Genomic DNA, 115,343 nt, shown 5'->3' on the forward strand with positions numbered 1-115,343 from the left:
AACCGCATCAGCGGCTGCTCATCGCCAAGGGCGGTCGTGGCGGGTTTGGTAACGAACACTTCGCCACGCCGACCGATCAGGCTCCGCGAACCGCCACCCCCGGCGAGCCGGCCACTGAGCGCACGCTGCGGCTTGAGCTAAAGCTCATCGCGGACGTGGGGCTTATCGGAAAACCCAACGCGGGAAAATCGACCATGCTCTCGGTCATCTCCCGCGCCCGTCCGAAAATTGCAGACTATCCATTCACCACGCTGGAACCGAACCTGGGCATCGCTGAACTGTCGGGCCTGCGGCGCATTATTTTTGCGGACATTCCGGGCTTGATTCAAGGTGCGCATCAGGGGCACGGCCTGGGTACGCAGTTTCTCCGACACATCGAGCGGACAAGGTTGCTCGTGCACCTTCTGGAAGTAGAGCCTGCCGATGGCTCCGATCCTGTTGAAAACTATCACGTGGTGCGCAACGAGCTGGCAAGCTACTCGGAAGAATTGGCGCGAAAGCCGCAGATCATTGTGCTGACTAAGATGGACCTGCTCGCCCGCGAGGATGATCGCGCGGTAGCCAGGGAGATGATTGAACAGGCTCTGGGCACATCGGTGATGTGCGTCAGTTCCGCTTCAGGGCAGGGACTTGAGCCGTTGCTTGAGGAGTGCTGGAAGATTCTGGTCAAGCTGAAAGAAAATGCAGAGGTCGAAGCCTCGAAGGACGCAACTACCGATTGACTGGGGAGCGGATTTTTCGAGCGGCGGATCGGCAGAATAAAGACTTGAGCAGCAGGTTTCAGAAATATGAACATCAATGCCCTGGCAATTTCGATCGGCAACACCCGCACGCGCCTGGGGACGTTTGTGGATGGCAAGCTCATCGAGCGACAGTTCCTCACGAACCAGTCCATGTCCGCGTTGCCTGAAGTGTTGGCACAGACCTACTCAGCGCTGCGGGATAAAGGTGACGCTCCGGTTGTGCTGGCGTCGGTGAACCCGTCGCTGACTGACCGCGTGGCGCAGGCGGTGGCGCAGCAGCTTGGGCGGACGCCGTTGCGTATCGAGCGTGACCTGAAGGTGCCGATCGGCCGTCAGCTTGATCGTGAAAGCATTGTAGGTGAGGACCGTCTGCTGAACGCCGCCGCCGCCTATGACACGCTCAAATCGGCATGTGTGATCGTCGATGCCGGTACGGCTGTCACCATTGATTTCGTCGATGGTGCGGGCACGTTTCACGGCGGGGCGATCGCTCCCGGCGCGAGGATGATGCTCCAGTCACTGCAAGTGGGCACAGGGCAGTTACCCGAAGTTGAGCTGGCGCGACCGGAAGAACCGATCGGCCACAACACCGCCGAAGCCATGCGCTGCGGTGTGTTTTATGGTTTGCGCGGCATGGTGAAGGAACTGGCCGAACAATACGCCGAAATCGCCGGGAATTATCCGACCATCGTCGCCACCGGCGGTGACGCGGAACTGCTCTTTGGTGACTGGGAATTGATCGAGCGTCATGTGCCCGACCTTACTCTGCTGGGGATCGGTGTGACGCTTCAGACAGCCAGAACCGCCGACGAAGAATAGGATGATTCCGCTGCTGTCTGCGGGACTCCGCTACGAAAATCTGGGTGGTAATTCTCATGCCTCACGAGCCGACGCCATCCGAACTCGATGCGTTAATGCGGGAACGCACGACGCTGACGCTGCGCGTGTTCTGGGGAGCGATGCTGGCTGGACTGGTGCTGCTTTTTCTACTGGTTCTTTCGTTGTGGAGTAAAGATGCGGTACCCGACTCGCCGCCGCATGTCGCGCGAGGACTCGGCTACGCGGTCGTGATCATGCTCGTGACCCTCGTCCCGCTGGGCTATTTCATTCGCAATCAGCAATACAAGAAACACTGGCGGGGTGACGCGATCGCCCCGGCTGGATACCTGAGCGGGAATCTCGTGCTGTTTGTCTTTTGCGAGTTAATCGCCAGCGTTGGTCTGGCTGCGACACTCATCGCCCGCTCACACGGTTGGCAATATCTCACGGCGGTACCCGTGATCATCGCGGTTGCTGTGCTGGTGGTGAACTTTCCCAATGGTCGTGCGATGCTGCCCGCCCGGTCGTGATCCTTCGCGGTGGATTAGAATGGCGATCGGATTGGCCGACGCATTCGTGGTGCTGACTGTTCGCCCGCAGATGTCATAATCAATCTCCCTTCGCATGGATCTGCTCATGTCACCAATCAACTCGAAAAATCCGCAGGCGATAGAGCTTACCCCGCAGCACTGGCTGCGCTTGAGCTTCATGATCTGGGGCGCGCTCCTGGTGGGTCAGATCGTGTTCTTTGGCGTTGTGCTCTTTCTTCGCAGCAGCGGTCAGCAACCGATGGTCAATCAACAAACCGCTCAACTGCTGCTCATCATTGCGTCAGCGATGATCTTCGCTGTGATCCCGCTCGGTTACATGATCCGCCGCTCCTCATTCCTACGCGCTGCTGACAAGGAAGAAAAGGTCAAGCTCGGCATGTTGTTCGGCGGAAATCTGGTGTTCTGGGCTGCGTGCGAGGGCGTCTCGCTGTTCGGGATCGTCGGATTCCTGGTGGGGGGGCTGTGGCTTAATCTCATTCCATCGCTTGTGGCGTTTGTCATTCAGTTGCTTCACTCGCCGCGTCTGCCGGGCGACTCGATCTTTCCAACCATTAACCGATCTGATGTGCACCGCCCGTGAGTTCGACGGCACGAATCACGATTGTCACAGCACCCGCTCCCGGCGCGGTGGCAATGATCCAGATTCACGGTCCGGGTGCCGCTGCCATCCTGCGCAGCGTGACGGGTCATGCCGATTGGCCGGCTGGGCGCATGCGGCTCGCAACGCTGGCGGGCGTGGATCAGGGTTTGGCGGTGATGTTGCGCCCGGATTGGGCGCAGCTCATGCCGCATGGCGGGCCACGGGTGGTACGGCAGCTCGTGGAAAAAACGGTCGCATTGGGTGCGGTTTACGAGCAGTCCCCATCCGCGCGCGACATCTATCCGGAAGCCGTCAGCGACATCGAGGCTGACATGCTCGCGGCACTCGCGCGTGCCGCAAGCCCTGCCGCCGTCGATCTGCTTTTGGCGCAGCCGTGCTTGTGGACTCAGTGGTTGCACACGCTCTCTTCCTCGCAGGAGACCACACGGGAAGACCTGGGCAAGCCACTTCTACTGAATGAAAACGTACTGGCTCGATCGCGCGTGCTGGATCGGTTGATCGATCCGCCTGCGGTCGTCGTCGTCGGTCGGCCCAATGTCGGCAAGTCCACACTGACCAACCGGATGCTTGGCCGCTCGGTGAGCATCGTGGCGGACCTGCCCGGCACGACGCGCGACTGGGTCGCTGGTCTGGCGGAGATTCAGGGTGTGGCAGTGCGCTGGCTTGATACGCCGGGTGTCCGTGCGACCGACGACCCGATCGAGTCCCGCGCAATCACGCTGGCGTCACGGGTCATCTCCTCTGCGGATGTGCTCATTGCGATGCGCGACCACCGAATCGACTGGCCAGCACCCACGGAGCTGCCGCGCGAGCCTGATATCTGGGTGATAAACAAATCCGATCAGAGCCTTCCATCGGATGACACGCGCGGTGCCCTCCCCATCAGTGCTCAGACGGGTGAGGGTCTCGAACTCCTGACCCAGCGAATACTCACGACACTCGGACTGACGCCGCTCCACGAGGAACGGTGGGCGTTTTCGGATCGCTTGAAAAAGCTGGCTGTCGCATCTGACATAGCTGCACTCGCAGTTTATCTGGCTGAAAAATAGGTTTCCGTCTGCCTTCGGTTACGAGTGCAGCAAGCTCCCGCCGAGCGATTTTTCCGAGATCACAGAGAAACACACTCCCAGTCGCGGTCACTTCGCATCCAACACATCGACCGCTTTTTCAAAATACTCAGCACTGGGTACCGCGTGCTCCATGCCCGGCTGTTCGAGGTAGGCGGTGTGTTTGAAACCATCTGCGCGGAAAGCCACCTCCATGTCGTGAGTCAGATCGCGGTTGAAGTCTTTCTCGCCGGTCAGGAACACGAATTTTGTCTGCTCTCTGGCGAGTTTCAGCGGCTCTTCCGCGGGCGGCTTGTATTGAGCGGTCCAGACGTACTCGTCTTGGCCGCTCAGGGGAATATCACGGAAGTAATCGCAACCGACGATCGGGACGACGCCTCGGAAAACATCAGGATAGACGAGGCCGACGCGGCTGGCAGTGCGCCCGCCGCCGGAGAGCCCGACCAGATAAACACGGGCTGTATCGATGTCATAGCGCTGCCGCATGTTGATCGCGCCGTCGATCGCCAGCGCGAAGCGTCGTGCCATGGCAACCTGGTTGCCGGATTGATTCGCTCCGATCCAGATCAGGTGATGTTTTTCGAGAACGGGTAACCAGTCGGCAGGCGGGGCGCCTGGATCATCGGAATTGATCCAGACGATCAGGCCGTACTTCACGTCCTGTTTCGGCGCTGGGACATAGACCTCGAAGGACTCGTCCTTGATTTCGTAAGGTTCCTTCAGGCTGACATGCCGCCAGTCGAAACGCCTGGCAAGTTCGGACAGGCGGCTCAGATCGCTGCGCTTGTCGAAGGTGATGGTGAACGCGCCGGTTCGTGCGGATGGCTGAGTTGCCTGCCCCAACGCAGGCGCGACAAGCAGCAGCAGGAGAACGAACACCAATCGAGTCGCGCTGTTCATGGGAGTGTCGCAGTGGTCGGCTCGGATGCTGCCCGTTTACGGCGTGGATGTCTGCGATCCGCCTTCGCCGGCAATACTCGAGCGCATCGCGGTGTCCGCCTGTACGTTGCGCATGCGGTAGTAATCCATGATGCCCAGATTTCCCTTGCGGAAGGCGTCCGCCATTGCCTTGGGTACCTCCGCTTCCGCGAGCACAACCAGTGCGCGGTTGCGCTGGATCTCGGCCTTGTTCTCCTGCTCGACGGCAACCGCGCTGGCGCGGCGTTTTTCCGCCTCGGCTTGGAATCGCTTGGCGTCCGCGGCAGCTTGATCCGCCTGGAGCTTGGCGCCGATGTTTTCGCCCACATCCACGTCGGCAATATCCACCGAAAGAATCTCGAAGGCTGTCCCGGCGTCCAGACCCTTTTCCAGCACCGACTTACTGATGCGGTCGGGGTTTTCCAGTACCGCCTTGTGGCTGCTGGCCGAGCCGATCGTGGTGACGATGCCCTCGCCAACACGGGCGATGATCGTTTCCTCAGTCGCTCCGCCGACGAGTCGGGCGATGTTGGTTCGCACGGTGACACGCGCTTTGACCTTTAGCTGGATGCCGTCCTGCGAGACCGCGTCGATCGTCTCGCGCCCCTTGGTTGAGTCAGGACAGTCGATGACTTTGGGATTCACGCTGGTGTGTACCGCGTCGAGAATATCGCGGCCCGCAAGGTCGATGGCACAGGCGGTGTCATAAGGCAGGTTGATCTTGGCGCGGTCGGCTGCGATCAGCGCGGTCACGACAGTCGGAACCCGCCCGCCTGAGAGGTAGTGGGCTTCGAGTTGGTCAGAGCTTAGGTCGAGGCCTGCTTTGATCGCTCGGATGCGCGAGAGCACGATCACGCGCGGGTCCACCTTGCGCAGCTTCATTCCGATGAGCTTGCCGAAGCCGACACTGGCACCCGATGTCAACGCCTGAATCCAGATGCTCAGAAACTGCCCCACGACCGCGAAGATGATGATCATGACGATCGCGGAAACGATCAGAACGGCAATGAGAACCTTATCCATGTCAACCCCTTTCGAAAGGAAGAACATGGTGCATCATACAACGATCTGACCTTTCCGCAGGCCCGTCATTTCAGCCTGCCGCGTGAGAGGGCGTCGCCGGCGGCAGCGGCCGCAATTCGGTGTGCGGAGACCCGTACCGCTATAATCGCCGCGTGCCCAGGGTGGTGGGCGGTACCGAGGACTCATTTCATGCGCGCGATCGTCACCGGCCAGGTCGGGATGGATAAGAAAGACTACCTCAACAAAGTCGCGCGCCTTGCCGGCGAGCGCGGCGAGTCGATCGAGGTGTTCCACGTCGGCGACATGATGTACGACGAGGCCCGCGACGTGCGGCCGGGACGCATCCTCGACCTGCCGCTTTCACGGCTCAACTCGCTCCGTCGTGCCGCGTTCAAGGACATCCTCACCCAGTCCGAGGGCAAGCGGAATCTGCTGGTCAACACGCACGCCACTTTCCGCTGGCGTCACGGCCTTTTTTCCGCATTTGATTTCGATCAGGTCCGCAAGCTCGCCCCCGACATGCTCATCTGTCTCGTGGACAATATCGAGGTCGTTCATAACCGGCTCCACGGCGAACACACGCTCGACGCGACGCTCAAGGACCTGATGGTCTGGCGCGAAGAGGAGATCATGGCCACCGAACTGATGGCCCAGGCGGTCTCCAGTGTGTCCGGCAGGCGGAACTTCTACGTCCTGTCGCGCGGACGACATCAGGACACGATCGAGACCTGTTACCGGCTGATCTGCAAGCCGCAGATGCGCAAGGTGTATCCGAGCTTTCCCATGAGCCACGTGGTCGATATGCCGGAAGTGCTCGCGGAGATCGACCGCTTCCGAGCATCACTGGCGAAACATTTCATATGCTTTGACCCCGGCGATGTGGACGAAAAACTGCTGCTCGATGCAGCGATCGCGGCTGCGAAAGAGGGCCGCGACTTCGTCGAGATGAAACCCGGCTCCTTCACGGGCTCGGCCGGCCAAAGCCTGCGGGTTTCGGTCAAGCAGGTGCTCGACATCGCCGGCGACGTGGACGGGCAGATCTACGCACGCGACTTCAAGCTCGTGGACCAGAGCGACATGATCGTTTCACTCGTGCCGGAACTTCCCGGCGGCGTGCCGGGACTGTCCAGCGGCGTCGAGCGCGAGTTGCACCACGCCTTTGAACACGGCAAAGAGGTGTACGTCGTGTGGAAGCCGAAGAAAAACCCCAGCCCGTTCATCACCGAGACGGCTACCAAGGTTTTCAAATCCGTCGAAGAAGCACTGACGTATTTTGAAAACACGGGGATGTTCGCCCAGGTCAACCTGTTTGGGCATTGAGACCAGAGACATTGAAGGAGATGCCGGGAGTCCCTGTTTGGCCTCGGTCTCGGCTTACTTTATCTCCGCGGCTCTACGATTCCGGGTATTCTTCCCGACTGGCGTTTTACCAGGCTTTGGTTACAATGGCGGACTTTCCACCGGGCATCCGTCCCGGCCAAACGAGGTGACTCATGTACGCGATCATCGAAGACAGCGGCACGCAGATCAAGGTTTCTCAAGGCGATGTGATTCAGGTGGCACTGCGCGACCTGCCCGCCAATGCCGCGACATTGACCTTTGACCGCGTGCTCTTTGTAGGTGGGGGCGAAGGTGCTGCGAAAATCGGCGCCCCGCTGGTCGCCGGCGCGAAAGTGACCGCCGACGTACTGGGCGAAGGCAAGACCGACAAAGTTGAGATCTTCAAGTTCCGCCGTCGCAAGACCTATCGCCGCCATCGTGGCCACCGGCAGGATTTCATTAAAGTCAAGATCACCGGCATTCAGGCGTAAATGCTCCGTGCCGCACGCGAATGACGCGGCCAACGACATCGAAATAACACTGTTTGACGAGGCCGAGGCGACTCGGCCTTTTCATTGCGCAGCGAATAGCTCTTGACGATTCGTTTCAGCATCGGTTTGGTAAGACAATCCGAGCGAGGCCAGAAAAAAGGCCGGCACCTTTCGGCACCGGCCCTTTGTTACGTCAACTGAATACGCAACAGCATCACTGCTTACTTGCAGCATTCCTTGCACTGTTCGGTGCACTTGCCGTCCTTGCAGCAGTCCTTCATGTCACAGGATGACTTGTCCTTGCAACATTCGGTGCATTTGGGCTGTGCCTTGCAGCAGTCTTCGCCTGCGTAGGCCTGCGAAGTGGTAAAGCCCGTCAGCATCGCTGCGGACGCCAGAATTGCGCTCAACATGAGAGTCTTCATCATTATGCTCCTTCCCGCGCGCTCGATGGAGGCGCGGGATTAGTTTGAGAATTAGAAAAAGAACGGAAAACAAAAAGAATCAGCGAAAACGAAAGGATTTCTCAAACCGTCGGGGGGCCGCGCGGCGCATGGACTTCCCGCGCAAGATCAAAGACGAGATAAATCAGTTCGGAGTGTTGTGCAATCTGCGTTGGTGCAGCCGGCACGAGCACATCGCGCTGCGGATTGATCCACGCGACCGGCACGAACGTTTTTGCAGGAGCAGGCGCATCACCACGCGCCAAGACATCCACTGCCTGGCCCGGCCGCACTTCACAGCGCGGCATATTCACCGGCTCGTGGCACGACACCACGGGCTTCTTCTCAACCTGACAACATGCGTGAGCGGTGTGATGGTCGTTACCGCAGGGCGAGCCATCGGCGCACCACATCGTCGGCACAGCCATCGCCGGCAGGATCACTGCCGCCTGGAAGATCAGAACCAGCGCCAAGATTTTGTGCCGGATCAACCCCATGACACCCATTATACGCCTTTCCTCGGACTTGGATCGGTAAAAAAACGGCTGGTCTTTCGTTTTTGTCACCTGGAGCCGTCAACAACTGTTTGTGACGAATTTACCGGCGAGGAAGTCTGTTTATAGGTTTTCTAAAATAGCGTTACGGATGCTTCATCCCTGTTATTGGCGGGACGGCGCAGCCTGATGCGGCAGAGGTAGAGCGATGGCCGGAGACCGGGGCACCGGCTTGACCCATTCGACGCTCTTTACCACACTAGCCGCTCCTTCTAACCAACAGGATCGCACTTATGGCACGTCAGGACGCTTTTTCTCCCACTCCCGCGGATAAGTTCACTTTCGGCCTGTGGACCGTAGGCAATCCCGGCCGTGATCCGTTCGGTGAGCCTACACGGGTAAAACTCGATCCGGTAAAGATCGTGGATCTCTTAGGCGAGGTGGGCGGCGTCTATGGCGTGAATTTCCACGACAACGACCTGATCCCGATTGACGCGACAGTCGCCGAAGCGGACACGATCAAGCGTGATTTCAAGAAGGCACTCAAGAGACAAAATCTGCGCGTGCCGATGGCCACGACCAATCTGTTTTCCGATCCGGTATTCAAGGACGGTGCATTCACCAGCAACGACGCGGAGATTCGCGCGTATGCGATTCAGAAGACGATGCGAGCGATGGAGCTGGGTGCCGAGTTTGGAGCGAAGATTTATGTCTTCTGGGGTGGCCGCGAGGGAACCGACACCAACGCGAGCAAGGATCCGGTCAAGGCGGTCGAGTGGTTTCGTGAGGCGATGAACTTTTTATGCCGTTATTCGATGGATCGTCGGTTCGGCTACCGCTTTGCACTGGAAGCCAAGCCGAATGAGCCGCGCGGTCACATCTTCGCGCCGGTCACCGGCTCGTACCTGGCGTTTATCTCTACCCTTGACCATCCTGAGATGGTTGGCGTCAATCCTGAGTTTGCCCACGAGCAGATGGCGGGGCTTAACTTCGTGCAGGTCGTGGCCGAGGCGCTGGCTGCCGGAAAACTTTTTCACATTGATCTCAACGACCAGGAGGTAGGACGATTCGATCAGGATCTCCGCTTCGCCAGCCAGAATTACAAACACGCTTTCTTCCTCGTAAAGCTGCTGCTGGATAACGGATACGCCGGGCCGAAGCACTTCGACAGCCACGCCTACCGCACGGCTGACTACGCGGATGTGAAAGCCTTCGCCCGCGGTTCGATGCGGTCGTACAAAATTCTTGAGGACAAGGCCCGTCGCTACAACAGCGATCGACAGATTCAGGCGCTGCTCCGCCGCATCGTCAACGACAACGCCAAGCTGGCGCGTCTGACCGCGAGCTACTCGAAAGCCAATGCGAAGGCCCTGCTGGACGCCGACTTTAACCGACAGAAGCTGGCTGCCCGTTCTCTGCCTTATGAGGAGCTGGATCAGTTGGTGTTCGATTTGTTGATGGGCGAGCGTTGAGAGAAACGAAATGTCGTCGTCTTGACCGATGCGCTTGTCAGCGGGCGATCACTCGATTTCCCGTGACATTTCGATCATCGTCGCGCGAAATCCCCGCTTTCTGAAAAAATCCTGTGCGACATGATTGGCTGCTGCGCTTTCGAGGATGATTCGCGGGGCATGGTGCTCAGCCATCCAAGCGATGACGCCTTCGAGCAGTGCGCTCGCCACCCCGCGACGGCGTGCTTTTTCAGCCACGACCAGATCGTGCAGAAATCCGCACGAATCCATCAGGCGGTTCCAATCCCTGCCCTCGAGTCGCGCATAGGCGTAGCCGAGGATTTTCGCTTCGCCTTTGGTGTGATTTGAGGCAGCAACGAGGACGAGAGCTTTTTTATTCTGCAGTTCACGGCCGAGCCAGTTTTCGTAGCCGGGTTCGATCGGTTCGTGCAGAATGGCGAAACGCTGACGGTCCCACTCATGGTGCAGGCGGACCATGAGGCCGGCGAGTTGCGCTACCTGCGGCAGATCAGCGGAACGGGCGGTGCGGACTTCAAAACCTGATTTGCTCATCGGCAGCTCTCCTTGAGTCAGGACTCGTAGCCGTGTGCGTGTAGAATCGCCACTCATTGGACATATGGCCCACGTGAAACTTCTTTTCCTCAACCAATACTACTGGCCCGACAGTGCCGCGACGGCGCAGATGCTCACCGATCTCTGCGAATACCTCGCGTCGCCATCCGGCGGCAATCACGAGGTCCACGTCCTCGCGTCGCGGGGAAATTACGATGCCGGTTCGCAGGTCGGCAGAAAGACCAGCCGTTATGAAGTCCGCAACGGCGTACACATCCACCGGGTTCGTGCGGCGGCATTCGGTAAGCGGAGCATGGCCGCCCAGGCGATCGATTTTGCTTCCTTTCATCTGCTGGTGGGTCTGCGCACGCTGATGGCCTCGTGGCGGTACGACGCGATGGTGACGCTCACCACACCGCCGCTGATCGGCATCTATGCCACCCTTGTCCGTGCGGTCTCGCGCACCAAGCATGTCTGCTGGGTGATGGATCTGCATCCAGATTGTGAGTTCGCGTTGGGTGTGATGAACCCGCGTCAATTCCTGCCTCGAATCTTTGCGTGGCTCAACGACCTCCATCTGCGCAAGGCTGACGGCTGCGTTGTGCTGGGCGAGTGTATGCGACAACGGTTGCTGGATAAGCGGATTCACGAAGAGCGCATCAAGCCAATTCGACTCTGGGGCCATGATCAGCAGGGACAGACACCCGGCGAACCGGAGGCGAATCCGCTTCGACGTGAGCTGGGTCTCCAGGGAAAGTTCATCGTCGGCTACTCCGGCAACGCGGGATACATCCACAGCTTTGAGGAGATCACCTCAGCGGCACTGGCGTTACGTGACGATCCGAGGTTTTTCTTTCTCTTCATCGGCGGAGGACGGCGACTCGCGGATGTCAAGACTTTTGGCGAGACGCATAAGCTGACGAATCTTTGTGTGCTGCCATATTTCCCTCGCGAGCAGTTAGCGCACTCACTGGCACTGCCCGACGTACATCTGATCAGCCTGAAGCCGGGACTCGAAGGCATCTCGGTTCCGAGCAAACTTTACGGAATCATGGCTGCTGCTCGTCCTGCGATATTCGTCGGCCCTCGTGAAAGTGAAACCGCCCGCGAGATACAACGGATCGAGTGCGGCAGGTCGATCAACAACGGCGACACAGCCAGTCTGATCGCAGCATTGTGCGAACTGGTGGCTGATCCGACGCTGCGGCAACGCATGGGACAAAACGGTCGGGCGGCTTTTGACTCCACCTACAACGCACAGGCGCGGTGTCAGGAGTGGCGAACATTTCTGGAAAACCTGACACACCGTGGCTAAACCCACGCGGATAGTTGAGCAGCAGACTTGCGTGCTGCTTGCTTTGATCACGACATGGGAAAACGCATCAGCCGCGAGAAATCGGACGGCTGATTTTGCGTGGATGACCCGTAAATATGGTTGTACGCTATAATTACCGTCACGGTAAGGCGTGGTTTTTCGGCGTGGATAGCATTTTCCGCGTGGAAAGCGGAGAATACTTGGGTTTTTTGCGGGGTAAGTAAGGCTTGTAAAAATCATTGAGTGGAGTACGAAATGCCGCTCTCTGCCGCATAGAGTGCAGGGGCTATTTGTAACGGCCTGCCTGGTTTGCTTGACATCAACATCAGTGATTGGAAGGGTCATGAACGCTGCACGCTCGTCCGTTCGTTTGTTCAGCACGCATCGGAAGCCGCATCGCGGGTTCACGTTGATCGAGCTGCTGGTTGTCATCAGCATCATCGCGCTGCTCATCGGCATCCTTTTGCCGGCATTGAGCGCAGCCAAGCGGGTCGCCAAGCGCACCACCTGCGCATCGAACCTTCGTCAGATCGCGTTGGCGACTGTGCCTTACCTCAACGATTTCCGTGAGAGCATCTACTGGCTCGGTGCGGATGTGGAACTCGACGGCATGGATTGGTACGTGTACGGCGGAAGAAAGACCGGCAACCTCTATCTGGGGCAGGGCGGCTTGTTCAACAACGAGGCTTTTCGCCCGCTCAACCAATACGTCGGCGACAACATCGAAGTATTCCGCTGCCCTCACGATGTTATCCCCGTCGCATGGGCGGACGGCAACACTCACTTTGACTGGGTAGGCAACAGTTACTCATTCAACTCGATCGGCAATCCGCTCGGAGTGCATGTAGAGGGTGTCAACGGTCTGGCGGGCAAACGGCTTCAGGACATCAAGGTGCCATCCATCACCTTGGTGTACATGGATACCTCGCTGCACAAATCGCCCGGATCATGGCATGGCAAAAACGGCAATATCGCACTGGCGGATGGCCACGTGGAGTTCCGCGGGCTGCCCAGCGATTCCGATACAGCCTATTCCTGGAACCCGTGAGCGGCGGGGCAGCTTGCACCAGAGGCAGACGTCGGGTCAACACATCCGCCTTTTACGGTGTCGATCAACACCAGCACCAGCAGCAACAGCGTTGCGCCCGCCAGCACGCCGGCGGACCACGCTGAGTTTTCGCTGATGCTCATCAATTTGAAAGCCGGCATGGAGTATGCGGCAAAGACTACCGCTGTCAGGATTCGTCGCGCCGGTTGGCAAGGTTGCGTCGCGCAATCCGCGGGACGCAGCAACAAGATCAGCGTCGGGATCGCCAGCAGCAGATAGTGGAGCCATACGAGGTCAGCGGACAGAAGCATGATGAGGCATCCGATGGTGACGGCTCGCGCGTCGGACAAAAAGCGAGGCATGTCTGAATCCGTCGGAGTCTTTGATCGTTGTCGCCAGCCGATCCAGCAGCAGACGGCAAAGGCGAGACAACCCAGGAGCAGGAGCGCCATTTCACAATGCCAGTGAGTCAGTTCGTAGAGGATGCGTGCCAGCGAGACATTGCCGGCGGAGACTGCGGGATTCGCTTCGAGCATGAATCGTCTCAGGCCGTGCCACCAGTCGATCCAGATTCGTGCCGAGCCAAAATAAATCGCGGAGAAGATGAACGAACTGATAGCCGCGATCGTGCCGCCTGTCGCCTGTGTCGCCAGCGTGCGAAATCTGCCTTCGATGATCCAGACTACCGCCAGCAGTCCGGGTATCAATGCGAGATTAGGCTTGAACATGCAGAGCAGACCGAGAAGTGCGCCGGCCAGCGCATCGCGGCTGGGTGTCGAAGGGCGGCGGATCAATACGAGATAAAGCGCGATGCAGCCGACCTGAATTTGATTGACGTTTCCCACACCCAGGTCGGAAAAGTAAGCGGTGGTGAAGAGGAGTATGGCCACCGCTGCCAGCATCGCTTCGAGGCAGGAATAGTTGCATGTCTTGGCGATCAGGATCAAGCCCGCGACCATCGACACCAGACAGATGATCTGGAATACCGTGTAGTCAAGCTCGTAATCTCCCGTCGTGATCGCGCCCAGAAGCGAGTAGAGAAACGGAGTGGCGGTGATCTCGAATTGTTGCCGTTTCGCCAAAGCTTCCGCGTAGCGTGTGCCTCGATCAGCGGGCGTCAGCGCACGGGTCATCTCCGCGGGAATGCGTCGGGCGGAGTCTGCTGAGTAAATGGCTGAGCGGCTGGCTGAGGCCGTCTGGCCGACCGCCCAGAAATGCAGATAGTCCAGACCGACCGATGCACGTCCGATGCTCCAATTGTTGGCGATGGCACCTACGAGAAGCAGCAGTGCGAAAATCCATTGAGGGCGTGTCCGGGAGGCACGGAAGCCCGGCTGCCCATCACAGGTGGGGATGGAAGAGAGAGACATGAGGCCCAATGGTAACAGGCTGCGATCAGCACCCGGCGAGCTTGCGCAGCCGCGGCTGCCCGGCACGACTTCCGCACAAGCGTTAAAATTACGGTATCGCGTTTGGTTCGATCCTCATCAACCCATTATCAGAAACGGAATGTCATTCCATGGCTAAAACCACCAGGACGTTCGGCGTGGGAATCATCGGTACCGGCTGGGTTGCAGGTGCCCATATCGACAACTTCAAACGGGTCGCCGGCTGCGAAGTCGTCGCAATCCAGTCACGCAACAAAGCCAAAGCCCGCGCCAAGGCGCAGGAGCACAGCGTGGCTGCGGCTGCTGCCTACGACGACCTTGATGCGTTTCTCCGCCATCCCGGTCTGGATATTGTGGTTATCTGCACGCCGCACCCGAACCATCCCGCCGAGACAATCGCCGCCGCCAGAGCGGGCAAGCACATCGTGATTGAAAAGCCAGTCGCGCTGGACCGGGTGAATCTCGACAAGATGATCGCCGCCGTTGATAAAGCCAAAGTCAAGACCAGCGTCTGCTTTGAGCTGCACTGGATGGGGTTGTTCAAAAACATTCAGGCGATTCTTAAGCAGGGATTGATCGGCAATGTGTTTTACGGTGAATGCAGCTATTTCCACGGCATCGGCCCGTGGTACGGACAGTGGTCGTGGAATGTAAAGCAGAAAATGGCAGGCGATGCACTGCTCACCGCAGGCTGTCATGCACTGGAAGTGCTGATCTGGTGCATGGGCAGTCCCGTTGTCGAAGTGGCGGCCATGAGTAATCGCAGTCTGAAGAATCCGCTGAAGTACGAATACGATCCGAACAGCGTGGCAATCCTAAAGTTTGCCAACGGTGCGATTGGCAAGGTCGCGACGAGCATCGAATGCCGTCAGCCGTATCTTTTCCCCGTGCTTTTCCAGGGTGACAAGGGGACGATCTGGAACGACAACCTTTCGACGATGGATTGGCCGGGCACACCCAAGGATCGCTGGGCGAAAATTCCCGCAGCGATGCCCGACTCCGGCGATGTGAACGATCACCCGTATCTGGGACAGCTTGAATACTTCGTGGACTGCATCCGCACCGGCACGCGACCGCACAATGATCTGAAGGCCAGCGCCCACGCTCACCGTGTCATCTTCGCGATCGATCAGGCGATTCGGACCAGGAAAAACGTGAAGGTGTCGTGAGGGTTGATTATTTTGGCTTACGCGGCTCGCCGGTCATTGCGGTGCGCGTAAATCCCCGCCGAGGTTTCGGTCGCGCTGATGGGTGCGCCAGTGTTCGCATCAAGTGGTGTTTTCGTGCGGCGGCACGGCGGTGTTCTGCATGGCGTGGCGCGTGCTCCAGCGGTGATTAAACGCAGCGAGGTCGCGGTACTTCCCTTGGAGGAACCCTCAAATTATTTCGCGTCAGCAGACGTGCAGCTGACGATGAACTGAGCGTCCAACATGTCGTCGATGAAAGAGCCTGCCCATCCACCGCTTATGCTGTTTGATTGCTTTCGTGGAAACTTCAAGTCCGCTACCATGGCTCGACTATGGATTACATCCTCCCCATCGCGACACACAACGCCATCATTGAAGCCGCATACAGGAAGCGAGGCTATCACGCCGACGAAGCCGGGCAGGCCGCTCGGTTCTGTGAGCTGGCAGCGTGGCACGGGATCAAGACGCACAACGGCCTCAAGGCGCTGCACCTTGACGACCACTTCGGCAGCGGAAACAAGAAATCACCCGGCTGCGTGCCCGGCGCGAAAATCGAAAAGCTGTCGTCAGGGCGGTTCAAGGCGGCGCAACGGTGGAACGCACACAAGAAACTCGGTCAGGCTGTCGCGTTTGAAGCGATGGATACCGCGATCAAGCTCGCCGATGAGTACGGCGTCGGGATCGTCAGCGTGGACGAGGCGTTTCACTACCTCTGGGGAGGCGGCTATGTGATGGATGCCGCCAAACGCGGCTACATCGCATACACCAACTGCACCGCCGCACTGGCGGAGGTCGTTCCCTTTGGAGGGAAGCACGCGACGCTCGGCACCAATCCTCATTCGTGGGGATTCCCGACCACGGAGGCCATCGGCTTTCCGATCGTGATCGACTGGGCGACCAGCACCGTTGCCATGGGGCGCGTCCAGCAATTCATCCGTGAGGGCAAGCCGCTCCCGCCCGGATGCGCGGTTGATGAAACGGGAAAAGAAACGACGGATGCGACAAAGGTCAAAGCTCTGCTGCCCTTCGGTCAACATAAGGGCTACGGCCTGTCGCTGATCGACGAATTGGTTGCTGCGTTCATCGGTGGCTCGCTGCCGACGATCCGTTCGCGGCCGGAGATCGCCCCGGCAGGAGAAAAGACGACACCGAGCTTTTTCTTCCAGGTGATTCATCCGGAGGCGATGAATTGCGGCCAGTTCGCCCGGAGCCGATCACAGGCGCAGAATGTCAAAGCAGTGCTCGAGGACATTCTGGGTCACGGCAACTCTCCGCCGTCCGGCCGAACCATGCTTCCCGGCCAGATCGAGCACGAAGCCGCCATGCGCAGCCGTAATGCCGGCGGGCTGCTTTTCACCGAGGCTGAGATCGGCGAATTTGTCAAAATCGCCGGGGAAGTCGGCATCCCCCTCCAGGCAGAAAATTTAAATCGTATTTGACTTTTCCCGACCGATTGGTAAAATACCAGTTGAACTATGGCGCCTCGCCGGATGCAAGGCTGTTCCGGGGATGATTCTCGGAGGAGGCCATCCGGTTGCAGGCGGCTGGTTGCGGCAGGAGTCCGCGGCTCGCTGTCTAAGCCGTTCGTGATTTCCCGTTTGGCGGATCGGTATCGCGGTTCGGGTTGTGCAGATGCCGCCACGCAATGTTTATGATGAACTTTTATTTTTGGGAGCACCTTATGCGCCACTCTCACCGTCTCATTGCTGGTGTTCTTTTCCTTTCGCTGCTCGCACTGGCGGGCTGTGTCGAGCTGGTCGGCCAGCGACTGTCGCTGAGCTTTGATGAAAAAACCGACACGCTGAGATTGCTGATTTTTTACGACGGTATCCACGAGAAGCCCGGAAACCATGGCGATAACGGTGCGGTACAGATCCCCAAGTTCGTGGCAGACGGAGACATGATGCTTTTCGACTGGTTCGGCCACATCAAGATGGCGGACATTCGCACTGTCCCGGACCCCAACGAACCGTTAGCGGAGGTACAGACCGCTCTCGCCGCGTCACTCAAGACCATGCCGATCGGCCACTACCGCGATGCACGAGGTCACATCGGGGCCGCCCAACTGGTCACTATCTCGAATGCCCGCGAACTCATCAAAAAACTCAACGCTGCGATCAACAAGTCATCAATCTCATTCGACCTGCCGGACATGCCGCGCACGACAGAGATCTGGAAAGCCGCCGCCGCCAAGGATCATCAGTGGTTCACGCTCGATGGGCAGGCTGTTCGTCTGGCCTTCCCGGTTCAGCCCGGTGAGTGGCGTCTCATCAAAGCCAAAGGGCTGTGGGAGTTGTTCAACGGGATTCAACTCGACGATCAGACAGCCGATGGCCGCGCAAAGAAGCTCGAGGATGCCCGCAAGCTGGTATCCCTGCTGGCGACCTGCACGATTTCCTATGAAGAAGCCGACGGAATGGTTTCCATCATGCTGGGGAATCGCAGTTCTTCCAATACGTATCGCCTGTCCATCATCCACGATGAATACGAGCCGAGTCTGGAGCCTGTGGTGACGCACGAGGTACCGCTCGATCTGGATGATGCGATCGCGCGATTCGTGATTCACAAAGTGGATAAGCCCGCGCCGGGTGTTGCGGAAATCATTTCCGCCGGCCCGCCGGAAGTCGTCCCCGCAGCCCTGCTGCGTGCCGCGACGGGAAAGGACGATTCGATTCAGGAAGCCGCTGTTGAAAAACTTTCGGAGTGGGCCAGGCAATGGAATGCGTCGCAGGGCGCGCCTGCCGCACCGGAGATCTTTGACCAGCAGAAGTGGAATGACTGGCTGTTGAATGTGGATCGGATTCCGAATGAGTTGATGCCTGATCCGAAACCTCCTGCGCCGCCGCCACCGCCGCCCGTGCCGCCGGATTCGGAGCCGGAGGAATGAGCGGGACAGAATGAGGATGTTGTCGCACGGACGATTTACTTCTTGGGCTTGCTCTCCCAACGGGTGTACCACTCCATCAGGTCAGGTGTTGGGGCCCCATGGTGGATCGTGACACGTTTGCGTTCCGGCAGGTAGTTTCCCAGGTGCCAGCCGTTGGGGTGATAGATCATGAAGTCGCCGGCATCCATAGACGCACGGATTGCATTGGGCATGGCCTTGCAGTATTCGAGATGTACTCGATCGCGGGCGCAATACTCCGACTGATTGAGGTTGCCCGTCGCCGCCGCTGCAGCGGTCTCGCCCGGCAGATCAAAATCGCGCAGGTAACTGCCGGGTACATACCAGGTGCAGTTGTCCTCGTACAGAGGGCAGTTGATCTGGTTAAACCACATCGGGTTTGTATTGATCCGCCGGAACTCCTCGACATCCGGCACATTGCTGGTCTCGCGGATATCCCGATGCCAGGCCGTCGCCCCCGGAGCCTCGCTCGGCTCGATCAGCAGGCCCATCCGGCTTACGCCGTAGTTATTCATGTCGTGTCTGGGGGAGAGCAGTTGATGAATGGCATCGACGAGTACCGGCAGCGACAGGTAATCGTGAAAGGGCTTTAGCTCGTCCTCGGTGAGATAGTTGGCGATCGGTTGGAGCCGCTGAGCGTTGGGGCCGCGCGCTTTGCGGGCCAGCTCAGGCACACGCACGGATGCTTTTCGTAGATCGCTGATCAGCGAAGAAGGGAGAATGCCACGGAATATGACATAACCTTCCTTACGGTACTGATGAATCATCTCTTCACGGAACTCAAATGACATTGGAAACCTTTCAGGTGACAGACGTTTCAATGTATTGTCGGACACGAGTACAAAACCGCAAGATGACAGTGAAACCACCGTTGAAAGAAAGATTATGCCCGCATTAACCTGGCCCGTCCTCACCCGTTACACCGGCACTCAACTGCTGCACGTCGCGCTGCCGCTCGGCGGCATCGGCACCGGCACGATCTCGCTCGGCGGTCGCGGGCAGTTGCGTGACTTCGAGCCGATGAACAAGCCGAATAAGGGCTACGTTCCGAACAACACCTTTTTCGCGCTGCACGTCAGGCAGGGACGCCAGACAGTGACACGCGCTCTGGAAGGTGCGATTGATCCAATTCAATTTGAAGGTCACTCCGGTTGCGCCGTACAGAACCACGGCTTCCCGCGCTTTCGTAAGGCTGAGTTCCTCGGCGCTTATCCGCTCGGTCAGGTCGTGCTCTCAGACCCTGGCGTGCCTGTCGCCGTGCGACTCGAAGCGTTCAACCCGTTCGTGCCCGGTGACACGGAAGCGAGCGGCATTCCCATCGCTGTGCTGCGCTACGTGCTGAAGAACAAGACCGACAAGCCGCTCACTGCGACAGTCGCAGGCTCGATGGAAAACTTCATCGGCTGCGATGGTAAGGGCAGCCGGGGCGACAACAACGTGAACGAGTACCGCACGTCCGCTTCAGAGAGCAAAAACGGAGTGCGCGGCATTTTCATGCGATCCGTCGGCCTCGATGCAAAAAACGAGTTCAACGGCACGCTGTCGCTTGGCACGACGGCGACTTCCGGGGTCAGTTACCGTCTCGCGTGGTCGCCGCAGGGTTGGGGCGCGGGGAAAATCGATTTCTGGGACGACCTTACCGACGATGGCCGTCTTACGGACCCTCCGACCCCTGACAGCTCGCACGCAGGCGGAACGCAGGCCAACCCAACCGCGTCACTTGCCGTTGAAGTGCGCATTCCGCCGCGTGCCACGCGCGAGGTGACTTTTTTCATCTCGTGGCATTTTCCGAATCGCAAGACGTGGACACCGATGAAGCAGGATGAAACCGTCCCCCTCGGCCTGCCGGGTCAGCCCGACCCGAACCATATCGGCAACCATTACTGCGTGACCTATGCTGATGCGTGGGATGCCGCGGTGAGGACTGCCCCGCGACTCGCTGAGCTTGAAGCGGCGACGGTAAAGTTCGTTCGTGCGTTCTGCGACGCCGACCTGCCGCACGTCGTGAAAGAGGCTGCCCTCTACAACACCAGCACGCTGCGCACTCAGACCTGTTTTCGTACCGCCGACGGTCGGTTCTATGGCTGGGAGGGTTGCGCGGATGATGTCGGCTGCTGCCACGGCTCATGCACACACGTGTGGAACTACGAGCACGCCAGTGCGTTTTTATTCGGTGCTCTTGCCCTTGATGCGCGCGAGACTGAGTTCATCTTCGCCACGAACGATCACGGCCTGATGAGCTTCCGAATCAACCTGCCGCTGGCCAAGGCGCAGGCATGGCAACTCGCCGCTGCCGATGGACAGATGGGCACGCTCATGCGGCTGTACCGTGAATGGCAACTCTCCGGCGACGATGCGGCACTGCGCCGCCTGTGGCCCAAGGCACGCAAGGCGATGGAGTTTTGCTGGATCAAAGGCGGCTGGGATGCTGACCGCGATGGCGTGATGGAAGGCTGCCAGCACAACACGATGGATGTCGAGTATTACGGTCCCAATCCGCAGATGGGTACGTGGTATCTCGGCGCGCTGCGTGCCTGCGAGAAGATGGCGAATTATCTTGGTGAGCACGATTTCGCCGCCGAATGCCGCCGGTTGTTTGAAAGCGGCCGCGCGTGGATGGATGAGCACCTCTTTAACGGCGATTACTACGAGCATGAAATCCGCCCCTCGACAAAGGAATCGGATATCGCACCGGGCCTGCGACACGAAAGCATGGGCGCGCGAAACCTTGTTGAGCCGGAGCTGCAACTCGGCGCAGGTTGCCTCGTCGATCAACTCGTCGGACAGTACACGGCAGAGGTGCTCGGTTTGGGCTACCTGCTCGACCCGAAAAAAATACGCAAGACGCTCGACTCGCTCATGCGCTTCAACTTCAAGCGCGACCTCTCAGCACACTTCAACTCGATGCGCAGTTACGCGCTTCAGGATGAGGCTGCGATGCTGATGGCCAGCTACCCGCGCGGTCGGCGCCCTGCGAGACCGTTTCCCTACTACGGCGAGGCGATGACCGGTTTTGAATACACCGCAGCCGTACACATGCTGTACGAGGGCATGACGAAGCAGGGGCTGGAAGTGTTCAAGGCGGTGCGCGACCGCCACAACGGCGAGCGGCGCAACCCGTTCAACGAACCCGAATGCGGCCACCATTATTCGCGTGCTATGGCGAGCTGGGCCGGTGTGCTGGCAATCACGGGTTTCCACTTCTCAGCTGTTGACCGGACGATGACGTTCGCCGCGAGCAGGAAGCCTGTGACGTGGTTCTGGTCCACCGGTTATGCGTGGGGCACGTGTGCGCAACGCCCGATCAAGGGCAGCACAACCGTGACGCTCCGCGTGCTGCACGGCGAACTGTCACTTCAAAAGTTCACGCTTACAGGGGGCGGCGAAGTCGAATGGCCCGACAACAGAATAAGAGCGGGGCAGGTCAAGGTTTTCCGACTCGAAAGTCGCCGTCGTGCTACCTAACGTTTGAGGGTGTCATTGCATCATTGCCGGCGTGCGTTTCGATGATTTTGTGATTGCGCGTCTCCCAATTCATCGCGAGAGGAATCCACCATTGAACGATGCGTCAGGACTTTTTGTGCATCATGAGGTGAGTGCGGAGGAATAAATCTCATATTTTCCTTGAATCCGCTTCCTCGTTTCTCTCCACTCTGTCATAATCCCTGTCAGGGAAAAGCGACTCATCACTTCTTTCAGGAGCTTCATATGCTTGGTACCGATGATCCGGTTCTCCGTTACCGCGGCTACGTTGCGATTCTTGTCGGTCTCGTGCTGGTGATCCTCGCCCGCGGGTGCGACTCGATCGGCGGACGCAATGTCGCGCGACTCCAGGCCAAGTACCGGCTGGCGACCACAGATTTTGACGAAAAATGGGATTCGGAAGAACGGGATGTCACGCGCAAGATCGATGCCATGATGTCCAGTACCGAACCGGGGCAGGTCGATCCGAAGCTGCTGGACGAGTTGCGGAAGCAGCAGTCCACCCTGGCGACGGATCGATCACGGGAACGCCGATCGCTCGAATCGGGCAAGTGGGCGGAAATGCGTCACGATGCCGATACCGCTGCGGCGCGGAATAACGCTAGCGCCTATTGGCGCGAGTGCTTCTTCGTCATCGGTGCGGTGATTCTGGCGGTCGGCCTCGTGGTGATGAGCGTGACCACGCCCGGCCCGGAGCGGTGGGTCGCTCTGGTGATGCTGGCGATCATCGTCTTCAGCATTTTTGTCGTCGGCTCGCCGTGGCTTTCATCCATGGATAACGCATTGCGGCACTGAGTCACCTCGCTGAAAAAAGCGGCAGCCGAGTCGGTTGCGCTACATCAGGGCGCTGTCGAGCCAGATCGTCACCGGCCCGTCGTTATGGATTTCGACGTGCATGTGTGCGCCGAAGATGCCACGCTGAACCTGACGGACTCCCAGCGAGGTGAGCCGCTGCGCGAAATATTCCACGAGCGGTGCTGCCAGGTCCGGTCGGGCTGCGTCGGTAAAACTCGGACGGCGGCCTTTGCGTGCGTCGGCATAAAGGGTGAACTGCGAGATCACCAAAGCCGCTCCGCCGACATCGATCAGCGACAGGTTGAACTTGCCCTCAGCATCGGTGAAAACGCGGAGGTTGACGACTTTTTCCGCGAGCTTATCCGCCTGCGCTTCCGTATCGCCCTGACCTGCACCCACGAACAGAACGTAACCCTGATCGATCGCGCCGACGGTTTGACCGTCCACGCTCACCGATCCGCGGTTCACTCGCTGAACCAGAACTCTCATGCGGGGCTACTACGCTGCGGCTTTTTCAGCGGGCAGAGCCTTCTTCGCCTGCGCCACGATCGCATCGAACGCAGCGGGATCGGCAATGGCGATTTCGCTGAGCATCTTGCGGTTGAGGCCGATGTTCGCCGCCTTGAGGCCGGCAATGAGACGGCTGTAGGAGATGTCGCGAGCTTTGGCGGCAGCACTGAGTCGCGTGATCCAGAGGCTGCGGTACTCACGCTTGACGCGCTTGCGATCTCGGGTCGCGTAAACGCCGGCACGGATGACGGCTTCTTTGACCTTCCTCCATTGCGTGCTGCGTGAGCCGCGCTTTCCCTTGGCGGCTTTGAACCAGCGATTTTTCGCCTGACGGCGGGCGGCGCCTTTGCGTGCGCGAGGCATGGGAGACTCCTTCGTAAACCGCGATGGCGGGGGCGGGCAGTTGCCCGCGCTTTAAGACCCGGCTCGCATGTTAGGCCGCTTGGGTCCGTTGGGGACGGGCGGCGATGGCCGGCCTCACGTCGAGGCCGACATCCATTTCAAGCGCGTTCTTTCGCGCCGACCGGCTTGAGCGGCCGGTGCAGCATCCGTTCGAGACGAACGACGTCGCCGGCTTTGGCGATATTCTTGCGCCGGAGATTGCGGAGTTTTTTGCCGCCTTTACCGCTGCGCAAGTGACCTGCGTTAGCCTTGTGGAACGAGACCTTGCCCCTGCCGGTGACTTTCATCCGCTTGAGCAGACCTTTGTGCGACTTGAGCTTGGGCATGGCTGGTTCCTTTTGGCGAGCCGCACATTGTAATTAGGACTCGTCAAATCGCAAGCGAACCGCGGACGTGCTTTTCCAGTCTTTAGGCAGCTCTCAACAGGGGTGGTATCGCGTAAACTCTCAGCATGCAGATCGGTCTGTTCGTCATTATCGCAGCGGTGGTCATCGTCGCGGCGATTTTCAGCTCAATCCAGGCCCGTAAGCGGCGTGAAGCTCTGGTGAAATGGGCGGCGGATAACGGTCTGGCGTTCAGCGTCGGTAACGACTACACCTTTGATGAGCGATTCGGACAATTCGCAATCCTGCGCCAAGGCGACCAGCGATACGCATACAACATCGCCAGCGGCGTGTATCGCGGTCGGGAAATCTGTGGATTCGACTACCACTATCAGACGTATTCAACCGACTCGAAGGGGCGGCGAACCACGCACCATCATTACTTTTCCGCCGTACTTCTCGACTGCGGACTACCGATGCGGCCAATGCTCATCCGACCGGAGGGTTTCTTCGATAAAGTCACCGAGTTTTTCGGCTACGACGACATCGACTTCGAGTCCGCAGCCTTCAGCAAGGCGTTTTACGTCAAGTGTGAGGACAAGAAATGGGCTTTTGACGTGATCCAGCAATCGACGATGGAGTTCCTGCTTGCCTCGCCACGGTTGACGCTGGAGATGAACAACCGGCTCATCATCGCTTCTAACGGTTCGCGCTTGTTCGACCCGGCACAATTTGAAGCGGCGATCCAGATCATCGAAGGCGTGCTGGACAGACTGCCGGGCTACCTGCTCCGGGAACTCAAGAGCGCGTCGTCGCCGAGCGACAATTCATCGACGTGATGATTTCGGCGTGACACGGCGGACGTGCATCGGGAGAGTTTTCGTACAATAAATCCATGATTCCGCTGCTGATCATTCTGGCTGTCGTCGCTCTGCCGATCATCTGGGCGATCGTGATCTACAACAACCTGGTGCGCGGACGGAATCACTGTGATGAATCCTGGTCGGACGTGGATACGGAACTGAAGCGGCGGTACGACCTGATTCCTAACCTCATCTCGACAGTGAAGGGCTACGCAGCACATGAGAAGGAAGTGCTGGAACGTGTGATCGCCGCACGCAACGCGGCTCAGGCGAATCACGGATCGCCACAGGCGCAGGCGGCGGATGAGAACGTGCTGGTAGGTAGTCTGCGACAGCTCATGGCCATCGCCGAGCAATATCCGGTGCTCAAGGCCGATGTGAACTTCCGCCATCTTCAGGAGGAACTGGTCAACACGGAGGACCGCATCCAGCGGTCGCGCCGCTTCTACAACGCCAACGTGCGTGACTACAACAACGACGTGGAGGTATTCCCCTCAAACCTCATCGCGTCATGGTTCAGCTTTGCCAAACGTGAATACTTCGAGATCGACCCCGTCGCCCGTGAGCCGGTGAAGGTGGATTTCGTTTCTACTGCAGCTTCCTGACTCTCCGTTTGTCAACGCAACGTGAAACATTCCGTCACGACGGAAGAGTGAATCTCCTCGCAGTTGTTTTGCGCTACACTACCTGCACGATGGCGACGATCGAGATCGGCACGGAGTCGGAAGGGAACAACCACTGGGCCTATGAGGTCACCGTGCGCGATGATGGCCGGTCGTATCACTACCACGTCACGCTGAGCTGGTCGGATTATGACCTCTGGTCGCATGGCCGCGTCGCGCCGGAGCGCGTGGTCCGAGCAGCGTTTGATTTTCTGCTGGAGAAAGAGCCGCCTTCGAGCATTATGGCGAAGTTTGATTGTGCGTTGATCCGGCGGTTTTTCCCGGAAGTGGATCGGGAGCTGCCCGGAAAAATCTGACTCGCACCGCGCTGCTGTCGATTTCCGTATGTGGTCAACGGTTACTTGCGCTACGCCTGCACATCGAGATGGCGATAGAGCTGTTCGCTGTGGGTGGGTGCATCAGCCGGCGGGGCAGGCGTCGGCGTTTCGTCCTGGCTAGCAGCGGTCTGGTTCTGCCGACGGGGGTTTTGCCTGCGTTGATCGGTTGTCTGATGCTGGGGCAAGCGGCCGTCGATGCGCAGCTGGTCGTTGGTATCGAGTTGATCGTCCTCCTCGAGGGCGAGCATGTGGGCTTCGATGAGGTCCTGAACCCGCTGGGCATCGCGCGTGGTCTGATGGCGCACGCTCTCGCGCTGCCGCGCGACCTGCTGCGCCTGTAGCGAGGTTTGCGCTACGGCTGCTGCGACGCTGGTTCCCAGAATGCTCATGACGGAGGCCCCGCGGTGTTGTCCGGACGGCTCCTCTCCGCGACTTTTATCGACCGAAAACCGGGAAAACTTGAGAGGTGTGTCTGTGGTTATCACGCGAAATTCACATGAAAAACAGCATTTTCAGGCAATGCGGCTGCAGAGTCTGGTTGTCGGGAAGCGAGAGGCGATTTCGGTTCAGTCGTGACGCAGCGCAATGATCGGGTCCTGCTTGGAAGCCATGTAAGCAGGGTAGAGGCCGAATGTGATCCCCACTGCCGTCGCCACGATGAAGCTGACGATGACAGAAAGCCCGACGATTTCCGGGCGAGGCTGCCACCAGAGTCCCAGCACGCGCGCCAGAGTCACACCCGCGCCGATGCCGATAAGTCCCGCAATCGCCGACAGCATGGTCGTTTCCGCCAGAAACTGCGCCTGAATGTGTCGTCGTGTCGCGCCGACGGCTCGACGAATGCCGATTTCCCGTGTCCGCTCCGTCACTGTCGCAAGCATGATGTTCATGATTCCGATCCCGCCCACGAGCAGACTGATGGCTGCAATGGCGATCATCATGTAATTGAAATTGCGCTGTGTCCGCGCTTTCTGCTCAAGCAGCTCGATCGGCACGGTGAGCGTGGTATCACCCGTCTTTCCATGCCGCGCATCAAGCACCAGCGCGATCTGCTGGGCGACAGCGGGAACCTGATCCTGATCGGGCACCTCGATGTACAGGGCGTCAAGCTCGACCTGTCGGATCTCAGTGCCGCCGGTCGAAAAGTTGTTGACTATATCGCTGAAGCGTTGCTGAGCGACCGGCAGGGGGATGTGTGCGTCGAAGTTCAGGTCTCGCCCGACAAGCGTTGTCCCCGCGCCGCCCGCCAGACCGACACGCTGAAGCACGCCCACGACACGGAAGGCCTGCCCCTCGATCCGCACCGTGCCCAGCAGCGGATCGCTCAAAGGGAACAGTCGTTCAGCCACCTCCGCGCCCAGCACGACGACAGGCTCGCTCGTGTCGTCAGCGGTGAGGTATCTGCCCCGTGCGATGCGTAATGAGGTCAAGTCGAGCAACTCCGGCAGCGTGCCGTAAACCGCGGCCGGCGTGCGCAGCGCGCCGAGTGTCAGCGATGTCGAAACCTGTTTGAGCGGAATAATCCGTCGGATCGGGTGGACAGTCGCCTCGATTTGCCGCAGGTCAGCGCGCTTGAGGCCATAAATCATCAAGTTTCGTCTCGCATTGGTACCGCTGGACGTTTTCATATCCGCCGGTTTGACGGAGCGGGCGATGATGTTGTTGGCGCCGAGTCGTTCGATGTCTGCCAGCGCCTGCCGCTTATTTCCCTCACCGATGGCGGTCATGGCGATCACCGCCGCGACGCCGCAGATGATGCCCAGCGCGGTAAGAAAAGCGCGCAGCTTGTGCAGCGCGATGTTGCGCAGACCCAGACGGAGTGTTTCAAGCAGAAAAGTCATAGCCGGTAAGACCCGTAGCAGGCTCCGATCATTGAATGTCTCATGGTCGAAACAATCTAACTCACGAGACCGGCGGTCGTGCGGGATCCTCATCGATCGGGCTGCCGTCCGCATTCGTTGGTCGGACCTGGACGACCTCATCGTGCGGGATCAGAATGCCGTCAACGATGTATCCATTCGGCACGATTTCCTCAACGCGGTGAAAACAACGATCCGTCGCACGTCGAATAGCGATGCGAGGATTGAGGTCATCGTTTTCCTGTGATTCTTTCAACACTTCATACCATAGCCAGTGCCCCGCAGATTCACGCAGGGCGACGTAATTTAATACAGCGTTTTCAATCCGTACTCTTTCCGCAGCGTTTCGATCTGCGCCTTGATCTGTTTTTCCTGCGGCTCACCCTGACGGATCAGCTCGCTGTAAAGGTGGTGGAGTTTCCAGAACGCCCACTCTTCCGCGATTTGTTTCGAGCCGTGGGCGGCTTCTTTGAGGTCTCGCGTGAAGGTGAAGTCCAGCGGCTTGTCTCCGTTATGGCCGCTCAGCCGCATCGTGAACTGCCGGTAATCGTGAAAGCGACCGAAGATTGCGAAACTTTCCCCCTGATGGATGTTGGGCACATTGCGCGGAAAAACCTCGTCGTTATCGAGGCCGGCCACCGCGAGCTTGATGTCCTTCATGATCGGGTATCGCAGTCTGCTCATCAGGTCGCGGATGACGTTCGCAGCCTGCAACTCAGAGTCAGCATAGACACAGAATCCGCGGTTGCGGTAGGCGAGGAACTCCAGCAGCGTGCGATTTTGTCGGGGTCCGACTCCGACACAGTAGATGCTGGCCGCCAGATCGTTGTCGCGTGTGATGAGGTTGATTAATTCTCGCGTGTTCATCACGCCGCGCGTCGGCACGCCGTCGGAGATCAGCACGAGATCATAGACACGATTGACCGCCACATCGCGCACCATGAGGCGTGAGAGAGCCTGATTCACGTCGGTGTAACCGCCGGACTGCGCGGATTTGAGAAACTCCTGAGCAGCCGTGACGGTTTGGGCGTTATAGGGCTGGATGCTGTCAGCGTTGAAAAAGGCGGGCTTGTCGGAAAACAGCACGATGTTGAACCGATCGCCTTCGTTGAGTGAGGAGAGCGCATCCGTGACGCCGCGTGTCACCGGACCGACCCACTCCTGCGGAACGCTGCCCGATACGTCGATGAGGATGACAACATCACGGGGCAGCGTGTGAAGTTTTTTCAGCGTGCGTTTGGGAGTGATATCCACGCGAGCGTAGGGAGCGGCATTTTTTGTCTCGAAAACCGTCACGGCATATTCAAAGTCGTCGTCGAGGTGTTCAGCTTCGGGGAGCTTGTTTTCGGGTAGGGGTGGAAGAGGCGTCAGGGGTAGGACGACGGGTGGCCGCAGCGTGGCGCCGCCGCCAGTACCTGCACCGGGGCCGCCGCCGCCGCGAGAGCCGGGCTTGTCAGCGATGGCGGTGCGACCAAGGTTTGCGCTGGCGGGAGCGCCGCCGACCCCTGTTCCACTGCCTGATCCGCCGCCGAGTCCGGTGCCTTTGGTCAGGCCCGCCAGCATTTCACCGGCTTCGCTGGCAGCGATGCTGCCGCCTCGTGATCCGGTGCCGGTTCCTTCACCCTTGAACTCAATCTCCATGCCGGGTCCAGCGGGAAGCCGGGTGTTGACCACATCGGGCAGAGCAACCGGCGGTGCGGAGGCGTTGCTGTTACCGCCGACAGGTCCAGGCCGTATCTCCGCGGGCCGTCGCCACTCATTACCGCCTACGACCGCCGCTCCCTGTCCCCCCGAAGGCTCCAGCGAGGCGTTACCGAGCATGGTGGAACTGGTCTTGGCGAGCGTTGAAGCTGTGCCGATACCGCTGGACGCGCCAGGCCCCGTTGCCTGTTCCCCAGGATTGAACGGCACGTTGAAATCTTCAGCGATCAGATCACGATCCGCCCGCTGAACGCGGTATTCCTCCACAATCTCCGAATCAAAAACCTCACGGCCAAGCGTCTTGTCATACAAGTACCAAAGCATCAGGCCGTGCAGCATCAAGCTGAGAATGGTGGCGATGAGGATCGCCCGTCCCTCATGTGCGCCGGCGACAGACTCTTTAGGCGGTGTCCGGTTGGCGGGTAAGGTGAAGTCGGTCATGGGTCAGTTCCGCCAAAAGTACGCGAGCAAACTCGGATGCAATCTCAAACAAGTCGTCAGGATGTCCGCCGTTTCGAGAACCGGAGCCGCCAATTTTTCTCGACCAGTCGTCGAACAACGTCAGGGTCTGATCAACGCATCATGGCGGCGAGAGTGCTTTGAGTCGGCGCGTCACCTTTTCTGAGAGCCTGGGGTCCAGTTGCTGTTCGCGGAGCTTCTTGAGGAGAAAATCCGCGTCACCTGCCTTGCCCTGATGCAGAGCAATCATCGCCTTGGCGTACGAAGCATAGGAGCTGTCGGGAAACTTCTCGGTCAGCTCCGCCAGAGCTTTATCGCCTTCATCCTTGCGGCCAAGATCATCCAGAGTTTCGGCGCGGTTGATGTACGCCAGTTCAGGAACCGGTGAAAGCTGAGGAAACGCAAAAAGTAAGCCCACGCGGTAGTAGAGTTTCTGCGCTTCCTCAAGCTCGGCGACGGCGGCGGGGCCTTCGTCATTTTGCTTGAGTGCGATCGCTTTTTGCCGGTGAATTTCCGCGCTCTCGTAAGTCGCCGACGCAGGGATGATCGTTGGCCGCTCGACATTGATCAGGCTGCGATACTCCGTCAGTGCTTCATCGAGCTTGTTCTGCGTCACCAGGGTGCGCGCCAGCTCAAGCCGGGCGTGGGACTCAAAGCCCTGCTGCATGGCAATGACTCGGCGAAAAGCATCAAGAGCACCGGCGATATCGCCGTTCTCCCGCAGGTTGCGTCCTCCGAGCACGAGAGCCTCGGCGCGGATCGCAGGCGGAGCGGTCGATTTCGAGTCGATCAGCAACGCCAGATATTTCAAGGACTCTTTGGGTTGCTTCTGATTCGTCTGCCACTGACCCAGCCACAGCAATTCATCGGGACGCAAGGCACTGGTGCCGACGAGCTTTTCCAGCGCGGTCAATGTCACGGCGGCGGCTGCGATGCTCTTGTCGTCCGTCTTTTGCCGCTGGTACTGACCCATGAGCCGCAGAGCGTTGGCCTTCATGGGGGAAGGAAAATCTTTCGCATCGGCACTGGCTTGCAGATCCGCCATCGCGTCGTCGGACTTTTGTTTGGCGACCAGAATCAATCCACGGTAGTAACGCGCTTCGGTGAGAAAACGACTTTGCGGATGCTTCGTCAGGAGCTGATTGAATTGATCGAGTGCAGCATCGAGCTTGTTGAGTTTCACCAGCGACATCGCCCGCAGATACATCGCTTCCTGTTCGATCAGCGGTGCGATGCCCGCCGTTTGCAAGACACCCGCGGCGGCGGACTCGGCCTGATCGAGCTTGCCCAGCTTGTCCCAAAGGTTGGCCAACCTTAACCCGATCACCGCGGCCTGCGCGGTGTCGGCCTTTCCCGCAGCGGTGCCCAGATAAGACTTGTAATCGTCGATGGCAGCCTGAGTCTGTCCTGCGTTGTCGTAAAGACGGGCACGCTGGAAAACCGCACGCGCGTAGTCGGGCTTATCCGGGCCTTGATTGACCAGCGAGGTCAAGCGCGCCGCTCCGGCTGCGGGATCGCTGGCACCCTGTGTCGTCGCCAGCAGCATCTCGGCGTCAGGCACCAAAGGCGATTTAGGAAAGGTGCTCGAAAAATTCGTCAGCGTCTGCACAACGTCAGCGGGCTTATTCAACTCAACCTGCGCCAGAGCGAGCTTGTATGTCACCTTGTCGCGCAGCTCTGATTCTCCGCCCTGAGCCAGCAGTGATTGAAAGGTCTCCGCGGCTTTGTCGTTCTGCTTTAATTCCAGTTGCGCGGAACCGACCAGATATCGAGCGGTGTAAAGATCATTGCCCTGGATCGGTGAGCCGCTGGCGACAGTCAGCTTGAACTGATCGGCAGTCTTGAGCAACTCGTCAAACTGCTTGGCGGAAAAGCGCGACCAGAGCAGGCCGAGCACCGCCGGCCCGAACTGCGGCGTACTCTGGTGGCCGGTGACGATCGCGTTGAAGTATTCGATGGCCTTGGGAAACTGCCCGCTCTTGAGGCTCAGATCGCCTGCCATCATCAGCGCGCCGGGCAGTGTAAGTTTGTCGGCATTGGCGACAGCCTGCGCGAGCGTAGCCTGGGCGTCGGCGACTTTGTCCATTTCAATCTGCACCTGCGCGGCTTCGAGCAGAGCACGACCCTTGAGCGGCGATTCGACGCCGGCGGCGGCGATCAGAGCTTTGGCGGCTCCGGGCAGATTCCCCGCGCCTCGATAGGCCAGACCCGTCAGATAGAGCGTCGTGGCTTTCGATGCTGCGTCGAGCGAGTCGAGCTTGATCTTTTCCAGCGTGGCGACCGCTTCGTCGTACCGCTCCCGGGAGATCGCAATCTGTCCGCGCAACTGCAACACCGTGTGTTCCGGAACGAGCGAGGGCGGCGGATCGGTTGCGGCAGCAAGCAGTCGAGCGGCACCTTCGTTGTCGCCTGCTCGCTGTGCAAGCACAGCCTGATAAAAACGCGCATCGCTTCGGCGCGAATCGTCCGGGTATGACTTGAGAAAATCATCAAACGCTTCGGCTGCGAGTTTGTCTTCGCCGCGCTGAAGCAGACGATAGGCAAAGATGAACTGCTGCTGCGCTTCGACATTTTCAGCGTAAAGCGGCAGCGACAGCAGAGACGACGCAAGCAGAGCGACGAATAGCAACGATCGCGTAAAGACATTCTGCGGACGGCCGGGAAACAGCGAGCATCCTTGGGGTCGGTCGCTGACGTTCTCGGCAGCGTGCGGTTGCGGCTTCCCCGGCTTGGAACCATTCTGCGGTGATCGGCAAGTGGTTATTGCCATCAATTCCCCACTTCCGCCTTGGGCTTGATTGTTCCCAGCGAGACATCCTTGAGTCCAGCTTTGTACGCCAGGTCCATGACTTTGACGGTCATCCCCAGGCGGCTTTCACGGTCAGCACGGATGACGACGGACTCGTTGGGGTAGAGTTGCGCCAGTTCACCGAGCTTCGGCAGCAGGGACTCCGGAGTGTAAAGACGATCACCGAGGAAGATTTGTTCATCGCGGGTGACCGTCACGACGATTTGTGTGCGTCCGCCGCCACCCGCCTTGGCGGCCTCCTGGGTGGGCAGCGATACGTTGATCTGCCGGTCATCGTCACGGAAGGCAGCGATCGTGATGAAAAAGGTAAGAATCAAAAACAGCACGTCCACCATGGTCGTCGGCGGACGCCAGCCGTAGTTGGTCTCTTCAGGCGGGCCGGCAAAGCTCATGACTGACCTCGCTTGATGTAGTCGGTGATGCTGTGAACGATCTGTTCAGCGTCAGACAAGGCGCGGAGTGCGCGGGACTTGATGATCGAGTGGAAGACGACAGCCATGATCGCGACGATCAGACCAAAGAACGTCGCGGTCATCGCGCCGCCGATGGATTGTGCCAGCACTTTGGAACTGACGCTGGCCGACTCACGATTGATACCGAAAAACGCCTGGAGCATTCCCAGCACGGTTCCCAGCAGGCCGAGCATGGGCGCGATGCTGGAGAGATCGATCAGGTAGCTGATGTGATTCCAGAGGATGGCGGCGCGGCGGTTGCCTTCCGATTCGATGATGTTCATCAGATGTGAAGCGTCACGGTTCGCGTTTTCAAAGCAGCGTTGCAGGATGCTGGCGGTGAAGATCTGCCGATTGTTGCGGCAGAGATGTGCCGCCTGCTCGTACTGCTTGGCTACGGCGAGCTTGGTTACATCATCCACAAAGGTCTGCGGTGCCAGCGCGCTGCTGTTAATCGTCAGCAGGTAGTAGATGAATATCACCACGGTAACGACGCTGAGGCAGACGATGATCGTGTTGATCACCGGGCTGGTCATGTAGAGGTCCGCCAGCGAGGGCAGCTCGCCGCGGATCGGGCTGGTGGTGCCGACCCCGGCAGGCGTGCCGGGCGTGGCACCCGTGGGTGTGCCCTGTGCCCAGAGCATGGCTCCACCTATGAGGACGATGATGGCAACCCAGATCATTCTCAGAAAAGAGAGAGGGCTTCGGCCGGCCGGTCGCGTCAACATGCAAGGCTCCCTGTTCCCGCCACAGCGTCCGGAAGGCGGCAGCGGCGGGCAATGGTGCAGGATTTGGGACAATTCTAGAGGGAATGGCGCCGTAAGTCAGGGTCGGTTGCGGACCGCCCCTTTAATTCCATTCGCGGATTGGCAGTGCGAAATCGTACCAGCAAAGCATCGGATCAATCCTTAAACTCCCCGTCATGAAAATCGGCATTATCGGCGGCAGCGGGTTGGGAGATGCGCTCGGACTTGAGCAGGGCGAAGCGCATCGCATCGAGACATCATTCGGCCCGCCCTCCGGTCCCATCGTCGCAGCCCGCTGGCAGGATGTGGATATTTTTCTGCTTCAACGCCACGGTGCGGGACACCTGCTTAGCCCCACTCAAGTGCCGTACCGAGCGAACATCTACGCGATGAAGTCGCTGGGCGTAACGCATATCGTCGCCAGTGGTGCGACCGGCTCGCTGCGGGATGAGTTCAGGCCGGGTGATGTGGTGATCGCGGATCAGGTGATCGACAAGACCACACAGCGTGCCAACACGTTCTATGAAAAGGCGGCTGTCCATGTCGAGTTCTCGGAACCGTTCTGTCCGGTGATGCGTGAGTGGCTGCTGCGCGCCCGGCTGCGGTTGTCGTCGGATTTTGTTGTCCACGAGAAGGGAACCTACGTGTGTATGGAGGGGCCTGCATTTTCGACACGCGCTGAGTCGCACCTTCATCGGATGTGGGGCGGCGATCTGATCGGCATGACCTGCATGCCTGAGGCGAAACTAGCGCGTGAAGCGGAGATCGCCTACGCACTGGTGGCATTACCCACGGACTATGACTGCTGGAAGCCGCACCCGCCCGGCGTTTCGCAGACGGAACTTCTCAAAGAGATCATCGGCAACCTCAAACTCGCTTCCTCACGCGGGATTGAACTGATCAAGGCAGCGCTGGCGGATCTCTCGATCCTGCGGAACAAACCGACTCCAGCCCATGAATCGCTCAAGCTGGCGATCTGGAGCGATAAGTCACGGATCGACCGCGCGGAGATCGAACGGCTGCGCGTGCTGTGGGGGAAATATTTTTGAGGTGAAGTAACCGGGACCGCGGAACGCACGCACTGGCGAGGGCAAACAGGTCGGGGAAATATCACGTGGCGGGAGACGGGCCGTTGCCGCTGTTACCGGGTGTCGGGTTGTCGTTTTGTCGGGCTTTCTGGTCGGCGAGTTCTCGGCGGTTGATCTGGGTGTCGCGTGGAAAGTCGAAAGAAAGGCGAACCTTGTCGCCGTGGATATCCACAACGCGGATGACGCCCAGCGGATTCCGCGGGTCGCCGATCACAATTTCTTCTCCAACGCGCCGGGTCAGGGCAAGCATGCTGCGTTCCTTCGCTGGTGACGAATCGGCCCGATGGACTCCCCAAAGCCAAAAAAATAGCGCACCGGCTGCTTACCGGACCTTTATCATCCACGACATGTCAGGAAAACGGTTGATCGCCGAATCTGGAAAGGATTGAGTTATTCACATCACCAGCCATGCACGTAGAGGGCGGGTGAGTCGTTAATGCACCTGCTCGACACCTGTGATTTCGGGCACTTTTTCACGGATGTTGCGTTCGATACCCATGTGCAGAGTCATCTGGCTCGACGGGCACCCGACGCAAGCCCCGTGGAGGCGGATGCGGGCGATGCCTTCCTTGGTGATCTCGACCAGCTCGACATCGCCGCCATCAGATTGAACCGCGGGGCGGATGCGGCTGATGACGTGAGCCACGCGCTGATAGACGGTGGCCTCGGTGGGAGGGGCGGAAGAAGCGGGGGTAGCTGGTGTCGCAGGGGTCTGACTCATGAAGTCATAATAAGCAGCCAGAGAGTGTCGCGGCAAGCCGCTGCGATAAATAATGAAGGGTGATTTACAGGTCGGCAGGCCGCTGCACGGGATGTATTGAAGATTGACTTGTTTTGGGGTCGCTGCTAGGCTGTTCCCCGCTCTGACGGTCGCGGAGCCTCCTCGCGTCGTCGGCGGCAAGCCTTGTTTATCGGTAAGGCGGTACTGAGGCGCGGATTGGTGAAGTGCCGATTCGTCGTCTGTTTTTGATCGATGGACCGGGGTTAGTGGACGAATGGGGGCGGTGGGTGGTTCGGGTTTCGAGGCGCGGGTCGCAAGTGGACGATAAGTCTCACCCAGACCGGTCACGCGAGGCCGTTACCGTTTTCGCCACCCTAGCTCAGTGGTAGAGCACTCCCTTGGTAAGGGAGAGGTCGTGGGTTCAAATCCCATGGGTGGCTTTGGAAGATCAAGGCCGAAGACAGGAGTGAACGATCGCCGGATACGCAAAGGCAATGTGATAGATCGGATGGTCACCGGATCGACTCTGCGGGTGTTTGCTGCGGTTTTGAACTTTGCGGTGAGTGCATCTAGAATTGCCGTTTCGCCCGCGTTGGGCGGGACGTTTCCCTCGAAAGCGTAACGTTAGAGGTTGGTAATTTTTAAGGATCGGGTCGGCCAAGCCGGCCCCCAAATGGCCTGACAGGCGGAGGTTAGTTTCATGGCAAAGGGTGTATTTGAACGTACAAAACCGCACGTGAACGTCGGCACGATCGGCCACGTTGACCACGGCAAGACCACGACGACCGCGGCGATCACCGCTGTCCAGGCCGCCAAGGGCCTGGCGGAGTTCAAGCCGTATGACCAGGTCGCCAAGGCGTCCGAAAAGGAAGGCCGCCGCGATCCGACCAAGATCCTCACCATCGCCACGTCGCACGTGGAATACTCCACTGAAAAGCGTCACTACGCTCACGTGGACTGCCCCGGCCACGCCGACTACGTCAAGAACATGATCACCGGCGCCGCCCAGATGGACGGTGCGATCCTCGTGGTGTCGGCCGCCGACGGCCCGATGCCCCAGACTCGCGAGCACGTGTTGCTGGCGCGTCAGGTCAACGTGCCTGCCCTCGTCGTCTTCCTTAACAAGGTTGACCTCGTGGACGACCCGGAGCTTCTCGAGCTCGTTGAGCTGGAAATCCGTGAACTGCTGAACAAGTACCAGTTCCCCGGCGACACCGTTCCGATCATCAAGGGCTCTGCGATCGCTGCTCTGCAGAACCCGAAAGACCCCGAAAAGTCCAAGTGCATCACTGAGTTGATGAACGCCATCGACTCGGCGATTCCTGAGCCTGTCCGCGAAATCGATAAGCCCTTCCTCATGAGCGTCGAAGACGTCTTCTCGATCAAGGGTCGCGGTACCGTGGGTACCGGTCGTATCGAGCGCGGTGTGGTCAAGGTCGGCGATACCGTTGAAATCGTCGGTTTGCGTCCGAGCAAGACCACCACGGTCACGGGTGTCGAGATGTTCAACAAGACGCTTGATCAGGGTCAGGCCGGCGACAACGTCGGTGCGCTCCTGCGTGGTGTTGAAAAGGATGACTTGGAGCGCGGTCAGGTGCTCTGTAAGCCCGGCTCGATCAAGCCGCACACCAAATTCCAGGGCGAGATTTACGTGCTCACCAAGGAAGAGGGCGGTCGTCACTCGCCGTTCTTCAGCGGTTACAAGCCGCAGTTCTTCTTCCGCACGTCGGACATCACCGGCTCGATCAAGCTCCTCGGCGGAGCCGAGATGTGCATGCCCGGCGACAACGTGCAGATGGAGATCGATCTGGGTGATAAGCCCATCGCAATGGAAGAGGGCGTTCGTTTCGCCGTCCGCGAAGGCGGCCGCACCGTCGGTGCGGGCGTTGTGACCAAGATCATCGAGTAAGCCGTTTCGATTCCGAAAAACCACGGCGCGTCCGCTTCATGCGGACGCGTCTTTATGAAGACTGCGAGCAGGTTCCATGGCCAAGAAATCCGATGCCGTCGAGTACGTTTGGCTTCAGTGCAGCGAGTGCGACGATTTGAACTATCGCACGCCGGTGAACGTCAAGGGTGGCATGCCCGAAAAGCTCAAAGCGGGTATGAAAAAGTACTGCCCCCGCTCCCGCACGCACACGCTGCATAAGATCAAGCGTAAGTAATGGTAGATCGCTGACTGTCGAGGGGGCGTCATTTTTCAACAGATGATCGATCCTCGGCAGTCGAAAGTCTCCGCTACGGGAGTAGCTCAATTGGCAGAGCAGCCGTCTCCAAAGCGGCAGGTTGCGGGTTCGACTCCCTCCTCCCGTGTTTTAAGGAACTTTGGATTGGTCACTGGCGATTGAGGCGTTTCACCCCTTTCGTCGTTTGCGTCAACCATCCGTAACCAGCAATACTCATGGCTCTTACTATCTACAAACCCGGTCAAGGCTACTGGACCCGCATGCTTAGTGCTGTGGGACTGGCTACTCTCCTGCTTGCGGGCATTGGCTGGGTGTGGCGTGAGCTTGAAGTTATCCAGGGCGAAAATCGCATCTACATCCAGGCGGGAGTTGCCGTCGGCCTGCTGGTGGTGTTAGGCGCGCTGTCCTACTATTTGCTCAATAAACCTCGCGTGGTCGATTTCATGATCGCGACCGAGGCCGAGATGCGCAAGGTCAACTGGCCCAGCCGCCGTGAAGTCATCGGATCGACCTGGGTGGTCGTCTGCGGCACGTTGATGATGGCAGTGCTCCTGCTGGTTGTTGACGTCTTCTTCGTGTGGTTCTTTACCAAGATTTATGTGCTGGTTCCCACGAGCTGAGGTTGGCTCGAGTATTCCCTTATGTCGGACCCCATAGGACCGTCTCTCATGGCCGAAGAACTCCAGGACCAGATCGGTCCCGATGAACCGATGATCACGCCGGGCATGAACTGGTTCGTGCTCCGTGTCGCGTCGAACAAGGAAGACTCTGTTCGCAACACGCTCCTGCGCAAGATCAAGATCGAAAACTTCACCCATCTGGTCAATCGCATCCTCGTCCCGACCGAGAAGACCAAGACCATCAAGGCACGCAAACAGAAGATCACGCTCAAGAAGCTCTACCCAGGCTACGTCTTTGTCGAGATGAAGCTTGAGGACGACGGCCGCATTCCGCAGGACGTCTTCTTTCTCATCAAAGAGACAACCGGTGTAGGTGACTTCATTGGCACCGCCGGCCGCCCCAGCCCGATGAGCGTCCCCGAAATCGAAAAGATGCTCGCCGCCAGCAAGGCTCCCGACGAGAAACAGGCCGAAGTCAAGATGGAGTATCAGAAGGGCGACCACATCAAGATCAAGGAAGGCCCCTTCGAAAACATGGAAGGCACCGTGGACGAACTGCTGCCCGCGCAGGGTAAAGTCCGCGTGATTGTCACCATCTTCGGCCGCGCTACTCCCGTCGAGCTTGAACACTGGCTTCTCGAACGCGCCGACGAATAGCCGAGATGTACGCACTCTCTGCGGGATAAGCCAGCGGTCTTTCCGTCGAGCTTACAGGTCGAGATTCAACAGGTAGTACTTCTGCCCGACATCAGTCGGCGTGTACTCCTTGATGTCCTCCGGTTCTGTACCTTCGAAGAACGGCTTCCAGTATTCCACGAGCCGTCGAAAAACCCGCTCTCGCGCGCCGGCATCATCGGGAAGTGTGACCACAAACAGCGCGGTCATCTCACCCGGCTGTTTCGTCAGGTCGCTCAGATCACTGATGTCCACCGCGTGTACAGCTGGCGCGCCGGCATCGTATAGCGCGTTGAATAGATCACGCAGTTGCTGTTTATCGCCGCTCCAGAGGACATGATGCGTATGCTTCGGATCGAGCCACTCGCGTGCTTCCGCGACTTTGCCTTTCTCGTTGATCAGATCGAGACAATTTTTGTCTGCGCTGGCTATCTCGGCGGATGAGTTTTTCCCGCCTTGGGTCACAGTTGATGATGTTGTGTTGGAGCTTCCGCTGGATGCGCCGGGTTGTGCATCACCGCAGCCCGTCGCAGTAAGAAATCCGGCGACCGCCAGGATCGTGAAAAATCTCATGATGAATTTCCTCGGAAGATAGGAATTTTTTGATCGTCATTCACGGACACTGGGCACGAACAACCGGCAGACCTCGCTATTGTCGTCCCACATGTCCAGTTCCCGCAATAGTGTTTGGGCCATCACGCGGTGCCCCAGGTCGCTGGGGTGGATCGCATCACTGAGCCAGTACCAGAGGTAGCCGCCTTGCCACGCGGTCCAGTGATCGACGAGCGCACATTGCGCCTCGCGGGCGATGTCACGGATCGCTTCGACGTAAGGCGGCAGGTTAACCGAGTGGACTTCATCGGTAGCCAGGACGCCATTGGGCGTGTGCAGGATGACCGCTGCGCCGGCTGCGTGCAGTTGTGCGACGACCTCGCAATAGGTCTTGTGAAAGACAGCTAATCCATCCTTCCCGCCGCGGCAGTCGTTCATGCCGAAATTGAGCGAAACCACACCCGGTCGGTAACGCAGGCAACTCCACTCGATGTCAGGCTTAAATCCCGCGATGGTCCATCCGCTGATGCCGGTCTTGATGACTGCGTCACGGGTTCGCCGCAATTCCCATCGCACCCGCTCGGAGAAGTGTTCGGAATAGTCGCGGGCACCGAACGTATGCTTTGCCCCATGTGTGATGCTGTCGCCCGTGAAGACCCACGTAACGGGTTCCGGACGCTTGAGTAGATTGGTAATGCGATTATGGTCAGCGGATTTCATAGGTCGAAGTGTAATGGCGGCAGAATGGTCGTGCTGACCCCGGACTGCAACGCGAGCTTAGGTTTATTTCCGTCTTCGAGGTTGCTTCTGGAAGGCTGTCTGTCCCTGCACTTCCCACTCGACGGCGGTGGTGTACCCGCAATCCACGATCAGCGATGTACCCGTGACTCCGGCGGAATCTTCACACGAAAAATAGAGCACCGATTTGGCGATGTCGTGCGGCGTGAGCGCGATCCCCATGGGTACCCGCTTGAGCCGCGCAGCCAGTGCCGCCTCCGGATCCGGTGCTTTGCTCAGGTGATAACGCAGCATGGGCGTATCAGTGATGCCGGGACATATGCAGTTGCACCGCACGCCGTCGGCGGCGTAGTCCACTGCGATCGATCGTGAGAGCTGGAGTACCGCCCCCTTTGAGGTGGTGTATGCGGGTGTCTGTGATTGCGCGATGAAGCTGCCGATGGAGCCGATGTTCACGACGTATCCGCGACCAGCCTTGCGCAGATGCGCGATGCCGTGTTTTACGGAAAAAAAAATGGATTTGACGTTGATATTCATGAGAAGGTCCCACTCCTTCTCCGTGTAGTCATGCAACATGCCTACGTGGACGACCCCCGCGCAGTTGACGATGATGTCGAGCCTGCCAAACTCCTTGACGGTGCGCAAAATGGATGACTTGACCTGTGCTTCGCTCGTCACGTTGCACTTGATAAAGAGAGCTTGACCGCCTCGATCCCTGATCCGTCGGACGACCTCTTTGCCGGACTGTTCCTGAATATCGATGACCGCTACGGCTGCCCCTTCCTGTGCGAGCAATTCACACACAGCCTCGCCCATCCCCGACGCCCCGCCCGTGACCCACGCGACTTTTCCCTCAACACGGTTACCCATAAGCGTATTTCCCAGGATAGAAGGGCATGGTACGTCCCGGCCCGCACACTTCAAACGTATCCCCGTGACTGAAGGACATAGCTATCCATGAGGAAGATGTTTTACTTGAGCACTTTTCGGACATAGGCCCGCGTGGTCGGGTTGGCGAATTGATCAACAAGCTGTTTGCCGGTGATGCCGGGATTTTCCTTGCGAAGAGTCTGGACGCGAGTCGGCCCCATGTGATACGCCGCCACCACCAGATGCGGATCGCCGTTGAATCGATCGAACAACCGTTGAAGATAGGTTGTGCCGATGAGGATGTTGTAGGAAGGATCAAAGAGATCCCCGCGCGGGATCTTGAGGATTTTCAAGGCATCCGTTTCAGCGTCTGCGCGGACCTGCATCAAGCCGTAGGCCTCTTTGTTGGAGACAGCTTTGGGATCGCCGCCGCTCTCCTCACGGATCACCGAACGGATGAAGGAAACTTCGAGTCCGGTGCGGCGTGCGTTGGCTTCGATCTGGGGCATGTAGCGGTCGATGCGCTTCTGAATGCTCCGCTCGTGGATCACCTCCGCTTCCTTCCACGTGAGCAGAGCCACGAGAATCGTCAGAAGCAGCACGAGGATCAGCCGCTTCATTCGGCTATGGGCGTCCTGGTGTTTCACCACCGACTATACGTCGGCAGATTGCCTGTCGGTCGAGATGTTTTTAGCGATCCGTTGTTGATGACCTTTACTCGATCACCACAAGCTGACCGGTTTTCTCGATCTGGATTTGCGGCCTCTGGTTGTGCAGTTCAACCACGCCTTTGGCGCGGATCGTTTTATTTTTGAAATAGGTTTCAGGAGCTTCCGGCCAGCCGTACAGTGTTCTTTCAAACATGATGAGATAGAACGATTCCCGATCGCGTGAGAAATTAAGGAAACAGACCTTGCCGCTCCGGCGGGTCGTGACGATCCGACCTTCTACGGTGATCTCCTGCCCGACGTGTTTGCTGGCTTCGTACCACGGCACGATCTCCGTGGAAGATGGTGCTGTCGTTGATTTTTCTTCTTCCGCGCTGTCAACCTTCACTGCGGGGAATGGCCGCGTGATGACTTCACCCGGCTCAGGGATCGGGCTGCGGGGCAGTGATCGCTCCGCACGGCTGACAGGCGAGGAACCCACGGTTTTGGCGGGGTCTTCCGCGGATGTCTTTTCAACAGGAGGATCTTCTGCGGGCACGTCCCGGCTGGTGCTGATATCGGGAGCGGGAGGCGAAGTCTGTACGGGCGACGGCAAAACAGGCGGCGTCTGTTTTGCGATAGGCCTGTCGTTGAGCTGCGGCTGCTCCATTCGGTGAGGCAGCATCACCACCAGCACGATCAAGATCCCCATTGCCACCAGCAGGATTCCCGCCAACAGGACGATGATGAGTTTCTGCCTTGCCGCGGCGCGAGAATCAGGCGCTGGTATTGCGGATCGGATTGATGGATTTGGTCGTGATAAGGGGTCAGCCATAGCGAAGCTCGTGAATCGAGTTTACCCACTTCGGTGAACGCCGTGGTACCGCCCTGATAATATGCCCGCGTGGATGAGATTCTCGGCCAGTCGCGGGTCATCGAAGTACTCCAGGCTGCGCTCCAAAGCGGCCGGGTTCACCATGCCTTTATCTTCCACGGCCAGGAAGGCATCGGTAAGCTCACCACGGCCAAAGCGTTCGCCAGAATTCTGCTTTGTCACGATCAGCAGCGCGATCTAAGCGGGCGCATCATCGCGTGCGGAGCGTGTGAGTCCTGCCGCCTGCTGTCGGGCGAGGGCGATGACTCCACCAAGGCACACCCTGATCTGCACATCATCCGAAAAGAATTGGCGATCTATGACAGTGATAAAAAAGTCCGTGACCGGAAGCTGATGAACATTCCCATTGATGTGATCCGCAAGTGGTTTCTCGGCCCGGTTTATCTGGCGTCAAAACTCAAGCACCAGAAGGTGTTCATCATCGACGAAGCAGACATGATGGATCGCCACAGCCAGAACGCGATCCTCAAGACTCTCGAAGAGCCGCCGACAGGAACCTATCTGATTCTCATCAGTGAGAGTAACGAATGGCTGCTGCCGACGATTCGCAGCCGCTGTCAGCACATCTCTTTCCTGCCGCTGCCGGATGAGGTGATACGAAAGTGGATTGACAAGCATGCGCGGGAGCTTCCCGAAGCGTCGAAGGTCTGGCTGCTGGAATTTGCCGGCGGAAGCCTGGGGCGTGTGGAGCTGGCATTGCGGAATAATCTGGCAGCTTGGGCGCAAGCGATCCTGCCGGCCCTTGATGAGGCGTCAAAAGGAAAGTTCGCAGCGAATCTAGGCTCTCTGATGGCGGAAAAGATTGACGATTTCGCCAAAAGATGGGTGGATGAACACGAGAACGCATCCAAGGAAGCTGCGAACAAATTCGCCGCATCGTTGATGTGGGTTCTCATCAGTCAACACGCCAGACGACGTTTGGCGACACTGGCGACCAAACTTGATCCGGATGATCCGGACGCCTGTATGGATCTGCTGTCGCCCTGGATTGGGGTCATCGATTCTCTGAATGCCGCGGAAATGGAGATCGGCACGAACGTCAACCTTGGCATCGCAGCCGATCACCTTGCTTCACGTATTTACCGCGCACTGTCCGGTGAGGCGGTTCTCCTCGACGCCTGAGTCTTACGGATTATGATGGATTCGAAGAAAGCGGCGCCGGCGCATGGGCCAAGTCCTGCATCACGTCTGGCTTCACTTCGGGCTTTACTATCACGTATTTTCGTGGCTGCTGTTTCTGGTGATGATGCTGGTAATTCTTGGCCGTCGTCTCACCACCGCTGAGACGCTGGCGTGGATCGCAATCCTTTATGTCAGGCCGGAAGTCGGCACCCTCTTCTGGCTGATCCTGGGTGATCGCCGGTTGGGGCGGACGCGCGTGCGGTTACATCGACAGGTGATTCAGACGATGCGGACGCTCAGTTGGCGTGATGCGCAGCGGGCGTATGTTACTCGTCCGAGAGTCGAGGCCGATTCGCTGCCGCTGGTGCTCCAGGCCGAGCGCACCACGGGCATGCCGATTGTCGGAGGTAACAGCGTCGATCTGATGCACGACAATGCTGCCATGATCAAGCGTCTGGTTGACGACATCGACCAGGCCGGGTCACACGTCCATCTGCTCTATTACATCTACGAACCTGACGATACTGGGCGGCAAGTTAGCGAAGCGTTGATCCGCGCAGCCAGACGCGGTGTGACCTGTCGGTTACTGGCGGATGCTGTGGGTTCGCGTTTGTTTTTCAAATCGAAACTGCTGCGGTCGCTGACTCAGGCAGGCGTTCATGTCGTACCAATGCTGCCGGTAGATCTCCTGCGACGAGGGTTGGCTCGGATTGATCTGCGCAATCATCGCAAACTGGCGATCATCGATGGCGTCATCGCGTTTACCGGCAGTCAGAACATCGTTGATGATGACTACGGCCGCAGCCGCGCGGGTAATTGGGTGGACCTGTCCGGTCGCTTCACCGGCCCGCTGGTCACCCAACTCCAGACGGTTTTCACAGAGGACTGGGCCTTTGAAACAGACGAGGTGCTCGACGGGTCGGATATTTTGCCGATCCAGCAGATTACGGGAAACGTTGTCGCGCAAGCGGTGCCTACCGGTCCCAGCCATGAGACGGAAGGTTTTCACCGCGTATTGCTATCGGCGATCAACATTGCGCGACATCGCATTATCATCACCAGTCCCTACCTCGTACCCGATGAGCCGACCATGCTGGCACTGGCGATGGCAGCCGATCGTGGGGTGGACATCAGCATCGTCGTGCCTCGGAAAGGCGACCATCGAGTAGTCGCTGCGGTGGGGCGATCTTTTTATCGCGGCCTGATGGAGTCGGGGGTAAAGATGTTCCTCTACTCTCCCGGATTGCTGCATGCCAAGACGGTGACGGTGGACGATACGTTCGCCTTACTAGGCTCGGCCAATCTCGATGTTCGTAGTTTTTATCTCTGTTTTGAGATCAATGTTGTGCTCTACGGTCCGGAGGTCACGCTGCGTCTGCGTGAGGAACAGGAGCAATATCTCTGCGACTCCACCCGGCTCGATCTGGAAACGTGGAAGCGGCGACCGTTTTACAAGACCTATCTGGAAAACACGGCAGGGTTACTGGCACCGTTGTTCTGAAAACAGGACGCAGCAGGGCAAATGTCGCTTTAGCGCGTAAACTTCTCCGTGGTCGATTGAACGATCTGGAACCCAGGAGATTGGCAGTTGTCTTATGAAGTATCGTCTTATTGGTATTGATCTCGACGGCACACTGTTGAACCGTTCAGGCAGGCCGTCACCTGAAAACCTCGCAGCCATACGCGCGGCGCGCGATGCCGGCGCGATCGTTGTACCCTGCACCGGGCGGGCGTGGATCGAGTCGAAGAAGGCTCTGGCGGAACTGGTATCGCTGGAGATCGGCGTCTTTGTCGGCGGGGCGGCAGTGTCGAGCATACAGACCGGCACAATGCTGGATATTTCCACCATCGAACCCTACCTGGCGATGGAACTGGTGCAGTATCTGTGGGACTTACCTGAAGCGGTGCTGGCGTTCAGGGATTTCAACAGTGTCGGGCATGATTATCTGGTTACAGGTGCCGGCTCGCTGAGCGCGAACACCGAGTGGTGGTTTCAAGCCACCAAAGCCCGTGTGCAGTTCCAACGTGATCTCACCCCCGCTGATCTGCACCACACGCTGCGTGTGGGTATTGTCGCCACCGAGTCACGGATGAACGAAGTGACCGCACGGCTGCGTCGTGACTTTGCCGGCCGGATCGTGATGCAGAGTTTTCAGGCGGTGCAGATGCCTGATCCAGCCGAGAGTGTGCATGTGTTGGAGATTTTCGGGTGGGGCGTGGACAAATGGCGAGGCCTGCGCTGGATCGCTGACCAGCACATGATCGGATCTTCAGAGGTTGCAGTGATCGGTGATGAGGTCAACGACCTGGCGATGATGCAGAGTGCCGGCTGCGCCATCGCCATGGGTAACGCCATTGATGCCGTCAAAGCGATCGCGCGACATACCACACGGGATTGCGATCAACATGGCGTCGCCCACGCTCTTGAGCGGTTGATCAAGGGTGAGTGGGGATGAAGTTGATGCGAGTCCGCCGCCGCGGTCGGAGTCCATTACACGCATGCTCGTCAAAGCATGTACGTATCGCGGCTGGCTGGCAGGATCAGTCGATCAATAGCGAGAGCTGAGTTGCTCGTGGTTCTCGTCGCTGCCTTCCATCCAGGTTTGCACGTTCTGCGCACCGTCATGAATATCCTTGCCCACACCCTTGAAAGTGTTGCAGGCGGTGGCGGTCAGAGTCAGCAGCAGTGCGGCGATTGCGAGTAGCATTCGATTCATGGTTATCAGCTCCATCTGTTAACGACAGGGCAGACTATCGGAACAAGCCCTTCATCCACTCGAATTCTTCTTCTCAGCGGTGTGTGATGTTCCGATAATTATTCCTACAATCGCCAGCACGTAGGTGTCGATTCAAAATGCAACCCTCTATGAGTTTTTACAGGCATGCATGAAACCCTTCTCCGTGATCTGGCGTTGGTCATGATTGTGGCCGGTGTGGTCACCGTGGTTTTTCATATGCTCCGCCAGCCCGTTGTGTTGGGCTATATGCTCGCCGGTCTGCTGGTCAGCCCGCATACAAAATGGTTTCCGACGGTCGCCCATGAAGAAGCGGTCAGCGTACTCTCCGAATTGGGTGTGATCCTGCTCTTGTTCAGCCTTGGTATCCACTTCAGTTTTCGACGGTTGTTTTCCGTTGGAGCGACCGCGCTCGTCGCAGCGATATTTGAAATCGTGCTCATGGGCTGGCTGGGTTATGAAATTGGTAAGGCTTTCGGCTGGAAATCGATGGACAGCTTGTTTCTCGGAGCTGTTTTGTCGGTTTCATCGACGACGATCATCGTCAAGGCACTGGCGGATCTGCATTTGAGCCGTCAGTTGTTTGCCGATCTGATTTTCGGCATCCTCATCGTCGAAGACATCCTCGCCATCGCCATCATCGCTTTGCTCTCAGGTGTTGCCACCACCGGAGAATTACAGGTACGCGATGTGGCGGCAACGATGTCACAGCTTACGCTATTTTTCATCTCGGTTGTCGTGGTAGGCCTGCTGGTGGTGCCCTGGTTTATGGACTTTATCGCTCGGTTCCGCAGCCGGGAGATGATGCTGGTTGCTTCGCTGGGTTTATGCTTCGGCGTATCTCTGCTGGCACACAACATGGGTTACAGCGTGGCGCTGGGAGCGTTTCTCATCGGCGCAGTGATCGCGGACAGTCGTCAGCACAAGCAGATCGAGGAACTCGTCGAGCCGGTGCGCGATATGTTCAGTGCGATTTTCTTTGTCGCCGTCGGCATGATGATCAACCCGTCGATGCTGCTCGAGTACACCGTGCCGATTCTGATCATCACCATCGTGGTGATCGTGGGCAAAATCATCGCGTGTTCGCTGGGCACCTTTATCACCGGACACGACGGCCGAACCTCGTTGCGCGTAGGGATGGGAGTATCGCAGATTGGTGAGTTTTCCTTCATCATCGCGCAGTTGGGGGTCGCGCATCGGGTGACCAGCGATTTTCTCTATCCCATCGTGGTGACTGTGTCGGTCATCACTACGCTGACGACGCCGTACCTAATCAAGTATTCCGATACGTTCGTTGTGGGGATCGAGAAGATCACCCCGCAGCCGGTACGGGCGCAATTTGAGCTATACAGCCGGTGGATCGGACGATTCCGCGGCGGGTCACAACTCGATCCGATACGCAAGACCGTTCGCCGCACGTTAATACAGATTGCCGTCAACCTGACGCTGGTCACCTGCCTGTTTGTCATATCACGGTACAGCGTCGGTTGGCTAGTCAGTCATGTTGAAACTCTGCGAGAGCACGAGACAGGGACGAAGACTGCGGTGTGGGTCATCGCCATGCTCTTCGCGATGCCGCTGTTGATTGCGACTTTCCGCAAGTTTCGTGCGATGGCGATGCTCATTGCGGAAATCTCAGTCACCCGCGCCGCTGCGGGTGAGCATACGGCGGTTATCCGTGCGGTCATCACCAACGTGTTGGTAGTCGCGGCGACCCTCGGCCTGGTGCTGCTGCTTATTGCACTCAGCGCGGCGATTCTTCCCCCCTGGCCGGTGATGATCGTGCTGGCGCTCGGGCTGTCAGGTCTGGTTGTGCTGATGTGGAGGCAATTCGTGAAACTCTACGCCAAGGCGCAGGTGGCTTTGCAGGCAACGCTCGAAGAAAAGCCAAGCTCCGGCGAACCCGCATCGGGTCGAGAGTGAACCGTTCTCCCGAGGCGATATGATCTTCCCATGTCTGAAACCCTCCGAATCGCGATCATGCGGCTACCCGGTAACGATGATGTGCCGCTTCCCGACTATCAATCCGAACATGCAGCAGGTATGGACCTGCATGCCGCCGTCGCTGCATCGGGTGTGACGATTCCACCCGGAGCGATCGCGCTGATTCCCTGTGGATTTGCCATGGCGGTACCTGTGGGCTACGAGGCGCAGGTTCGCCCGCGATCCGGTCTTGCCACCAAGCACGGCATCTCGATGCCCAATGCGCCGGGTACCATCGATGCCGACTACCGCGGCCAGGTGCAGGTTCCCCTGATCAACCACGGGAAGGAGCCGTTCGCCGTCACCCGTGGCATGCGGATCGCGCAGATGATCGTCAAACCTGTGCCGCGTGTCACATGGGAAGCCGTGACGGAGCTTCCTGCAACGACACGCGGAGAGGGCGGGTTTGGGCACACGGGGAGATAAGGTTTGAAGGGCACCCTTATTCTCATCCTCGTGCTTCTCACCGGCTGCGCCGCGCGGGAGCGGCATCTCATCTGGCCGCACATGGTGGCCGTCGAGGGTGATAAGGGCCGTTTTCGTGCGGTGACGTTTGATGTGGTCGAAGGCTCGCCCGGTTTTAGCATTCTGCTGCCCGACGAAAAAATCCTGCGATCATCAGACTTTTCAGGTCCATGGCAGGGTGAAAAGGTCATTCTTTATGACAAGGGCTTTGTGCTGCTGACGCTTCGAGATGGTCAGGTGCGGCATGTTGATGTCGAGATTCCGCATTGGCAGCAACCAGCCATCAACGAACCTGAAATAGGCAATGCATCTGCGAGTGTCTTTTATTCCATGCCGATCACCCGCCTTCAGCTTGAGGCCCTCTTTGGTCCGCCGTTGCGCACCGAGACCCACACCAGAGGTCTGATCGTGCGATCCAATCCAGCGCATCCGTGATATCGAACACCGCGATCCGAAGCTCGATTCAGTAGTTTTGGCCTTACAGCCCGCCTCCCGCCGATGTTAACCCACTGGTGCGCGATTCCTGCGTCATTACTGCGGGTCGCACCGTTATTACCGGACCTCCGTAAGTTGGATTTCTCATGGCCAAGAAAAGCAAACCATCCCCTCGTCGTGACATCGGGGCCCATCAACTTGTGCTCTACACCCTCTGGGTCATCCTGGCTGGTTTATGGATCATGCTCGCCGCCGCGCTGGTGAGCTATGATCCAGCGGACGGCCCCGGTCTGGCGATCGCGCCGCATAACGTGCAGCCGAATAACTGGATCGGTCAGGTCGGCGCGATGCTTGCGCATCACGTTTACCTCATGGCTGGTCCGGGAGTTTGGCTGTTCATGGCGGCGTGGCTCATCGGCCTGATTTCCACCGCATGTCGTAAACCCATCACGCAGCCGGTGCTCCGACTCATCGGCATGGTCATCATGGCCGTGATGATCAGCGCGATCATCGGACTGTCCGCGCCGGCGATCAGTGATCGTCCGGAAGGCAGCGGCGGGTTGCTGGGTATCTACATCGCCACCGAACTTTCCCACCGGTTCAACACGCTCGGCACGCTCATCATCCTCGGCCTGATTTTTTGGGTCGGCGCAATCCTGGCGATCGATCAGATCGTGCTGGCGATACCCTCTTACCTTGTGCGCCTCTTCCGTGCGGTACCGAAAGTTTCCATCCCTTCGCCGGTACTTGTGGGCAAGCTTCCGCTGGGCCGGTGGGGTGAACACAACGATCTGGATGCTGAAGATGGCGAGGACACTCATGCCGACACGTTGGTGATTGATGGTCCGGTGGATGAGGATGCCGTCGCGATTCCTGAGGAAAAGGATGAGAAAAAGAAACCGATCCGTCGCAGCGGCAAGCTGCTGGTCAAGGATGAGAAAGCAGACGAAGCTGCACTGATTCCCAGCAACAGCGACTCGGACAGCGATGCTCGTGAGGAGGACGACGCGGACGAGGAAGTCGCTGCGGAAGAAGATAGTGCTGCTGATGACGCTCCGGGTGCTTATGTCGCTGAGAAAGCGTTTGACCCCGAAGCACTCCGCGCCAAAATCAAATCGATGCCGATCAACTTCGCGCCCAAAGCCGCCGCCAAGCCTGCGCCCGCGCGAGAGGTCGATCTGTCGGGTTACCGCTTCCCCGGCCCGGATTTGCTGGTTGAGCCCGAGAGCAGCTTCACTGATGAAATGGAAAAACTCGTCCGCGATCAGGCTGTGCTACTGGAGGAAGCACTTCAGCAGTATCGCATTGAGGGTGAGGTCGTCGGCATCGACTCCGGGCCGGTAATCACTCTTTACGAAGTTCGCCTTGCGGCCGGCACGAAAGTTTCCTCACTCTCAGCGGTTGCGAGCGACCTGGCTCGCGCACTTAAAGCCCACAATGTCCGCATCGTGCCCAACATCGTGGGTAAAGATACGGTCGGCATCGAAGTCCCCAACCAGATCAAGGAGAAAGTACGGCTCAAGGAACTGATGACCGCCAATCAGGAATCCGTCGCACGCATGACGCTTCCCATGTTCCTGGGTAAAGATGCGTCTGGTAATCCGCTGGTTGAGGACCTCGCCAAAATGCCGCACATGCTTATCGCCGGTACCACTGGTTCTGGTAAGAGCGTGTGCATGAACTCCATCATCATGAGCTTCCTGCTCACCAAACGGCCTGATGAGCTCAAGATGGTGCTGGTCGATCCCAAAATGGTGGAGATGTCCATGTTCAAGGACATTCCGCACCTGATGTGTCCGGTTGTCACAGAGATGGGTAAGGCAGCAGCCATCCTTGAGTGGGCTGTGACCAAGATGGATGAGCGCTACGAATTGCTCGCCGAGGCGGGCGTCCGTGACATCAGCAGCTACAACAGCCTCTCATGGGACGAGCTTAAAGAGCGACTCCAGCCGACCAACGAAGAGGAAGAAGCTCGCATCCCCAAGAAGCTCTACTCGATCGTTTTCATCATCGACGAACTGGCCGACTTGATGATGACCAACAAGGAAGTGGAGGGCTTCATCGTCCGTATCGCGCAGAAAGCTCGCGCGGTCGGCCTGCATCTGATCCTCGCCACGCAGCGCCCGCAGGCCAACGTCGTCACCGGCCTCATCAAGTCCAACATGCCTTGCCGCGTGAGCTTCAAGGTCGCGTCCGGCATGGACTCGCGCATCGTGCTTGACCAGAAAGGCGCGGAGTTATTGCTGGGGCAGGGCGACATGCTGGTGCTCACGCCGCGATCCAGCAAGCTCACCCGTGCCCAGGGCACGCTGGTGGATGACATGGAACTGCGCCGCAGCGTCAAGTTCCTCAAGGAAATCGCGGAGCAGAACTTTGAGCCGCAGCTTGTTCAGTTGCGAGCGCCGACTGCCACAGGCGCAACCGAGGATCTGGAAAAGGATCCTCTGCTCGACGAAGCAGTGAAGGTTGTCCTTCAAACCAAACGCGGCAGTGTCTCACTGCTTCAACGCAGACTGACCATCGGCTACTCCCGCGCCAGCCGTCTCATCGAACAGATGGCTGCGATGGGTCTCCTGGGTGAGTACAAAGGCTCGCAGGCGCGTGAAGTCACCATCACGCTTGAGGAATGGGAAGCAATGAAAGCTCAGGCCGAAGCCGACGCCGCTTCGACCTCCGGTGGTATTTCCGACTACGAGAAAAACGGCGGCAAGAACAAAGATTGGGCCAACGACGGCGACGAGGATGACGATGGTGTCCCCGACGAGATGGATGATGAGTTTCGACGTTAAGTTGGGATCACATTCCGAAGCGTGAGCTTTTCCCAAGCTGTAAAAACCTCTACCAGAGCAAGGGTGAATAGCCGCCGCTGGTGCGCGATTCGTTGATCTGCGCATTTCTTGTCACTTTCTCAGTTGTCGGAAGCGGAGACGCGCTGACTCGCACCTAAATCACGAGGATACAGGCGGATTTTCAGAGAAATCTGTACCCGTTATTTCTTTGGAATGGTCGGGGTTGCTCGGATTTTTACGCTTTTCGACACGTTTTCCACCGAGAGATTGCTACCTCGCGACGCCCTAACCCTGCGTTTTTACCCCCGATAACGCGGATTTTTCTTGTTCAGATTAAATTTTGAAGAAATTTGTCGCATTGTGTTGTGTTGTGTGGATGAGTGGGTTAAAATCCCACATATCAAGGACGACCGGTTGGCCACGGATGGCCAATGAGGACTTCATGGCTTGGTCTTTACCGGTACATACGAGCATACGATCGACGCGAAGAATCGCCTGGCTGTACCCTCGGACATCCGGAGTCAGATTCTGGGTGAGGCTGCAAGGAATGGCAAGGGGGGCGACAGCCCGGTCTTCGTTTATATCACGCTCGGGGAGGACCAATCCTTAAACCTCTACACCGAGGCGCGATTTGAGCAGCGGTCGGCGGAGCTGGATCGCAGCGAGCTGCCAGCCGACAAGCTCCTCGAATATGAACAGGTCATGTACAGCCTGACCGCTCGGGTGGAGATCGATCAGCAGGGACGGGTTCGACTTCCCGAACACCTGCTCGAACGCAGCGGACTCAAGTCGGAGGTGACCCTCATCGGCGTGAAGGATCATCTCGAAATCCGTGATCGCAAGCAGTGGCGTGAACGAGTGGAAAAAGTGCTCTCCGAAAATCGCAGCTTGTTGATGAATCCTCGCCGTGCGATGAAGTAGGAAGCAAACTCAAGAGTCGGCTGGATTTTCGAGTGACGCCGCGACAAGCGCGTCAGAAATCACAGAGGCACGCCCGCGAGCGTGCCGCGTTCAAAGGAGCTGCTGAGATTCCCGCACTCGGCGAAGGTTGAACGGACTCATGCCGCACAGCGGCTGGACTGCCGGGATGGAGCAGGCTCACGGATGAGCCGCCTAGGCTCGGTCGCCTGCATCAGTGATCGGACTCCTGCGTGAGACCCGGCCACTGGCGAACCCCAGTCGTGTTGACGGCACCTTCGCTGACTTTTTACAACCCGCCGAGTGCCCACGACCCCCGTGCTCCACACGGGGGTTTTTCTTGAGTCGGATCGTCACCTACCAGCAGATCATCACCTACAACACAAGCGTCCGGTTCAATCACGGTTTTCACAAGAATAATTGACCGCTCCTGAGGAGTGTTGCAAGTGATGATTTCGGCTGTTGTTATGAATTAGCGAAATATGCAGAACCGTCTGTCGTCGCTCTCGTATGAATAAATGAAGTCCGAATCGATGTGTGAGTTATGTGGATGGCTGGATCGATGGATGTGACGCATTGGCGCTTCTTCTTCTCCTCCGCCCCGCTGCCAAGGTACTCCTCTTGTCGGCGGGGTTTTTTATCTCCACCCAAAGTCCTGACTTGAAATCTGTTCATCCTGTACGGCTGGTGAGTCGTGTTGACATCGGCTCCCATCAGGGTTCCTCAATTCGCTATTGTGTTTTCACTTGTCGCGTCCCGCTCTCATCTTCGGGCTGACACTTCAGCCATTCCTTCCCGCAGTCCACCTGCTCGTGGCGATGGTTATCGTGTTTTTTGTGTCGCTGTTTCCCGCAGCTTGTGTCCGCACCATCATCAGAAACTATTTCCGTATCGAGGTTCCCTTCGCAGAGGCGGTACAGTCCGCGGTGCTGCTCCTCGCGGTGCTGCTGGCAGCCATCCTCCTGATGCACAAGACGCTGGGTGTCAGCGCGGTATGGATAGCCGAGCACCTGGGTATGGTGGTCATTGCGCTGGTGCTGCTCAGTGGTCCGGCGGTATTCGGCACGGTCCTTCGCACCCCTGACGGCTCGCCGCTGGGACTCGGACGCGGCGCAGTGGTGACATTTCTGACGACGATCGTCTGTACCGGCATCGTCGCCCTCATCGTCATCGCCTGTCGCATATTCTGATAAATAAGCTGAGATTCAACAGAAACGCAGCGAGAAATTCTGCGCAAAAGATTTTCATTGACGGTCAGATTACCCATGTAAAATGAGTCATGATGTGATTCCGAGCAATCGGCAGGCTCTTTCAACACGGGAGCAACATCATGAAAGCAGTAGGCATCGTTGCGGTGTTGGTGGTCGTAGTGCTCGGTGTGATCTACTGGTCCGGTGGGTTTACCGGAAAATCACCAGAGGAGATCGCCCGCGAGTTTAAGGTCGTGGCTGTCGCTGGAACATCGTGGGAAAAAGTCGCCGATCACATGGAGCCGAAGGAGTTTCAGGCGCTCAGCTCGGTGACGATGTCCACCAACAGCATGACGCCGGGCGTAAGTCAGCCGTACCGTTTCAATCGTGCGGAGTTTGCGCAGAAATACAAAAGCGGCGCGTATAAAGAAGGTTTTATTTTCAACTACTACTTCTCGAATAACGACGCATGGGCAGTGGAGTTTGATGGCTCAGGGTGTGTGGTGGAAGGTCGCCCGCTGCCCGTGTTGAAGGACCTCTTCACGCTGCCGTCATCTCACTGATGTCTGGAAACTCCATCGGTCGATTCATCGTCCGAACGGCAGCCATCACAGATGGAGACGTGAGCTGTGTGCCGTTCAGACTTCCTGCAACTGCATAATTGCCGGCCGCTCAAAGTTCATTTCCGACACGTCATGTCCGTCCGCCTGCGCAACGTAGAGCGAAGGCGGCTCCTGAGCGAGAGGGACAATCGCGCCGGCTGTTTCGTCGTTGGGCAGCAGATTTCGAGGATCGGGGATGATCTGCACCGTGGGGCGGCAGGGTTGTTCGACGCAATGGTCAATCGCCACGGCCCACCGGCCGTCACTGAGCCTGAGCATGGTGCCCGGCGGGAAGGGGGGCACGACCGTCAGCAGCACGCGCACGACTTCGGGATCGAACTTAACGAACATCGTGGGGTTGAGAAACGCCGCCAGTGCCCAGACCGTCGGTTGGCTTGGCAGTCCGGGCGGATTGCGCAGCCGGTCGAACTGCTCCGCGACGCCGACGATCCGGGAAAAGACGTGGATGCGTAGCCCATCGAGCGGACCGACCCCAGAGCCGCCGTATCCTGATCCGTCCCATCGCTGGTGATGATTGAGGACGACGGTCGCAGCACTGGGTTCGATTTTGCCGCGTGTGAGGTTGTAGCCGAGTGTCGGATGCTCGCGCCACTGGGGGTCTGATTCGTCAGCAGTTTTTCGGTAACGGTCGCGGACTTCCATGGGCAGCGCGGTGATGCCGATGTCATGCAGCATCGCGCCGATTCCGAGGTTGATGACTTCCTTGGCGCGTCCCGGATCGATGTGGCGGCGTTGTTTGACGAGATAGCCTTCGAGCTTAAGCCCCATCAGGATGCTCAGGAAGGTGACAGCCGAACTGTGACGCATCAGGTCGTCGTTCCCCGGCTCCGCCAGATCACCCATGAAAAGAGCCGCCTGCGGGTTGCCGACGAGTCCTTCGATGAGTGACTTGATCGATGCGGTGTAGTGTGAAAACGACATCCGTGCCACGGATTGCTTTTGCACATCCTCGAAGGTCGTCGCGATTTTCGAGACCAGATTGCCCTGCGTGGCGATGAGGTCAGGTCGTATCACGTTGGAGAGGTGGGACAGACTCGGATACTGCACCCATAGCTGGCGGATACCCAACTCACGGAGACGCGCGATGGCGTTGGCGGTGAGTTTGTAGCCGACTTTCAGAAGTGTGCGGCGAATGTAGCGGGGATGGCGCACCGGCAGCGCCAGCGACATTCCCGGCGCGGCGTGTTCGAGCTCAACGCGAAGCATGGGCGCGGTCCTCCCCCTGTGAATTTCGACGGTTTTAATGGGGGAGTTGAGTAGTCACGGACAGCAGTGACACTCAGAACCCATCTGAACCGGAGAGTTGTCGAGAAAGCACCCGCTATCCGCAAGATCGCGTGTGACACGATTGATCCCGCGATCTTTCATGATGCAGAAGGATTCTGAATGGGAATCAGGCGCGGCGTTTGACGATGACAGCCGTCAAATCGTCCAACTGTTTGGCTCCGTTGGCGAACGACCGCACTTCAGTGAGCAGGGCCTGCAAAAGCGATTGGGCATCTTCATCGCGGCAGCGGTCCACTACTGCGCCGATTCGATCCTTGCCTAACTGCTGACCGGCTTCGTTCTGATATTCGTAAAACCCATCCGTCAACAGCACCAGCGCATCGCCGCGCTCCAGATCGAACGGCTGCACCGCGTCGATCGGCATGTCCGCCATGATTCCCAGCGGCAGAGTCGATGCGTCAAGCCATTCACAACGTCTCTGGGTCGCGTGGTAGTGCAACAGTGGTCCCTGTCCCGCGGAGTGATAGGTGACGCGGTGATTCACCGGGTCGAGCACGCCGAAAAACGCGGTGACGAAGCGGCTGCCGTCGAGGTCATCACAGACCTGACGATTGATGTGTAGGAGCAGATCATCAAGGCTGGCATTGGTTCGCACCGCGACGCGCATCATGGCGCGGACCTGTGTGACGGAGATCGCCGGGCCGACTCCGTGACCGGTCGCGTCAGCCATGAGCATCATGATCGGCGGGTTATCGTCTTCCCGGCAGGTCAGGATGTCGTAGATATCTCCGCCGGTCTCTTCCGCGGGCTGGCTGAATCCCGCCAGGTCATAGCCTTCGACTTTCGGCAGCTCACGAGGCAGAACATTCATCTGAATCTGTCGCGCCAGTGCCAGGTCACGCTGGAGCTTGAGCTTTTCCAGCCGGTCTTCCATGAGTCTGGCCCGCTGGATCGCCACAGCCGCCTGTCCCGCGAGTGCTTCACTCATCCGCTCGTCGCCGACATCGAAGGACTCTTTGTTGGAGTTGAGCAGTTGCAAGACTCCGACCAGTTCATCTTCGAGGCCCATCAGCGGCACGGTGATGAGGCAGCGCGTGCGGTAGCCGGTGTCGCGGTCGAATTGCGGATTGAATCGCGGGTCGGCGTAGCAATCGGGGACGTTGACAATCGCGCGGGTGCGCGCACACTCGCCGGCAATACCTTTGTCGATGCTGAAGCGCAGTCCTTTAACCCCGTGGGCGACGTAGGTGAAAAGCTCCCGCGTCTTATCGTCGTACAGAAAGACGGTGGCGCGATCCGCATGAAGCACCTCGCGTGCAGTATCGATCACCCGTTGCAGAAGCGTTTGCAGGTTGTCGGGGGCCGCCAGATGGCGCGACAACTCCAGAAGCCGCAGAACGGCCGCGGTTTCGAGCTGGTCGCTGATATCCTCCGGGGCGGACATAGATAACCAGTATGGCTTCTATCCGACCCCGTGGTCAAAGTATTTCTCTTGAAATAGCCGTGATTTATCTGTTTTCGGTCCGTTCGTGCGGGCTGACGGGGCGATGCTGCCCGCTGACTTTTGCAGCCATCGGCGGACCGGGGAGATTCGGAAACCGTTAGTAACTGTGAATTTACTGTCGCTAACAAGATTTCCATAGAGTTTATTCAGAGTACCGGATACATTTTTGTTATCTGGACATTTCAAGTCGGTCGAGGCAACAGGAGAAAGCACGTGATGAGAACGCAAACCATGCAGTCATTCTGGATCAAGAGTGCTCTGGCGGCGATGTCCCTCGTGTCAACGATGACTTTGTGCAGCACGACCGAAGCGGCAGTGCTGTTGTCATCATCCACCTACACGCAGGACTTCGACGGTCTGCCCAGTCACACGGGCACGGGCACCGACTTCACCTGGACCGATGACTCGACGTTGACCGGATGGTATGCCGAGAACAGCGCAGCCAGCACAACCTTCCGCGCAGATGACGGCGCGATCTCTGCCGGCAATATTTACAGCTTCGGCTCCGTCAGCTCCACCGAGCGGGCACTGGGCGGCTTTGGCGGCACGCACACGTGGGGCGCGCGTTTCCAAAACGGCACCGGTGCAGCCATCACCGGTATGTCTCTCGAATACACTGGTGAGCAGTGGCGCGATAACGGCAACACTACCGCGCAATCCATCACCTTTGAGTACATCATTACTGACTCGCTGGTCGCCATCGACTCAGCCGGCTGGACTGCCGTTTCCGCGCTGGATTTCACCGGCCCGCAGCACAGCGGCTCGACGACTGCGCTGGATGGCAACCTTGCTGCCAATCAAGCATCCGTATCCGGTTCGATTAACTCGATCAGCATTCCGAATAACAGCTATTTCTGGATCCGCTGGACGGATGTGAATCACACGAGCACCGATCACGCGCTGGCGATTGATGACCTGACGCTGATGGTTCCAGAGCCGTCCTCGATGGTGCTGTTTGTCGGAGCGGTTCTGGCGTTCGGCACTCGCCGTCGGGTGTGAGCACCTACGGACAGAGCGTGACAGGTGCCTGATCTAAACGAGGACGCATGCGCCACCGCATCTCTCACATCGGATTCACGCTCATCGAGTTATTGGTTGTCATCAGTATCATCGCGCTGCTGATAGCGATCCTGCTGCCGGTGCTTGGCTCGGCGAGAGCGACGGCACGCACGGTTCTGTGTTCCTCCAACATGAAGTCCGTGGTCCTGGCGACCCATAACTACCTCACGGATAACAAGCACTTTTATCCCCGGCCGGCGATGGGCAGCACCGGGTCGCTGACCCCCACGCAGCGCGGCAGTGCTCTCTGGTTTAACGCGATTGACTACTACCTGGAGCAGACGATCAAGAATTACACTTCATCGGGGCCTTCCGCGGCGACGGAACGCAATTATGTTCAATACAAGCAGGATCCCGTGTGGAAAGACGAGGTCATCATCAATTCCGCCAACGGGCAGTCGGGGAATCAGACCTTCAAGATGAACGATGCGTTGTATGACGACGCCGGCGGACGTTATTTCACCCATGAGTCGGAAATCAAACGCAGCCAGCCGCTGGTGCTCTATGTCGATGGAAAGGCACAGGATAATTCCGCCATCGGTGCGGCACAGGCGCAGCAGTTCGATGCATCACCCGGTGATGTGGGACTGCGTCACGCTTCCAATCAACGCGGCGCATTCAGCGGCGGTGCCAATGTCGGTTTCTCCGACGGCGCCGTCCGCACGATTACCCAGAAAATCAACTACGCACTGGTGACGCCTGGATGGTTTACCGACTCGGCTACGAATCGCGCTAACGGTAATCAGGTGTTGGCGTGGATTCTCGCCCTGCCTTGAAATCGGCAGAATGCGTCAAGCTGGGTTCACTTCATCTCGCGGAAGCCGGAACGCATTGGGTTTTACAGAAACTGCCAATCTCCCGTTCGCACCGTGTAAATCCAGAGCAGCGCGTTGGTGATGCCGTGTGCCCAGATGACCGGGCCAAGTCCTTTGCGTGCGGTGGCAGCGACCAGCAGGCAGTAAGCGATGCCGCAGACCACGACGCCTGCATAGTCGCGCGGATGATGACTGATGAGAAACACCAGCGTCGATGCCGCCACGCCGAAAACCGAGAGCGCTCCCAACGGCGTCTGCTCAAACTCACGACCGAAATGGGTAGTGGGCAGGTGGCTGATACGCTGGCCGTACTTCGTCTCGCTGAACCATTCGCCGATCACCGGCACATCCTCAAACATCTGGAGCAGGCCGATCATCGTCCGTTTGCCGCTGTGCAGACTGCGCAACATCAGCGAGCGGATGAAAAGCTCCTCGAACAGCGGCACCAGCAAGGACATGCCGACGAGCCGCATGTAAAGCGCGATCGTTCCCGCGCGATCACCCATTTCCTGTTGAAATGACTTGGCGGTCGGGTCGTGGTACGGCACGAGCCGTTGCGGATCACTCCAACCTGCAAAGAGATCGCTGGTCATCTTCCCCAGTCCGTCGAAGCGAACCTTATCGAAGTTGGCGATCCACATGCCCAGCCAGACCCAGGCGACAAAGACGAAAATGCCCACCGGGACGGCCAGCCAGTGAAACTTAACCGTTACCTCCGGCGTGAGCCTGCGGTAACGCCAGAGCAGTGCCGCCACCAGCGCGCACTGGATGCCGTAGCCGATCGGATACGACCACGGCCAGTTATCCCGCGCCAGGCCGACGATCATGAGTCCGAGGATGTAAACGAAAAACGGCGTGACTCGTGGATGCCAGCAATGCGCAGCCATCGTCGCGTCGAGCCGTTCGAGCGGACCGGCCCCTGAAGGCGCAGCGGCGGTTCGGCGTGGCTCATCGGTGGGCGGTGGGGTCAAGTGTTTGCTCGGCTCACGGGTCGGTCAGCATCTTAATCATCGGTTATTCGGTCAGTGGCGTTTTCATCATGCGGATAAGCCATCATGAAAAGGGCGACCTCGCTCCGTGGTTTACCATGCTTATATGGCGATTCATCCGGCTTCGATTGATCCTGAAAAACTGCTGGAGCAGTGCGACGTGACGCGCGGTCGCGCTTCTGGTCCCGGCGGACAGCATCGTAATAAGGTGGAGACCGCTGTCACCCTTATCCATCGACCGACGCAGGTCGTCGGTTACGCGGCGGAGCGGCGCAGTCAGGCGGAAAATCTCCGAGTGGCGTTGAAGCGTCTTCGCCTCAATCTGGCGGTTGAGGTGCGTTTTCCGGTCGATCCGTTTGAGCCTGCCAGCGCCTTGTGGAAGTCTCGGTTGCAGAAGGGTCGTGTGATCGTCAGCGTGAGTCATGCGGATTTTCCAGCCATTCTCGCCGAGGCGATGGACATGCTGGCGGCGAGCAAGTGGGATATCTCCGCCGCCTCTGCCGCATTGGGTTGCACGCCGTCACAGCTGGTGAAATTACTCAAGGATGAGCCGCGGGCAATCCGCCGGCTCAATGAGGAGCGACAGCGTGCGGGATTGCGGATCATGAAATGAACAGGCGAAGTCAGTTGCCGCCCTGAGAGATGCGGGTGGATATTCGCTATCATCCCGCTTTCTTAAAAGGATCAATCCATGCCCATCAAACTTGGAATCATCGGAGCCGGAGCCATTGGTCAGTCGCATGCGCAAACCGCAAAGCGGGTCGGAGTGGACATCGCATGTATCGCGGATGTAAACGAACAGGCAGCGCGTGCGTTGGCGTCATCCGTCGGCGTCAGTGCGATCACGTCAAAGCCTGACGAACTCCTAGCAAGGCCGGATGTGAATGCGGTCATCATCGGCGTGCCCAATAAGTTTCACAAAGAGATTGCCGTCGCTGCGCTGAAGGCGGGCAAGGATGTGCTCCTCGAAAAGCCGATGGCCATGAATATCGCCGAGTGCGACGAGATCAACGCCGCCGCTCGTGCGAACAACCGCATTGTGCAGATCGGATTTGTGAATCGCTTCGCTCCCGTGGCGCAGTCAGCACGGAAGTTCATTGATTCGGGTGATCTGGGCAAGCTCTATCACGCCAAGGCGAATATCTATCGCCGTCGCGGTATTCCCGGTCTGGGCGGGTGGTTCACCACCAAAGCTCTTTCCGGCGGCGGGCCGCTTATCGACCTGGGTGTTCACATCATCGACCTGGCGATGTACCTGATGGACTTCCCGAAAGTCACGCGCGTCAGCGGCAAGGTGTACGCCAACTTCGGTTCACGCATGAAAAATTACACCTACGAATACATGTGGGCCGGCCCGCCGCGACTCGACGGAAAGTTTGACGTCGAAGATTCCGCCCACGCGCTGGTACGCTTCGAGGGCGGAATGACGCTGGAGGTGAATGCCGCCTGGGCCGGTAATTTCCCCGAAGGCAGCATGAGTAACCTCATGGGCTTCTTTGGTGAAACGGGAGGCATGACGTTTCAGCTTGGCGCGACCGATCTGAAAATCGCCACCGAGAAGAATGGCCACAACGTGGACATCGTCCCGAAACTCCGTGACGCGGTAGCCACCGATGAACAACTCCGCGCCTTTGTCCGGAGTGTCGATACTCGGGAGATTCCTCACGCCAGCGGTGAGCGCGGCCGCGTCGTGCAGTCGATCATTGATGCGATCTACGAGTCAAGCCGACTGGACCGCGAAGTAGAAGTCGGATAGTTCCCGATGACTCTACCCGTGCTCACGACATGCTACGCGCAAGCGGCAGCGTGATCGGTTTACTATCCTGCGCTCAGGCAGCGGGCTGCGGTTCCATCGCCTCCACCTTCAGCTTGCCGTCCTCCGCTGTGACGCGCACCAGCGCGCCGTCGCTCACCTTGCCCGCGAGGATGGAGCGGCCGATCTTCGTTTCCAGTTCATGTTGCAGGTACCGCTTGAGCGGTCGGGCGCCGTACACCGGGTCGTAACCGGCTTCGGCGACGAGATCTTTGGCGGCGTCGGTCAGTTCCAGCTTGATGTTGCGGTCGGCGAGTCGGCGACGGATGTCGTCCAATTGAAGGTCAACGATCCGCTTGATCTCCGGCAGCGTCAACGGCTTGAACAGCACGATGTCGTCGATGCGGTTGAGAAACTCCGGACGGAAGTGCTGCCGCAACGCGCTCATCACGCTGTTCCGTGCCTGATCGCCGATCTTCCCGCCGGTCAGCGTATCTTCGAGCAGATACTGAGAGCCGATATTGCTCGTCATGATGATGACGCAGTTTTTGAAACTCACCGTCCTGCCCTGCGCGTCAGTCACCCGGCCGTCATCGAGAATCTGCAACAGCACGTTGAAAACGTCGTGGTGTGCCTTCTCGATTTCGTCAAAGAGCACGACGCTGTACGGCTTGCGGCGCACCGCTTCGGTGAGCTGGCCGCCTTCCTCGTAGCCGACGTAGCCCGGAGGCGCGCCGATGAGACGCGACACCGTGTGCTTTTCCATGTACTCGGACATATCAATGCGGACGATATTTTCCTCGCTATCAAAGAGCGTGTGCGCCAAAGCGCGGGCCAGCTCGGTCTTGCCGACGCCGGTAGGCCCCAGAAAGATGAACGAACCGATCGGCCGCTTGGGATCCTTGATCCCCGCACGGGCGCGGATCACTGCGTCGGCGACGAGCTGTACCGCTTCATCCTGGCCGATCACGCGCTCGTGGAGAATCTCATCGAGTTTCAGCAGTTTTTCCCGCTCACCTTCGACCAGACGGGTGACGGGAATTCCCGTCCACTTGGAAACGATCGACGCGATTTCCTCGTCCGTCACCTCCTCACGGAGCAATCGTGATTCGGTGCGCGGCTTGGATGAAGTGCCCGCATCCTTGCGATGCCCCGCGGAATCATGCGGAGTCGCATTCAGGGCTGCGAGCTGTTTCTGAAGCTCCGGCAGGCGGCCGTATTCCAGCTCTGCCGCCTTCTGCGGGTCGTAGCTGCGCGGGTTTTTGTGCGTCTCAATCTGCTGACGAACCTTTTCGATCTCTTCGCGGAGTTGCTGCACCTTACCCAGCGCACCTTTTTCGTTTTCCCACTGCGCCCGCATGGTGTCGGCCTTGGCCTTCACTTCGGCCTTTTCTTTTTGAATCGCGCTGAGCCTCTGGCGGCTCGGCTCGTCCTTCTCCTTTTTCAGTGCTGCTTCCTCAATCTCCAGTTGCATGACGCGGCGCGTCGCTTCATCAAGCTCCGCGGGCATCGAGTCAATTTCGGTGCGGATCATCGCGCACGCCTCGTCAACGAGGTCGATTGCCTTGTCAGGCAGGAAGCGATCGGTGATGTAACGGTTGGAGAGCACCGCAGCTGCCACCAGCGCGTTGTCCTGAATGCGCACGCCGTGGTGAACCTCGAATCGCTCGCGCAACCCGCGCAGGATCGAGATCGTGTCTTCCACGGTCGGCGGATCGACGACTACCGGCTGGAATCGCCTCTCCAGTGCGGCATCCTTTTCAATGTGCTGGCGGTATTCATCCAGCGTCGTCGCACCGATGCAATGCAGTTCTCCGCGGGCGAGCATGGGTTTGAGCATGTTGCCCGCATCCATCGCCCCCTCAGCTTTGCCCGCACCGACGATCGTGTGCAGCTCGTCGATGAACAGAATGATCCGACCCTCAGCTGACTTCACTTCATTGAGCACAGCCTTGAGCCGTTCTTCAAACTCACCGCGGTATTTCGCGCCGGCGACCAGTGAACCCATGTCCAGCGCGAAAATCGTTTTTTCCTTTAATCCTTCGGGCACGTCGCCGCGCACGATCCGCTGCGCCAGTCCTTCGACGATCGCGGTCTTGCCGACGCCCGGCTCGCCGATGAGCACGGGGTTGTTTTTCGTTTTACGGGAGAGCACACGGATGACGCGGCGGATTTCCGAGTCGCGGCCGATGACAGGGTCCATCTTCCCGTCACGCGCGACTTTCACGAGATCACGGCCATAGCGTTCAAGGGCTTCGTAAGTCGCTTCGGGGTTGGCGGATTGCACCCGCTGATTGCCCCGGACCTGTGTCATGGCAGCGAGGAAGGTTTCGTAATTGATGCCGAGGGTGCGGAGGATGCGCGCAGCCGCGGATTTATTCGACGGCTTGAGAATCGCCATAACCACATGCTCGACCGAGACGTACTCATCACGCAGTTTTTTGGCTTCGGCTTCGGCGTCCACGAGAACCTGCTGGACATCCTGCGTCACCGCGATGCCGCCCTGCGCTCCGGGTCCGGTCACGCTCGGTCGCCGCTCCAGCTCACGCTGAAGCTCGGCGATTACCACGTCGGCGGGGCGCTCCATTTTCGTCAGCAGCCGGGGCACGAGTCCGCCTTCCTGACGACACAACGCCAGCAGCAGATGCTCGGTATCGACAGCCTGGTGGCCGTGTTTCACCGCGATCGCCTGCGCGTCGTGAAGAGCTTCCTGTGTTTTCTGCGTTAATCGGTTCGGGTCCATGCGTCTGCCCCTTTCGGGATGTTTGATCTACGGACGACCTTACGTCCGCGGGTCAAACTTTGTTTCCTTTTTCAATTCCTCGAACAACTCGCGCTCACGATCCGTGAGCGTCTTGGGTACGACGATCTTCACCTGGGCGAACAGGTCTCCCGGCTCTGCGCTGCCGCGACCGGGCAGACCTTTGCCCTTGATTCGCAGTTTTTGTCCGCTCTGTGAGCCGGGCGGAATCGTGACTGTCAATTCGCCGTCGAGCGTTCGTACCGGCACCTTCGCGCCCAGCGCAGCCTCCCACGGCGCGACGTGCACGGGAATGGTGAGATTTCGGCCATCCACCCGAAACCGCGGATCCTCCGCCAGCCGGACGTGCAGAAGCAGATCACCTGCCGGTGCGCCGCCGATACCCGGCGAGCCTTGCCCAGCGACACGGATCGTCTGGCCGTCGAGCGTGCCGGGCGGAACCTTGATCGTGAGGGTCCGGGTCTTGCCGTCCGGCGTGCGCAGCGTGAGTTGACGCGAGGTGCCTCGGTAGGCTTCTTCAAGCGTGATCATGATGTCAGCTTCGACGTTCTGGCCCTGTCGAGCGGCAGAGCGTCCCGCGCCGCGGCTACCCAGCATTTCCTCAAAATCGAATCCGCCGCGGCTTCCGCCCCCGCGTGATCCGCCGAAAAACGACTCGAAAAAGTCGCTGAAGTCCCCGCCTTCAAAATGAAACTGCTGACCGCTGCCGTTACCCGTTCCTGGGTGGCCGCGGCGAAACCGCTGTTCCCATCCCGGCGGGGGGGTGAACTCCTGACCGGCTTTCCAATTTTCGCCCAGCTCGTTGTAGCGTTTCCGTTTCTCCGGGTCGGAGAGCACTTCGTAGGCTTCGGTGACTTTCTTGAACTGGGCTTCAGCCCCTTTTTCCTTGTTGACGTCAGGGTGGTACTTCCGCGCCAGCTTGCGGTAGGCGCGCTGAATCTCATCCTGTGTCGCCGTCCGCGCCACGCCGAGAGTTTCGTAATAATCCTGGAACTTTACAGCCATGAGTTTTTCCGGTGTCAGGGTATGCAGTGCAACAGGCGCACCGCGAATTCGGGGCATTTTAGGGGGGTTACCGGCTGGAGAATGGACAGAATTGCGGATGGGACCGTCCGAAAGTGCCGCAATGGCAGGCGGTGGAAGGCATGGTGTAACCGGCAATTACCGCCGGTCGGGGCATTGATCGAGCCTCATCGCCTCATCATTGCACATGCACGTCTCTGTCATTGACTAGATCAAAATCGAGGGCGAGTTTTATGTAGTACATCGCATGAACCCAGCCCAGAGGCCAGCGGGCAGCACGGAAGGCATGCCAGAACGGATAGCTCACCCGATTGAGCCATTCCTTGTCACCTGTGAGGTAATAGGCGTAGGCTGCGGGGTTGTAGTCGGTCACGCGGTGGAAGCCATGAACCCCCATCTTTTCCCATACCAGCCGCCATTCAAGCTGGCTGAGCATGAAGGCTTTAAGCTCCTCGCGCTTGCTCGGATCACGTTCACGCTGCCAGAGCCAGAACATTCCCTCCCACGCCGCGTAGTCGCCGTAGCTGCATACCTTCACGGGGCTTGAGGAGGGCTTTTCATCGAGCATCTGTCCGAGCTTCGCAGTGTTGCGCATCAAGTACTCGCGCACGATTTTCCAGCACGCCTTGAGATATCGCTCATCGCGCAGGAAGTCATAGCACCACGTCAGGTCGATCATCGGCTGGCCGGCTTCACGCTGGTCAGCGGAGATGATCGCAAAGCCTTCAGCGTCATTGATCCAGTGCAGGAGATGTTCGCAGGCGCGTTTGGCACCTTCGAGGTACTCGCGGTCACCAGTCAGCGCATAGGCGAACAGATATTCCGTGAACCATTCATGTGACGGGTAGGCGGTACCGTCGTTGTGATTGACGGTGTGTGCGACCTGTCCGCCGTTCTGTAACGGGTCGGTGCTAAAAGCGCAGTGATCGACCTCCAGCATGTGTCGCGTGCCGTTGAGGGCATACTCCGCACAGCCGAAGTTACCGGTGCGGAGGTAGTTCTGGAAATAGACGAGGTTGTGCATCTCCTCGTTGTTACCCAGGCCGTTATCGCCGTAGTGCCAGAATCCGCTGGGGGGCCACTGGGCGACCTGATCGACCGCGCCAAGCTCGCCGTAGGAAATGCCGATCCAGGCATCGAGAACTTTGCGTTCAAACGCAAAATGCTTGCGCGGCTCGTAGGCAGGCAGGAGGTCGATGGCGAACACGCTGCACTTGCGCACATGTTCGATGTCGGGGATGATCTTGATCGGCTCGCCACCCGCGGAGCCTGTGTAGAAACCGCCGTACTCCCAGGAGAGGTATCGCGTCTGGATCGCTTCATCGCTGTCATCAGCCGACAGCGGAGCCAGATGCACGACATGCGAGCGGCCAGCTCCCTGCGTGATCGCGAGGTTCCCCGCCCATTCAGGCCACAGAGCCACACGGAGAGTGGAGCCTTTTGACGAGAGGCTCTTGGGGTGAAGATTGGTCAGGCCTTTTAGCGAAATGAGTACGCCGTGACGAGAGTCCAGCAGCGCGAGGTAAGGCCAGACGCACCGGCTGCCGCCCGCCTGAAGACGGAACTTGATGTCGCGCAGCCACCAAGGCTTGTTCTCCGGCGGGTCGTGCAGCACCGCAGCATCACGGACGAAGGAGTCCGCGGCGTTTCGCTCGACGTGTTTCGTCGCATAGTTGTCGATATCGCCGGTGTCTGACGCGACGATCTCCGGGTCTTCATCAACGCGCATCGATTCGGTCAGGTAATGTCGTGTCCGCGAGTTGGCGGTGAAACATCGCTTGGCCTTCTCGTCGATGGCGGTATGAAAAGTCATGTCGAAATGCGAGATGGCGAGGCCCGGTGTCGGCAATTCACGATTGCGGAAGGCATGCGTGATCTTCACATCACTGCGGCCGGCCCGAACCTCGATCCGCAGAAAATAGTCCAGACATGTCTTTTCACCCTCGCCGGAAACCAACCCGTGTTTGCCGTCAAAACGCACCACGACGCGCAGCGGATTATTTTCTTCCAGTGTGACTTTTCGCGGACCAGCTTTGAGCGAATAACGGCTGCCGTTCCAGCGAAAGGTCACGTCGAATCCATCAGGAGCTACCAGCGGCAGCTTGCCGGCCGTCCAGCCTGTGAGCAGCTCATTCTGTCTCGCGCTGAGGGCCAGCTCGACGAGGCCGTTACCCACACGGACGCTTTCGCCGTCGAGTGACGCCTTGACGGGGTTGGCGTGCCGAGGTTTGGATGATTTGCCCTGTGCGATCGTCAGGCCGACGCCAGCCGAGGGATTCAGATCGACCGCCGTATCGAGCAGCGACCACTGCACGCTGCCGTCCGGCCAGGTGTTCAGGCACTTGAACGCAGCAGGCACCTCCGTGCCCGCTTCATTGCGACACACAAGCTCGCTCACATCCCTGATTGTGCCTTCAGGCCAGGGGATTCCGTAAGTGATCGGCTGATTTGGAAAGGTACGGTGCGAGCGGTTGTGAATGTGGATCGTCTGCCGTGCGGAAGTCATAGGAGAAAGTCCAGGATAAAGGGTGGAATTGTACGACCGACAGCCGTTGTTGGCTCTCGATTGGGCACGCACACGAATCACCGCGAAAAATCAGCCCTGCTAACCGCGGTACGTGCAGACCGTCTTGCCCGTTTCCCACACGCTGACCGAGTCGAGTTCGACGCTGAGCTTTCTGAGAGCAGGTGTGAGTAGGTTATGGATGACCATGGCGATGTTCTCAACCGAGGGGTTGAGGTCCGCGAATTCGGGGACGTCGATATTGAGGTGCTTGTGGTCGAGTTTCTGCACGACCACTTCATTCACCAGCGCATCGAGTTCTTCCACTGCCAGTGCGTGACCCTGAGCGTTGATCGGGGAGCGGACAGCGACTTCGAGTTGATAGTTGTGGCCGTGCCCGGAAGGGTTGTTGCACTTGCCGAAGACATGTCGGTTTTCGTCAGCCGAAAGAGCATCGACATGCAGCCGATGCGCCGCGGAGAACTCAAACCTTTGCCGAACGATCGCATGATTCATGTCGCGTCTCCGGATCCCCAGTGAATAAAACGGCGTGAGTCGCAGAGAAATCTCCTCGACACTCTCGGACAGTGCCGGCTGGAGCAGACCCAAAGAACGACGAAGCAGGTCCGCCACCGCCACGTTCGCGCCGCCGTCCGTGTCAATCAGCGCCTGCTGCATCAGCGGCAGCACGAGTCGTCGGACGGCATCGTCGATGTGCGTGATGTTGATGAAATAGCCGGTTACGTGGTCAGCCTCGCCGGCGCATCGGACATCCAGTTCGTAGTACCGCCCCAGACCTCGCATCGGAGGCCAGCCCGCGAAACCGTTATTTTTCGGCGCGACCGGTCGGCCCGCCGAACATTCCGGGTTGTTAAGGCAGAAGCGTACCGTGCGGCTCAGTTCCAGCATGGGCGGAATTATAGAGGGCAAGATCGAAATTATTGGTCGAATTGACTTGCATCCGTCTTTGCTGAATTGCAGAGTTTCGTATTGACCGGCGGCAACGAAGCACCGCGCGCCGACCCGGCATTACGCGCGGTTCGTCGGGGATTTTGTATTTGTAAAGGATTGTTATGAAGAGCTGGGTTCGTTATTGCGTGGCTGTGTACATGGGTCTGCTCATGGCGGGTTCGCTCTTTACTTCGCGTCAGGCGGCAGCAGGGCCGACTTCACTGGTCCCGCTGGGACATGGGCAGGCAAAGCAATCGGTTTGCGAGGATGTCCCTCAGGTCGCACAGCCTGCGAAAGCTCCGCACCAGGATTAACCGCGCAACGAGGCACGGGATGCGTTACGCTTGATCGCATGAGTGAACGCTTCACCTCCTCACCGCCCCGGCGTACCGGTACCTGGGTCGTGGTCTGTCTCGTCCTGCTGGGAGTTATCTCCGCAGGCACCGCGTTTGTGTATTGGAAAGGCGTGGCACGACGGACCTGGCCGCAGACGCAGCCAAAGCCCGACGAAGGAGCCGGCGCGGTTGAGTGGGATCGCGCCGCTGCGGAAAACGAACTGTCGCAAATCGCGCCGCGGTTGCTGGCAGTGGAAAGCAAGCAGGCGGAACCCGGCCCCCTCATCAGTGATGCGCGTCGTCTGGTCGAGCGTTACCCGCGCTACGCCGCCGGTCGTGTGTTTCTGGCGCAGGTGCTGCTTTTCACCGGCGATGCCGAGGGCGGCTACACGCAACTGACCGAAAGCCTCAAGATCAACGCTCAACAGGCTGAGGTGCAGGATCTGGCGGGCAGCATCGCCCGACAACTCAAGCGCGATGACGAAGCCCTGCAACACTTCAGCATGGCTGCGAATCTAGCTCCGACCGTCGCACGTCACCGGGTGAGCATGGCCCTCATCTACCTTGACCGAAAGCAATACGACCTGGCGATGAGCACGCTGCTCGAAGCCCTTCGCATCGACTCAGCCGCCCACGAAGCCTACGCCGCGATGGCAGACCTCTATGCGCGGCAGAATAAACTCGACCAAGCCATCAACCAGTACACCAAAGCCATCGCCAACACCCCGATTCAACAGCGGAAAAAGATGGTGGTTTACATCATCAACAAGGCAATGCTCCAACGCCGCGCCAATCGTCCGGAGGATTCACTCCAGACGCTCGATGCGCTCAAACCACAGGAACGTAATGATCCAGCCGTGATCGAAGGACTGGCGACCAGTTGGGCGCAGCTCGCCCGCTTCGATCGCGCTGCCCAGGTGTATGAGGAAGCGCTGGCACTGGATCCTTCACTCTGGCGTTATGAAGTCGAAGCCGCCCGCTATCGCATCAAGGAAGGGAGCTTCGCCAAAGCCGAAGCTCACATCCAGATGCTCGAAGCCTTCAAATCACAACTGCCGCAGATCGCCGAACTCAAAGCGCAGCTCAAAGCAGCGCGCGAGCAAACGCAAGGTAAGTAATCGCCGATTTCATCAGGTCCGTAAACCCGTGATCTCATCGCGCTGATGTGTTGCGGTCTCTCGGATCAGTCGTTGGTCAGTTTACGAATGATGTTCGTGGTGCTGCGACCGGCGACGAGGTTGACCAGCACCACTTTCCCGCCATGACGTTCGACCAGATCGCCGCCGACGACCTCGCTTCGCTTGTAGTCGGCCCCCTTGACCAGCACATCGGGCTTCAACGCGCCGATGATTTTGATCGGCGTGTCCTCGCTGAAAAGAACGATGTAGTCAACGCTCGCCAGCTCGCTGAGCACCATGGCGCGATCAGTCTCATGATTGACCGGACGGCCTTGACCCTTGATCCTTCGGATGGATGCATCGCTGTTGAGGCCGACGATCAGCAGGTCGCCCTGTCGCCTTGCTTCACGCAGATATGAGATGTGGCCGGCATGGAGAATGTCGAAGCAGCCGTTGGTAAAGACGATTCGGCGTCCCTGTTTGCGGTAGGCGTTGATCTCCGGCAGCAGAACGTCGAGCGTGCGCAGCTTGCCGGATTCCTCATGCTGCTGCCGCAGCAGGCTGATGATCACCTCGTCCAGCTCGATGGGAACGACGCCGAACTTTTCGACTTCGAGCCCCGCAGCTGTGTTGGCGAGCTTCACCGCAGTGTGCCAGTCCGCGCCGTTGACCCGTGCAGCACCGAGCATCGCCAGCACCATGTCACCTGCGCCGGTCACGTCATAAACCTGTCGCGCAACGGTTGGCACCATGAGGGGCGGGCAGCCGCGCTCCAGCAGCAACGCGCCCTGTTTGTCGAGCGTGAGTACGACGCTTTCGAGCCGCAGCGCGTCGAGCAGTTTTCGCGCGGTGCGTTCCAGCGTTCTGCGATCCTCCGTGAGTGACCCGCCGGTGGCCAGCGCCGCTTCAGTGCGATTCGGAGTGATGCAGGTCGCGCCGGCATATTTGGAGTAGTCCGAAATCGCCGCCGGATCGACAAAAACCGGCACTCTGAGCTTTCGCGCCATGTCGATGAGTGAACGGCAGACCTCGCTGGACAACGTGCCCTTGTTGTAGTCCTCCAGATAAAGCGCATCGGCTCCGCGGAGTGCCGCTTTAGCGCGGGTGAGGAGTTGCTTCGCCGCAGCGGGTGCGATGACGGATCGTTCCTCGGTATCGACGCGGAACATTTTCTGCGGGTGACGATGCTGCGCCAGGCCGACGTAATTCTGCTTCACCGTGGTCGGCCGGTCGCGGACGCCGAGGATCGCCGCGACATTGCAACCTGCAGCACGAAGCCCTTCGCGCAACTGGGCACCCGCGGGGTCGATGCCGATGACGCCGACACAGGCGACCTCGCAGCGCAGAGCGCGGAGATCGAGGCAGACGTTGGCTGCACCTCCGGGCTTGTGCTCCTGCCGGATCACCGAGAGCACCGGCACCGGCGCATCGGGGCTGAGGCGGTCAGCGTTGCCGTATATGTAGTGATCGAGCATGAAATCGCCGGCAACGACGATCTTCCGTGGTTTCCAGTGGTCAAGAAAACGAATGAGACCCTCGGATCCGGCAACGGTGGGGACGGTCGTGCTGCGGCGGGTTGGGCGGTGTTTGGCGGGCGGCATGGGAATGAGAATAGACGCGGCACAGCGGGCCGCAAGCGCGGGTCAGGCGGAGATCAGCAGACGGTCAAGAAGTTTATCCAACCGGTCACTGCCGTCGAGGAAGTCAAGCTGGAGCATAGGCCGGTAAATGGGTACAGCCGGCAGACCACCCGCCAGCCGAGGCTGCCACTTCACCCAGTCCTTGTCGGTGACGACCACCGCATCAGGGCGCAGGGTGCGGAGTTGATTCGTGAGCATGTCCGTGAGGTTCGGGTAGGTGTGATGGTCAGGATACGTGAATAGCTGGAGCACTTTTCGCGTGTGCTGACGGAGTGACCGCTCGAAGGCCGCATCATTCCCGATTCCGCAAAAGCCGATGACGGACGCCCGCGCCAGATGGTCGGGAGCGTGTTCACCGCCACCCTGATCGCGGAATCCCGTCCAGCGATGAGCGCAATGGACAATCGGCCGGCTGCCGGTGAGGTTTTCAATCCGGGCGTCGAGTGCTTCAAGCGGCTGTGCGATCTGATCCGCACGGGTGACGATGACCGCCGTCGCCCGTTTTAGGTTTCGGTCGGGTTCGCGCAGCAGGCCGCGGGGAAGAAGCCGATCAAAGCCGAATGGCCGGGTCGCATCAATGAGAACCAGGTCCAGATCGCGGCGAACCCTGCGATGCTGAAATGCGTCATCGAGGATGAACGCCTGCACATTCGAGTTGCGTTTTAATGCGGCCTGCGCACCCGCGACCCGGTCGGGGTTTGCCTCAACCGTCACTGCACCATCAAAGGCGTCTCGGTAGAGCTGGGCCTCGTCGCTCAAGCCGTCCGTCATGGCATAGCCGCGCAGCAGAATCGCCGGTGTGACACCCAACCGGTGCAGCCTCCGGACGATTTCGATGACCATCGGCGTTTTACCCGTGCCGCCGGTCGTGATGTTGCCGACGCTGATGGTCGGGCGTCCCAGGGCCGCTGGAGTGCGCCACCCGCGGTCGAACATCGCATTACGCAGCCCGACCCCGCAGCGATAGAACGGCTCGGCGACCGCACAACCGGCGCGAACAAAGCTCGCGCCGATTGAACGATCTTCACCGGAGAGAATGGCGTTGAGTCGTTGAGGATTCACGCTTGAAAGGGGGCGGAGGCGTCTGTTGGGACGACAACGGGGTAAATTGAACGCTGATCAAAGAACGTCTTGAGCTTCCGCATCGGCAGGCCGACGACCGTCGTCGGATCACCCTGCACATGGATTGTCCAGCCGGCTTCCAGCCGGTCGAAAAGGTTGTATCCGCCCGCTTTACCGCGCCATTGTTGGGTGTCGAGGTAGAGTTCAATCTCGCGGGGAGTGATGTTTTCCATCACAACCACGGCCATATCGGCAAACACATGCGGGTGAACGTCGTTTCGACTCACCAGCGCGATACCGGTTATCACGCGATGCGGCTGACCTATGAATGAGCCGATCATCGCGGCTGCATCCTCACGCGACGACGGCTGGCCAAGCAGGCGGCCGTCAGCGCTGACGCACACCGTATCCGCTGCGAGGATCAGGCCGTCCGGGTAGTCGAGGAACGCCCCCGCATCCTGAAGGCTCCGGGCTTTCCGCTCAGCCAGTTCCATGGTCATCGCTTCAGGGTGGCCCGCGGATTCCGGTTGGGGCGGGTCGGCATAGGGCGGGTCCGCCTGCACAAACTCGTACCCAGCCTGACGCAGCAGACACGCCCTTCGCTCCGAACGACTTGCAAGGATGATCGTGGGTTGTCGAGCCGGCATGAATGGATTGTAAACGGCTCGGCGGCGGGATGGTTGAACCTTTGCAAACCGATCTTTCAATCGGCGAATCCCTCTCATCCGCATTATCAGTGCTGATATTCAAGCTGGATCGAACAAACTCCCGATAACGCAGGACGGATCGACTGATTCGGCGGGTATTCACTTCGTCTGAGACTTGCGCAGGGACGCGGGCACTCGACGAGCTCAGCCCGGTCAGAATGCGATCCTTGTTCCTGTCTCTTTCACGGACGAGAGGGCAGTCGTGCGGACCATCGCGATCATCAATCAAAAAGGCGGTTGCGGCAAGACAACCGTTTCCATCAACCTCGCGGCAGTCATGGCATCCATGGGGCGCAAGACCCTGCTGGTGGACATGGACCCGCAATCCCACTGCGCTCTGGGGCTGGCGGTGCCCGAAGCGCAATTGGAACGCTCCATCGGCGACATGCTGCGAGCAGGCCTCGATGGAACACTCGCTTTCGGCGATACCGTCTGGCAGATCTCGCGCAGCCTCGACCTTTCCCCCAGCACGATGTCGCTGGCGGGCATCGAGGCTGAGCTGAGCACCGCACCCGACAAGGACCGCCGCCTGGCGCAGTTGCTCAGCACCGTCGCTGACCAGTACGAGTTCTGCATCATTGACTGCCCGCCGTCGATCGGCCTGCTGACATTCAACGCGCTCCGCGCTGCGGACGAGGTGATTATCCCCGTCGAAACCGGCTATTTTTCGATGCAGGGTTCGGTTCGTCAGAAAGCAACGATCGAGATGCTCGCCCACCGAGCCGGGCACAGAGTCCGCTTCCAGGTGCTGGCGACGATGTACGACGTGCGCACGAAGCTGGCGCGCGAGATTCTTTCTGAGCTGCGCCGCCATTTCGGGGACAAGCTCCTGCCGGTCGTCATCAACTTCAATTCCAAGCTCAAAGAGGCTGCGAGCTTTGGCCAGCCGATCACGGAATATGATCCAGCCAGCCGGGGTATGGCGGACTTTGAAAAGCTCGCCAACTGGCTGCTGGCGAATCCGCCGCAACCGGCAACGCAGGCAGAGGGTGCCGACACAACCGATCAACCCGCCGCCGCGACCAATCCTGCGCTGTCCCGTGCTGCCGAGCTGGTCGAGCGAGCCCGCGCTCTGGCGTCGCGTACCGCAGCACTGGCGGCCAAGATTTCCCATGATCCTGACGTGATCGCCGAAAACGAAATCGAAACGCTCGTCGCCCCGCCGGAAACTCCCGCCGATTTCAAGCCCGTCACCGTTTCGGGTGAGATTCCGCTTCCGACGGTGGAGGACAAACTCGCCCGGATTTACGGCGTGCGTGCGACATCGCAGGGGCTTCTCTTTGTGCAGCCGCTGCCGCAGGCCAAAGAGGTTACCGTGGCAGGTGACTTCAACGGCTGGTCGCCTGTCGCGACACCGCTGAAGCGTGATGAACGACTCGGCGTCTGGCAGGCGTGCATTCCGTTGCCGCCGGGACGCTATCGTTACCGCATAGTCGTCGATGGTGCATGGATGCGGGATGCTTTTAATAATTACGTCGAGGCCAACCCTTTCGGCGAGTTGAATAATGTGGTCGAGATCGCCGCGGAAATCGCGGTGGGTTGAGCGTGTCGCGCCGTGAGAAATTTCTTCCGGCAAGAATGGTTGCGTAGTGGCGGCAGTCCCAGCCGCTTTTGAGCAGTGATGACCAACGGCGGAGCCGATGGGACAGCGGCCTCTCCGGGTGTGGGTCCAGGGAATATGGAAGACGCACGGACAAAAGCAGCGCTCGATGCGTTGGCGGACCTCTTTTTGACCGGAACCGCGCCCGCAGCTCCGCTGGCGTCTTCCAAACAAGTCAGCACCGGCACCTCCGACCCGGTCACTCGCGGCGAGGCGTCGATCAGCGGACCGCGACCGATCAGGCTTTCTCCCAAGCTCCGTGCCGTCCAGCATCAAAACGCCATCCACGTCGATCCGATCCCGTCTGCGAACGAGGCTCCCATCCGCGACAGCGAGCTGCCGACCGCCGCATCGCGCGTCGGGCCGCAACTGCGGCTGCATCGCACGGAAGTGAGCACCGCTGCCGCTTCGCCTGTTTCCACCCCTGCACCCAGCGACAGTCAACCGCCTCTCGATGAGTCCCAGCCGATCGCGCTTCATGTCGAGGTTGCGTTCCTGGGTAATCTCCCCGGTTTCGGCGGGCCTTGGCTCACCCAGTACGCGCGCCACCTGGCGCAGCGGCACGGGCCGGTGGGTGTTCTCCATGTGGACGATGAACGGATCGATCTCGATCTGGTCACTGCCGGTCGCCCGCCGCTGCCGCAGGACATCACCGATCCCGTCGCCAATGCGGAACACGCGCTCGAAGCCTGGACGGATCAGGTGTCGCGGTCGTCGCTGCCTGCCTTGATTGATGCGATGATCCACCGCGCTCCTGTTGCCGTCGCAACCTGGCTCATCCACCTGCCAACCCATCTGACCGAGATGACGCAGACGCTGGCCCAGCAGGTGAAGCGTTGGACGTTGGTCTGCGGTGCCGATGAAATCGCCGTGGCCGCGGGTCAGCGGTTGTTCCGTTCCCTGCTGGAAAACGATCCCGCTCGTGATCAGCGTCGGCTGGCGTCGATGATCGTCGGCGCGGACGAAGCTCGGAGTTTTCAGGCTGCCGACCGGCTGCGAGCTTATGCGTCGGCGGCAGGTCTGGGCATGATCGAACTGGTCGGCTGGCAGAAACAGATGGTTCCCGTGGAGCTGACCTCGCTGGCGAGTTTCGCCGACCCGCAAGGCGCGTGGGCGAGGCTCTGGCCGACCTTCAAGGATCATGCCGGCATCGACGAAACTCTGCCTCCTGCTGAATCGCTCACCGAAACAGAACCATCGGATCAAAAGCCACAGCCGAAGCTTGCGGATCACGCCGAGTCTCCGGATCAATCCGCTGCGGTCAAACGAGAACAGCCCGCCCGTGACGCCGCTGAACCGGCCAAAGCTCAAGTGAGCCGCCGTCTTGCGGATGAGCTGTTGGAGGAAGAAGACGACGAATCGGACGATCAGCAGGAAGATCGCGCAGCCGAACCTGTCGCGCCGAAGCTGCCGCGCCGCAAGGTTCAGCCGACTGAGCAGGTCAAACCCAGCCGTGCGCCGCGCGCCGCTGAGGAGCCGTCCGCACCGGCTGCGGCTGAGCCTGAGCTGGCGTCCTTTGTCTCCGGCCTCGTCGCGTTGCAGGCTCGATCGCCTCGCCATGCCGCGACGCAACTGGCGCTCGATGAAGATGGCGTGATTCATCTGCTGCTCCGACATGAAAGTCCCAGACGTCCGTCTTTGACTGACGCGGCTGACTCGTTGCGCGCTGCTGTGCTTGAACTCATCGAAACACGTGCATGGGTCAAGGAACATCATGTCCTCCTTGCGATGACGCAGCGACAAATGCGATTCGACGACCGGACTGAGCCGGTGCTGCATCTCTTTACCGACGACGCGAAACTCGCGACCGCACTGGTGACACGTCTGGGACAGTACGTGCGGTTTCATCTGCTCAAGCGTGTGGCTCTCGGCGAGTCCTCCACGTGGTTCAGTACGGAAATGAACTAGCAACAACACAACCAGCGGACGCGACGGACTTGAAATGCGCGATCGCGTTCAGGTGAAAAGCCCGCTGTTATCAGGCGGCGGCGTGAAGGTCATCCCCAGATGTTCCGCGCCGCGTTTGGTGAATTGGCGGCCTTTGCGCGTCCGCGCGAGAAAGCCGATCTGGAGCAGATAAGGCTCCACCACATCTTCGAGCGTGCCGGCATCCTCGCCGAGTGTCGCGGCGACGGCTTCGAGGCCGACCGGACCGCCCTGATACACCTCCCCGATCACCCGCAGGTATTTGCGGTCAAGCTCGTCGAGGCCGATCTCATCCACGCCTTCGAGTTTCAAGGCGTCATCAACGATGGAAGGCGTCAGCTTCCCCTCGGCGCGGATCTGGGCGAAGTCGCGCACACGGCGCAGCAAACGGTTGGCGATGCGCGGCGTGCCGCGCGATCGTCGTGCGATGGTCTTAAGCGCGTCCTCCGTTCCTGTTGCCGGACGGGCATGATCCATCATGTTCATCAGCGTTGCGCTGCGCCGCAGAATCCTGAGCAGATCATCTTCGGAATAAAAATCCAGATTGTGCGCGATGCCGAATCGTGACCGCATCGGCCCGGAGAGCAGGCCGGCTCGTGTGGTCGCGCCGATAAGCGAGAACGGTTTGAGCGGCAGGGTGATGACCTTGGCGTGCATTCCCGAATCGACCGTCACGTCGATCTTGAAATCTTCCATCGCCGGGTAGATGTATTCCTCGATCACCGGGCTGATGCGGTGAATTTCATCGATGAACAGCACGTCACCCTGCTGGAGTTTCGTCAGGGTGCCGACCAGATCGGTCGGTTTGGTCAGTGCCGGCCCCGACGTGACGATGACATGCGTCGCCATCTCGTTGGCGATGATGTGGGCGAGCGTGGTTTTGCCCAGTCCCGGCGGGCCGTGAAGCAGCACGTGCTCCATCGGTTCGCGGCGGGCTTTGACCGCTTCGAGGGTGATCCGCAGCTTTTCGATGAGCCGGGGCTGGCCGACGTAATCGTCCAGCCGCGTCGGACGGAGCGACTGATTGAATCGCTCCTCCGCCGGATCGCTCGATGCTCCGGAAATGATGCGGTGCTTGCTCATGCGTAAAAGCAGACCATGTGCGGTTCAGTTTGATCGAAAACTCATCGCGTGACCATGAACTCGTCAGACCGCGGTCGGTTCCAGCTCCTGCTGCACCAGATCGCCGTAAGTCTCGCGGCGACGAATCAGCGTGGCGTGGCTGCCGTCCACCAGAACTTCCGGCGGGCGCGGTACCGCGTTGTAATTGCTCGCCATCACCATGCCGTAGGCACCGGCGGTGAAGATGCACAATAAGTCACCCCGCGCCACCGGCGGCAGCGGGCGATCCTTCGCCAGAAAGTCACCGCTTTCACAGATCGGCCCGACCACATCGCAAACCTCCAGCCCCTGCATGTTCATTTCCTTGGCGCGGCTGCGCGGCTCGTGCATCGGTGCCACATTCGTCGGCCAGATGAAGTGAAATGAGTCGTACAGCGTCGGTCGGACCAGGTGGTGCATGCCCGTATCGACGATGACGAACTTCTTCCGCCCGCCCATTTTGATGTATTGCACCCGTGCCAGGAGCACGCCCGCGTTGCCGGCGATGGTTCGACCCGGTTCGAGTATCACCTTGCCTCCATCGCGGTGAAAATCGCGCAGCAGGGGCACGATCTGTGATGCGTAATCAGCGGCCCCCGGAGCAGCGGACGACTCGTAGTCGGCGGCGAATCCGCCGCCGATGTCGATGGCGGTGATCTCGTGTCCCTGCGATCGAAGCTCGCGGATGAGTTCCAGAGCTTTGGTGATTGCCTGCACGTAAGGATCCGCCGAGTAGATGGGCGAGCCGATGTGAAGGTGGATCGCGTTGAGCCGCAGGTGCTTGTCTCTGCCGTATCGCTCGAAGAATCGCCGGGCACGCTCGATGTCCACGCCAAACTTGGTTTCCTTCTTGCCGGTCGTGGTCTTGGCGTGGGTACGGGCGTCGTACACGTCGGGGTTGACGCGCAGAGCTGCATTGGCGGTCGCACCCATCTGTCGCGCGATCGAGGCGATGTTTTCAAACTCAGCTTCGCTCTCGATGTTGAACCAGCCGATTTTCGCCTCGAGCGCCTCGCGGATTTCCGAGTCGGTCTTGCCCACGCCGGCATAAACGACTTTGCTCATAGGCGTGCCGGCCTGTCGGGCGCGGTACAGTTCGCCGCCGCTGACCACATCCATGCCCGCTCCGCGCGAGGCCAGCAGTTTGCAGAGGTGGATGTTGCCGCAGCTCTTGATTGAATAGCAGATGATCGGCTCAAGCTCGGCGAATGCCTTGGCGATCCGGTCGTAGTGCTCCTCCATCGTGCGGCGTGAATAGACGTACAGCGGCGTGCCGACCTGACCGGCGAGCTTGTCGAGGTTTACATCTTCGCAGTGCAGTTGACCATTTTTGTAAACAAACGCATCCATGAAGCGATCCTGAATCGGGGTGAAAGTTCGGGCAGCCAACTTCGCGGATCGGCTGTTCCCGCCGGCCTGCGAAGGGCCGGCCATCATACCGGGCGGCACCCGCGTCGGCGGTACCGCTTGTTAACTGACTATTTTACAAACTCGATTCATAAAGTCAAGTGTTGGTTAACTTATTTTCTCTGACGGTCTGCGGGCGGCTATCATGCAGGTATCGGGGAATTGCACCATGTCCAATGCCGCCGTCGAAGTCGAAACCGCTCCACCCGCTCCCGCTGAGCCTAAAGCCAAGCCCGGCAAACCCAAGCCGCGGCAGCAGCCGCCCTATCACGTGGTACTCATCGATGATGACGACCACACCTACCAGTACGTGATCGAAATGCTGCGGAAGATTTTCGGTCACCCCTACGAGAGAGGCTATCAGCTCGCCAAAGAGGTGGACAAGAAGGGCAGGGCGATCGTGCTGACGACAACCAGGGAACACGCGGAGCTCAAGCGCGATCAGATCATCGGCTACGGTCGTGATATCCGGCTGTCACGCTGCAAGGGTTCGATGACAGCGGTCATTGAGCCGGCGGAGTGAAAACCGAGCGACCAACCTTTCATTGCCGCAGCGGGCCGGCTCTCGTGTCGTGTTTTACTCGTCAGACGCAGCACGCGGAGTCAAGGATTTTTCCAGGTGCAGACGTATCGACCTTGGCTGGGGTCCAGCTCAGGCTTGGCTGTCGCCACGTGGCCATCGAAATAAAGCACGTTCGTGCGTTCCACAGGGTGACGGAACGAGTAAAAGTAGGCCGGGAATCCGCCCGTGGGATAGGTCCAGTTCGCCGCCCAGTCAATGCCGGGATCGTACAACGGGTTTTGCAATCCCAGAGACCAAGTGGGGCAATCGACAAAGAAGGAGACTTCGGACGCGGTGTAAACCTGCGTTTTGGGCCAAAAGGTTGATCCCTTGAAAGTCTTTTCACCAAAGTAGGCAGGCCCGCCCTGCACGCCGCCATACTGATCCGAGAGCATCGCCCTGTTCATCGCGTAGCTCGTCGGAGACCACGGGTTGTCGTACATCTTGACCGGCGTCCCGGAACCGTCGCCGGAAGGGGGAGCCCCTTTTTCTCCCGGGCACTTCAAGACGACATAGCGTTCGCCGTTCATCGCGCCCGCATACGACTCGCTGCCACCCAGATATTGGTTACCCATGACTTGCCAGTAGTACTGCCCATACCAGGGGTAGTTACTGGGAATCCTCCCGTTGGAGTCGTTGGCGTATGCGGCGAAGGAGATGTAGATCTGCCTCTGATTGCTTTTACACACGGTCGCCTGGGCTGTCTCCCGCGCGCCCTGGAGTGCAGGCAGCAATAGCGCGATCAGGAGCGCGATCATGGAAATCACCACCAGCAGCTCAATGAGCGTAAATCCGCAGCAATACCGTCCCAGCCGGGACACCCTATCGACACATGATGGTCCCGCAAGGACTTTTTGGGTTGAAGGTTTACGGCTCAGCATGATGTATTCCTTCTGCTAATGATAGCAGTTTTGACCATGCAGCCCAATATCAACGATTATCGGCTGGGTATCTCCGAGCCTTACCGTTTCGTCAGGAAAAATAGCGGTTCAGTTGCCGTAGCGCTACTTTTCCGGCTCGCTGTCCGCGGGCACCTGTATTCGTAAATTGTCCACCTCCATCACCGTGTCATACGTGTGCAGCGCGATCACGCTTTGAGGGTCCATGTCGATGAAATCGCTCGCATCGGCTGGACCTTTGCCCGTGCGTTCCCATGCTTCGAGCACCACTCGGTCATCAATCCAGAAGCGAATGTGCGGCTTGACCACTTCGAGCATCACGTGATGCACCTGGCCGGCGACGATGGGGGACCACTCCGTTCGCGCGTAGGGAATGTATAGCCGGTACAGCACCGTGGCTTGATTGAAGTAGGTACCCGCCAACACGCCGTAACCATGATCGAACCGCCCGGTATCAGGATCGGCATTGAGCAGGATGCCGATGTCGCAGACATGATCAGCCGGTACGCCGGGCTTGGCGCGGAGCACCGCGTCGAACTCCAGACGAAAGGCAGGCCAGCGGCAGTCGGCGATCTTGATCGTTCGGTTGTCATCATCCTTGCCGTCGATCGCGCGCAGCTTGCCGTCGGCGACATCCCACTTGCCGTCGAACACCTTGAAGTCCGCGGGCATTTTCCCATCGTCAAAATTCCACGCCGCCGCATCGCGCCAGGTGAGGATCGCATGGTTGTGCTCGGAGCGGCTGGATTCGAGGTATTGCTTGAGTCGCGCGGTCCAGGCGGGGTCGGCGGGGGAGTCGCTCGATGCAGCAAAGGACGAAAGAAAAACCGTCAGCACACCCGCGACTCCGAGTGTCGCAGTCAGCATGCTTTTCATGGATGGTCGGATCATGTCCAGCTTCTCCGGGGATATCACAAAGATAGACGAAATCCCGCGTCACCGACGCTGCCGATCACGTCGGCAATGGCAGGATGGATGGATACACCAGCGAGATGTCGTTTTTTTCACAGCAACCCCGTTGTTAAGCTATTGGTCATTCGGTCCACATAGCGGACCTGTTCGCCAACCTTTTTGAAGGAAATCCGATGCGCAAACTTCTTCCGGTCCTTGGTCTGACGTTGCTGTCGAGCCCGATGGTTGTGTCCTCGCTCCACGCCGAGGAGCCGTCGCCGGCGATTCCCGCGGTCAAGCTTGATGAGTCGGCGGTGAAGTCGGCGGTCGATACCGCCCTCGAAGCGGCGGGAGAAAAAGCCGAAGCAGCGGTCGCCGACAAGAAGTCTCCGGTCGTCGAAAAAACAAACGATGCCGGCCCGGTACTCGAAGGCGCGACGATTCAATGGCGCTCGCTGATGCGGATGGGTCAGATCGATCTGGCGACGAACAACGTCAACTACACCCTGTCCATATCAGGAAATGTCAACCTGCCCGCTAATTCACAAGTCGTGGCGATGGGTAATCCGCTCGTGCTGCTCGAAGCCAACGATCAGAACGGCAAGTCGCTGCGGGAAAGCCGGGAGGACATCATTCAGGCGTTTGGTGATAACGTCACGCCGCGCATTATCAACTATCAATTCATTCAGATTTCTGGCGGAGCCGTGCAGTCGTCAACGGGCATTCAGCTTGACCGCATCAGCGCCACTCCGACGAAAATATCATCGCTCAAGGGTTACGTTCCTCTGGTGACCGTTGTCAAGACCGAAGCCAAAACACTCAAAGCTGAGGCAGGTGAGACGGCGGAGCTTTCCAAGGACATCACGCTGAAGGTCGAGCAGTTCCAGCAGGCACAGACCAGTGCGTCAGTCATCGTCAAACTCAGCAAACCGGCACTGGACCCTCAGCAGCCCTGGCAGTCTGCGATGTCCACGCCGCCGGTGATGACTAATCTCGAACTGGTTGACGAATCGGGTCAGGTGCTCGCCAAAGCGGAAAACCTCTTTCACAATCCGCACAGTTTTGAGCAGAACACCGTCACCGTCACGATGCAGGGTCAGTTCCAGGGCTTCACCGGCACGGTCAGCGGGGTCAGGGTCACGGTTGCGACCGAGCTTGCCCTCAAGCAGGTGCCTTTTGCGCTCAAGGATGTCCCGCTGCCGTAATGGTTGTGCGAGTGAAAACAACCTGATTGGATGAGTTCAGCGGAGTGCGGGTCCTGCTCTTTGCTCCCGCGCGCAGCCGCCCGTAAACTCCCTCTCCCGAAAGAGAGCGGGATATCGCATGGATTACATTCAGATCACGGAAAAACAGCGGGCGCAGATGCTCGCAGCCATCGGTGTCGCCAAGGTGGAAGACCTGTACGCGACGCTACCCGACGGCGCGAGGCTGCGCGGATTGCTCAATCTGCCCCCGGCTCGGAGTGAGCTTGAGCTTCAGCGGGAGTTGGCGCGTCTTGCCGGGTTGAATCGTCCCGCCGCCAGTGCCGCAGAGTCCTGTTTCATGGGTGGCGGAGCCTATGACCATTTCATTCCTGCCGTGGTGGATGACCTTGCGACCAAGGGTGAGTTTGTCACGCCTTATACGCCGTATCAGGCGGAAGCATCGCAAGGCTCGCTCCAGGCATTTTTCGAGTTTCAGACGCAGGTCTGCCGGCTCACCGGGCTGGATGTGGCGAATGCGTCGCTCTACGAAGGCGCGACCGCCGCTGCCGAAGCCGTGCTCATGGCGCTCAACGCAACCGGGCGGCGACGTGTGCTCGTGGCAGCGACGCTCCATCCGCATTACCGCGCGGTGATTCGCACGTACCTGACCGATCTGCCTGCGGAGTTGATTGAGATTCCCGCGACGGCCGACGGCACGATCGCCCTCGACTCAGTGCGCAAGCAACTGGAGCTGGGCCGTGGTGACACCGCCTGCGTCGTTGTGCAGTCGCCTAACGTGTTCGGCCTCATCGAAGACTGGAACAGCCTGTTCGCCGCAGCACACCAAAGTCAGACAGCTGATGGAGCTTCCGCCGGTACGCTCGGCGTGGCGCTCTTCAATCCGATCGCCTGCGGTCTGCTCAAGCGACCGGGCGACTGCGGCGCGGATATCGCCGCGGGTGAGGGGCAGCCGCTGGGCGTGCCGCTTCAGTTCGGCGGGCCGTGGCTGGGACTTTTCGCAGCCCGGCAAAGTCTGCTTCGCCGCATGCCCGGCAGGTTGGTGGGACAGACCGCCGATGCGCAGGGGCGGCGTGGTTTCTGCCTGACACTCCAGACCCGCGAGCAGCACATCCGCGGCGCGAAAGCCACGAGCAACGTCTGCACGAATCAAGGACTGCTGGCTGTCCGCGCCACGATTTATCTGAGCGCAATGGGGCCGCAGGGTCTGCGTCAGGCAGCTGAGCAATGCTTTCACAAGGCGCACCATGCTGCCGGCCTGCTGGCGGGACTGCCCGGCTACGCACTGGCGCATCGCGGCGCCTTCTTTCATGAGTTCGTGCTCAACTGTCCGGTACCCGCGCGGAAAATCATCGACGCCGGTCGGGACCGACATATTCTGCCCGGCATCGACTGTGCGAAGCTGGGTATCGGAAACGAAAAGCAACTGCTCGTGGCCGTCACGGAAAAACGCTCCCGGAGCGAGATTGACGCGCTGGTGAGCCTGCTGCGGGAGGTGGGGCGATGAGTCAGACCCTGCAAGGAAATGATGGCGTCGTGCCGCTGATCTTCGAGAAATCGACACCCGGTGCCCGCGCGACGGATTTGCCCGCACTGGATGTACCCGCCGCTCCGCTGCCGACTGAGCTTTGCGCCACAGCTGCGCCGCGACTTCCTGAAGTCGGCCAGCTCGATCTGGTGCGTCACTACACGCATCTGGGTGCGCGCAATTTTTCCGTCGATGCGAACTTCTATCCGCTCGGTTCGTGCACGATGAAATACAACCCCAAGATCAACGAAGCTGCGGCGGGCATGTCCGGCTTCGCAGGGTTGCACCCGCTCCAGGACGATGCGGATGTTCAGGGCGCGCTCCGGATGCTCTACGAGTTGCGGCACTGGCTCGCGGAAATCGCCGGCCTCGATGAGGTTTCGCTCCAGCCCTGCGCCGGTGCTCACGGTGAGTACGCGGCACTGAAAGTCATCCGTGCTTATTTCAATGATCCCAGGGGCGGCAACGCGCCTGATCGTCGTAACGTCCTCGCGCCCGACACTGCGCACGGCACGAATCCAGCCAGTTGCGCCATGTGCGGCACCAACGTCATTCGCGTTCCTTCCAAAGAAGGCATGGTCGATCTCGACGCATTGCGCTCGCTGGTCAACGATCAGACCGCGGCGATGATGATTACCAACCCCAACACGGCGGGTATCTTCGACGGCACGATCATTGAGATCGCAAAAATCCTCCACGATGCCGGTGCGTTGCTCTACCTCGACGGCGCGAACATGAACGCGATTGTCGGCGTCTCGCGCCCCGGCGATTTCGGCGTGGACGTGATGCACTACAACACGCACAAAACCTTCAGTACCCCGCATGGCTGCGGCGGGCCTGGCGCCGGCCCCATCGCGGTGCGGAAATTCCTCTCGCCCTATCTACCCGTCCCGCAGGTCGAGAAACGCAATCGCTCAGCAGGAAACGACGGACGAAGCGGCAGTCCAGTCGCGTCGGCGGGCACGGAATATTTCCTCGACTCAGATCGACCGCATACCATCGGCAAGGTGCGGTCGTTCTTTGGACAGTTCGGTATCCTGCTGCGCTGCTGGACCTACATTGCCGCTTGCGGACCCGACGGTCTGCGCAACGTCGGTCAGACGGCAGTGCTTAACGCCAACTACCTCGCTGCCCGCCTGCGTGATCGCTTTGAGATGCCCTATTTCAAGCCGGAGCAGAAAAAATTCGCAGCCCATGAGTTCGTCACGGTCCCGCGCAATCTGCTCTCCCGCGGCGTGACGCTCGTGGACATCGCCAAGCGTCTCATCGACTACGGCATCCATCCGCCGACGATGCACTGGCCGGTCCACGACTGCCTCATGGTTGAGCCGACGGAGACGGAAAGCCTGGCGACGCTCGATCGCTTCGTCGAGACGATGAATCAGATCGCCGATGAGATCGAGCGAGACCCGCAATCGTTGAAGGAAGCTCCGCGTCAGACGCCGGTGCGCCGACTCGATGAAGTGGCTGCGGCCCGGACGCCGGTGCTGACAGCAAGCTGATCTCTGAATCAAACGCGCTGCCGTGGTGCGACGGACTGCCTGTTGTTTTCCGTTCGAGCCTATCATATTGCCGTGAATCGTCATGCTTTCCCGTTTGCTGAGACGGTTTCGACGGATCGAACGGGTGTGAAGCCTGTCGTCCACGGATGATGATTTCGGAGGTTTGCTCGTGCGATGCATCGTGCTCTGGATTGTCGGCATACTGCTGAGTCTGGCTGCGGTCGGCAACGGCGCGATTGATGAGCCGTCCTTGCTGCGCGATTTGCAAAGTCCGGATTACGCGGTGCGTGAAGAGGCGTCGCATCGGATGCTGACCGACGAAGCATTCGACCAACCCACTTTTCTGAGGCTCTATGCCTCGGCTTCCTTGCCGGAGCAGCGCGAGCGCATACTCGACGCATCACGGCATCACTTTCTGCGTGTCGTTCAGGAAGACGCCACGAAGGTCGGCGGCGCATCGTCGATGGGGCTGACGCTGCTGCCCATGATCGCGCCGGGTGAAGTCGCCGGCGTCACGCAGCCGGCGGCACGTGTGGGCATCACTTATCCGGGCTTCCCCGCCTATGCGATGCTCAGGCCCGGCGACCTGATTCTGTCTCTCGACGGCAGAGAAGTCCCCGGCACGGACGCGGGCGGAATCAGCATGTTCATCGAAATGGTCAAGGCTCATCCGCTGGCGCGTTCCGCCAAGGTCGGGGTACTCCGCGACGGAAAGCGCATCGAAGTCACGATGCGGTTGGCCTCTCGTGTGGCACTTCAGTCGATTTACCAGATGGACGGCGAAACGCTTCGCCCTGAACTTGCCGCACGCTGGGCGGAGCAGGCTCGCGAGTTCACCAAACTGTCTCCAGAGGCTGCGGCACTTCAGGCGGACCTGCCATCGCTGCCCTCGCCTGATGCGCCGGTTGATTCAGAACTCGACGCCGCCGACGACCGACTGATGCAACTCCAGATGCAACTGCTGGAAATGGAGGAGGGCAATGAGCTGGTCGAGCCAAACCTGCGTGATGGGCGTGAAAACAGAGGTCGCCTCGCGCCAGAGCCGCCCCCGGTTCCTCAGGCAAAGCCCGATTTGATCCCATGAGTGGATTCGTCAGTCCGGCGCGGTCATAATGTGTGGTCCGCCTTGCACCTGATTTCGGAAAATGAATATGCGAACCTCGTGGATCAAGCTGGCCGTCGCGATGATTTTGGTTGTCACCTTGCTGAGCGTTGAATCCGGCGCGTGTCCGACCTGTGCCGAGAATCTGCCCAGTGCCGCCAGTGCGGAGGCGGATCGTGCCGCCGGCCTGCCGGATAATCCTTCGGGGGCGTCTTCGCCGCAGTTGGCGGAGGGGTTTTACTACTCGATCCTTCTCATGCTCGCGATTCCCTACACGCTGGTGACCGTGGGGGGTGTGATGATCTATTTCAAATTGCGAAAGAACGGCTTGGCGGAACAGGCCGCAGCAGCCCCGCCCCGCGCCTGATGACAGCTTTGCTTGTCGTCGATATTTTTCAGAGCACGCCCATCTAACGAATACCCGCAAGCAGAGGTCGCAGCCAGAGCATTCCCAATCCTTTCGCAGCGCACTTGTCGCATGTTTGACTTTGCGCCTCTGGCGAAGTGGGGCGTGTTTCGGCAGATCTCATGGCTCGCCGCTCTCACCGACACTTAACCGTAGTCGTCCGCCGATCCGCATCGGCTAGACTGCACTGTCGCGCCCGCCGCCTTGCCCCACACCTGGAGTCCCGGCTATGCCCTCCGCCCAGCGCCGCCAAGAGCAGTTCTTCGTCACGATTGCCGTTGGCGGACGGCTATTTGTGCTTTGAGAGCGACATGAAGAAGATCATGCCCATGACAATCGCATACCACACGACGGAACCGACGAGTAACAACAGGCCGGAGCGTTTCCTCCTTGTGATAAGATTTACGATTCCCCATGGGAATGCAACGTACGGGGCGATGATGATGAACATCCAATGATACCAGCGAATCGTGCCGCGAGGCATTCCATCTTCAACACTGACCACTTGGGCCGGGGGAACATCAATAGCACTCCTGCCAAGCTCCTCAACGGATCGCTTGAGACTGCTATTCTTCACAAGGCAGATGACCACGTAAATCAGCAGCACGATTCCGATGGGGTTCGGAACGAACCCCTGGCCTTGGGATAGGACAAATCCGAGGTAGGCGACATTTCCGAGCAGAAGAAGCCAATAGACGACAACAGTCGAGGTCGCCAGAGGATAGCGGAACTCCGTGTTGCAGGAAGGACATGGAATTCGTGCGAATCCCATGAAACTGCGCTTTGGCTTCCCGCTCATCCTGACCGGTTGTTTGCATTGCGGGCACACATAGGTGGAGGCGGCGCCGGAGCTCGTTTCGGTGGTCATTGTGCCTCCAAGCGTATAACCATACATTTTCCTGGTTGGACTCCAGCCCGCGACCATCGCGGGCCATTGGGCACAGTTTACCACGCAATTCCTCTCGGAGACCGCTGCATCGCCGACGCCGGCTTCGCCAGCACTGGCAACTACAACATCGTCAGCACGCCGAAGGTCTCGGACAACTTCACGATGCAGTACGACGACCTCATCGAGCAGCACCAGGCATACTGGCACGAGATGGCGCAGACCGCGCTGCCCAACCCGCCGATCGTCACTATGGGCTGGGACGTTACAGCGCGGTGCGATCCCAGCCTGCCCTGGCCGTTCCCTCCCGATCCGCGGACCGGCCGCCACGACTACCCGTACTGTCCCATCGTCGTCGGCAACACCCCGGACAAGTTCCGTCGGCTCTGTGAGCTGGCCCGCAAACAGGCGCAGGAACACCAGCTGCGCTTCAACGCCGTGTTCATCAACTCCTGGAATGAGTGGACAGAGTCCAGCTACCTTCTGCCTGAGAAGCGCACCGGTCTGGCGTATGTCGAAGCCGTCAAGGCGGCACTGGGAGACTAATTTCAGAACGGCAAGCTGAGGACCGCTCCGCTACCGGGCGAAGGTATGATTTTTACGGTGAGTGAAGATCGGTGAGTGAAGATCAGAGAACCGCCGCGGGTAAATCGCCCATCCTGCTCATTTCCCAAGTGGAATCGGCGCGTGACGAAGGCACCTTGGGTTAGAAGGAAACCAGATGTTTGACTCGACGAAAGAAGACCTCAAAGACATCCTTCGCAAAGCGGATGAAGGCAAGCTGCAACTTCCCGACTTTCAGCGCGATTACGTGTGGCTCGATGAGGATGTGCGAAGCCTGATCGCGTCGATTTGCAAGGGATTCCCTGTTGGGGCGTTGCTGACTCTCGAAGCCGGTAGTGAAGTCAGGTTCAAACCACGTTCGTTGGCGGGCGTCGATGCGGCGTCTCACGATCCCGAAGAACTGCTGCTCGACGGCCAGCAACGAGTCACATCGCTGTATCAGGCGACTTATTCCAAGAAGCCCGTGCGTACACGTTTGAGCAAGAAGGTCGAAATCGAGCGGTACTACTACTTGGACATCAAAAAGTCGGTCAACGATACCGCCGACCTGCTCGATGCGATCGAGGGTGTGCCTGCTGACCGCATCAGGCGGACGAACTTCGGCAAAGAAATCGTGCTCGATCTTTCCTCCCGCGAGCGCGAGTACGAGCACGATATGTTTCCCCTCAATCTCACATTTGACAGCAAGGATTGGTTTTTTGGCTGGCGCGACTATTGGAAGCCCCGAGGCCGGGATGTGGTCGATTTGGAGAAGAAGTTCTACAAGCAAGTCGTGGAGATGATCGAGTGGTACGAAATGCCCATTATCCGACTCGACAAGCGCAACAGCCGTGAGGCGATTTGCCTTGTTTTTGAAAAGGTTAACGTCGGAGGGAAAAAGCTCGACCCGTTTGAGCTGCTCACCGCCATCTACGCCGCCGATAATTTTGACCTTCGCGCCGCCTGGAATGGAGAACACAAAAAGTCCGGGCTTCAACAACGGCTTACAGACCATCAACGCAGACACGTTCTGGCCAGAATGGAAAGTACCCATTTCATGCAGGCGTGTACGTTGCTCCACACGCGTGAAGTCCGATCACGCCGCGTGCAAGAGGGAGCCAAGGGCAAAGACCTCCCGCCGGTACTTTGCAACCGCGACGCGATGCTGGCTCTGCCGCTCACTGCCTTCAAAAAGCATGTAGATACTTTGGAGGAAAGCTTCATGCTGGCGGCTGCGTTTCTAAATGAGCAAAAGATCATCTCCAGTCGGGATGTCCCATACCCGCAGCAGATTGTGACCCTCGCCGCCATCTTTGCTGCGCTCGATTCCAAGGCGCAGACTGTGCCCGCCAAGGGAAAGATTACAGATTGGTTCTGGGCTGGCGCGCTTGGCGAACTATACGGGACAGGCGCGGAAACCATCATGGCGAGAGATTTCATGGAGCTTGTCGAGTGGATCGGCAACGATGGAGAACAGCCGCGCACTTTATCAGAGGCGGTATTTCAGCAGGATCGCCTTCGGTCGCTTCGCGGCAGATTGGCCGCAGCCTACAAGGCCATTCACGCCTTACTGATGCGACGCGGCTGCCTCGACTTCATTAACGGGAATCCGTTTGAGCTTATGACGTTTTTCAATCAAAAGATTGACGTCCATCACATTTTTCCGGAAAAGTGGTGCAAGGACCACGAAATCGATAAGAAGGTTTACGACAGCATCATCAACAAAACGCCTCTCTCGACGAAATCCAATCAAATCATCGGTGGGAATGCACCATCGATCTATTTGAGAAAAATTGAGACCAGCACCGGCATTTCTCCCGCAAAGCTCGATGATATTCTTCGTTCCCACCTCATCGAGCCGCGATTTCTTCGTTCAGATGATTTTGAGGGATTTTATTCCGCTCGGACTCAAGCTCTCTCGGAACTCATCGGGAGCGCAATGGGCAAGCCGGTGGTGAACACCCACGGTTCCAACGAACCCGAAATCGAAGTTGACGAAACCTCCGACGAGGAATCTGATGAAGAACTCGTTGATGCCGACACGGAGGAATGAACGGACCTATGGCAAAGACTCAAGCCAAAGCATCTGAGAAAAATGACAACTAAGACATAAGCTGAAACATTCAAGCACGATGCCGACAAGCGAAAGAACATTCCCCCCGCGGAGTTTCAGTCCTTCGTCAAGCCGGAAGATCAATAACCCCGGCCCGTGAGATACCCATGCAACGCCGACCTGTCCCCGCAGATCGCCTGGCGGAACAGGCCGCAGCAGCCCAGCCCCGCGCCTGATGACAGCTTTGCTTGTCGTCGATATTTTTCAGAGTACACCCATCTAACGAATGCCCGCAAGCAGGGGTCGCAGCTACACAACCGGGTCAGATATGGTGTGTCACGGAATCGACAGAATAGTCATCGTGTCCGCTGGCTTATTCGCGGATATTCAGAAAGGCTGTTAACTGGGGATCTAGGATTTGAACCTAGACTAACTGGTTCAGAGCCAGTCGTGCTACCGTTACACCAATCCCCAAACGCTCCCGCCTGATCGAGAAAATCATCGGCGAAAGCAGGGGAATCGTATGACAACCGGGGGCTTCCCGTCAACCTTGTCGAGGTTGGCCGGCGTTCAGGCATTTGGCTGCGGCTGCCTGCTCCGCGGTCGAGTGTGTTTTCCGATTACGCTATCGCAGGTTTGTTCGTTCAGAGGATTGAGTTCTATGTTTCGATGGTATTTCGTTGTTCTGGTGGTTTGTGGTTTGTCCTGGGCCGCGGCGCGGGGCGAGGATGCGCCAACGATGGCCGTGCGCCCGTCGGCTGATGGGAAGCAGGTTCACATCGAGCTGGCGGAGTTGCCGGCCATCAGCTCGCGGCTGCTTGAGTTGGTTGACCCTGCGACGGGCGAAGTGCTGCGGACTCTCTGGGCGGGTCGCTCGCGGTCGAGTCAGACGGTGGTGCTCAGTCACGCGATGAAGCTTGCGCCGAGCCGTTACATCCTCCGCTATCGTGACGGCCTGTCGTTGACATACGTGGATAAACTCGACGGCCCGGTTAACGGCCGTTGGACCAATCCATGTGAAATCGCGTTCACCCATGACGCGATCTTCGTCATGGAGGAAGGCAACGACATCGGCGAGTTACCCGAAGAAATCATCCGTAAACGTACATGGACTCTCACCAACGGCCGGCGATTTACCGGCGGCTACTACCGCATCGGCAGCGACACCGTGGTCATGAGCGACAAACGCAATGCGCACATTCGTTTTCGACTCAAGGAGTTCACCCCTGCGGATCAGGAGCAGCTCAGAGACCTCGAACGCCTGCGGCTGGAGTACATCGCAAAGACCACACTCAACGGCGGGTCGATCTGGAAACTCTCACGCGACGGCAAGGTCGATCCGACCTTCGGTGAGGCGGGCCGCATCAGACTCTGGCAGGATCGGAACGCAGCCATCCGGTCATTTACGCTGAGCAGTGACGGAAAAATTTTTACCAGTTCGGTCTATCACGAAGCCATCGCTTACGATCCAAACGGGCAGCGGCTCAAGTTTGCGGTCGGCGGGTGGGATAACCAGCCATTCGGCTCAAAGGCGACAGGCTGGGTCAACACGCTCGTGATGGGGCCGGGCGACCGACTCTATTTCCCTACGGCCTACGGCATGTTGCGCGTGTACGACGCGACCAAGCCCGGATTCACCGGCATTCTGTACTCGATCAAGTTGTCGGAGGATGTCGGCCTCTCGCCCTGCATGACGCTTGATGGCACGGGCAATCTTTATCTCGTCAGCAGACAGAATTCGATTACCAAATATTTCGACAACGGCCAGGAATTCAAACGTCTCTGGAACCAGTCCGCGCCGGGTGGCGTCGCACGGCTGACGGGTCCGAGCTTTTCCAACGGTCTCCTCTGGGTTGCGGACCACGGCCCAAGCAAAGGGCCGTACTGGGACAGCGGCGGAGGCGGGGAGGTGCTGCTCTTCTGGGACGATGGCGACAGCGCACGACTGATCGACCGTTTCGGCAAAGTTGGCGATGCTGCGGACAAGCCGGAGTTCATGGATCCCAGCGCGGTGAAGATGACGCCGGACCATCAGTATTTGTGGGTCGTCGAGGACGGACACCATTACGTTGAAGGCCCCAGCGGCGGAGCGCGGATCCGGAAATTTCAAATCACCGCCCAGCAGACGCAGGAGGCGGAGCTGGACCTGACGAGCTGGAAATAATGGGAGCTGCGTCGATAAGTAACCGCGTTGTGGCTTTTCTTGTCTAAGATGTCCACGCATGCCCGCCCCCAAGAGCAGTCGTAACCGATTCCGTGAATACCGCCGCGAGACGCGAGAGCGCGCCAAGACGGGCAAGCCACTCGAAAACATGCACGCTGCGCTGGGGCATCCGGGCATCGGCACGACGCCGGGCGTGGGGCACAAGCGGCAGCGATCGTTCGCGGTATTGCTCCGTGAGTTCATCCGTCTGATGACCGGGCACCGAACCGCCATGGCCTTGGCGCTCGTCGGTACGGGGTTCGCCACGCTCATCGGTCTGGTGCCGCTTTATGGCACCAAGCTCGTCGTGGACAACGTGCTCGGCGGTAAACCGTTGCCCGAACGTGCAGCACGCTGGCTGCCCTACGTCGAGGAACCGCGCCATCTGCTGACAGCTGTCATGGTCAGCATGATTACGATTTCGTCGTTTGCGATCCTCATCAGCATGACCGCACGATGGCAGGCCACACGCATCACCAAGCGGATGCAGGTGTCCGTTCGCCGTAAGGTGTTCGAACACGCCGTGCGCCTGCCGCTCCACCGCGTGTATGAGTTGAAGTCCGGCGGTGCGGCGAGCATGTTGCGGGAAGATGCGGGCGGTGTCGCGGAACTGGTTTTCGCGCTGCTCTATAACCCGTTCCGTGCTGTCATCCAGCTTCTCGGCAGTCTGATTATTCTTGCCGTCACCGATTGGCGTCTGCTCCTGGGTTCGCTCGTGCTGATTCCCGTTGTCTGGATGACGCATAAGACGTGGATCAGCCGCATTCGACCGCTCTTTTCCGACATCCGCGCTACAAGGCAACTCACCGACAGTCACGCGACGGAAACCTTTGGCGGGATGCGGGTGGTGCGGAGCTTTTCCCGACAACGCAGCGAGGCTGCGCAGTTTTCCCGTAACAATCACCTGCTGGCGCGACAGGAAATTCTGGCGTGGTGGTGGAGCCGCGCAATCGACATCGCCTGGGCGTTGTTCATTCCCACCGCGTCGGCATTGCTGCTGTGGTATGGCGGTAATCGCATCCTCGACGACGCGGCTCGTGTCGCAGCGGGCACACTCGCACCCGGCGAGGCGCTGACCATCGGCGATCTGGTGATGTTCCTGGCGTACCTGGGCTGGCTGCTCGGACCGCTTGAGACGCTGGCGTCCAGTGCGACGCAGTTCCAAAACAGCCTGGCGGGGTTGGATCGAGTCCTCAATATCCTGGAGGAGCCGCGCGAAATGCCCAGCCCGCTCGGCGCACGGGTGCTGCCGCCGGATACCCCCGCCGGACGGATCGTGCTGCGCAACGTCGGCTACACCTATCCGCGCAACAACCGACCCGTGCTGACGGACATCAATCTCGATGCTGCGCCGGGTGAGATGATCGCGCTGGTCGGTCCAAGCGGCGCGGGTAAGACGACGCTCTGTAACCTCATCGCCCGGTTTTACGATCCGACCGAAGGCTCCATCACTTTCGACGGCACGGACCTGCGGCAGATCGAGGTGGACAGCTACCGCTCACTGCTGGGTATTGTGGAACAGGATACGTTTCTGTTTGACGGCACAATCGCGGATAACCTCGCCTACGGTCGGCGCGACGCGACCAGGGATCAAATCATCCGTGCCGCAGAGCAGGCCAACGCCCATCGATTCATCATGGAGTTACCCGATGGCTACGACAGCTACGTCGGTGAGCGGGGCGTGAAACTCAGCGGCGGACAGCGGCAGCGGTTGACGATTGCCCGCGCGATTCTTGCTGACCCACGGATACTGATCCTCGATGAGGCGACGAGCAATCTCGACACCGAGAGCGAACGATTGATTCAAACCAGTCTTCGCACGCTCATGGCAGGGCGGACGAGCTTTGTGATCGCGCACCGACTGAGCACCATCGCGCATGCGCATCGGATACTCGTGCTCGAGAGCGGCCGAATCGTCGAACAGGGCCGCCATGAGGAGTTGATGTCACGCAGCGGACGGTATCGGCAGATGGTGGAGCTGCAGACTCACCCAGCAATGGCGATCCCCCGTATTTAGCTGCGAAATCGACGACACGATTTTCCTGGTGCGCCAAGCTGTTCCCATTTTTTATTTAGCAATGCCGCTCGCGGCGAAGGGAGTCGGCGGAAATGACTTGACGGCCTTGGCTGCCAGCGCGACCTGACGATAATGGAAACAATCGTCCCCGGACACACAACTCGCACGGGGAGTCTGGAGTAAGAGATTGGTAAGCTGCTCCGTCATTTTCTACGGATCAATGACGAGTGCTACGTGCAGTGGTTCCTGACCTGATGAATTGAACACACATCCCATGCCCCTTCACTCGATACCGCACCCGACCTCTTGCGATCAATGCGGAGCATGTTGCGCCCGCGAATCCGTGCCGCCGTTTATGCCTAATGAGCTTGATGTGCTCCCCAAGGTGCTGCGTCGTGAGGTCGAACGCGCTCTGGTAGCCGGCGTTGCGGCAGGCGGATGCCTCTGGTACGACCGTGTTAAACGTGTGTGCCTGCATTACGACCATCGCCCTGAAGTCTGTCGTCAGTTTGAGCTCGGCGGTGATGAATGCGTTGAGCTGTGGTCAGCGACCGTGAATGTAAGCGTCAGACGATCGGAGGCTCGCGACTCCTCAGACTGCTGATCCGAATCCTCGATGTGTCTTGCTGCCTGTCAAAGAAAAATGTCAGCATGGATAACTTGTTCCATGCTGTCGTCCCGGTATGACGTGATTCATCGCCACTCATGGCGCGGATAACGGCGTGAGAGTTCTTTGCGCAGTGTCGGGTAGAGATTGGTCCAGAATCCCGCGAGATCTTCCGTCACCTGGAGCGGGCGATAGTTGGGTCCAAGGATTTCAAGCACGACGGGCACACGGCCGCCGGCGATGCGCGGCGTGGTTGCCAGGCCGTACAAATCCTGAATCTTCGCCCGTCCGCGCGGCGGCTGGCCGGGCTGATATTCGAGTTTCATCTTCCTGCCGCTGGGTAGCGAAAGCTCCGATGGCGCCATCGTCTCCACTAATCGCTGATCGTCCCATGAAAGAGCATCACGCAATTTTGGCAGCAGCGGCCGATCGCGCAATTGTGCGTGCTGTGATGCGTCCGCAACGAACTCCAGCAGGATCACCCGCAGATCGCTTTCGTCATAGACGATGAGCTTTCGTTCGGGAAACCATGCGGCGACGCACCGTGTCCGCGCAATCCAGTCATCAACTTTGTCATCCCACTGATCGAGCTTAAATTCTTTACGGAGAATCAGGTCCACCAGTATTTCACCGGCTGCATCGGGGTTGGCACGCGGCCTGGTGATGCTCGACAGCACGAGATCATCGAAGCGGTATTCCTCGACTTCCTCGACGGAGCGCGTTTCCGGATTCCACTGTGCCACGGTGCGTTTGCTGAGTCGATGGGGAAACAGCTCTTCGAGCCAGGCGATTTCAAGCTGGCTTACGAGGCTAAGCGTAACTTGCGACTCGTTGCCCCGGCCGATCTCGCGCACTTCGAGAGCGAGGATCGGCCCCGGTCGGTTCACCACGCTTTCTTTCTCCAGCATCACGCGCTTTTGTCCGGACATCGCACATCGCCGACTATGCGCATCACGCAGCACCGCGACGTGATCGGGGAAACCGACAAGGAGTGACTTGATTATCGCAGCGGTTTCCGAGGCAGCGGGAGATGTCGTAACTGTGGCAGGAGTATGGGCTGCCCGTTCGAGCAACCGTTGAGTCTGCGCGACCTCACGGGCCGCCAGCGGATCGACACCCAGCGATGCGCATGTCGATGGCCGAAATTGATCCGCGGATGCTTTCTCGAAGACTCGTTCAAGCACCGTCAGATCGGATGCGGTTTCGTTTTCCGCGACGTACATCAAGTCTCGCGGCACCTTGCCGGTAACGATGTTGCGGTCACCGATCAGTGCCGCCCAGAGCGTAGCGCGTTGCAGGCAGCCGCGTTGTTCCGCTTCGATCAACAGCCGTCCAAGTCGCGGATGAGTGGGAAACGCGGATATCCGTTTGCCCAGAGCGGTGATCCGGCCGTCTGTATCCGTAGCGCCGAGCTGGTTCAGTAGATTTTCGGCGCGCAGCAGCGCATGTGGTTCGGGAGGTTCGAGCCAAGGAAAGTCCGCCGCATTGGTCACGCCCAGCGATTTGAGCTGAAGCAGCGGTTCCGCCAGATCGAGTCGGCGGATTTCCGGTGTGTCGTGCGCTGCGCGAGCGCGGTGCTCTGCGAGCGACCAGAGACGGCGACACGTCCCCGGCGCGGTTCGACCGGCGCGACCGCAACGCTGCGTCGCAGAGGCTTGACTGATCGGTTCGACTCGCAGCACGTTGATGCCTCGCCTGGCGTCGTAACGATGCACCCGCCCCAGCCCGCTGTCGATGACGTGACGAATGCCCTCGATGGTGATCGAGGTTTCCGCCACATTCGTCGATACGACAACCTTGCGTCCCGGATAGGGCGAAACCGCAGCATCCTGCTCACGCGGAGGCAGCGAGCCGTGCAACGGGAAAAAGGTGACGTCGCCCGCTACGCGACAGCACGCCTCGATGGTGCGACGTATCTCATACGCACCGGGCATAAAAATGAGCACGTCACCTTCATCATGCTCAGCCAGCACGTCGCGCAAAGCTTGTGCGGCCAGTTCCCACGGCGGCGCGGTGAGGCGATGCGGAAGATATCGCTCCGTAACAGGAAAAAGTTTTCCGCCTGTCTCAACGACCGCACACGCCAGATAGGATCGCAGCATTGCGATATCGAGTGTCGCGGACATCACCAGTAAGCGCAGCTCCGGGCGCGTGCGCTCCTGCAACTGTTTGAGCAGACCCAGCGAGAGGTCTGCTGCGAGGTTTCGTTCGTGAAACTCATCAAGCACAACGGCGCCGATGCCTGATAAGTCGGGATCATTTTGCAGCAGACGCAGCAACAAGCCTTCGGTCATGAAACGAATGCGCGTCTGTTGAGATATCTGGCTATCGTGCCGAGTCTGGTATCCCACCAACCTACCCAGCGGCGATCCCATCTCCTGTGCGACCCGACGCGCAACCATGCGGGTGGCGAGCCGGCGCGGCTGGAGCACGATGATCGTCTGATCCGCAGCGAGCAAACCGCTGCGATGCAGGATCTGAGGCACCTGCGTGGTCTTGCCTGACCCGGTCGGCGCAGCAAGGACGAGTCGATTGCCCGCAGCCAGAGCGCGTGTGATGTCGGATTCAACCGCAAGGACCGGCAGCATCGAAGCATGATACGGATGATTGGCTTGCAGTTGATGACGGCAAAGCTGGGATTGTGCATCACGAGTTTGCGTCGGCTGGTGCGCACTTGGCGATACCCGGATTACTTGGGATGCGCCGTTGGCTGGTAGCTGCCGACTTCACTGTGGAAGGGGATCGCCAGACGGTTCCATCCATTGATGGCAATGATCGCCAGGGTCAGATCGACCAGTGATTTTTCATCGAAGAAGCGACAGACATGGTTGTAAATGTCGTCGCCGATACCTTCGCGACCGAGTTCCGTGACGGCCTCAGCCCAGAGCAGAGCGGCCCGTTCGCGGTCGGTGTAAAACGGTGCTTCACGCCATGCCGAGAGCAGATAAAGCCTCTGTTCGGTTTCGCCGGCTGTCCGTGCGTCTTTGGAGTGCATATCCAGACATCGAGCGCAGCCGTTGATCTGAGAAACGCGCATCTGGATCAATTCCAGCAGGGAATGTTCCAGCCCGCTGTTTCGTACATAGGTTGCGAGGCCGAGCATTGCTTTGAAGGCACCCGGTGACACTTTCTGATAATCGATTCGCTGAGTCATGGACTGTTACTCCTTGTAGTGAACGTCGGATCGAATAACGAAGCGGAGCATCGAGTCCGACAGGGTTGCTTCGGACTGATCAGCGAAGCTCCATAGAAGCACGCTGGAGCGATCGTGCATCCTGCAAAAGGCGTGCGCCTTGATGGTTTGCGATGGGAGGACATACCCGTTTCTCAGCGAGGAACATCAATACGCTGATGAGGAACATGGCATTCTATTCCTCACTCGGCAGGTGAATCGATAACCTCGATCAATTCTTTCATGATCGTTGGATGGTGAACCTGAGTCGGCTGGCACTCGTATCCGAGAGTTGGGGGTTTTTTTATGAATCAACCAACCGCCAACTCTGTTCACCCTCGTGTGCTGCTCGTGGAGGACCATCCTGAGGTCGCCCGTGCGACGATCGAGATGCTCGACATCATCGGATGCCCGGTTACCTTGGCCGGTACGCGCCATTCCGCCGAAGCCGCGGTTGAGACAGGCGAACGATTCGACCTGGTATTGATTGATTACAGTCTGCCCGACGGGACAGGAGTGGACCTGCTTAAACGCTTGAGAAAACACCGGCCGATCCGTGCGATCCTCATCACCGCCCACACGAAAAACATGATTCTCCACGGTGACGAAGCGGGATTTGTGCAATACCTCGCGAAGCCGGTGGAGATTGACGAGTTGCGGAGAGCTGTGGAAAGCGCGATGAGAGTGACGCTGTAACGCGGCTCTGCCGTCAGGCCGGAGCTGTCGTCACGTTATGCTTTGGCCATGCCTTCGCGGATGGCAAAGCGGGCAAGTTCCACGCGATCGTGAATGTCAAGTTTTCCCATCAGTCGGAGCGTGTGAGTGTCAACGGTTTTGATGCTCACGTGCATGAGATCCGCAATGTCTTTTTTCGAGTGTCCACGGGCCAGATATCCCAGCACCTCCAACTCGCGGGGGCTCAGCCGTGTCGCGCGGGTTTTTCCGCCTTCGAGATGCAGACCTGAAGCATCCACGACGATACGTGCCTGCACTTCGGGGGAAAAGTAAGTGCCGCCCCGCGCCACTTCACCTGCGGCAGTTACCACAGCGTCAAGTGATTCCCGTTTGGTCACGTAGCCCAGTGCGCCAACGCTCAGCGCCTGCTCGATGAAATGATCATGCGTGTATGCGCTGAGAAAGATGACTTGCACGTCGGGAACTATCGCGCCGATCCGTCGCACCGCATCAAACGCGCTGACGCCGGGCATGTCGATATCGGTGAGCACGATATCCGGCCGCATCTGCACTGCCAGTGAGACGCCTGCCTCCGCTTCTTCCGCTGTTCCAACGACTTCAAATTTCGGATCGGCGGCAAAACGCTGCGCCAGTGCTTCCCGTACCAGCGCATGGTCGTCGATAATCAAAACCTTGATGACATCATTCATCGTTGTGTTCCCCGGAGTTTGTCAGAGTCAGGCGAAGTGACGCGCCCGATTAGGTCAAGAAGATCGGTCATCCTGAACGGTTTGGCAAGAACGAAATCGCGGTCGGGATCCGTGGCGCAATCCGCGCAGGCACCGAGCATGACCACCGGCACGGCGGATCCGCTGGCACGAATCGCGGCGTGACAGGCGGCACCATCAAATTTCGCCAGCTCGCAATTGAGCAGAACGACGGAGAATTCGCCCGATCGTTCCCGGAACTTTGCCACAGCCGCGTCGCTGTCAGCCGCCTGTTCGACGACATAACCTTCCTTTTCCAGCGCGGAGCTGAGTGTCCTGCGGATCAGTCGATCCGGGTCAGCCAGCAGCACCACGCCGGCACGCGCCATCGCGGCTATCTCTCCGGTTGCAACGGGTGGTGCATCGCAGCACGGCAGCTCGATCGTCACGACGGTGCCTTTGCCGGGCGTTGAGTCGATCGCAACGCGGCCGCCGTGATGCAAAACGATGCTCTGCACAATGGGAAGGCCCAGGCCGGTTCCATCGCCGCGCGATTTGGTGGTGAAAAACGGCTCGAACACGCGAGACTTCACCCGCGAGGACATGCCCTCGCCGGTGTCTGCCACAGTCAGCGAAATAAATCGTTGGCTGCGGAGGTCGTCTTCGCTGGTCGGTATCTGCGTCAGTGTGATTGTCAGCTCGCCGCCCGCAGGCATCGCATCGCGTGCATTGATCGCCAGATTCATGATGACCTGTTGAAGCTGGGTCGGGTTGATATTCACCCACACCTGAAGATCTGAAGGAATATCAAGTTTCAGCTTGATATTCGAGGGAAGCATCCGGCTGAGCATGTCGATGGATTCGCGCAGAAGGGCGGGACAATCGCTTGATCCGGTCGGATCATTGCCGTGACCCAGAAACAGGAGGGACGAAGCCTGCTGGGCAGCGTGTTCGGCGGCGGCGCGCGCCGAGCGTAAATCGGCATGGGCGGCGTGGTTTTCGGGGAGCTTGCGCTGGGCGGCATCAATGAAACCGCGAATGGCGGTCAGCGCATTACCAAATCCATGCGCAGCACCGGTGGCGAGGCGACCCATCGCGTCCACTTTTTGCATCTGACGTAGCGCCGCCTCCAACCGATCGCGCTCCTGGTGTGAACGCATGGTTTCCGTCACGTCGATCGCGATACCGATGGTGCCGATGATTGTTCCTCGCGCGTCGTGGAGCGGTTCGACATGCGACTGATAGATGTGATCCTGCCAGATCAGCTCGTACTGATTTGCCTCGCCGCGCAGTGCGCGTAAAGCAGCGGCGATGGGGGGATATTTGCGATCTCTGGTACCGAAAAACTCATAGAACGTCTTGCCCACAGCCTCGTCAGGTTCGAGTCGAAGTGCCGCCAGACCTGCACCGTGGGATGAGGTCCAGCGCAAGTCAGTATCGGTGGTCCAGACAACAGCGGGGATGCGCGACAGCAGGACACGCAGGCGTTCCTCGGCGGCGAGCAGGCGCTCCTCTGCGCGGCGGCGCGGCGTGATGTCGGTCGCAATGAGGATCGCAGCAGTGACACGCCGACCGGTTTTGATTGCGCTGATCCGCGTCGTGTACCAGGCGCGCTTGCCGTTGTCACCCACTGAGTCCACGTCATACCGCTGAAGTTTGCCGGTGGCGAACACAGCCTTGAGTGCTGCCCGTGCCTTGGCCTGATCGCGCCGCGACATGAAGTCGTAGATCGTCTGGTTCGAGACGGCCGCGAGGTCTAATCCTTTCACCACACGATTGAGCCAGAGAAAGCGACCCTGCCGATCCACCAACGCCAGAAAGTCCGGCACGTTCTGCGCGAGCGTTCTCCACTTGACCTCGTCGATCAATCGCGACGGCGCGAGATCGCGGACCTTCTTACGTCGTTGAGGCAAGGCTGTTTCTCCGAGTTCATCAGCGCGACAACAACGCAAAGGATAAGGCAGTCAAGGGGCAGCCAGAAACGGATAAGTCGTGCGTGAGTGCCGGCACACCTCGGCAGAAAAGAAAAAAGGCCCGGCAAGGCCGAAGCCAAGCCGAGCCCTTCCGGGGGCAAGTGATGTAGTGGGAAGTTAGCACCATTTTTGTTGAATGCAAGAGTTTCTACCGGCTGATTTCAAAAAACAGACATTTCAAATGGAGATCGTGGTAAGGATAAAACCTTATTTTTGTTTATTATAAACCGTTGATTTTAAAATAATTGCAAAATGATTCATTGGTGTGGAAAATAGGTATACGTGATACGTTTTTGATTTGAAAATATTATTAGTTCAGATGACTCGTGAGACGCGGAATCCGTGTCGCCGCCGACTGATCGCGCTGGATGCGCGATGGTTTTACTGGTGCCGGGTGAGGTCGGAGCTTTTTCTTTGGAGTAAAGGTTTCGCGTTATTTTTGTCTGCGACAACCGCTGCGAAGATTCCCAGGGCGTTGTCCTCGCGGCTCATTGGCGACAGACTTTACCGCCTGCGTGCCTTCGAGCCTTTGCGCTTTTTTGGGGACGCCATCGGTAAGCGTGCTGCGCCTTGACTGGAGTTTGTTCCCAGATATTTGCCGCTCCGTTTTGCCGCTGACAGTCGGGCTTTGGCGCCGGCGATCTCGCCTTTGTATTGCGGCAGCCACTCCGCTTGCGCCACGAGCATCTCGTCGGTCATCTGCGAAATTTCTTCCGGATCACACACCGCCCCGACAAGCGGGTCCATCATCATCGCCTGCTTAAGCAGGTTCACATCGCCATGTACGCCAGCCTCGACAGCCAGTCGTTGCACGTTGATCGACACGTCGCATACCGCCGCACAGCCCAGCGGCAGATCGCCAACGCGAGGAATGTTCACGCCGTTTTTGTCCACGTATCCGGGCACTTCGACCGCTGCGTCATCGGTCAGGTTGGAGATGCACCCGTTATTCATAACGATGAAGTGACCCCGGTATGGCCGTCCGGTTTCAAGCCCTTCGATGATGTAACTGCCGTGTTCGTGTCCGCGCGTTTCAGGCTTGATGGGTTCACCCGCAGATTTGAGGATTTTCGCATAGTCGGTCTTAAACCAGTTTCGTCCCTCAGAGCAGACACGCAGATAGCCGCCCGTTTCTCCGTTGATCCAGCACGACATATCGATCCACTTGTGGATGTCCCCGGTGCGCTTGCGGTACCACGGCACGTATTCGGAGAGATGGCCATTACTCTCGGTCGAGTAGTAGCCGAACCGTTTGAGCATGTCGATGCGGACCTTTTCAGTCTGCTTGTATTCAGGGTGCTGCTGAAATCCTTCGAGCAGGCGCGGAGTCCACTCCTCGCCTTTGTATCGAACCTGGATGTACCACGTCTGATGGTTGATACCCGCGCAGATGATGTCCACATCGTCGCGAGTCACTTTGGTGAAACCTTTATCGCCGGGCTTTTTACCTTTGTTGATCAGGAGTTGAATCACCGAGGCGATCTGCGAGTGTCCGTGCAGCACGCCGTGGCAGAGACCGATGGTATTGACCTTGCCGTATTGGTTGGCCGCCCAGGTGTTGATGCAGTTGGGGTTGGCATAGTTGAGGAAGAGTGCGTTATCAGCGGCCACTTCGCGGATGTCCTTGCAGAAGCCGAGGATGGCGGGAATGTTTCGTTGGCCGTACATCACGCCGCCGGCACAGATGGTGTCGCCGACGCACTGGTCCACACCATATTTGAGGGGTATATCGATGTCGTGCTTGTACGCTTCCAACCCGCCGATGCGAGTGCAGTTGATGATGTAGTCGGCTCCCTCAAGTGCCTTGCGGCGATTCGTGGTGGCGGTGATCCGGGCAGGCAGGCCGTTGGCCTCGATATCCTTGCCGCAGAGTTTTGTCACCATGTCGAGGTTTTGCGTATTGATGTCGTTAAACGCAAAGTGAGTGTCCCGCAGCTCGGGAACGCTCAAGATGTCACGAAAAAGTCCGCGGGTGAATCCGAGGCTGCCAGCACCGATGAATGCGATTTTGATAGACACAATGAATCTCCCGAAAGCTGTTTTAATCGGTCAAGTGACGAAGGGCGGACATTTTAGCGGAAATCCAACCTCACGCATGTTACGTCCGTGAGTTTGTGTCAATTGGACGCGCCATCGCTGATCCAGGTTGGGGTTGGTCCAGCGGAAATGCGAGGCTCTCGTTTGTCGGGGAGGACCGAAATGCCGGTGGAGGGAGTTGAACCCACACTTCCTTTAAGGGGAAAACGGATTTTGAATCCGTCGCGTCTGCCAGTTCCGCCACACCGGCCGGTGGTGCGAATCGATGTGGATTCTAGGTCAAAGATCGCGTGTTGCCAAAGTCGTCGCTTTGTGTCGCACCAGTCGTATCACATCACAAAGCAACTGCGCGATGCCGTTGAGATTTACATGGAAGCTCAACGACAGCGGCGCATCGAGATCGAAGCGTTGGTTTACTGCACGGAAGTGCTATTCATGTTTGCTCGGCCGGGGATATGGCCGCGGCGAACCGCTGGTCTCGACGATCAGCGCGTCCACCTTATCCGCGATGATCTCCTCGACACACGGGCTGAATGGTCCGGGCAGGTAGCACTCCAGCATTCCGGTGAATCCTTCGTAGCCGCCTTCCTGCCAGACACGACGAGATGGAATGTAGCACCAGTAGTCGTCGCTGTAGCCGGCCACCCAGGTGTCGTCGGATCCGTACGTCTGCTTGAATCGAAGCGCGTAGTCAGCTACTGGCTCGCTGCTGAGGGAAATAATCTTGAGATCCGATCCGAATTGCCAGACGTGGATCGGATACGTCAGGTGGCGCGGACGGCGATCGGTGCCTTTCATCAGCGACAACTGCCACTTCATCGCGCGACGGTTGATGATGGATGGACCGTCCTTGTAGCGGAGCAATTCCTCGCGTGTGGGCAGTGATTCAAAAGGCAGATGAGCTTCATCAAAGGCAACGCGCAACGGACCATTGACGGGCTTCATCCGCTGGCACAAAACCTGTTCGACGGCGCTGGCGAGGATGAAGCCGTAGGCTTCGCCAAGCCCCGGTGCGTGGCGCGGCAGCGGGTTGGCGTCACCGCCGCAGCCTTGAGCAAAAAGCGCGATCGCGCCGGGGTGGTTCTGTTCCACCCCAGCCTGTGCATAGCCTGCGTAGTCGCCGTTGACTTTGTCATCGCTGATGCAGGTTGTGTGGCAGGCATAGCCGAAAACGACGCCTCGCAACTGTCCTGCCGGTGAATGCACTGCCAGCACGGGAACATCCTGATCCACCACGGTGGGTAGTGATCGTCCGTGGTAACGTGCTCGGCGACGATTGACCGCGATCCCCGCCAACCCTTGTCCGAATGAGAGCGTTGCCGGTGAAAGATCAGCAAGAGCGGCACCGACGACCTCCACGAATCGGTCATAGAGCCATTCCGTGTAGCGATTGATGATGATGTCCTCGCGCTTGGGCAGGTCGAAATACAACCGCAGCACATCACCAGTGACCGGCCCGCTGTGCGAGTGAGAAGCATTGAGCACGAGATGAGAGCGATCGATGCCGTATTTTTTCTGCACACGAGCTGCGATGATCGCGGTCATTTTTTGGCTCAAACCCAGCAGGTCAGCGGTAACCCACACGGCAGGCTTATCGTTGCCGCTGCGAAGCGCGAGGGCTTTGACCCAGATGGGTTGGCTGACTCCCTGCGATGTCCTGGTGCGAAAACCCCAGCCGGCGAGCCAGATCGGCTCGGTCGGCGTGATATCGACTTTAGCCAGACCAGCTTTCCAGGATGGTTGACGATGCGACGATGTCTTTGCCATGACCAGCTCCGTGTGATGCTCTGATTCAGGAACAGCAAAAGTAGCAGAACTTGGACAACAAAGCTCCGTACCCAAGGACCGGTGCGTGTATCGAAATGACGACCGAAACGACACGACCTCTGCGCGGTGAATTTACGCTCGCTCTCTGTGTTTCGCTTGATGCTGCGGAACAAACAACAATCACCATATGACTCCGCAACGGATGAATTGAAAGATCGATGGCTCCCACCCATCGAGCGGGGATTTCGGGTTTCGCCACGACCGCTTGACATGTGAAAGATGTGAGAAATTATGCCCTGTGACGGTAGAGATCATGTGCAGCGGCATACACCCGCTCTCTCCGCTCACTTCGTCGTAGAATGTTGATTCCTCATCGGAAACTACACTCTCCGGCGAGGCAGGGCGATATCAGGAAATAAGTTATGGTTACCGATCGCGACAAATACTTTTTCGATCTTCAGGGGTTTATTGTTCGGCGCGGCGTGTTGACGTCAGCTGAGGTCCGTGAGCTTAACGATTCACTCGATGCCATCCCCAAGCTCCAACCCGGTCAGTGGTATGGCGGTCTGCACGGCCACACCTACGGAACGAAGGACGGCATCAACTATCAGCAGATTTACGAAGCGGGTGAGCCGTTTGAGCGACTCATTGACCACCCCTCGTGGATTGACCACATGAGGTGTTTCGTTGGCGGCGAGGGTACTTTTGACTACAAGCACGGGCCTCTCTTTATTGACGAAAACATGGCCAACTTCCGCGAGGCGGGTGAGGCGATCGGGCTGCACTCAGGCGGCAATGAGCTAATCAAGCGCAATCAGTTTCGTGTCGTCAATCAGAAATTTCTCAACTGCCAGGTCAATGCGCTGATCGCGCTGACGGACATCGGTCCCGGCGACGGTGCGACCATGGTCATCCCCGCCAGCCATAAGCAGAACTTTACGCATCCCGACATTGCCAAGCACTGCATGAAGCCGGGCGGCGCATCCGGTGATAACTGTGAGGGTGCGATCGAGGTATTCATGCAGGCAGGTGATGTGCTGATCTTCACCGATGCAATCTGTCACGGCTCCGCTAAGCGGACCAATCCCGGCTTTCGGCGAATCCTTGTTTACCGTTACGGTCCGTCCTGGGGATTTTTCCGACACGGCTACCGACCCACCCGTGAACTGCTCACGCGACTCACACCCCAACGCAGGCAGATTGTCTGGCCGCACGAACCCTTTCAGCGAACGCCGAATCTCAAACCCGGCTTTAACGAGTCTTACAACTCACTCGAAGGCCCGCCGATGTCAACCACCGGTCAGGGCGGGTGAGGCATACGCTGGTCGGCTATATCTGCTCGCGTTTGCCTGTCGCGCGGAACCTTGCGCGTTTCTTTGCATATTCCTCTGGCGAGTGGCTCAGGTCCGGATCATCGACCCCTGCTAACGATTGTTCGTGCAGTTGTTTAAGAAACGGCACACACCACCCGCAACCCGTACCGGCGGAAAGACACTCGCTGATGAGGCTGGCGAAGGGCGGCTTTTCGCGCTTGCAAAAGTTGACGATTTTTCGCTTGGAAACGTGAAAACAAAGACAAACATGATCGTCGGGATTCATGCCCTAATCTTATAAAAACAATCAAACCCGACCAGTTAAACTGATCCTAAGACGTGAAAACGCCGAAATTTCCTGCTACGGAGCAAAATCCGGGCCAATCCTTATTTTTAACCGGTAAAATAAATCCGATATGCCGCAACCTGCGACCCATACTGCCGCCATGAACCATCTCATACAGCGGCTTTCCCGCCTGCCGGGGCTGGGAAAACGCTCGGCTGAGCGGCTGGCGTACCATCTGCTCAAGCAGCCTGCGGAAGAAGCGAATGAACTGGCGGGAGCGATCATCGACCTCAAGGCCAACGTCCGTCATTGCGCTGTGTGTTTTAATCTGACCGAGTCTCTGGTTTGCTCCATCTGTTCCGATGCTCAGCGCGATCACAGCATTGTGCTCGTCGTCGAGCAGCCTTCCGATGTGATCAGCCTGGAATCCACTGGCATGCATCATGGGGTGTATCACGTGCTGATGGGTCGGCTGTCGCCACTCGAAGGAGTCGGTCCGGGTGAATTAAATATTGACTCACTGATGGAACGGGTGAAAGCCTCCGCAGCAGTGGAGCCTTCATCTGTTCAGTCGAAGTCAACCGCAGTACCCATCCGCGAAGTGATCCTCGGCACCAACCCGACTCTCGAAGGCGACGGCACCGCGCTGTATCTCTCTAAGCAGCTTTCAACTCTCGGCGTCAAGGTCTCGCGCCTGGCCCGCGGCCTGCCGCAGGGAAGCCATCTCGAACTCGTGAGCAAGGCTGTGTTGGCCGATGCTATCTCAGGAAGACAGGATGTTCGATGAGCTGCTGTTCGTCGAGGTACCGCCCGGCCTCCAAATAAACACGGATGCGTGGCAGACCGGGTAATTCTCAGCATCGTGCCTTCAGCAGCCGACGATCAAGGACCGGCGATTCCCCATGAGGATTGATACCGGACAACATCTGCGACTCGGCCAGCACATGAAGCTGGCGCCGCGCATGATCCAGTCGATGGAGATTCTCCAGATGACCGCGCAGGCGCTGGAGGCCCGCATCGAGCAGGAATTGTCGAGCAATCCAACCCTTGAGCTTCAGGAAGAGTCCCCCGACGAACAGGCCATCGAGGAGGAACGCGCCCAGGAAAAGCGCGATGACAAGGAAAACACTCGCGAACTGGTCGTTGCTGAAAATTCGGACAAGACGCAAGCGGATGACTTCGAGCGACTGGCTAACTTCTCCGAAGAAAATGCTGACAGCTGGGAGTCAAATACTTACGAAAGCGGTGAAAGCTATCACATCAGCCGGAACGATGGTGAGCCGGACAAAAAGCACGATGCGATGGCCAATACCGCATCGCGGGCTACCAGCCTCACCGATCAACTTCTCGCGCAGTGGCGTCTTATCGAAACGACCCCCGAATTATGGCGAGCCGGCGAATACCTCATTGGTTTCATTGACGATGACGGCTACCTCCGTACCGATCGCGCAATGTTGATCAATCAGGCACCTCAGGACATCACTCCTGCACAGCTCGATGAAGCGCTGCTGCTCGTGCAGCATTCGCTTGAGCCGGTCGGGCTGGGTGCCCGTGATCTCCGCGAGTGCCTCCTCCTCCAGATCGACCATCAAACTCGACAACAAATGGAGGAGGCCCGTAATCAATCGAGCCGCAATCACCGCGCTAACCATGAAGACCAGAGTCATGAGGAACTCAGTCTTGAGCGTGCTCTCATCAGCGATTATTACCGAGACATCGAGGCCAATCGGTTACCCAAAATAGCCAAGGGCTTGGGTGTTGAGATCGATGACATCAAGAAAGCGATCGTCAATCTCAGGCAGTTTCATCCGCATCCCGGCCGGCTGCTGGTTACCGAGACGCCAAGGCATATCAAACCTGATGCAATCATTGACTTTGACGAAGAGGAAGATCGTTACGTAGCGAAGTTGACGAATGACCGACTCCCGGCGGTGGCGATCAATCCTCGCTACACAAAGATGGCCCGCGACTCATCAGTAGATCGGAAGACGCGAGAGTTTATCGGCAATAACCTGCGCTCCGCACGCTGGCTCATTGACGCCATCCAACAGCGCGAAAACACGCTGCTGCGCGTCATCAATGTCGTGCTTGAGGCGCAACGGGAGTTTTTTGATGTCGGGCCTCAGGCTCTCAAGCCGCTACCCATGACGCAAGTTGCGGACCAGCTCGGTATTCATGTGGCGACTGTCAGCCGCGCGGTGAATGAGAAATACATCCAGAGTCCGCGAGGCATCTATCCTCTGCGAATGTTCTTTTCCGGCGGCACCGCCACCGAAGCGGGCGAGGAAATGAGCTGGACCGCGGTGCAGGCAAAACTCGAAGAAGTCATCAAAAGCGAAGATAAAGCCAACCCGCTCAGCGACGATGAACTGGTGGATAAGCTGAAAGAAAACGGCATCGAAATCGCACGACGCACCATCGCGAAGTATCGAAAACAGCTCAATATTCCCACGGCGCGAGCGCGGAAGGAATATTGACCGAAAAGTCTCCCCTCCGAAATCGCTTGAAGAAGCACGGGTTGAGCGTCGCTGTTTACGATGCTGCATGAAAGCGGTAGGGCGTTATGAACATCGCCGCTTATCGCAGCCGCATACAGCGCAATCGCAACCAACGAATATCCGCAGTCGGTGATCGCTCGAATTACCGCACCGATTATTTTGAATGACTTAATGCGGCATCGGAAAATGAGCGCAAAGCTCTGCGATTTCCGCGCGGACTTTCTGGGCTGTGTCAGCATTGCCCCCGCTGGTCAGCACGCGATCGATCCACCCTGCGATTTGACGCATTTGTGCCTCACGCAGTCCGCGTGTGGTTACGGCTGGTGAACCCAGTCGCAGACCGCTGGTCAGTTTCGGCGGGCGCGGATCCTGAGGAATGCCATTCTTGTTGGTGATCATTCCCGCAGCTTCTAGCCACTTCTCGGCATCGGCACCGGTGAGTTCCGCGTTCCGTGGCCGCAGGTCCACAAGCATGAGGTGATTATCCGTTCCTCCCGATGACAACCGGTAGCCCTTTTCCGTCAAAGCGGTGGCGAGAGCTTTCGCGTTTTTCACGATCTGATTCGCGTATTGTTTGAACTCCGGTTGCAGGGCTTCACCGAAACACACCGCCTTTGCCGCGATGATGTGCATCAACGGGCCTCCCTGGAGGCCGGGGAAGACCGCCTTATCTATCTTCTTCGCAATCTCCTCATCATTGGTCAAGACGATTCCGCCGCGCGGGCCGCGCAGCGTTTTATGAGTCGTTGTTGTGACGATGTGAGCATGCGGAAAGGGCGAGGGATGCACGCCGGCAGCCACCAATCCTGCGATGTGGGCGATGTCGGCCATGAGCAGTGCGCCAACCTCATCCGCAATCGCGCGGAACTTCGCAAAGTCAATCACACGCGGATAGGCTGAGTATCCGCAGAGAATCATTTTTGGTTTGTGTTCGAGGGCGACGCGCCGTGCTGCGTCGTAGTCGATCTGCTCATGTTTTGGATCTTTGGCGTCATAGATCAGCGGATAGTGGACGGGCTTGAAATACTTGCCGGAAAAATTGATCTTCATCCCATGCGAGAGGTGGCCGCCGTCGGAAAGGATGAGACTGGCAAACGTATCGCCGGGATTCAGCAGCGCGAAAAAGACAGCCGCGTTCGCGCTGGCACCTGAGTGAGGCTGGACATTGGCAAACCGACAGCCGAAAAGTTTCTTGGCACGATCACGAGCCAGATTCTCGATGATGTCATAGTTCTGACATCCGCCGTAGTAACGGGCATCCGGGTATCCCTCGGCATACTTATTGGTCAGACACGATCCCGCCGCCGCCATTACCGCACGGCTGACATGGTTTTCGCTGGCGATGAGTTCGAGCGTCGTTTCCTGCCGTTTCTCTTCCGCACGGATTGCACGGAAAACTTCCTCATCGGCGGCAAGCGGGCTGTGCGAAACAGGTTCGGCATGAGTTGCGGTCATTGTCAGCTCCGGTACTAAGTCTGTGGGTTCTGCCCACAGTCCATCCTATAGACTAATTTTCTTGAATGATGCTGCGACTCGGGCCGCAGTCTCATCGGGTGCCAGTGCGGCCAGTTCCGGCAGGAACGGCTCGGCGGCCACAGGACCATCATAGCCCGTCTCGTGCAAGCCTCCGAGAAACGCGCCTATGTCGATCACGCCTGTTGCGCCGGGTAACGCGCGTTCGTTGTCGATCTGCTCGTGGGGCAACCGACCCGTGCGGGCGTCATTCACATGTACATACACCACTTTACCGCGCAGCTTGCGCGTGATGTCGTCCCGCGTACCACCGGAAGTAAACCAGTGAAAGCAATCAAATAAAACGCCTGTGTCGTGACCGATTGCTCCAGCCAACTCAAGGATGCCGTCGATATCGTGCACAAAAGGAAATCGAAAATTTTTACGGATCGTTGCGGGGCCGACAAACTCGATAGCCAGCCGAATACCGTTCTCCGCGAGTAGTTGCGCTACCGGCTGGAGGCGACGTGTGTGCTGCTCAAAATTAGCTGCATAGTCGAGCGTGTTGTGTGCGGGCATGATCCACGTGTAACACTTCGTGCAACCAGCCCGTTTGGCGATTAACGCCTGCGTTTCGAGTTTTTTCAGGCCGGTTTGATATGGCCCCTCCTCGCCGCGGAAGTCCAGCGGCAGACCGAAGCCACCCCATCGTAGGCCCGCGTTCCGGACTCGTTGGCCGTACCCTTCCGGGTCGGTACTGAAATCCGGCTCGTCTAGCGGCAGATCGATTCCCTTAAAGCCATGACGCAGCGCGAGGGCAAGACACTCATCAAACGCAGCACTGATGCCGATGGCTTTGGGTGCGAAGTTGCGGAACATCACTGTGTCCTTTGGTGACGGCAGATAATAGCCGGTCGGCAAAAAATCACGGCGTCAGATACCCGACTACCTCTGCCGATTGCGTTTCATAGGGCAAGACAAATAGTGAGCACTTGCTAAACTCTCCGCCCATGAACATTGGCTTTATCGACTACTACATCGACGAGTGGCACGCGAATAACTACCCGGACTTTATCCGACAGAGTCCGCTGGGTGCCCGCATGAAGGTGACACACGCATGGGATCAGGGGCCGCAACCGGGCAAGAAACCGCTCGACCAGTGGTGCCGCGATATGGGTGTTACGCAGGCACGCACCGTTGAGGAAGTGATCGCAAAATGCGATGCGATTATCGTGCTGGCACCCGACAATGTTGAGACTCACGAGGCACTGGCCGATCTGCCTCTGCGCAGCGGTAAGCCGGTGTATATCGATAAGCCGGTCGCACCCTCGCGTGCCGCAGCGAAACGGCTGTTTGATAAGGCTGCCGCACATAAGACACCCATGTTTTCCTCATCCGCATTGCGGTTCAGCTCGGAACTGCATGCCGCTCTATCGAGTCCGCTCAAGAACGCTCCCCCTGACTTTATTTCGACGCGAGGCGGCGGAGATTTTTCGATTTACGCGATTCACCAGTACGAGATGATCGTCAAAGTGATGGGTGTCGGGGCGCAGCGAGTGATGATGACCAGTAGTCAGGCGGCACCGGGATTGGCGATCGACTACGGCAATGGCCGGTTCGCTTCGATGAACGTCGCCTGGGGACACCCGTTCCAGTTATCCGCCGCATACAAGGGAACGGGGAAAGAAGCGGTTGTCCTCAACCAGATTGATGACTTCTTTCCGCAATTCATCGAGGCAATGCTGACATTTTTCGAGACCCGGCAATCGCCTGTACGCGCGGAGGAAACTCTGGAGGTCGCGGGCCTGATCGAAGCGGGGGAAGCGGCGCTCAAGCGGCCGTTCGAGTGGGTTGCGGTCGGCAGATAGGAAACCGGGAACCGTCTAACTGTCAAATGAGTTGTACTGTTCACCAGCGGTGCGATGTTTTTTGCGTACCGGTGTGTTCTCGTTTCCGTTAAAAGCCGGTGCTTGCGGCTTATTTTGGGTGAATCGCGGTATCGCTCCGGCGTCGAGGGTGCAAAGCCTGCCCGTCCAGTCCAATTACGTCACGCTCTCTTTCCACGGTGACAGGATCGCTCACCGCAGGAAAAGCTCTCGCGGTCCGGTTGTTAGCACCTCACAACCTTTTTCAGTTACGAGGATGGTTTCGCTGCATGTCGCGCCGCAGATGCCGACATCGCGCAGGCTGGTGCTGCAATGAAAAACCATACCAGGCCGAAGCTCATCACGGACGCCGACGCCGATCCATAGTCCCGGATGGTCGGACCATTCGGGAGGAAAACCCAGACCGACGCTGTAGCCGTAGTAGCCGTGCCAGACGATGTGTCTGGGGATCGACTCCAGCTCGCGTGCCGATTGAGAGGCGACATCGCCGGCAATCGCACCGGGTTTGATGTTTTGGATCATCGCCTCGACACTGGCGATGGCTGCGTTGGCCAGCTCACGTTCCAGCGACGTCGGCTCTCCCAGTACAGCCGTGCGCAGCATCGGTGTCTGGTATCGCTCTACTGACGCGGCAATCTCGATAAACACCGGGTCACCATCAAGAATCGGCACGCGGTGAAAGGTCGAGTGGGGTACGCCGCTGC

General features: G+C 58.7%; 107 protein-coding genes and 4 tRNA genes (2 of these 111 cut by a window edge). 59 read left to right on the top strand and 52 right to left on the bottom strand.

Annotation, left to right across the window (positions count from 1 at the left end):
- From obgE to IT444_13205, 5 genes are all read left to right on the top strand, one after another.
- A protein-coding gene (obgE, locus tag IT444_13185; GenBank protein MCC7193723.1) for a GTPase ObgE crosses the window boundary here: on the top strand, positions 1-722 show its 3' portion. It extends 382 nt beyond the left edge of the window; only the last 722 of its 1,104 coding nucleotides appear in the window; its start codon lies beyond the left edge, outside the window; it ends in the stop codon at positions 720-722.
- Positions 723-788: 66 nt separating this feature from the next.
- Positions 789-1,562, top strand: coding sequence for a type III pantothenate kinase (locus IT444_13190; protein MCC7193724.1), 774 nt, complete (start codon positions 789-791; stop codon positions 1,560-1,562).
- A gap of 56 nt (positions 1,563-1,618) precedes the next feature.
- Complete coding sequence (locus IT444_13195; GenBank protein MCC7193725.1) at positions 1,619-2,092, top strand: hypothetical protein; 474 nt, start codon at positions 1,619-1,621, stop codon at positions 2,090-2,092.
- Positions 2,093-2,198: 106 nt separating this feature from the next.
- Positions 2,199-2,693 carry a hypothetical protein gene (locus IT444_13200; GenBank protein ID MCC7193726.1) on the top strand — a complete coding sequence of 165 codons (495 nt, stop codon included), beginning with the start codon at positions 2,199-2,201 and terminating at the stop codon, positions 2,691-2,693.
- Positions 2,690-3,763: a GTP-binding protein gene (locus tag IT444_13205; GenBank protein ID MCC7193727.1), complete on the top strand. Its 1,074-nt coding sequence runs from the start codon at positions 2,690-2,692 to the stop codon at positions 3,761-3,763. Before IT444_13200 ends, IT444_13205 begins: the two co-directional genes overlap by 4 nt.
- 87 nt (positions 3,764-3,850) lie before the next feature.
- Here IT444_13205 and IT444_13210 read toward each other — a convergent pair whose 3' ends face one another.
- Positions 3,851-4,681 (bottom strand): hypothetical protein, encoded by an 831-nt coding sequence (locus IT444_13210; GenBank protein ID MCC7193728.1) that lies wholly within the window; start codon positions 4,679-4,681, stop codon positions 3,851-3,853.
- Positions 4,682-4,717: 36 nt separating this feature from the next.
- Positions 4,718-5,722 (bottom strand): flotillin-like protein FloA, encoded by a 1,005-nt coding sequence (gene floA / locus IT444_13215; protein ID MCC7193729.1) that lies wholly within the window; start codon positions 5,720-5,722, stop codon positions 4,718-4,720.
- 189 nt (positions 5,723-5,911) lie between these two features.
- On the opposite strand from floA, the gene IT444_13220 reads away from it, so the two are divergent.
- Together IT444_13220 and rplU are read left to right on the top strand one after the other, a co-directional pair.
- Complete coding sequence (locus tag IT444_13220; protein ID MCC7193730.1) at positions 5,912-7,042, top strand: AAA family ATPase; 1,131 nt, start codon at positions 5,912-5,914, stop codon at positions 7,040-7,042.
- Positions 7,043-7,215: 173 nt separating this feature from the next.
- Entirely contained in the window at positions 7,216-7,533 is a 318-nt protein-coding gene (gene rplU, locus IT444_13225) for a 50S ribosomal protein L21 (protein MCC7193731.1), read from the top strand.
- 221 nt (positions 7,534-7,754) lie between these two features.
- Here the strand turns inward: rplU and IT444_13230 are convergent, their stop codons facing one another.
- A complete protein-coding gene (locus IT444_13230) occupies positions 7,755-7,958 on the bottom strand; it encodes a hypothetical protein (protein ID MCC7193732.1) in 204 nt (67 codons plus the stop codon).
- 101 nt (positions 7,959-8,059) lie between these two features.
- Complete coding sequence (locus IT444_13235) at positions 8,060-8,473, bottom strand: hypothetical protein (GenBank protein ID MCC7193733.1); 414 nt, start codon at positions 8,471-8,473, stop codon at positions 8,060-8,062.
- Between the two features lie 290 nt (positions 8,474-8,763).
- On the opposite strand from IT444_13235, the gene IT444_13240 reads away from it, so the two are divergent.
- A complete protein-coding gene (locus IT444_13240) occupies positions 8,764-9,942 on the top strand; it encodes a xylose isomerase (GenBank protein ID MCC7193734.1) in 1,179 nt (392 codons plus the stop codon).
- Positions 9,943-9,990: 48 nt separating this feature from the next.
- Here IT444_13240 and IT444_13245 read toward each other — a convergent pair whose 3' ends face one another.
- A complete protein-coding gene (locus IT444_13245) occupies positions 9,991-10,494 on the bottom strand; it encodes a GNAT family N-acetyltransferase (GenBank protein ID MCC7193735.1) in 504 nt (167 codons plus the stop codon).
- Between the two features lie 73 nt (positions 10,495-10,567).
- On the opposite strand from IT444_13245, the gene IT444_13250 reads away from it, so the two are divergent.
- Positions 10,568-11,809: a glycosyltransferase family 4 protein gene (locus tag IT444_13250; protein ID MCC7193736.1), complete on the top strand. Its 1,242-nt coding sequence runs from the start codon at positions 10,568-10,570 to the stop codon at positions 11,807-11,809.
- A 343-nt stretch (positions 11,810-12,152) separates the two neighbouring features.
- Entirely contained in the window at positions 12,153-12,857 is a 705-nt protein-coding gene (locus IT444_13255; GenBank protein ID MCC7193737.1) for a prepilin-type N-terminal cleavage/methylation domain-containing protein, read from the top strand.
- On the opposite strand, the gene IT444_13260 is transcribed toward IT444_13255, so the two are convergent.
- Positions 12,839-14,227, bottom strand: coding sequence for a hypothetical protein (locus IT444_13260; GenBank protein MCC7193738.1), 1,389 nt, complete (start codon positions 14,225-14,227; stop codon positions 12,839-12,841). The two genes, IT444_13255 and IT444_13260, sit on opposite strands and share 19 nt — an antisense overlap.
- Before the next feature lie 149 nt (positions 14,228-14,376).
- On the opposite strand from IT444_13260, the gene IT444_13265 reads away from it, so the two are divergent.
- The 3 genes from IT444_13265 to IT444_13275 all read left to right on the top strand — a co-directional run bounded on the left by IT444_13265 (position 14,377) and on the right by IT444_13275 (position 18,319).
- On the top strand, positions 14,377-15,414 hold the full coding sequence (locus IT444_13265; GenBank protein ID MCC7193739.1) for a Gfo/Idh/MocA family oxidoreductase: 1,038 nt from the start codon (positions 14,377-14,379) through the stop codon (positions 15,412-15,414).
- Positions 15,415-15,764: 350 nt separating this feature from the next.
- Complete coding sequence (locus IT444_13270) at positions 15,765-16,871, top strand: Ldh family oxidoreductase (GenBank protein ID MCC7193740.1); 1,107 nt, start codon at positions 15,765-15,767, stop codon at positions 16,869-16,871.
- 242 nt (positions 16,872-17,113) lie between these two features.
- A complete protein-coding gene (locus tag IT444_13275; protein MCC7193741.1) occupies positions 17,114-18,319 on the top strand; it encodes a hypothetical protein in 1,206 nt (401 codons plus the stop codon).
- Between the two features lie 35 nt (positions 18,320-18,354).
- Here IT444_13275 and IT444_13280 read toward each other — a convergent pair whose 3' ends face one another.
- Positions 18,355-19,128 carry a phytanoyl-CoA dioxygenase family protein gene (locus IT444_13280; GenBank protein MCC7193742.1) on the bottom strand — a complete coding sequence of 258 codons (774 nt, stop codon included), beginning with the start codon at positions 19,126-19,128 and terminating at the stop codon, positions 18,355-18,357.
- A 94-nt stretch (positions 19,129-19,222) separates the two neighbouring features.
- Between IT444_13280 and IT444_13285 the strand changes: the two genes are divergently transcribed.
- Positions 19,223-21,802: a hypothetical protein gene (locus IT444_13285; protein ID MCC7193743.1), complete on the top strand. Its 2,580-nt coding sequence runs from the start codon at positions 19,223-19,225 to the stop codon at positions 21,800-21,802.
- 243 nt (positions 21,803-22,045) lie between these two features.
- A complete protein-coding gene (locus IT444_13290) occupies positions 22,046-22,615 on the top strand; it encodes a hypothetical protein (protein MCC7193744.1) in 570 nt (189 codons plus the stop codon).
- A gap of 39 nt (positions 22,616-22,654) precedes the next feature.
- On the opposite strand, the gene IT444_13295 is transcribed toward IT444_13290, so the two are convergent.
- The 3 genes from IT444_13295 to rpmI all read right to left on the bottom strand — a co-directional run bounded on the left by IT444_13295 (position 22,655) and on the right by rpmI (position 23,853).
- On the bottom strand, positions 22,655-23,104 hold the full coding sequence (locus tag IT444_13295; GenBank protein MCC7193745.1) for a D-tyrosyl-tRNA(Tyr) deacylase: 450 nt from the start codon (positions 23,102-23,104) through the stop codon (positions 22,655-22,657).
- A gap of 9 nt (positions 23,105-23,113) precedes the next feature.
- Entirely contained in the window at positions 23,114-23,488 is a 375-nt protein-coding gene (gene rplT / locus IT444_13300) for a 50S ribosomal protein L20 (protein ID MCC7193746.1), read from the bottom strand.
- Between the two features lie 137 nt (positions 23,489-23,625).
- A complete protein-coding gene (gene rpmI, locus IT444_13305; GenBank protein MCC7193747.1) occupies positions 23,626-23,853 on the bottom strand; it encodes a 50S ribosomal protein L35 in 228 nt (75 codons plus the stop codon).
- Between the two features lie 125 nt (positions 23,854-23,978).
- On the opposite strand from rpmI, the gene IT444_13310 reads away from it, so the two are divergent.
- The 3 genes from IT444_13310 to IT444_13320 all read left to right on the top strand — a co-directional run bounded on the left by IT444_13310 (position 23,979) and on the right by IT444_13320 (position 25,692).
- Positions 23,979-24,689: a hypothetical protein gene (locus IT444_13310; GenBank protein MCC7193748.1), complete on the top strand. Its 711-nt coding sequence runs from the start codon at positions 23,979-23,981 to the stop codon at positions 24,687-24,689.
- Between the two features lie 56 nt (positions 24,690-24,745).
- The gene (locus tag IT444_13315; GenBank protein ID MCC7193749.1) at positions 24,746-25,318 is read left to right on the top strand and encodes a LemA family protein; all 573 of its coding nucleotides are present in this window, start codon (positions 24,746-24,748) and stop codon (positions 25,316-25,318) included.
- 89 nt (positions 25,319-25,407) lie between these two features.
- Complete coding sequence (locus IT444_13320; GenBank protein MCC7193750.1) at positions 25,408-25,692, top strand: hypothetical protein; 285 nt, start codon at positions 25,408-25,410, stop codon at positions 25,690-25,692.
- A 50-nt stretch (positions 25,693-25,742) separates the two neighbouring features.
- Here the strand turns inward: IT444_13320 and IT444_13325 are convergent, their stop codons facing one another.
- The 7 genes from IT444_13325 to IT444_13355 form a co-directional block, all read right to left on the bottom strand.
- On the bottom strand, positions 25,743-26,102 hold the full coding sequence (locus tag IT444_13325) for a hypothetical protein (protein MCC7193751.1): 360 nt from the start codon (positions 26,100-26,102) through the stop codon (positions 25,743-25,745).
- A gap of 177 nt (positions 26,103-26,279) precedes the next feature.
- Complete coding sequence (locus IT444_13330; protein ID MCC7193752.1) at positions 26,280-27,554, bottom strand: ABC transporter permease; 1,275 nt, start codon at positions 27,552-27,554, stop codon at positions 26,280-26,282.
- A gap of 61 nt (positions 27,555-27,615) precedes the next feature.
- Positions 27,616-27,828 carry a hypothetical protein gene (locus IT444_13335; GenBank protein ID MCC7193753.1) on the bottom strand — a complete coding sequence of 71 codons (213 nt, stop codon included), beginning with the start codon at positions 27,826-27,828 and terminating at the stop codon, positions 27,616-27,618.
- Between the two features lie 50 nt (positions 27,829-27,878).
- On the bottom strand, positions 27,879-29,714 hold the full coding sequence (locus IT444_13340) for a VWA domain-containing protein (protein MCC7193754.1): 1,836 nt from the start codon (positions 29,712-29,714) through the stop codon (positions 27,879-27,881).
- Positions 29,715-29,853: 139 nt separating this feature from the next.
- Positions 29,854-32,502 carry a tetratricopeptide repeat protein gene (locus IT444_13345; protein MCC7193755.1) on the bottom strand — a complete coding sequence of 883 codons (2,649 nt, stop codon included), beginning with the start codon at positions 32,500-32,502 and terminating at the stop codon, positions 29,854-29,856.
- Positions 32,502-32,933 (bottom strand): biopolymer transporter ExbD, encoded by a 432-nt coding sequence (locus IT444_13350; GenBank protein ID MCC7193756.1) that lies wholly within the window; start codon positions 32,931-32,933, stop codon positions 32,502-32,504. The genes IT444_13345 and IT444_13350 overlap by 1 nt, the downstream gene beginning before the upstream one ends.
- Entirely contained in the window at positions 32,930-33,721 is a 792-nt protein-coding gene (locus IT444_13355) for a MotA/TolQ/ExbB proton channel family protein (protein MCC7193757.1), read from the bottom strand. The genes IT444_13350 and IT444_13355 overlap by 4 nt, the downstream gene beginning before the upstream one ends.
- Positions 33,722-33,915: 194 nt before the next feature.
- Here IT444_13355 and mtnP point away from each other — a divergent pair, with 194 nt between their 5' ends.
- Positions 33,916-34,788 carry an S-methyl-5'-thioadenosine phosphorylase gene (gene mtnP, locus IT444_13360; protein ID MCC7193758.1) on the top strand — a complete coding sequence of 291 codons (873 nt, stop codon included), beginning with the start codon at positions 33,916-33,918 and terminating at the stop codon, positions 34,786-34,788.
- 61 nt (positions 34,789-34,849) lie between these two features.
- On the opposite strand, the gene IT444_13365 is transcribed toward mtnP, so the two are convergent.
- Both IT444_13365 and IT444_13370 read right to left on the bottom strand, forming a co-directional pair.
- The gene (locus tag IT444_13365; protein MCC7193759.1) at positions 34,850-35,077 is read right to left on the bottom strand and encodes a carbon storage regulator; all 228 of its coding nucleotides are present in this window, start codon (positions 35,075-35,077) and stop codon (positions 34,850-34,852) included.
- A 183-nt stretch (positions 35,078-35,260) separates the two neighbouring features.
- Positions 35,261-35,548 (bottom strand): NifU family protein, encoded by a 288-nt coding sequence (locus IT444_13370; GenBank protein MCC7193760.1) that lies wholly within the window; start codon positions 35,546-35,548, stop codon positions 35,261-35,263.
- 368 nt (positions 35,549-35,916) lie between these two features.
- On the opposite strand from IT444_13370, the gene IT444_13375 reads away from it, so the two are divergent.
- From IT444_13375 to nusG, 6 genes are all read left to right on the top strand, one after another.
- Positions 35,917-35,988: transfer RNA gene (locus IT444_13375), tRNA-Thr, on the top strand.
- A 260-nt stretch (positions 35,989-36,248) separates the two neighbouring features.
- Complete coding sequence (gene tuf, locus IT444_13380; protein MCC7193761.1) at positions 36,249-37,457, top strand: elongation factor Tu; 1,209 nt, start codon at positions 36,249-36,251, stop codon at positions 37,455-37,457.
- A gap of 76 nt (positions 37,458-37,533) precedes the next feature.
- Positions 37,534-37,713 carry a 50S ribosomal protein L33 gene (gene rpmG, locus IT444_13385; protein MCC7193762.1) on the top strand — a complete coding sequence of 60 codons (180 nt, stop codon included), beginning with the start codon at positions 37,534-37,536 and terminating at the stop codon, positions 37,711-37,713.
- 75 nt (positions 37,714-37,788) lie between these two features.
- Positions 37,789-37,861, top strand: a tRNA-Trp gene (locus tag IT444_13390).
- An 88-nt stretch (positions 37,862-37,949) separates the two neighbouring features.
- Positions 37,950-38,354 (top strand): preprotein translocase subunit SecE, encoded by a 405-nt coding sequence (gene secE / locus IT444_13395; GenBank protein ID MCC7193763.1) that lies wholly within the window; start codon positions 37,950-37,952, stop codon positions 38,352-38,354.
- Between the two features lie 21 nt (positions 38,355-38,375).
- A complete protein-coding gene (gene nusG / locus IT444_13400) occupies positions 38,376-39,011 on the top strand; it encodes a transcription termination/antitermination factor NusG (GenBank protein MCC7193764.1) in 636 nt (211 codons plus the stop codon).
- A 51-nt stretch (positions 39,012-39,062) separates the two neighbouring features.
- On the opposite strand, the gene IT444_13405 is transcribed toward nusG, so the two are convergent.
- From IT444_13405 to IT444_13425, 5 genes are all read right to left on the bottom strand, one after another.
- Complete coding sequence (locus tag IT444_13405; GenBank protein MCC7193765.1) at positions 39,063-39,602, bottom strand: hypothetical protein; 540 nt, start codon at positions 39,600-39,602, stop codon at positions 39,063-39,065.
- Positions 39,603-39,638: 36 nt separating this feature from the next.
- Positions 39,639-40,301, bottom strand: coding sequence for an SGNH/GDSL hydrolase family protein (locus IT444_13410; protein MCC7193766.1), 663 nt, complete (start codon positions 40,299-40,301; stop codon positions 39,639-39,641).
- A gap of 63 nt (positions 40,302-40,364) precedes the next feature.
- Positions 40,365-41,189: an SDR family oxidoreductase gene (locus tag IT444_13415; GenBank protein ID MCC7193767.1), complete on the bottom strand. Its 825-nt coding sequence runs from the start codon at positions 41,187-41,189 to the stop codon at positions 40,365-40,367.
- 101 nt (positions 41,190-41,290) lie between these two features.
- Positions 41,291-41,836 (bottom strand): lytic transglycosylase domain-containing protein, encoded by a 546-nt coding sequence (locus IT444_13420; protein ID MCC7193768.1) that lies wholly within the window; start codon positions 41,834-41,836, stop codon positions 41,291-41,293.
- Positions 41,837-41,903: 67 nt separating this feature from the next.
- Positions 41,904-42,671 (bottom strand): hypothetical protein, encoded by a 768-nt coding sequence (locus IT444_13425; GenBank protein MCC7193769.1) that lies wholly within the window; start codon positions 42,669-42,671, stop codon positions 41,904-41,906.
- A 69-nt stretch (positions 42,672-42,740) separates the two neighbouring features.
- On the opposite strand from IT444_13425, the gene IT444_13430 reads away from it, so the two are divergent.
- The 3 genes from IT444_13430 (at position 42,741) to IT444_13440 (ending at position 46,309) form a co-directional block, all read left to right on the top strand.
- Complete coding sequence (locus IT444_13430) at positions 42,741-43,853, top strand: DNA polymerase III subunit (protein ID MCC7193770.1); 1,113 nt, start codon at positions 42,741-42,743, stop codon at positions 43,851-43,853.
- A gap of 43 nt (positions 43,854-43,896) precedes the next feature.
- Positions 43,897-45,354 carry a cardiolipin synthase gene (cls, locus tag IT444_13435; protein ID MCC7193771.1) on the top strand — a complete coding sequence of 486 codons (1,458 nt, stop codon included), beginning with the start codon at positions 43,897-43,899 and terminating at the stop codon, positions 45,352-45,354.
- Between the two features lie 94 nt (positions 45,355-45,448).
- Entirely contained in the window at positions 45,449-46,309 is an 861-nt protein-coding gene (locus IT444_13440) for an HAD-IIB family hydrolase (GenBank protein ID MCC7193772.1), read from the top strand.
- Positions 46,310-46,402: 93 nt separating this feature from the next.
- On the opposite strand, the gene IT444_13445 is transcribed toward IT444_13440, so the two are convergent.
- The gene (locus tag IT444_13445; GenBank protein MCC7193773.1) at positions 46,403-46,570 is read right to left on the bottom strand and encodes a hypothetical protein; all 168 of its coding nucleotides are present in this window, start codon (positions 46,568-46,570) and stop codon (positions 46,403-46,405) included.
- 165 nt (positions 46,571-46,735) lie between these two features.
- Here IT444_13445 and IT444_13450 point away from each other — a divergent pair, with 165 nt between their 5' ends.
- The 7 genes from IT444_13450 to IT444_13480 all read left to right on the top strand — a co-directional run bounded on the left by IT444_13450 (position 46,736) and on the right by IT444_13480 (position 54,931).
- Entirely contained in the window at positions 46,736-48,511 is a 1,776-nt protein-coding gene (locus IT444_13450) for a cation:proton antiporter (protein MCC7193774.1), read from the top strand.
- A 30-nt stretch (positions 48,512-48,541) separates the two neighbouring features.
- Positions 48,542-48,997 (top strand): dUTP diphosphatase, encoded by a 456-nt coding sequence (gene dut / locus IT444_13455; protein MCC7193775.1) that lies wholly within the window; start codon positions 48,542-48,544, stop codon positions 48,995-48,997.
- A 3-nt stretch (positions 48,998-49,000) separates the two neighbouring features.
- Positions 49,001-49,471, top strand: coding sequence for a hypothetical protein (locus IT444_13460; protein ID MCC7193776.1), 471 nt, complete (start codon positions 49,001-49,003; stop codon positions 49,469-49,471).
- A gap of 146 nt (positions 49,472-49,617) precedes the next feature.
- Positions 49,618-52,260 (top strand): DNA translocase FtsK, encoded by a 2,643-nt coding sequence (locus IT444_13465; protein MCC7193777.1) that lies wholly within the window; start codon positions 49,618-49,620, stop codon positions 52,258-52,260.
- A 447-nt stretch (positions 52,261-52,707) separates the two neighbouring features.
- Positions 52,708-53,181 carry a hypothetical protein gene (locus IT444_13470; GenBank protein MCC7193778.1) on the top strand — a complete coding sequence of 158 codons (474 nt, stop codon included), beginning with the start codon at positions 52,708-52,710 and terminating at the stop codon, positions 53,179-53,181.
- 743 nt (positions 53,182-53,924) lie between these two features.
- Positions 53,925-54,368 carry a hypothetical protein gene (locus IT444_13475; GenBank protein MCC7193779.1) on the top strand — a complete coding sequence of 148 codons (444 nt, stop codon included), beginning with the start codon at positions 53,925-53,927 and terminating at the stop codon, positions 54,366-54,368.
- A 140-nt stretch (positions 54,369-54,508) separates the two neighbouring features.
- A complete protein-coding gene (locus IT444_13480; protein ID MCC7193780.1) occupies positions 54,509-54,931 on the top strand; it encodes a hypothetical protein in 423 nt (140 codons plus the stop codon).
- Between the two features lie 75 nt (positions 54,932-55,006).
- On the opposite strand, the gene IT444_13485 is transcribed toward IT444_13480, so the two are convergent.
- A complete protein-coding gene (locus IT444_13485) occupies positions 55,007-56,197 on the bottom strand; it encodes an HD domain-containing protein (GenBank protein ID MCC7193781.1) in 1,191 nt (396 codons plus the stop codon).
- Between the two features lie 187 nt (positions 56,198-56,384).
- A complete protein-coding gene (locus tag IT444_13490; protein ID MCC7193782.1) occupies positions 56,385-57,662 on the bottom strand; it encodes a SpoIIE family protein phosphatase in 1,278 nt (425 codons plus the stop codon).
- Between the two features lie 276 nt (positions 57,663-57,938).
- On the opposite strand from IT444_13490, the gene IT444_13495 reads away from it, so the two are divergent.
- A complete protein-coding gene (locus tag IT444_13495; GenBank protein MCC7193783.1) occupies positions 57,939-58,721 on the top strand; it encodes a PEP-CTERM sorting domain-containing protein in 783 nt (260 codons plus the stop codon).
- Positions 58,722-58,768: 47 nt separating this feature from the next.
- Positions 58,769-59,557, top strand: a complete 789-nt coding sequence (locus IT444_13500) for a DUF1559 domain-containing protein (GenBank protein MCC7193784.1) — start codon at positions 58,769-58,771, stop codon at positions 59,555-59,557.
- Positions 59,558-59,619: 62 nt separating this feature from the next.
- On the opposite strand, the gene IT444_13505 is transcribed toward IT444_13500, so the two are convergent.
- Positions 59,620-60,567: a CPBP family intramembrane metalloprotease gene (locus IT444_13505; protein ID MCC7193785.1), complete on the bottom strand. Its 948-nt coding sequence runs from the start codon at positions 60,565-60,567 to the stop codon at positions 59,620-59,622.
- Positions 60,568-60,691: 124 nt separating this feature from the next.
- On the opposite strand from IT444_13505, the gene IT444_13510 reads away from it, so the two are divergent.
- Together IT444_13510 and IT444_13515 are read left to right on the top strand one after the other, a co-directional pair.
- On the top strand, positions 60,692-61,198 hold the full coding sequence (locus tag IT444_13510; GenBank protein ID MCC7193786.1) for a hypothetical protein: 507 nt from the start codon (positions 60,692-60,694) through the stop codon (positions 61,196-61,198).
- A gap of 78 nt (positions 61,199-61,276) precedes the next feature.
- Positions 61,277-62,341, top strand: coding sequence for a Gfo/Idh/MocA family oxidoreductase (locus IT444_13515; GenBank protein ID MCC7193787.1), 1,065 nt, complete (start codon positions 61,277-61,279; stop codon positions 62,339-62,341).
- 73 nt (positions 62,342-62,414) lie between these two features.
- Here the strand turns inward: IT444_13515 and clpB are convergent, their stop codons facing one another.
- The 4 genes from clpB to IT444_13535 all read right to left on the bottom strand — a co-directional run bounded on the left by clpB (position 62,415) and on the right by IT444_13535 (position 69,534).
- Positions 62,415-65,081, bottom strand: coding sequence for an ATP-dependent chaperone ClpB (gene clpB / locus IT444_13520; GenBank protein MCC7193788.1), 2,667 nt, complete (start codon positions 65,079-65,081; stop codon positions 62,415-62,417).
- A 39-nt stretch (positions 65,082-65,120) separates the two neighbouring features.
- On the bottom strand, positions 65,121-66,104 hold the full coding sequence (locus tag IT444_13525; GenBank protein ID MCC7193789.1) for a DnaJ domain-containing protein: 984 nt from the start codon (positions 66,102-66,104) through the stop codon (positions 65,121-65,123).
- A gap of 196 nt (positions 66,105-66,300) precedes the next feature.
- Entirely contained in the window at positions 66,301-68,628 is a 2,328-nt protein-coding gene (locus IT444_13530; GenBank protein MCC7193790.1) for a hypothetical protein, read from the bottom strand.
- A 99-nt stretch (positions 68,629-68,727) separates the two neighbouring features.
- On the bottom strand, positions 68,728-69,534 hold the full coding sequence (locus IT444_13535; protein ID MCC7193791.1) for a 6-carboxytetrahydropterin synthase: 807 nt from the start codon (positions 69,532-69,534) through the stop codon (positions 68,728-68,730).
- A gap of 164 nt (positions 69,535-69,698) precedes the next feature.
- Between IT444_13535 and IT444_13540 the strand changes: the two genes are divergently transcribed.
- Together IT444_13540 and IT444_13545 are read left to right on the top strand one after the other, a co-directional pair.
- On the top strand, positions 69,699-69,890 hold the full coding sequence (locus IT444_13540) for a hypothetical protein (protein MCC7193792.1): 192 nt from the start codon (positions 69,699-69,701) through the stop codon (positions 69,888-69,890).
- Positions 69,891-69,928: 38 nt separating this feature from the next.
- Entirely contained in the window at positions 69,929-71,029 is a 1,101-nt protein-coding gene (locus tag IT444_13545) for a tetratricopeptide repeat protein (GenBank protein MCC7193793.1), read from the top strand.
- 65 nt (positions 71,030-71,094) lie between these two features.
- Here the strand turns inward: IT444_13545 and rfaE2 are convergent, their stop codons facing one another.
- From rfaE2 to IT444_13560, 3 genes are read right to left on the bottom strand one after another with little or no spacing between them, the layout of a single operon-like run.
- Complete coding sequence (gene rfaE2 / locus IT444_13550) at positions 71,095-72,630, bottom strand: D-glycero-beta-D-manno-heptose 1-phosphate adenylyltransferase (protein ID MCC7193794.1); 1,536 nt, start codon at positions 72,628-72,630, stop codon at positions 71,095-71,097.
- A 42-nt stretch (positions 72,631-72,672) separates the two neighbouring features.
- Positions 72,673-73,731: a tetraacyldisaccharide 4'-kinase gene (lpxK, locus tag IT444_13555; GenBank protein MCC7193795.1), complete on the bottom strand. Its 1,059-nt coding sequence runs from the start codon at positions 73,729-73,731 to the stop codon at positions 72,673-72,675.
- A complete protein-coding gene (locus IT444_13560; GenBank protein MCC7193796.1) occupies positions 73,728-74,378 on the bottom strand; it encodes a Maf-like protein in 651 nt (216 codons plus the stop codon). Before IT444_13560 ends, lpxK begins: the two co-directional genes overlap by 4 nt.
- A gap of 262 nt (positions 74,379-74,640) precedes the next feature.
- On the opposite strand from IT444_13560, the gene IT444_13565 reads away from it, so the two are divergent.
- Positions 74,641-75,981, top strand: a complete 1,341-nt coding sequence (locus tag IT444_13565) for an AAA family ATPase (GenBank protein ID MCC7193797.1) — start codon at positions 74,641-74,643, stop codon at positions 75,979-75,981.
- A 78-nt stretch (positions 75,982-76,059) separates the two neighbouring features.
- Positions 76,060-77,946 carry a hypothetical protein gene (locus IT444_13570; GenBank protein ID MCC7193798.1) on the top strand — a complete coding sequence of 629 codons (1,887 nt, stop codon included), beginning with the start codon at positions 76,060-76,062 and terminating at the stop codon, positions 77,944-77,946.
- A gap of 48 nt (positions 77,947-77,994) precedes the next feature.
- Here IT444_13570 and ruvB read toward each other — a convergent pair whose 3' ends face one another.
- Complete coding sequence (gene ruvB, locus IT444_13575) at positions 77,995-79,047, bottom strand: Holliday junction branch migration DNA helicase RuvB (GenBank protein MCC7193799.1); 1,053 nt, start codon at positions 79,045-79,047, stop codon at positions 77,995-77,997.
- A gap of 63 nt (positions 79,048-79,110) precedes the next feature.
- A complete protein-coding gene (lysA, locus tag IT444_13580; GenBank protein ID MCC7193800.1) occupies positions 79,111-80,502 on the bottom strand; it encodes a diaminopimelate decarboxylase in 1,392 nt (463 codons plus the stop codon).
- A gap of 139 nt (positions 80,503-80,641) precedes the next feature.
- Here lysA and IT444_13585 point away from each other — a divergent pair, with 139 nt between their 5' ends.
- Positions 80,642-80,995: an ATP-dependent Clp protease adaptor ClpS gene (locus IT444_13585; protein MCC7193801.1), complete on the top strand. Its 354-nt coding sequence runs from the start codon at positions 80,642-80,644 to the stop codon at positions 80,993-80,995.
- 80 nt (positions 80,996-81,075) lie between these two features.
- On the opposite strand, the gene IT444_13590 is transcribed toward IT444_13585, so the two are convergent.
- Complete coding sequence (locus tag IT444_13590; protein ID MCC7193802.1) at positions 81,076-81,915, bottom strand: prepilin-type N-terminal cleavage/methylation domain-containing protein; 840 nt, start codon at positions 81,913-81,915, stop codon at positions 81,076-81,078.
- Positions 81,916-82,038: 123 nt separating this feature from the next.
- Positions 82,039-82,824: a hypothetical protein gene (locus IT444_13595; GenBank protein MCC7193803.1), complete on the bottom strand. Its 786-nt coding sequence runs from the start codon at positions 82,822-82,824 to the stop codon at positions 82,039-82,041.
- Positions 82,825-83,018: 194 nt separating this feature from the next.
- Between IT444_13595 and IT444_13600 the strand changes: the two genes are divergently transcribed.
- The 5 genes from IT444_13600 to IT444_13620 all read left to right on the top strand — a co-directional run bounded on the left by IT444_13600 (position 83,019) and on the right by IT444_13620 (position 88,525).
- Positions 83,019-84,029: a hypothetical protein gene (locus IT444_13600; GenBank protein MCC7193804.1), complete on the top strand. Its 1,011-nt coding sequence runs from the start codon at positions 83,019-83,021 to the stop codon at positions 84,027-84,029.
- 118 nt (positions 84,030-84,147) lie between these two features.
- The gene (gene gcvPA / locus IT444_13605) at positions 84,148-85,533 is read left to right on the top strand and encodes an aminomethyl-transferring glycine dehydrogenase subunit GcvPA (protein ID MCC7193805.1); all 1,386 of its coding nucleotides are present in this window, start codon (positions 84,148-84,150) and stop codon (positions 85,531-85,533) included.
- Positions 85,530-87,056 carry an aminomethyl-transferring glycine dehydrogenase subunit GcvPB gene (gcvPB, locus tag IT444_13610; protein ID MCC7193806.1) on the top strand — a complete coding sequence of 509 codons (1,527 nt, stop codon included), beginning with the start codon at positions 85,530-85,532 and terminating at the stop codon, positions 87,054-87,056. The genes gcvPA and gcvPB overlap by 4 nt, the downstream gene beginning before the upstream one ends.
- Before the next feature lie 169 nt (positions 87,057-87,225).
- The gene (locus tag IT444_13615; protein ID MCC7193807.1) at positions 87,226-88,140 is read left to right on the top strand and encodes a PDZ domain-containing protein; all 915 of its coding nucleotides are present in this window, start codon (positions 87,226-87,228) and stop codon (positions 88,138-88,140) included.
- Positions 88,141-88,207: 67 nt separating this feature from the next.
- On the top strand, positions 88,208-88,525 hold the full coding sequence (locus tag IT444_13620; GenBank protein ID MCC7193808.1) for a hypothetical protein: 318 nt from the start codon (positions 88,208-88,210) through the stop codon (positions 88,523-88,525).
- A gap of 328 nt (positions 88,526-88,853) precedes the next feature.
- Here IT444_13620 and IT444_13625 read toward each other — a convergent pair whose 3' ends face one another.
- Positions 88,854-89,432, bottom strand: a complete 579-nt coding sequence (locus IT444_13625) for a hypothetical protein (GenBank protein ID MCC7193809.1) — start codon at positions 89,430-89,432, stop codon at positions 88,854-88,856.
- 66 nt (positions 89,433-89,498) lie between these two features.
- Between IT444_13625 and IT444_13630 the strand changes: the two genes are divergently transcribed.
- Positions 89,499-89,996, top strand: coding sequence for a glycoside hydrolase family 99-like domain-containing protein (locus IT444_13630; GenBank protein MCC7193810.1), 498 nt, complete (start codon positions 89,499-89,501; stop codon positions 89,994-89,996).
- 175 nt (positions 89,997-90,171) lie between these two features.
- On the top strand, positions 90,172-92,046 hold the full coding sequence (locus IT444_13635; GenBank protein ID MCC7193811.1) for a DUF262 domain-containing protein: 1,875 nt from the start codon (positions 90,172-90,174) through the stop codon (positions 92,044-92,046).
- A gap of 403 nt (positions 92,047-92,449) precedes the next feature.
- On the opposite strand, the gene IT444_13640 is transcribed toward IT444_13635, so the two are convergent.
- Positions 92,450-92,520 (bottom strand) — tRNA-Gln (locus IT444_13640).
- A 187-nt stretch (positions 92,521-92,707) separates the two neighbouring features.
- Here IT444_13640 and IT444_13645 point away from each other — a divergent pair.
- The 3 genes from IT444_13645 (at position 92,708) to IT444_13655 (ending at position 96,870) form a co-directional block, all read left to right on the top strand.
- A complete protein-coding gene (locus IT444_13645) occupies positions 92,708-94,210 on the top strand; it encodes a hypothetical protein (protein MCC7193812.1) in 1,503 nt (500 codons plus the stop codon).
- Between the two features lie 58 nt (positions 94,211-94,268).
- Entirely contained in the window at positions 94,269-96,266 is a 1,998-nt protein-coding gene (locus IT444_13650; protein ID MCC7193813.1) for an ABC transporter ATP-binding protein, read from the top strand.
- Positions 96,267-96,540: 274 nt separating this feature from the next.
- Complete coding sequence (locus IT444_13655; GenBank protein ID MCC7193814.1) at positions 96,541-96,870, top strand: YkgJ family cysteine cluster protein; 330 nt, start codon at positions 96,541-96,543, stop codon at positions 96,868-96,870.
- An 89-nt stretch (positions 96,871-96,959) separates the two neighbouring features.
- Here the strand turns inward: IT444_13655 and hrpB are convergent, their stop codons facing one another.
- Complete coding sequence (hrpB, locus tag IT444_13660; GenBank protein ID MCC7193815.1) at positions 96,960-99,461, bottom strand: ATP-dependent helicase HrpB; 2,502 nt, start codon at positions 99,459-99,461, stop codon at positions 96,960-96,962.
- A gap of 101 nt (positions 99,462-99,562) precedes the next feature.
- A complete protein-coding gene (locus IT444_13665; protein MCC7193816.1) occupies positions 99,563-100,027 on the bottom strand; it encodes a carboxymuconolactone decarboxylase family protein in 465 nt (154 codons plus the stop codon).
- 324 nt (positions 100,028-100,351) lie between these two features.
- Between IT444_13665 and IT444_13670 the strand changes: the two genes are divergently transcribed.
- A complete protein-coding gene (locus IT444_13670; GenBank protein MCC7193817.1) occupies positions 100,352-100,741 on the top strand; it encodes a response regulator in 390 nt (129 codons plus the stop codon).
- 35 nt (positions 100,742-100,776) lie between these two features.
- Here the strand turns inward: IT444_13670 and IT444_13675 are convergent, their stop codons facing one another.
- The 5 genes from IT444_13675 to IT444_13695 form a co-directional block, all read right to left on the bottom strand.
- On the bottom strand, positions 100,777-101,430 hold the full coding sequence (locus tag IT444_13675) for a response regulator transcription factor (protein MCC7193818.1): 654 nt from the start codon (positions 101,428-101,430) through the stop codon (positions 100,777-100,779).
- Entirely contained in the window at positions 101,427-103,340 is a 1,914-nt protein-coding gene (locus IT444_13680; GenBank protein MCC7193819.1) for a PAS domain-containing protein, read from the bottom strand. The genes IT444_13675 and IT444_13680 overlap by 4 nt, the downstream gene beginning before the upstream one ends.
- 564 nt (positions 103,341-103,904) lie before the next feature.
- A complete protein-coding gene (locus IT444_13685) occupies positions 103,905-105,419 on the bottom strand; it encodes an alpha-glucosidase/alpha-galactosidase (protein MCC7193820.1) in 1,515 nt (504 codons plus the stop codon).
- A gap of 181 nt (positions 105,420-105,600) precedes the next feature.
- Positions 105,601-105,687 (bottom strand) — tRNA-Leu (locus tag IT444_13690).
- 179 nt (positions 105,688-105,866) lie between these two features.
- A complete protein-coding gene (locus IT444_13695; GenBank protein ID MCC7193821.1) occupies positions 105,867-107,204 on the bottom strand; it encodes a neutral/alkaline non-lysosomal ceramidase N-terminal domain-containing protein in 1,338 nt (445 codons plus the stop codon).
- A gap of 422 nt (positions 107,205-107,626) precedes the next feature.
- Here IT444_13695 and IT444_13700 point away from each other — a divergent pair, with 422 nt between their 5' ends.
- Entirely contained in the window at positions 107,627-108,517 is an 891-nt protein-coding gene (locus tag IT444_13700; GenBank protein MCC7193822.1) for a phytanoyl-CoA dioxygenase family protein, read from the top strand.
- A gap of 16 nt (positions 108,518-108,533) precedes the next feature.
- Here the strand turns inward: IT444_13700 and IT444_13705 are convergent, their stop codons facing one another.
- Positions 108,534-108,803: a (2Fe-2S)-binding protein gene (locus IT444_13705; protein ID MCC7193823.1), complete on the bottom strand. Its 270-nt coding sequence runs from the start codon at positions 108,801-108,803 to the stop codon at positions 108,534-108,536.
- 160 nt (positions 108,804-108,963) lie between these two features.
- Between IT444_13705 and recR the strand changes: the two genes are divergently transcribed.
- Complete coding sequence (gene recR / locus IT444_13710) at positions 108,964-109,590, top strand: recombination protein RecR (protein ID MCC7193824.1); 627 nt, start codon at positions 108,964-108,966, stop codon at positions 109,588-109,590.
- A gap of 115 nt (positions 109,591-109,705) precedes the next feature.
- A complete protein-coding gene (gene rpoN, locus IT444_13715) occupies positions 109,706-111,280 on the top strand; it encodes an RNA polymerase factor sigma-54 (GenBank protein MCC7193825.1) in 1,575 nt (524 codons plus the stop codon).
- Between the two features lie 189 nt (positions 111,281-111,469).
- Here the strand turns inward: rpoN and IT444_13720 are convergent, their stop codons facing one another.
- The gene (locus IT444_13720) at positions 111,470-112,756 is read right to left on the bottom strand and encodes a serine hydroxymethyltransferase (protein ID MCC7193826.1); all 1,287 of its coding nucleotides are present in this window, start codon (positions 112,754-112,756) and stop codon (positions 111,470-111,472) included.
- A 45-nt stretch (positions 112,757-112,801) separates the two neighbouring features.
- Complete coding sequence (locus IT444_13725) at positions 112,802-113,632, bottom strand: sugar phosphate isomerase/epimerase (GenBank protein ID MCC7193827.1); 831 nt, start codon at positions 113,630-113,632, stop codon at positions 112,802-112,804.
- Positions 113,633-113,763: 131 nt separating this feature from the next.
- Between IT444_13725 and IT444_13730 the strand changes: the two genes are divergently transcribed.
- Entirely contained in the window at positions 113,764-114,621 is an 858-nt protein-coding gene (locus IT444_13730; protein ID MCC7193828.1) for a Gfo/Idh/MocA family oxidoreductase, read from the top strand.
- A 210-nt stretch (positions 114,622-114,831) separates the two neighbouring features.
- Here IT444_13730 and IT444_13735 read toward each other — a convergent pair whose 3' ends face one another.
- Positions 114,832-115,343 carry the 3' portion of an aminopeptidase P family protein gene (locus IT444_13735; GenBank protein ID MCC7193829.1) on the bottom strand. Its footprint extends 577 nt past the window's final position, so 512 of the gene's 1,089 nt are visible here — the last part of the coding sequence; the start codon falls outside the window, past its right edge; its stop codon occupies positions 114,832-114,834.

The sequence above is a fragment of the Phycisphaeraceae bacterium genome (assembly GCA_020851465.1).
Lineage (GTDB): Bacteria > Planctomycetota > Phycisphaerae > Phycisphaerales > Phycisphaeraceae > JADZCR01.

Excerpts from the sequence above, each read along its gene's own strand:
- IT444_13365 (MCC7193759.1), bottom strand. The coding sequence starts at position 35,077 with ATGCTTGCCCTGACCCGGCGCGTTGGAGAAGAAATTGTGATCGGCGAC.
- IT444_13445 (MCC7193773.1), bottom strand. The coding sequence starts at position 46,570 with ATGAATCGAATGCTACTCGCAATCGCCGCACTGCTGCTGACTCTGACC.
- tuf (MCC7193761.1), top strand. The coding sequence starts at position 36,249 with ATGGCAAAGGGTGTATTTGAACGTACAAAACCGCACGTGAACGTCGGC.
- mtnP (MCC7193758.1), top strand. The coding sequence starts at position 33,916 with ATGAAAATCGGCATTATCGGCGGCAGCGGGTTGGGAGATGCGCTCGGA.
- IT444_13480 (MCC7193780.1), top strand. The coding sequence starts at position 54,509 with ATGAAAGCAGTAGGCATCGTTGCGGTGTTGGTGGTCGTAGTGCTCGGT.
- IT444_13450 (MCC7193774.1), top strand. The coding sequence starts at position 46,736 with ATGCATGAAACCCTTCTCCGTGATCTGGCGTTGGTCATGATTGTGGCC.
- IT444_13595 (MCC7193803.1), bottom strand. The coding sequence starts at position 82,824 with ATGATCCGACCATCCATGAAAAGCATGCTGACTGCGACACTCGGAGTC.
- secE (MCC7193763.1), top strand. The coding sequence starts at position 37,950 with ATGGCTCTTACTATCTACAAACCCGGTCAAGGCTACTGGACCCGCATG.
- IT444_13255 (MCC7193737.1), top strand. The coding sequence starts at position 12,153 with ATGAACGCTGCACGCTCGTCCGTTCGTTTGTTCAGCACGCATCGGAAG.
- IT444_13370 (MCC7193760.1), bottom strand. The coding sequence starts at position 35,548 with ATGAGTCAGACCCCTGCGACACCAGCTACCCCCGCTTCTTCCGCCCCT.
- IT444_13285 (MCC7193743.1), top strand. The coding sequence starts at position 19,223 with ATGCCCGCATTAACCTGGCCCGTCCTCACCCGTTACACCGGCACTCAA.
- IT444_13330 (MCC7193752.1), bottom strand. The coding sequence starts at position 27,554 with ATGACTTTTCTGCTTGAAACACTCCGTCTGGGTCTGCGCAACATCGCG.
- IT444_13235 (MCC7193733.1), bottom strand. The coding sequence starts at position 8,473 with ATGGGGTTGATCCGGCACAAAATCTTGGCGCTGGTTCTGATCTTCCAG.
- IT444_13190 (MCC7193724.1), top strand. The coding sequence starts at position 789 with ATGAACATCAATGCCCTGGCAATTTCGATCGGCAACACCCGCACGCGC.
- IT444_13465 (MCC7193777.1), top strand. The coding sequence starts at position 49,618 with ATGGCCAAGAAAAGCAAACCATCCCCTCGTCGTGACATCGGGGCCCAT.
- IT444_13350 (MCC7193756.1), bottom strand. The coding sequence starts at position 32,933 with ATGAGCTTTGCCGGCCCGCCTGAAGAGACCAACTACGGCTGGCGTCCG.
- IT444_13725 (MCC7193827.1), bottom strand. The coding sequence starts at position 113,632 with ATGTTCCGCAACTTCGCACCCAAAGCCATCGGCATCAGTGCTGCGTTT.
- IT444_13645 (MCC7193812.1), top strand. The coding sequence starts at position 92,708 with ATGTTTCGATGGTATTTCGTTGTTCTGGTGGTTTGTGGTTTGTCCTGG.
- IT444_13265 (MCC7193739.1), top strand. The coding sequence starts at position 14,377 with ATGGCTAAAACCACCAGGACGTTCGGCGTGGGAATCATCGGTACCGGC.
- IT444_13340 (MCC7193754.1), bottom strand. The coding sequence starts at position 29,714 with ATGACCGACTTCACCTTACCCGCCAACCGGACACCGCCTAAAGAGTCT.
- IT444_13530 (MCC7193790.1), bottom strand. The coding sequence starts at position 68,628 with ATGACTTCCGCACGGCAGACGATCCACATTCACAACCGCTCGCACCGT.
- IT444_13705 (MCC7193823.1), bottom strand. The coding sequence starts at position 108,803 with ATGAATCCCGACGATCATGTTTGTCTTTGTTTTCACGTTTCCAAGCGA.
- rpmG (MCC7193762.1), top strand. The coding sequence starts at position 37,534 with ATGGCCAAGAAATCCGATGCCGTCGAGTACGTTTGGCTTCAGTGCAGC.
- gcvPA (MCC7193805.1), top strand. The coding sequence starts at position 84,148 with ATGGATTACATTCAGATCACGGAAAAACAGCGGGCGCAGATGCTCGCA.
- IT444_13545 (MCC7193793.1), top strand. The coding sequence starts at position 69,929 with ATGAGTGAACGCTTCACCTCCTCACCGCCCCGGCGTACCGGTACCTGG.
- IT444_13245 (MCC7193735.1), bottom strand. The coding sequence starts at position 10,494 with ATGAGCAAATCAGGTTTTGAAGTCCGCACCGCCCGTTCCGCTGATCTG.
- IT444_13515 (MCC7193787.1), top strand. The coding sequence starts at position 61,277 with ATGCCCATCAAACTTGGAATCATCGGAGCCGGAGCCATTGGTCAGTCG.
- IT444_13730 (MCC7193828.1), top strand. The coding sequence starts at position 113,764 with ATGAACATTGGCTTTATCGACTACTACATCGACGAGTGGCACGCGAAT.
- IT444_13200 (MCC7193726.1), top strand. The coding sequence starts at position 2,199 with ATGTCACCAATCAACTCGAAAAATCCGCAGGCGATAGAGCTTACCCCG.
- IT444_13695 (MCC7193821.1), bottom strand. The coding sequence starts at position 107,204 with ATGGCAAAGACATCGTCGCATCGTCAACCATCCTGGAAAGCTGGTCTG.
- IT444_13440 (MCC7193772.1), top strand. The coding sequence starts at position 45,449 with ATGAAGTATCGTCTTATTGGTATTGATCTCGACGGCACACTGTTGAAC.
- IT444_13655 (MCC7193814.1), top strand. The coding sequence starts at position 96,541 with ATGCCCCTTCACTCGATACCGCACCCGACCTCTTGCGATCAATGCGGA.
- rpmI (MCC7193747.1), bottom strand. The coding sequence starts at position 23,853 with ATGCCCAAGCTCAAGTCGCACAAAGGTCTGCTCAAGCGGATGAAAGTC.
- IT444_13665 (MCC7193816.1), bottom strand. The coding sequence starts at position 100,027 with ATGACTCAGCGAATCGATTATCAGAAAGTGTCACCGGGTGCCTTCAAA.
- rplT (MCC7193746.1), bottom strand. The coding sequence starts at position 23,488 with ATGCCTCGCGCACGCAAAGGCGCCGCCCGCCGTCAGGCGAAAAATCGC.
- IT444_13355 (MCC7193757.1), bottom strand. The coding sequence starts at position 33,721 with ATGTTGACGCGACCGGCCGGCCGAAGCCCTCTCTCTTTTCTGAGAATG.
- clpB (MCC7193788.1), bottom strand. The coding sequence starts at position 65,081 with ATGGACCCGAACCGATTAACGCAGAAAACACAGGAAGCTCTTCACGAC.
- IT444_13410 (MCC7193766.1), bottom strand. The coding sequence starts at position 40,301 with ATGAAATCCGCTGACCATAATCGCATTACCAATCTACTCAAGCGTCCG.
- IT444_13325 (MCC7193751.1), bottom strand. The coding sequence starts at position 26,102 with ATGAGCATTCTGGGAACCAGCGTCGCAGCAGCCGTAGCGCAAACCTCG.
- IT444_13675 (MCC7193818.1), bottom strand. The coding sequence starts at position 101,430 with ATGAATGATGTCATCAAGGTTTTGATTATCGACGACCATGCGCTGGTA.
- IT444_13320 (MCC7193750.1), top strand. The coding sequence starts at position 25,408 with ATGGCGACGATCGAGATCGGCACGGAGTCGGAAGGGAACAACCACTGG.
- lysA (MCC7193800.1), bottom strand. The coding sequence starts at position 80,502 with ATGATGGCCGGCCCTTCGCAGGCCGGCGGGAACAGCCGATCCGCGAAG.
- floA (MCC7193729.1), bottom strand. The coding sequence starts at position 5,722 with ATGGATAAGGTTCTCATTGCCGTTCTGATCGTTTCCGCGATCGTCATG.
- IT444_13485 (MCC7193781.1), bottom strand. The coding sequence starts at position 56,197 with ATGCTTCGCGTTGAGCTCGAACACGCCGCGCCGGGAATGTCGCTGGCG.
- IT444_13295 (MCC7193745.1), bottom strand. The coding sequence starts at position 23,104 with ATGAGAGTTCTGGTTCAGCGAGTGAACCGCGGATCGGTGAGCGTGGAC.
- IT444_13425 (MCC7193769.1), bottom strand. The coding sequence starts at position 42,671 with ATGGCTGACCCCTTATCACGACCAAATCCATCAATCCGATCCGCAATA.
- IT444_13195 (MCC7193725.1), top strand. The coding sequence starts at position 1,619 with ATGCCTCACGAGCCGACGCCATCCGAACTCGATGCGTTAATGCGGGAA.
- IT444_13540 (MCC7193792.1), top strand. The coding sequence starts at position 69,699 with ATGAAGAGCTGGGTTCGTTATTGCGTGGCTGTGTACATGGGTCTGCTC.
- IT444_13290 (MCC7193744.1), top strand. The coding sequence starts at position 22,046 with ATGCTTGGTACCGATGATCCGGTTCTCCGTTACCGCGGCTACGTTGCG.
- IT444_13405 (MCC7193765.1), bottom strand. The coding sequence starts at position 39,602 with ATGAGATTTTTCACGATCCTGGCGGTCGCCGGATTTCTTACTGCGACG.
- cls (MCC7193771.1), top strand. The coding sequence starts at position 43,897 with ATGGGCCAAGTCCTGCATCACGTCTGGCTTCACTTCGGGCTTTACTAT.
- IT444_13260 (MCC7193738.1), bottom strand. The coding sequence starts at position 14,227 with ATGTCTCTCTCTTCCATCCCCACCTGTGATGGGCAGCCGGGCTTCCGT.
- IT444_13670 (MCC7193817.1), top strand. The coding sequence starts at position 100,352 with ATGAATCAACCAACCGCCAACTCTGTTCACCCTCGTGTGCTGCTCGTG.
- IT444_13535 (MCC7193791.1), bottom strand. The coding sequence starts at position 69,534 with ATGCTGGAACTGAGCCGCACGGTACGCTTCTGCCTTAACAACCCGGAA.
- IT444_13280 (MCC7193742.1), bottom strand. The coding sequence starts at position 19,128 with ATGTCATTTGAGTTCCGTGAAGAGATGATTCATCAGTACCGTAAGGAA.
- IT444_13315 (MCC7193749.1), top strand. The coding sequence starts at position 24,746 with ATGATTCCGCTGCTGATCATTCTGGCTGTCGTCGCTCTGCCGATCATC.
- IT444_13495 (MCC7193783.1), top strand. The coding sequence starts at position 57,939 with ATGAGAACGCAAACCATGCAGTCATTCTGGATCAAGAGTGCTCTGGCG.
- IT444_13650 (MCC7193813.1), top strand. The coding sequence starts at position 94,269 with ATGCCCGCCCCCAAGAGCAGTCGTAACCGATTCCGTGAATACCGCCGC.
- IT444_13275 (MCC7193741.1), top strand. The coding sequence starts at position 17,114 with ATGCGCCACTCTCACCGTCTCATTGCTGGTGTTCTTTTCCTTTCGCTG.
- IT444_13720 (MCC7193826.1), bottom strand. The coding sequence starts at position 112,756 with ATGACCGCAACTCATGCCGAACCTGTTTCGCACAGCCCGCTTGCCGCC.
- IT444_13590 (MCC7193802.1), bottom strand. The coding sequence starts at position 81,915 with ATGCTGAGCCGTAAACCTTCAACCCAAAAAGTCCTTGCGGGACCATCA.
- rplU (MCC7193731.1), top strand. The coding sequence starts at position 7,216 with ATGTACGCGATCATCGAAGACAGCGGCACGCAGATCAAGGTTTCTCAA.
- IT444_13220 (MCC7193730.1), top strand. The coding sequence starts at position 5,912 with ATGCGCGCGATCGTCACCGGCCAGGTCGGGATGGATAAGAAAGACTAC.
- IT444_13240 (MCC7193734.1), top strand. The coding sequence starts at position 8,764 with ATGGCACGTCAGGACGCTTTTTCTCCCACTCCCGCGGATAAGTTCACT.
- gcvPB (MCC7193806.1), top strand. The coding sequence starts at position 85,530 with ATGAGTCAGACCCTGCAAGGAAATGATGGCGTCGTGCCGCTGATCTTC.
- IT444_13210 (MCC7193728.1), bottom strand. The coding sequence starts at position 4,681 with ATGAACAGCGCGACTCGATTGGTGTTCGTTCTCCTGCTGCTGCTTGTC.
- ruvB (MCC7193799.1), bottom strand. The coding sequence starts at position 79,047 with ATGAGCAAGCACCGCATCATTTCCGGAGCATCGAGCGATCCGGCGGAG.
- IT444_13310 (MCC7193748.1), top strand. The coding sequence starts at position 23,979 with ATGCAGATCGGTCTGTTCGTCATTATCGCAGCGGTGGTCATCGTCGCG.
- IT444_13500 (MCC7193784.1), top strand. The coding sequence starts at position 58,769 with ATGCGCCACCGCATCTCTCACATCGGATTCACGCTCATCGAGTTATTG.
- IT444_13620 (MCC7193808.1), top strand. The coding sequence starts at position 88,208 with ATGCGAACCTCGTGGATCAAGCTGGCCGTCGCGATGATTTTGGTTGTC.
- dut (MCC7193775.1), top strand. The coding sequence starts at position 48,542 with ATGTCTGAAACCCTCCGAATCGCGATCATGCGGCTACCCGGTAACGAT.
- rfaE2 (MCC7193794.1), bottom strand. The coding sequence starts at position 72,630 with ATGCCGCCCGCCAAACACCGCCCAACCCGCCGCAGCACGACCGTCCCC.
- IT444_13700 (MCC7193822.1), top strand. The coding sequence starts at position 107,627 with ATGGTTACCGATCGCGACAAATACTTTTTCGATCTTCAGGGGTTTATT.
- IT444_13525 (MCC7193789.1), bottom strand. The coding sequence starts at position 66,104 with ATGGCTGTAAAGTTCCAGGATTATTACGAAACTCTCGGCGTGGCGCGG.
- IT444_13510 (MCC7193786.1), top strand. The coding sequence starts at position 60,692 with ATGGCGATTCATCCGGCTTCGATTGATCCTGAAAAACTGCTGGAGCAG.
- IT444_13560 (MCC7193796.1), bottom strand. The coding sequence starts at position 74,378 with ATGCCGGCTCGACAACCCACGATCATCCTTGCAAGTCGTTCGGAGCGA.
- hrpB (MCC7193815.1), bottom strand. The coding sequence starts at position 99,461 with ATGCTGCCGGTCCTTGCGGTTGAATCCGACATCACACGCGCTCTGGCT.
- IT444_13600 (MCC7193804.1), top strand. The coding sequence starts at position 83,019 with ATGCGCAAACTTCTTCCGGTCCTTGGTCTGACGTTGCTGTCGAGCCCG.
- IT444_13635 (MCC7193811.1), top strand. The coding sequence starts at position 90,172 with ATGTTTGACTCGACGAAAGAAGACCTCAAAGACATCCTTCGCAAAGCG.
- IT444_13270 (MCC7193740.1), top strand. The coding sequence starts at position 15,765 with ATGGATTACATCCTCCCCATCGCGACACACAACGCCATCATTGAAGCC.
- IT444_13585 (MCC7193801.1), top strand. The coding sequence starts at position 80,642 with ATGTCCAATGCCGCCGTCGAAGTCGAAACCGCTCCACCCGCTCCCGCT.
- IT444_13570 (MCC7193798.1), top strand. The coding sequence starts at position 76,060 with ATGACCAACGGCGGAGCCGATGGGACAGCGGCCTCTCCGGGTGTGGGT.
- nusG (MCC7193764.1), top strand. The coding sequence starts at position 38,376 with ATGTCGGACCCCATAGGACCGTCTCTCATGGCCGAAGAACTCCAGGAC.
- IT444_13415 (MCC7193767.1), bottom strand. The coding sequence starts at position 41,189 with ATGGGTAACCGTGTTGAGGGAAAAGTCGCGTGGGTCACGGGCGGGGCG.
- IT444_13625 (MCC7193809.1), bottom strand. The coding sequence starts at position 89,432 with ATGACCACCGAAACGAGCTCCGGCGCCGCCTCCACCTATGTGTGCCCG.
- rpoN (MCC7193825.1), top strand. The coding sequence starts at position 109,706 with ATGAGGATTGATACCGGACAACATCTGCGACTCGGCCAGCACATGAAG.
- recR (MCC7193824.1), top strand. The coding sequence starts at position 108,964 with ATGAACCATCTCATACAGCGGCTTTCCCGCCTGCCGGGGCTGGGAAAA.
- IT444_13230 (MCC7193732.1), bottom strand. The coding sequence starts at position 7,958 with ATGAAGACTCTCATGTTGAGCGCAATTCTGGCGTCCGCAGCGATGCTG.
- IT444_13490 (MCC7193782.1), bottom strand. The coding sequence starts at position 57,662 with ATGTCCGCCCCGGAGGATATCAGCGACCAGCTCGAAACCGCGGCCGTT.
- IT444_13345 (MCC7193755.1), bottom strand. The coding sequence starts at position 32,502 with ATGGCAATAACCACTTGCCGATCACCGCAGAATGGTTCCAAGCCGGGG.